Here is a 111,082-nt window from a genome sequence, read left to right on the forward strand (position 1 = left end):
CCACATCCTGTTCCCGGCGACTGCCAGCGGCAAGAACGTGGCCCCCCGCGTGGCGGCCAAGCTCGACGTGGCCCAAATCAGCGACATCACCAAAGTGATCGCAGCCGATACGTTTGAGCGCCCCATCTACGCCGGCAACGCCATTGCCACCGTGCAAAGCCAAGATGCCGTCAAGATCATCACCGTGCGCACCACCGGCTTTGACGCCGCAGCCGCCACCGGTGGTTCCGCCGCCGTCGAAGCAGCAGCAGCCACGGCCGACGCAGGCAAGAGCAGCTTCGTGGGCAGCGAAATCGCCAAGAGCGACCGCCCCGAGCTGACCGCTGCCAAGATCATCGTCTCCGGTGGTCGTGCGCTGGGCAGCAAGGAAAAGTTCGACGAAGTCATGACGCCCCTGGCCGACAAGCTGGGCGCCGCCCTGGGTGCCAGCNGCCAAGATCATCGTCTCCGGTGGTCGTGCGCTGGGCAGCAAGGAAAAGTTCGACGAAGTCATGACGCCCCTGGCCGACAAGCTGGGCGCCGCCCTGGGTGCCAGCCGCGCGGCGGTGGACGCAGGCTACGCACCGAACGACTGGCAAGTGGGCCAGACGGGCAAGATCGTGGCACCGCAGCTGTATGTGGCCGCCGGTATCTCGGGTGCTATCCAGCACTTGGCGGGCATGAAGGACTCCAAGGTGATCGTGGCGATCAACAAGGACCCTGAGGCACCGATCTTCAGCGTGGCTGACTANGTATCTCGGGTGCTATCCAGCACTTGGCGGGCATGAAGGACTCCAAGGTGATCGTGGCGATCAACAAGGACCCTGAGGCACCGATCTTCAGCGTGGCTGACTATGGGCTGGAAGCGGATCTGTTCACGGCCGTGCCAGAACTGGTCAAGGCCCTGTAAGAACGCCACTGTGCGCACAAAGGCATCGCTCGCGATGCCTTTTTTTTGACGAAATTTCGCTTTCCCGGAGACACCCATGAGCTACACCGCCCCCGTCAAGGACATGCTGTTCGCCATCGAGCACCTGGCCAACATTGAACAGATTGCGCAGATTCCCGGCTTTGAAGACGCCGGCCTGGACACGGCGGCTGCCGTGCTGGAAGAGTGCGCCAAGTTCAATGAAGGGGTGCTGTCGCCGCTCAACTGGGAAGGCGACAAGAATCCATCGAGCTTTCAATCCGGCGTGGTCACCACCACCCCCGGTTTCAAGGAAGCCTTCCGCCAATACGCCGAAGGCGGCTGGCAAGGCCTGCAGCACCCGGCCGACTTTGGCGGCCAGGGCCTGCCCAAGACCATTGGCGCGGCCTGCATCGAGATGACCAACAGCGCCAACATGAGCTTCGCGCTGTGCCCGCTGCTGACCGATGGTGCCATTGAGGCGCTGCTCACCGCAGGCAGTGACGAGCTCAAGGCCACGTACCTTGAAAAGCTGGTGACCGGCGAATGGACCGGCACCATGAACCTGACCGAACCCCAGGCTGGTTCGGACCTGGCCCTGGTGCGCACGCGCGCCGAACCCCAGCCTGACGGGACGTACAAGATTTTCGGCACCAAGATCTTCATCACCTACGGTGAGCACGACATGGCCGAGAACATCGTCCACCTGGTGCTGGCCCGTGTGCAGGGCGCACCCGAGGGCGTCAAGGGCATCAGCCTGTTCGTGGTGCCCAAGTTCATGGTCAACAAGGATGGAAGCCTGGGCGCGCGGAATGACGCGCATTGCGTGAGCATCGAGCACAAGCTGGGCATCAAGGCATCGCCCACGGCCGTGCTGCAGTTTGGCGACCACGGCGGCGCGGTGGGCTACCTGGTGGGCCAGGAGAACCGGGGCCTGGAGTACATGTTCATCATGATGAATGCGGCCCGCTACGCAGTGGGCATGCAGGGCATCGCGATCTCCGAGCGCGCCTACCAAAAGGCTGTGCAGTACGCGAAAGACCGCGTGCAGAGCCGCCCCGTGGACGGCAGCATCAACGCCAGCGCCGCCATCATTCACCACCCTGACGTCAAGCGCATGCTCATGACCATGCGCGCCACCGTCGAGGGTTGCCGCGCCATGGCCACGGTGGCGGCTGCGGCGTTTGATGCCGCACACCACCATCCCGATGCCGACACGCGCAAGCAGAACCAGGCGTTCTATGAATTCATGGTGCCGCTGGTCAAGGGCTATAGCACCGAGACCAGCCTGGAAGTGACCAGCCTGGGCGTGCAGGTGCACGGTGGCATGGGCTTCATTGAAGAAACCGGCGCCGCGCAGTACTACCGCGACGCCAAGATCCTGACCATCTACGAAGGCACCACCGCCATCCAGGCCAACGACCTCGTGGGCCGCAAGACGGCACGCGATGGCGGGCAGGTGGCCAAGGGCATCGCCGCGCAGATCGAGAAGACCGAGGCCGACCTGCTGGCCAGCGGCACGCCCGCTGCACTGGCGGTGGCCAAGCGCCTGACGGCCGCGCGCAAGGCGCTGCTCGACGTGATCGACTTTGTAGCCGGTGGCACCAAGGCCCAGCCCAACGCCGTGTTTGCGGGCAGCGTGCCCTACCTGATGCTGGCGGGCAATGTGGTGGCGGGCTGGCAACTGGCGCGCAGCCTGCTGGTGGCGCAAGACCTGTTGCACAAGGGACAGGACGAAGCCTTCATGCGCGCAAAAATAACCACGGCCCAGTTCTACGCCGACCACATTCTGGTGAAGGCCCCCGGCCTGCGCGACAGCATTGTGGAAGGCGCGGCCAGCGTGACCGAGCTGGCGCTGGAAGCCTTCTGAAGGACTGGCGTGCCGTGAGGAGACAGGCCACCTGCGGGGCAGGGGCCTTGATATAAAAATGATAGCTACGGACGCATGATTCACTAGCGCATCCGGCCTATTCCATCCCTATTCTTGTTCTGGAAGTTGTTGCCATGTCCAAACTGCCTCCCGTGTTGCAAAACCTGTCGCTGCCCGTCATCGGTTCGCCGCTGTTCATCATCAGCAACCCCAAGCTCGTGATCGAGCAGTGCAAGGCCGGTGTGGTGGGCTCCATGCCCGCGCTCAATGCCCGCCCTGCCGAACTGCTGGACGAGTGGCTGGCCGAGATCACCGAGACCTTGGCGGCCTACAACAAGGCGAACCCCGACAAGCCTGCTGCGCCGTTTGCCATCAACCAGATCGTGCACAAGAGCAACGACCGGCTGGAGCACGACATGCAGGTGTGCGCCAAGTACAAGGTGCCGATCATCATCACCAGCCTGGGTGCGCGCGAGGACGTGAACCAGGCCGTGCATGCCTGGGGCGGCGTGGTGCTGCACGACATCATCAACAACAAGTTCGCGCACAAGGCGATTGAGAAGGGCGCTGACGGCCTGATCGCCGTGGCGGCCGGTGCCGGTGGCCACGCTGGCACCAAGAGCCCGTTTGCGCTGATCCAGGAAATCCGCCAGTGGTTCGACGGCCCGCTGGCGCTCAGCGGCTCTATCGCCAGTGGCGGCGCGGTGCTGGCTGCACAGGCCATGGGGGCGGACTTTGGCTACATCGGTTCGGCCTTCATTGCCACGCATGAGGCGCGCGCCAGCGAGGCCTACAAGCAGGCCATCGTGGACGGCAACTCGGACGACATCGTCTACAGCAACTTGTTCACGGGTGTGCACGGCAACTACCTGGCACCCTCGATCCGTGCCGCAGGCATGGACCCGGACAACCTCCCCGAGTCCGACCCCAGCAAGATGAACTTTGGCGGCGACGCCAAGAAGGCCTGGAAGGACATCTGGGGCTGCGGCCAGGGCATCGGTGCCATCAATGCCGTGACCAGTACTGCTGAGCTGGTCGCCAAGCTGCGCAGCGAATACGAGGCAGCCCGCGCCCGCCTCAAGCTCTGACGCTACGCTGTGCGTGAGGGGCGTGGTGGCTTCTTGCCTCCGGCGCCCTGCGGTCATCTCCGTACCTCACTCTGACGCCCGTTTCGCCCGCCATGTGTGCCGACACGTGGCGGGCGATTGTCTTTGTGGGGGGGGACTTCTGCCCCTGTTTCCGCATCGATGTACCCAAGGGGAAACCCGAGTGGGAAGGATCAGGTCTCTACTGATAATGGTGATGAAAAATAATCAATCAAGGCTGGGGCAGTGTTCACCGGCCTTGTCACCATGTTGCGAGGGAGATGCCTGATGTTCCGTGCTTTAGTGTGCCTGCTGGCTGTATGCGCCACCACCTTGGTTCATGCCCGCAATGAAGGCGTGACGGCCGATGAGATCCGGCTGGGTGCATCGGTGGTCCTGTCGGGGCCGCTGGGGCCGCAGACGGCACAGTACGGTGAGGGCTCGCGACTGCTGTTCGACGCGGTGAACGCGCAGGGCGGGGTACATGGCCGCATGATCCGGTACATCACACTCGATGATGCTTTCGACCCGCAAAAGGCCGTGGAAAACACGCGCCAGCTGCTGGAGAACGACAAGGTGTTCATGATTTTCCATAGCACCGGTACGGCGCAGACAGCGGCCATCCTGCCGCTGATCAAGGAGCAGCGCACTGTGCTGTTTGGCCCCGTCACAGGTGCCTCGGTGTTCCGGGAGGCGTTCAATCCGTATGTGTTCCATGTGCGTGCGGGTTATGCGAATGAGGCCAGCAAGATCGTGTCGCAGCTGCGCCAGCAAGGCATCACCCGTGTGGCGGTGTTCTTTCAGGACGACGGCCTGGGCAAGACACTGGCAGGTGAGCTCAAGAAGGCTTCGGACGAGGAGAAGCTGCCCTTTGTGGCCGAGATCAAGGTGGACCCCAAGCAGCCCGACTTTGCCGCCGCCGCACAGGCGACTGAAAAAGCCCAGCCCCAGGCTGTGATCGTGGCGACCGGCGGCACCACTTTCACGAGCTACATCAAGGCGGTACAGGCCACGGCGGCGCGTCCTGCCTACTACGGGTTCTCGGTGGCCAGCATGGACGTGATCCAGCGCGAACTCAGGGACAAGGCGCGGGGCATCATCCTGGCGCAGATCATGCCTTCGCTGCGCAACACCACTATCCCAGTGGTGGCCGAATATCTGAGCCTGCTGCGCGCCAAGTCGCCCGGCGCTCAACCCTCGGCTTCGCAGTTCGAAGGTTTTGTCCACGCACGCTTGCTGGTGGAAGGGCTACGCCGCACGGGGCGCAACCTGACTACCGAGTCGTTCTCCAAAACGATGGAAGACGCGGGTGAAATTGCTTTCGGTCGTTTCAGCGTGAAGTATTCGCCGCGCAACCACAATGGATCGACCTATGTGGAGCTGGCTATCGTGGACGCGGAAGGCAGTCTGCGTTACTGAGGGTCTCCACGCTTCGCGCGGTGGACGGACTCTTGTTCATCGAGCCCGCTGCAGGTGATGGCAGACCAGCGGGGGACAGTGCAGCTGTGCAAAAAATCCTCTAACGGAGGACAATAGCGGGTTTTGTTGTTCCTTCTTCGGTTCAGTTCGTCTTGCTGCTTTGCGCAGCAGGCGAATCAGCGCGGAGGGAATCCTGATATCCAGCGGTGCACTGTCCGCAGGGATTCAACATCTCACCCTATGTCTTCGTCCACATCCCGCACACCCTTGATCGACATGATCAAGGGCATGGCTTGCGCCACCATCGTGTGGCACCACTTGGCCTTCTATGGCCCGATGTCCGACATCGCCCATCCCTTGGCTCCAGCACTCATAGCGTGGCTATATGACTATGGGCGCATGGCGGTGCAGGTGTTTCTGGTGTTGGGTGGGTACCTGGCTGCTGCGAGCCTTGCGCCCCAGGGCTTCGCTCGTTTCGATCATGCGGGCACCGCCATTGCCAAACGCTTCGTGCGGCTGGTGGTGCCTTACGCCGTGGCATTGATGCTGGCGGTGGTGGTCGCCGCCCTCGTGCGGCCTTGGATGGAGCACCACTCTGTGCCCGACCAACCCACCTTGTCACAACTGTTGGCGAACGCTTTGCTGCTGCAGGACATCGTGGGTGAAGGTGCTTTGTCGGCTGGCGTGTGGTACGTGGCCATCGACTTTCAACTCTTTGCGCTGACTGTGCTGATGCTGGCCGGTGTACGCGCGCTGCCTGTGCGCTGGGTACAGCACCATGCAGCGGCCTTGTCGCAGGGGCTGGTGCTGTTGGTGGCTGCTGCCTCGCTATGGGTTTTCAACCGCATCGCGGGGTTGGACATGTGGGCGCTGTACTTTTTTGGTGCCTACGGCCTGGGCATGCTGGCTTACTGGGCGGTGCGGGCGCCGCAGGCGCAGGCATGGGTCTGCCTTATGGCGCTGCTGGTGGGGGCAGCGCTGGCGGTGGATTTCCGGGCACGCATTGCCGTAGCTGCGGTCACGGCCTTGTGCCTGGTGGTGGCGATGCGCTCTGCGCGCATGCGCAGCTTTTCCGGTGTGTCGCCGCTCGTAAAGCTCGGCCAGATGTCGTACTCGGTGTTTCTGGTGCACTTTGCCGTGTGCTTGCTCGTGAACGCGGTGGTCAGCCACCTCTGGCCTACATCACCAGCGCTGAACGCCGTGGGCATGCTCCTGGCGTTTGTGCTGTCGCTGGCAGCTGGGCGTCTGTTGTATCTGCGAGTGGAGCGTCATGTGCCATCGTGGTCTACGGCCCTGCGCTGGCAACTGGGATTGGTGGGGGCTGGCATGCTGGTGGTCATTACCAGCAACTGGGCGTAGCCCCTAGGCTGAGACCGCAGGGGCAGGCCGACTGGGCTGTCTTTTTGAGCGCGCTATATCCTTCAGCCTAGTGCAGTGCTACCGCAAAAGCTTGCGTTCCCGCCGTTTGCGTTGCTTGTCCAGAAACCACGCCATGAAGGGCAGCAGCAGCATCGAGCCGGGGATCACCCAGATAAAAAGATAAGGGCTGACCGAAGACGCAGACCGCATCACATCCCGCAGGTGGGCACGTTCCTCGGCACTCCAGGTGCCCTGGCGGCGCTGCTGCACCAGCCAGACCACCGAGCCTTTCATGGTGGCCATCTCGCGGCGCAAGCGGCTCTTTTCTCTGCTGTTGCCCGCGAGAAAAGAACAAAACCACTCCGGCGCTCGCTCCATGCGGCGCTGGAATGCCAGGGTTGAATCCGGGTCAAATGCGTCGGCAGGGGGCGGATTTTCTGGGCTTTGCGGAAAGGTCATGGTGAACAACATTGTCCTTGCAGATGCGGACAACACCAAACAGGCTTTGAGCAGAAACAAGGCTGATTTATCCCGGTCTACACGCGGCAATAGGAGTTGTCTAAGTTTTCCTGCGGATATATACAAGTATGACTGGCGCGCGCCGTGATTTCCCGATAAGCCCCGGGCCAGCGCTGTGACGCACAGACCAATAAAGCGCTTGCGAGATAAGGGTTGGAGAGGCTGTCGGCGGGGCTATCCGGCGCGCAGAGGCAGAGGAAGATTCGTCAAGGATTCTTGCCAATCTACCCCGCGAGGAAAGCCCTGCGGTGGCCGTCATGGTCAATGCCCTTGGTGGCTGATCCCTTGCTTGACATCACCCTACCTGCGCGATCATGTTCTGGGGTCAGATCCGTCTTGTCTGGAAGCCCCCCGACGGGACCGCAACCAGAACGCACGCTCCGTGGTCCAGATCCGAGGACTGCAGAATGATCCAGATACGTTCACCATCGCGTTACGTCGGTAGTTGATTAAAAAGCGCGGGAGTGTAGACGTTTGCGGAGACTCACTCATTGAGCAGCGCCGTTCTTCTTTTTGGCGCCCGGCGGTCAATCCAAACGCACAAACGGCTCGCTGCCACCTACCCTTAAGAGGGCATGCTCCGTAAGATAAGCCTATGAAATATCGATCTTCATTCGGCTACATACGCGAACCAGTATCCGCTCAATGTGTGGATTTGTCGCGCGAAGAGCGGGGCTTCACTTTGGTGGAGGTCTTGGTCGCCATCGTAATTCTGGCTTTCGGCATGTTGGGAACCGTAGGCATGCAGGCATTTGCACTCCAGGCAAACCGCGACGCACGCCTCCAGGCTCAGGCGGTGGTCTTTGCGCGTGAGTTGGCGGAAATGATGCGCGGGAATAAGGAAATTGCGGTCAAGACTACTGCTGCCGCCAACCCGTATTTGGTGACATCAATGACGATGGCGTCGCCAAGCTACTGCATGAGAGTCGCCAATGCCTCTACTGGGTGTACATCCACGTTGGATGTAGCCAGCGCAGAAATGACGGATTGGTTGGCCCGCGTGGCGGCTGAGCTACCGGATGCGCGTGTCACGGTTTGTTTCGATGGAGCGCCCTATGACGCCAATGGACTGCCTCAGTGGAACTGCAATGCGACGGGTGCTGACGAAATTGTGTTCATCAAAATTGGCTGGACACGGACTGTGACTGACAAGAGTCAAACCGGTAGCGCTGCTCTCGAAAGAGCTAACGACAGTGGCAGCCGCCCTTATGTCGTAGTTCCTGTGACTAGTGGGAACGCAACATGATGAAATGGTCAACTTTTCTCGCCTCTGGTGGCGCGCAACGTCAAGATAGTCGCCAAAAGGGCGTAACGCTTGTTGAGTTGATGGTGGCAATGGCGTTGGGGCTCTTGATTGCGCTTGCTGCTGCTGCTGCCCTGCTGGTTTCTCGCCAAGGGTTCGCCGCAGTGGATGCAGCTTCGCAGTTGCGTGACAACGGGCGATATCTGCAAAGCCTTACCCAGCGCCTTGGCGTGCAGGCGGGTTACAGAGATGTCAAATTTGCAACGGATACGACTGCCAAGGCCAACCAAGCTTACGGGGCGACTGCTCCTCCCCCAAATATTTTTGGATTGAATAATGCGTCCCGAACGTCCACTGCGACCTGGGATGCAGGCACCGTGCGTACTTCGGGGCAAGTTGGTTATGGCAGCGATATCCTAGTGCTGCGGCATCAGACTAGCTCATCGACTCCAGATGCGACAAGCTCTGATGGAACCATGATTGACTGTGCCGGCGTGGCGTCAACCGCTGTCCCCACGGGGCTGGATGACAAACTGGTCAGTATTCTCCACGTGGGTGTGGGATCAGACGGCGAGCCGGCACTTCTGTGTTCGCGGTCGGATACTGGGGCGGCGCCCTATGACGTACAGCCGATTATTTCTGGTGTTGAGAATTTCCAAGTGCTTTACGGAGTGGATGGTATTGGACCCGGAAATACTACGGTTCCTATTCCATCTGCTTCGGCGGACTCGATTCCCGAGCGATATTTGCGGGCAGACCAACTGACGGTTGCAGGCAACGACGCTGCCACCTATGCCAACTGGCAGCGCGTTCGCAGCATTCGAATTGGTGTTGTGCTACGCGGGCCACCTGGGTCAGCTATCGATAATGCAAGTCAGACGTTTTACCCCCTGGGGGTTTCCAAAGCCTCGGGAAGCGGTACACCAGGGTCGGGTTTTGCCAACAATTCAACAGATCCCGGCACTGCTTACACGCCCACAGTCGATAGTCGCTTAAGGCAAGTGGTCACATTTACTGTGCATTTGCGAAATTTTCAGGGTGAGTACTGAAATGACGAAAATACCCTTACATCAGAAACGTTCGGCATCAATGAGTGAGCAGGGGCTTTCGTTGATTATCGTGATGTTGATACTCATTGTGGTTTCAATTTTGGGAGTCGGCGGTATACAGATCTCCATGATGGGTGAACGGGGAACCCGTAATGACAGAGATATGCAGATCGCCTGGCAAGGGGCCGAGGCTGGATTGATAGATGCCGAGTTTGATATTGAAGGGCTTCCTGCTGCGTCAACAAACAAGAGAAATGTGGTGTTCAAGCGCGGCGATGTGGACCTGGCCAAGTTCATTGATAACTGCGGTGATTCGGGACAGAGCATTGGCCTATGTGCGCTGAAGGAAACTGGAAAACCGGCTTGGCTGACAGTTGATTTCACGGCAACCGGTACGGGTGCGAAGGCGGTGGAATTGGGTACATACACCGGGCGAGACTTTCCGTCCGGTGTGAAGGGGACGCAGCCGGCCAAACCACCTCGGTACATCGTCGAGCCTATCCTGGATCGATATGGGGTTAAGTCTTATAGGACTACGGATCCCGCAGCTGGTTCTGGTCCGTCTTATGTGTATAGGGTCACATCCATGGGTTTTGGCCCCAATGGCGAAACGCAGGGGGTGTTGCAGATGATTTATAGAAATTAAGCGGTGAAATTATTATGATGAAATTTCCTAAAAATCTGAGCACTGCCGGCGAAAAAATGTTGAGTAAGATTCGAGGCATGGTGTCTGGCTCTCGCTCTGCATATCTTGCATGGGGTTTGGCTCCACTCGCCATTGCAGTTTCTTTCGTTGCAATTGGGAGCGGAACCCCGCCCTCCATACCCGCAATTGCGCTGGCCACTGAGCCTCTTTACGCGGCTGTAGTGGTTGATAAACCGGCATTGGCCCTTGCTCTTTCGGTAGAGTTTCCTACTGTGGGTGCGCAATATACGCCCGGAGGAAGTTCGGATAACACCTATGACGTTGCGAAGGAGTATCTCGGGTACTATGATGCCGAGAGTTGTTATGCGTACAATGATGCCCCGACAGAAATACCCTCTGGTACGCAAACAGTTGCAGATTTTAAAAGATTCGACCGGGTGGGGGCCGCCACCGCTCGTAAATGCGCAAATGCATTCAGTGGGAATTTTCTGAACTGGACATCTAGCTCAGCTATTGACATGCTCCGTTTGGCATTGTCTGGTGGCGATCGCTATATTGACACTGCATCTTTGACGATCTTGCAGCGAGCCGTGATTCCGAATGGCGATCCGACTTGCATGTGGAATAGTACGAATTTCCCTGCAAAGCGCTTGCTGAAGGATGGGGGGGGAGCGGGGACATATTGGGGGGCAGTGCCCGCCGCCATGATCACTGCCGCCAATGGGAACGATATTTTTGTTGCCAATACCCTGAACCGTATCTACTTTGGTACTTCACAAACCGGGGGGTGTGGCAATACTGCAGCTTACACTCTGGGAGCTAGCTCTGCTTCTACAGCAATTGGGCCAATTGCGGATCAAACCGTCAACCGGCCCGGTAGTTCAACATTGTGTGCCGCCGAAAATGGAACCTGTAGTTTCACGGGGGTTAAAGAGGTGTGGTACGGAGCCAAATCTGGAGGAACCAATAAATGGAAAGTTGCACCTGCATATAACGGGGTTTCTTGCACAAATGCTGTTTTTGGAGATCCGTGGTCTGGTCAGACCAAGAGTTGCTATATTGCTGATTACACTGGATCGTGGACCCCTCCAACGTCTAGTGCAGCCTTGAATTCCGACGGGTTTTTCTACGCCCGAGTGCAAGTGTGTAACGCTTCGGCAGGTGTGTTGCAGGATTCTCGCAATTACAACTTTTGCAAGCAATATCCAAGCGGAAATTATAAACCTACGGGCGTTATTCAGAAGTATAGCGATCAAATGCGACTTGCTGCGTTTGGCTATCTTCTCGATCAAACGGCAAGCTACAGTGCTGGGCGCTACGGTGGTGTTTTGCGTGCTCCCATGAAGTATGTGGGGTCCAAAACTTATAGCATTACCGGTCAGGATAATACGCCTTCAGGGGGGAATGCAAAGGCTGAATGGAATGCGAATACCGGGGTTTTTTATGACAATCCGGATGCCAATGCTTCTCCTGCGATAAGTGGGGTTATAAATTACCTGAATAAATTTGGCCGTACCGGGCCTACGCCTGGCGTATACAAGAAATATGATCCGGTGGGTGAATTGCACTACGAGGCGCTTCGTTATCTGCAAGGGCTTCAACCAAGTGCGGATGCGATTAGTGGAACTATTACGGCTACGATGGCGGATGGATTTCCATATTTTACAAGTTGGACTGATCCGTATGGAGGTGGTCGTAGTAATGCTAGTGATTACTCGTGTGTTAAGAGTAATATAGTCGTGGTTGGTGATATTAACACCCATGATGGCAACCGACTGCCGACTGCTAGTGCTTCTGGGAATGTTCCTGATATCAATTACTGGCGAGGAATTGTTCAAAAATTTGAGAAAAATACCGCTGGAACCTATGTGGATGGGCAAGGAAATACACAGAGTATTGCAAATCCGAATACCGCAAACAATAGCGTGCCGTCGGCCACGGATAGAAGTCAAATCATGGGTTCTGCTTATTGGGCTCGAACGCACGATATCCGGGGCACGGGGTGGACTGCTGATACAGCCAAGCAGCGGCCTGGGCTCAGGGTTAAGACGTTTGTTTTTGACGTGAATGAGTATGGCGATCAGAATAACGACACTACACGTAGAACGGCCAATCAGTTCTTCATGGCCGCCAAGTACGGTGGCTTTGAGACGGATCCAACTAATCCGGGGCAAAAGCCTTATAATGTCAAGGGTAATCCTTTTGAAGACCAAAATAATGTAAATAATAATAATGTTTGGCAAAAAGCTGCTGAGCCCGGGGAGGCAAGTACTTATTACGTTTACAACACATCGAAGACTTCTCCGGCGCGCGAGGTGCTTACTGCTTTTGATGAGATTTTCAGTAGAGCTTCTACCAGTGCCCGCAGTGTCGCGGGTGGCGGTCTAAGTACTGGTAGCAAAGTAACTAGTAATTCAGTTTCTTACTCCGCAAAATTCGACACCAGTAATTGGAGTGGTGATGTGGTTGCTGAGCCTATCTCCCAAGATGCCAGTAATAATCTGGTTATCGGTACGCAGCTGTGGAGTGCTGCTCAGCGGCTAGACAACATGATTTCGCCTGCCGCCAATCGCAAAATTTTTGTGGGTCGTGTGGGGGCAACATCAAGTACAACTGCTACAGCATTCACGTTTGGGGCAATTGATGCAACGTTGAAGGCGCAGCTTGACAAAGCGAGCCCGTCTGCCGCCGCAGATGGTTTAGCGGCTGACCGCGTTGCTTATCTTCGCGGGGACCGGACCAAAGAGGGGGCGCCATTCCGGGTGAGAAGTTCTTTGTTGGGCGATATTGTTAACTCTAATATTACGTACTCAGGTGCTCCTTCCAAGTCATTCACTGGCACGGGATATACCGCGTTCCGTGCTGACTATGATTCACGCACCGCCGCCGTCTTTGCTGGAGCTAATGATGGAATGTTGCATGCATTCAACGCTACTACGGGCGATGAACTGTTTGCATATATTCCAAGTTGGCTGGGTCGTAATTTGTCGGCACTGACAGACCCTACTTTTGCCAACAATCATCAAAATTATGTAGATGCTCCTTCTGTAGTCTCTGAGGCACAAGTAGCCAACACTGGCGCAAGCACGGATTGGAAAACAGTTTTGGTGTCAGGCACTGGTGGCGGTGGGTCTGGTGTGTTTGCGCTTGATGTGTCTAACCCTGCTAATTTCAGTGCATCCAATGTTATGTGGGAGTTCACTCGCGCTGATGATGAGGATATGGGCCAGGTTGTTGGTGAGCCAAAAATATTAAAGGTCAAAACGAGTGGAACAAGCTCAACGGTTACCTATCGATGGTTTGCTGTTGTCGGAAGCGGGGTGAATAACTATGTTCCTGATCCTGACAACAGGTTCAGCTCCACCGGCAAGCCTGCGCTATTTCTGCTAGCCCTCGACAAACCTTCTGGAGCTGCTTGGTCGCTGGGTAACAATTATTACAAGATTTCGGTGCCCACCGATTCATCTCTTGCTTCAACTAATGCCACTGGTGTCACCAACTTTAGCGCCCTGTATGGCACGCAAGGCGAGATGACAGATATCTATATGGGTGATCTCCATGGTGCACTGTGGCGTCTTAAGTTTGCCGGAAAATTACCTACTGATTGGAATATGGACAAATTGTCGTATTTTGATAAAGGCAGTGCCGGTAGTCCAGTTCCTTATCCTTTATATATTGCTCGAACGGGTGATGCAACCCCTAAGGTCCAGCCTATTTTTGCGGCGCCCACCCCTTTTGCGGGTCCCATTGTGAGTGGTTTGGAATCTTTCTATATTGTCTTTGGAACGGGGAAATATCTTGAATCCAGTGATAATATTTCTACGACCACCCAGTCGGTTTATGCTGTGTATGATAATGGGGGTACAACGGCAGATAATTCACCTGCCAGCGCTAGTGTAATTACGGGGCGGGGGCGCTTGCAGGCCGGAACGGTGAATACAACAGCAAAGACCATTACTGTAAGTGCCTTTAAGTGGGGGCGGCCGACAACCAACGCGGACATGACGAGCCGTGCGGGCTGGTATTTTGATTTGCCCGTTTCTGGGGAAAGAATAGATCAAGCAGCGCTGGATTTGGGTACGTTATATGCTGCAATCAATTCCAAAATTCCAGGCTCTACCTCAGCTGGCGCTGGCTCATGCTCTAACACGCTTGGTAGCGGTAATCAGTATTTTCTGAGCATTAATACCGGCTCCGGATCGTACGTACCGTCCAGCCTTGGGTTGCTTGGCCCTCCGGTATTGCTGTCAAATGATTCGGAAACAGTTGTCACCCCTTCGGACAGCACTGGGAGGCGCGTTCGCACTACGACACTTCGTCGCTTCACTCAGGCCCAGAGTGGTATCGATACCAGTGCCCCTCCTGTCACAACGAAAGAAACCATTGGGCGTTTGAACTGGCGACAAATTTTTAACTACCAAGATATGAAGAATGCGCCATGAATAAAATTAAAAAATATGCTGCGGGGTTCACGCTGATTGAACTCATGATTGTTGTGGCAATTGTTGGTATTTTGGCTGCTGTTGCGTACCCTGCCTACACTGACTCGGTTCTGAAGGGGCGCAGAGCACAGGGCAGGGCTGCGGTAGCACAATTGCTGCAGCAACAGGAGCGCTATATTACGCAGCAGAATTGCTACCTCGGGTTCACCACAAACTCGGCAGGCGTTGCGACTGCTACGTCTCCTGGCGCAGCGTGCGGTGGAGTTACGGCGGCGTCCGTGCCTTTCAAGACCTTTTCGGGTGATACTTTGAGTAATTCGCATTACCTATTGAGCGCGGATGCTTGCCCAGCCGGGGCTGGCACTCTCTCAATTGGAGATTGCGTCAGAGTTATTGCAACGCCCGTCAAAGCTGATCCTAAAGTTGGCTCGTTGCAGATGACTACCACTGGGACAAAGTCATGCACAGGCACATCCGCATCAACTGACCCTAAACTCTGTTGGCCATGATGATGAAATTTCGTAGTTCTGGTTTCACGCTTATTGAACTGATTGTCACCATAGCTATTGCGGCTGTGTTGGCCAGTCTTGCCGTGCCTAGTTTTATTCAATATCAGCGGAATTCAGAGCTTTCATCGTTGACCAACTCACTTTTGGCCGCCGTCAATGCAGCGAAAGGTGAAGCCATGAAAACCGGCAGAAATGCTTTTGTTGTACCGAGGGGCTCTGGTTGGAATAGTGGGTGGCTGGTGTATGTGGATGTGAATCGCGATAATTCATTTACAGACGGCACTGACATTGCCGTCCAAACGCAGGATGCTCTGAAGAGTTATTTCAACATAACAGGCAATAGCATTGCAGCGGGCTCCACGCCTTATATTAAGTTTGATAATTCTGGATATTCAATCGATAATAGCGCCTCGCCGGTTGCGTTGAGTTTGACCATTGCCCGGACAGATGCGTCGTCCTCAAGTGCTTTGGAGGAAACCAGGCGCGTGGTGGTGGCCCGGACCGGGCGCGTGAGAACATGTAAGCCGAGCACCGATTCAAGCTGCACTAGTTCCGCAACCCAGTAGAGAGTATTGCTTTCCCGCGAAGGGTTGTATGGCCGGTTAGCTAAAATGCGCCGCCGATCGATTTGTTGGTGTGGGACCGGCGCTATGCCCACTGAGGGCCGCGTTGAATTACTGTAGCCCTTGGAATCGTCTTCACGTTCCTTGAGTAGTCCGATTGCACAGGTCTAGGCCCAAGCGGCACCCGAGTGGCGTAAATAGTTTCCTGAGCGATAAAGTCAAGCCCCCACTTAACACGGATCTCGTCACCCAGTAGAGCCGGAAGTTCTGGAGGATATCTCGCTAGACAGCCACAAGCCCTCGAATCTAGGCCTCGAAATGGGAGGTCTTTAGAAGTGGCCACTCTGCTGGCATCTGTTTTGGCTTGAACGGGCCAAACTGAGCGCCAAAGTCCTAGAAGGCGCATTGCGCGAGATGCCGGCCTTTCGCTACTTTGTCGGGCTGATGTACCGGGATGAGGGGATCCCCTGCGAGTGATGCATCCTGTGCGTTGTCGCTGTCTGACGTGTCCAAGTGGGCCCATCAGAGCCGCATTACGCCCCACTGCTTTGCTGCTGGCCAAAAGGATGCTGCCCAGGGCAGGCGGAGTTGCGGATGCCACGCATAGACCAAAAAGCAGTGAGCGTGATTCCGCGATGGCCAAAACAAGCAGGGTAACCGATGGCGCTTCAATACAAAGGCGCATGCCATAGTGGACTTGGATGCGGGCTTGGTACGTACAGTGCGTTGTACTAGCCGAGTGTGGGCTGCAAATTGCCCCAGAGCCTGGGCTGGGGACACAAGCCTTCGGGGATGCAAGCTGCCAAGAGGGTGGCTCTATGCAAACTACAGCACGCATGTCGGAGTCTTGTCTCAGGGTGCTGCAAGCATAGTGCGCTTGGCAAGGCCCCTGCGTTGGGCGCCTTGCTTGGTCTAGCCGCACGAGACTATCAAAGTAAAAGTAGGCATTCGCGCCAAGGCGAATGTAGAGCCCCCCGAGGAAGCAATTGCATCGCGCATTCCCGCGCGACTGGACTTTGAATGCCTCCTGTTTACGAGGTGGTGCATTGTGGGGCCGAGTGGCGCCAAGCTAGATCCGCCATCGATTTGAGGAAGGCGTTTCAGGCCGTAGTCGTTAACCGCAATTCGCAGCTAACTCCTGATGAAAGTCAACGAACCGTCGCAAGCACTGTCTTGAAAACGGTCACTCGCCGCCTCAAGTTCAGTGTAATTCGGAGGACATAGACCATGCGTCTCGACAAATTCACCACCAAATTCCAGGAAGCCCTGAGCGATGCACAGAGCATTGCACTAGGCAATGACCACGCCTACATCGAGCCGGTACATGTGCTGCAGGCCATGCTGCAACAGGACGATGGCCCGAAGGCGCTGCTGCAGCGTGCGGGCGCCAATGTGCCCGGCCTGCTGGCGGGGGCCGAGGCGGCGGTTAAGCGCCTGCCCCAGGTGCAAGGCAACGACCAGGTACAAGGCGGCCCTGAGCTGGGGCGTGTGCTCCAGGCCACCGAGAAAGAGGCCATCAAGCGCGGTGACCAGTTCATCGCCAGCGAGCTGTTTCTGCTCGCCGTGATCGACAGCAAGGGCGAAGCCGCCAAGATCGCCAAGGACAACGGCCTCACGCGCAAGAGCCTGGAGGCCGCCATCGACGCCGTGCGCGGCGGTCAGAAGATGGACAGCGCAGAGGCCGAAGGCCAGCGCGGTGCTTTGGCCAAGTACTGCCTGGATCTCACCGAGCGCGCTCGCCTTGGCAAGCTGGACCCCGTGATTGGCCGCGACGACGAAATCCGCCGTGCCATCCAGGTGCTGCAGCGCCGCACCAAGAACAACCCCGTGCTGATCGGCGAACCCGGCGTGGGCAAGACCGCCATCGTAGAAGGCCTGGCCCAGCGCATTGTGGCGGGCGAAGTACCCGAGAGCCTCAAGGGCAAGCGCGTGCTCAGCCTCGACATGGCCGCGCTGCTTGCGGGTGCCAAGTTCCGGGGCGAGTTTGAAGAGCGCCTGAAAAGCGTGCTCAACGAACTGGCCAAGGACGAAGGTCAGACCATCGTCTTTATCGACGAGCTGCATACCATGGTGGGCGCGGGCAAGGGCGAGGGCGCGATGGACGCGGGAAACATGCTCAAGCCCGCGCTGGCGCGTGGCGAGCTGCACTGCGTGGGGGCCACCACACTCGACGAATACCGCAAGTACATCGAAAAGGATGCGGCACTGGAGCGGCGCTTCCAGAAGATCCTGGTCGGCGAGCCCACCGTGGAGGCGACCATTGCTATCCTCCGCGGCCTGCAGGAAAAATACGAGGTCCACCACGGCGTGGACATTACCGACCCGGCGATCGTCGCTGCGGCCGAGCTGAGCAATCGCTACATCACGGATCGCTTCCTGCCGGACAAGGCGATCGACTTGATCGATGAGGCCGCGTCCAAGATCAAGATCGAGATGGACTCCAAGCCGGAGGTGATGGATAAGCTCGACCGCCGCCTGATTCAGCTGCAGATTGAGCGCGAAGCGGTGCGCCGCGAGAAGGACGAGTCCTCACAAAAGCGCTTTGCGCTCATCGAGGAAGAGATCACCAAGCTGCAAAAGGAAATCGCCGACTACGACGAGATCTGGCAGTCTGAAAAGGCCCAGGCGCAAGGTAGCGCTCATGTGCGCGAGGCCATCGACAAGCTCAAGTTTCAGATCGAGGAATTCACTCGCAAAGGCGACTTCAACAAGGTGGCCGAGCTGCAATACGGCAAGCTGCCTGAGCTGGAAAAGCAGTTGAAGGAAGCCCAAGCGCAAGAGGCCGGCAAGGACGGCGCGCCCGCCACGCTCCGCCTGCTGCGCACGCAGGTGGGCGCCGAGGAAATCGCTGAAGTGGTGAGTCGCGCTACGGGCATTCCCGTGGCCAAGATGATGCAGGGCGAAAAAGACAAGCTCCTGCAGATGGAGTCCAAGCTGCACGAGCGTGTGGTGGGCCAGCAAGAGGCGATTGCCGCAGTGGCCAATGCGATTCGCCGTTCGCGCTCGGGGCTGAGTGACCCCAATCGGCCCACTGGATCGTTCCTGTTCCTCGGCCCCACGGGCGTGGGCAAGACCGAGCTGTGCAAGGCGCTCGCGGGCTTCCTGTTTGACAGCGAAGACCACCTGATCCGCGTCGATATGAGCGAGTTCATGGAGAAACACTCGGTGGCCCGTCTGATCGGTGCGCCGCCCGGCTACGTGGGCTACGAGGAGGGCGGCTACCTGACCGAGGCCGTGCGCCGCAAGCCCTACAGCGTGCTGCTGCTAGACGAGGTGGAGAAGGCCCACCCGGACGTCTTCAACGTGTTGCTGCAGGTGCTGGACGACGGCCGCCTGACCGACGGCCAGGGCCGCACCGTGGACTTCAAGAACACGGTGATCGTGATGACGAGCAACATCGGCTCGCATCTGATCCAGGCCATGGTGGGGCAGGATTCGGAAGACATCAAGGAAGCCGTCTGGGGTGAACTCAAGAACCACTTCCGGCCTGAGTTCCTGAATCGCATCGATGAGACCGTGGTGTTCCATGCGCTGGATGCCCAGCACATTGCCTCGATTGCCAAGATCCAGTTGCAGCTGTTGCAATCCCGGTTGGCGAAGATGGATTTGGAGTTGCAGGTGTCCGACGCTGCCTTGGCAGAATTGGCCAAGGTGGGGTTCGACCCCGTGTTTGGTGCGCGGCCGCTCAAGCGGGCGATCCAGCAGCGCATAGAGAACCCGTTGTCCAAGCTGTTGCTGGAAGGGCGATTCCCGCCCAAGAGTGTGATTCCGGTCACCGTCAACCCTGTCCTGGAGCCTGGTGTGTTCCAGTTCGGAGTTGCCCCGCAAGAGTAATGTGGGCTCGGGAGGCGGTTGCGGTGTGATTCAGCACCGCAATCTGCATCCCAAGTTGTGAAGGAGAGGTGTCGTTTGAATGATTTTGTTGCGGGTGTCGTGAGCTTTCTGTTGCGTCTGGTCGTCATTGCCATGGGGTTGGTCCTGTTTGCCAGCCTTTTGGTCGCGGCCATGTTGCTTGCGCTGGTGTGGGTGCTGCGTGCAGGCTGGGCGCGCCTGACAGGACAACCGGTGACACCGTGGGTGATGCGTGTGGACCCACGCACAGGCTTCACTACGGTCTTTCGGTCTACGCAGCGGTGGTCTGCTGGCCGCCGAGGCAATAGTGCGCCTGAAGCCGCCAGTGAAGACGCCGCCGCATCGCGCCGTGGCGGCATCCTGCCGGGGGCGGCACAGGTCACTGACGTAGACGCACGCGAAGTCCGTTGATGTGGCAGTGGCGGCCGCTGCACTTTGGCTGCAACCAACCCCATCTCATGAGAGCCCCGTGGCACGAGCGTAAGCCAACGGGCATCAACCCTAGGGCGTCTGCCTTTTTGTGACGCGCCCATCGGGGTGTCTCCTATCATCCATCCATGACACCAGCCGATATCCGCGCACATTTCGATCTTCAGTTCCAGGCCAGCCGTGCGCACGTGGACGTGCCGCTGCTCGTGCGGCGAGAGCGTTTGCTGCGCTTGCGCAAGTTGCTCGATGAGAATGGGCCTGTGCTCGCGGCGGCCGTGCAGGCCGACTTTGGCATGCGGTCACCCCGCCTCACGGAGGTGGCAGACTTCTTGGTGCTGCGTACCCTGTTGTCGCACACGCTGCGCCACTTGGCAAAGTGGGTCAAGCCCCGAAAGGTGCATACGCCGATTCACCTCCAGCCGGCCCACGCCTTCATCCTGCGCCAGCCCATGGGGGTGGTGGGGGTGATTGCACCGTGGAATTACCCGGTGCAACTGGCCCTGGCACCTGCCATCACCGCGCTGGCTGCGGGCAACCGCGTCATGCTCAAGCCCAGCGAGTTGACGCCCCATACCTCGGCCCAATTGGCGCTACTGGTGGCGCAGTTCTTTGCCCCCGACGAATTCTGTGTGGTGCAGGGAGACGCCAACCTGTCCGCCTTGTTTGCCTCGTTGCCTTTCGATCATCTGGTGTTCACAGGCTCCACGGCGGTGGGCCGCAAGGTGGCGCAGGCGGCAGCGCAGAACCTGACACCGACCACGCTGGAGCTGGGCGGCAAGTCGCCCTGCATCATCGACGGCCATTGCGATATGGCGGACGCGGCCGTCAAGATTGCGCACGGCAAACTGCTCAATGCGGGGCAAACCTGTATTGCCCCCGACTACGTGCTGCTGCCGCGCGGCCGTGAGGGCGAATTTGCGCAGGCTTACCGGGCCGCAGTGGCGCGCCTGTTCCCCACCATCGAGGGCAACGCCGACTACGCTTCCATCATCACGCCCCGCCACCATGCCCGCTTGCGCACGATGCTGCAGCAGGCGCAAACACAAGGGGCAGAGGTACACACGATCGACCCTACCGACGGCAAACCTATGGTGCCCACCGTGGGAACGCTGGGCGACGGTGCAAGCCGCCAGATGCTGCCCACGCTGGTGTTTGGTGCCACGTCGCAAATGCAGCTCATGCAGGAGGAAATTTTTGGTCCCATCCTGCCCGTGATCTCGTACGAGCGGCTGGACGATGCCATTGCCCACATCAACAGCGGGCCCCGCCCGTTGGCGCTTTATTGGTTTGGCCAGAGCGAGGCCGTGCGCGACGACGTGTTGCGCCGCACCGTCAGCGGCGGGGTGACGGTGAACGACACGCTGATGCACATTGCGCACGACAACCTGCCGTTTGGCGGCGTGGGCGACAGTGGCTGGGGCGCTTACCACGGCGAGCAGGGGTTTCTGCGCTTCTGCCACCAGAAGTCGGTGCTGGTGCAGTCGCGCTGGGCCATGGGCTCGCTGTTCTATCCGCCCTATGGGGCCAAGTTCGACCAGGTCATGGGGCTGCTGCGCCGTTGGTTGTAGTGCTTTGTGTGAATTGCCCGGGTGCTGTCTGACCGCCTTCCGGTTCGTCGTCCACCATGGCAGCAGGCAGCGGCGGCTGGGTGATGAGCTGCACCATCGCATCGCGTAGCTGGCCGGTGGACACCGGCTTGTGCAGCAGCAACGCGGAGGTGGACTGCGCGTCGCGCAGGCGCTGGGGCGAGGTGTCACCCGTCATGATGATCGCGGGCACGTTGGTTCCCAGGTAGGCTCGCAGCGCATGCAGTACCTGTTTGCCGGTTTCTTCATGGCGCAGACGGAAGTCGGTGATGATGATGTCGGGCGTCACGTCCTCCAGGACTTCCAGGGCGGCTGCGCTGGATTCTGCCGTCATGCACTGGCAGCCCCAGCTTTGCAGCAATGACTGCATGCCCAGGCGCACGGCCTCGTCATCGTCGATGGCCAGCACCTTCAGGCCTACCAAGCTGCGGCCGTCCTGGGGTGCGGTGGCATCGTCCTCCAGCGCTCCCTGCCAGCGGTCAAGCCACAGCCTGAAGACAGACCCCTTGCCAGGCTGAGAGCGCAACTCCACGGAGGTCCGCATTTCACGCGCCAGGCGCTGCACGATGGCCAGGCCCAGGCCCAGGCCTTTGCGGCGGTCGCGCTCCGGGTTGCCCAGCTGGTGGAACTCCTTGAAGATGTGTTCCCACTGGTGCTCGGGGATACCCGCCCCGGTGTCCCACACCTCCAGCGCCAGCCGTTTTCCACGCGTGCGGCAGGCAATCAGTACACCGCCCTGGGCGGTGTAGCGCAGGGCGTTGGAGATGAAGTTGTGCATCACCAGGCCGACCAGGGAGCGGTCAGCAAACGCGGCGGCAGAGGTCTCGCGGGTGCGGTACACCAGGCCGGCCGTGTCGGCCTGCACGCCAAACTCCTGCTCCAGCGCGGTGAGCAAGGGTTGCACCGCAAACGCGGCTGGCCGCACCTTGACCACGCCGGCCTCCAGCCGGGAGTAGTCGAGCAGGGTGGAGAGCATCTCGGCCGCAGCGCCTGATGCGGCATGCGCATGTTTCAGCACGGTGCGCTGGTGGTCATTGAGCGGGCTGCGGTGCAGCGATTCCAGGAACAGACCCATGGCATGCAAGGGCTGGCGCAGGTCATGGCTGGCAGCCGCGAGAAAGCGGGATTTGTCCCGGTCGGCCTGCTCGGCGGCCTCTTGCGCCGCCAGGGCCCGCTGCGACTCGGCCCGCAGCTGGCTGACCAGGCGTTCGTTTTCCAGCTTGAGCGCAATGCTGCGCCTTGTGGCACGGTCGGCCGTGAGTGCCTGCAGGCAGGTCAGCGCGTAATACACCCCGGTCAGGAACAGCGCAGGCCACATCACGGGCCCACCCGCCAACGCCACTGACAGCATCACGCCGCCGATGGCGCTGGTGAGGTAGGTGACGTAGGCCCGGTACAGCGGCGCGCCGAGCCCGAGCGCTCCCGACGAGACGGTGCTGATGATGCCGATGGCGTAGATGACGCTGTCGGAGTTGCCCCAGTACAGCACCACATAGCCCAGGCTGCCCCAGCTCAGGCCCATGGCCGCCATGCAGGCGATGAGCTTGCGTGCGGCCTGCGGCGCAGGATCCACAAACGGTGCAATGCTGCGCAGCGCGAGGTACACCCCGGCCACCACCAGCGTGTGCGAGACCAGCCATACCGTAATGGCCTGCGTGTCTGCCACGCGGGCCATGACCCAGAGCGTGCCCAGGGCCGTGGCCAGCGATGCCAGCAGCGTCATCGGAAAGTTCTGTCGCAGCAGGGCCACCTGTTCGCGCAGGACCTCGTCGCGCTCCCACACCGGCCAGCCCCAGCGCGTGGGTGGAATCACCGGCTCGAGGGGCAGCGGGCTGGTTTCAGAGGGGGTCATGAAGCTGCGGGGTGGACAGGCCCAGGCGCTGGGCCGCCAGCAGCGCAGCGCTGCGGCTGTTGACGCCCAGCTGCGCAAAGATGGCCGCCACATGCACACGCACCGTGTTCTCGCTCAGCCCCAGGTCGCGGGCGATCACCTTGTTGGGCCTGCCTGTGCACAGCAGCGACAGCACATCCAGCTGCCGTGCCGTGAGGGATGGCGTGTCGGGCCCCCGCACCGTGGCGCTGTTGCCGCTGTTGATCGGAAAACACGGCTGGCCTGACAGCGCGCAACTGATGGCCTCCAGGATGTCCTCGGCGCTGGCGGACTTGGGCAAAAAGCCATCGGCCCCGCGCGCGCGCGCTTCGTGGATGGCATCGGGTGCCACGCTGGCCGACACCAGAACGATGCGCGCCCGGGGGCATGCCTGTCGCAGCAGCCGCAGGCCGTCCAGCCCGCTCATGCCGGGCAACTGGATGTCCAGCAGGACCAGGTCGATCTCCGCCTGCTGCAGTGCGCAGGCATCGGCGATCGATCCGGCCTCGGCAATGCTGCCCACGCTGGGGTGGTCCTGCACGATCAGGCGTAGCCCCGTGCGGAACAGGGTGTGGTCATCCACAAGCAAAAGACAGGCAGTCATACAGGCAAGTATTGCGCACAACCGGGTGTTGCGGGCTAGTCCATTTGTGCGATGGACGCACGGATGTGCACTTTCTAGACTTTCCGTCAAGCATTGAAAAGCACTTTGGGTGCGCACCAATGCGCAAACCTTCGTAACCACACTCCGTTTTCAAAGGGTTCCCATGACGATCAATGCACACACCCATGGCGCCAGCACCTCCGAAGCAGGCCTGCACCACAGCGAACGACGACCCGCGGCCAGCCCCGGCGCAGCCCATGCGGGCACCGGCCTGGGGGGCAACAGCGTGGCGCTCATCGTGCAGGAGCACTGCCCCGACATGCTGGCGGCAGCCGGCGTGGTGATCGAGCACCTGGACGCCCAGGCTGGCACCTGGCAGTTCTCTGCCGACGCTGGGCAGACCTGGCGTGGCATCCGCACCGACCTGATCAACCGGCCGGGCAACCTTGGCCTGGCGCTGGACCGCGACGCGCGCCTGCGGGTGCTGCCCTTTGGCGGCCACCGGGTGACGGGGGCGCGGGTGGCGTTCCATACGGTGCAGCGCAGCCATGGCCAGGGCAACGGCAGCTACCGTGCGTATGCCAGCGAAGACCGCGATGGCGGTTCGCGCACCGTCACCCTGGTGCTCAGCCTCGCGGCCATCAACGGCGCCCCACCGGCAGTGCATGTGCCCCGCCCCCGCAACAAGCGCGCGATGGTGCAGCGCGCAGCAGCAGCGGCCACTGCGGCTGCGGGCAGCGCCTTGTCGGGCGCCATGGTCATGGCCTGAGGGTCGGCTGCGGGCCCCTGCGAATGCGGGGCGTGGGGGGCAAAAAGCGAGGCAGGGAGGCGTGACCGACAGGGCTGCGCTACCCGCCTGTCAGGGTGGAAAAACCGTTTGCGGCGACAATGCCGGTCCTTTTGTTTTTTCATTCCCCGTTTTCGTTCGGTTTTTTCATGTCAAGTATCCAGGTTCGTCCCGCTACGCTTCGCGATGCCAAAGCCATCGCCCAGATCCACACTGTCTCTGCCCAAGAGGCTTACAAAGGACTGGTGCCAGACGAGCAGTTGAAATCCATGTCGGTCGAAAAGCGCCAGGCCTACTGGCGCGAGGCCATTGAATATTGCGAGCCCCAGGTCCAGGTGGCGGTCGATGGCGAGAAGATCGTCGGTTTTGTCGGCTACGACCGCTCGCGCGATGAAAAGTCCCGCCCCACCACTGGTGAAATCTGGGCCATCTACGCGGCCCCCACCCATTGGAACCAGGGCGTAGGCCTGGCCCTGTGGGACGCCGCCCGTGACGGCCTGCAAGAAGAAGGCTGCACCAACGTCACCGCCTGGGTGCCGCTGCGCAATGAGCGCGCGCTGCGCTTTCATGAGCTGGCCGGCTTCAAGCGCGAGCTGTCCACTGCCAAGACCGCCGTGATCGGCGGCGTGAAGATCGAAGAAGTGCGCCTGAAGCGCCCGATCAACGCTTAAAGTGCGACGACACCCCCCTGCGTCGCTGCGCTCGTTCCCTCCGCTCTGGCTTCGCTGCGCTGCGCGGACAGGGGGACGATGCCTTCGCTGCAGGGCGGCCCTTGCTCGGCATCCCCGGCCTGCCGCGCGCCTGTTTCCCATACTACGGACTGTGCGCGGCACTGTCAGACTCTGATGCCAACAAATCCTTCCACCATCCACTGGACCCACCAGGGTCAGCCTCAGCAAGCCCTGTGGCGCTCCGAGAGTGGCGCCTCAACGCCGCGCCGGGTAGAGGGGGCTGACGACACGCTGGCCGCCGACACGGCTTACCGCATGGCCTGTGAGGGGACGGGGTTGCTGTGGCAGGGTGATTTCCAGAACGCGCGGCACCTGCTGCAAGCGCTGATGCGCCGGGCCGACAAGAAGCCCCGCAAGGCGGCTGCAAAGGCGTCCCAGAAACTGGCGGCGGCCACGGCGGCCGAAGCGTTTCACCTGCACCGCCAGGCACAAGCGCAGCGCGCGCGGGTGCTGGCGTCGGTGCTGATTCCGCTGGAGGGGGACTACAGCATTGCGCTGCGTCGCGCGCCCGACTGGCGCCAGGCCTGCACAGAGGCCTGGGGGCCTGCGACCGGCGAGCGCTCGGTGGCCACGCTGCGCGAGCTGCTGGGACTGGTGGGCGCGCATGAATGGCGCAAGAAAGGGGTCGAAATCCCTGCGCTGGGTGCCCCGCCGCTCAACCGCATTCACCCGCACTATGGTGTGTTCTCGCCGGTGCGTGGCGAATACGTGGGGTTGGTGGCAGCAGCACCTTTGCCCAGCAAGGCCCTGGCGTTTGATATTGGCGTGGGCACGGGGGTGTTGTCGGCTGTGCTGGCGCGCCGTGGCGTGCAGCGCGTGGTGGCCACCGACCAGGATCCCCGGGCACTGGCCTGTGCGCGCGAGAACCTGCAGCGCCTGCAGCTGCTCGACCGTGTCGAGTTGCAGCAAGCGGACCTGTTTCCACCGGGCCGGGCGCCGCTGGTGGTGTGCAATCCCCCTTGGGTGCCGGCGCGCGCCAACTCGCCCATCGAACACGCCGTGTACGACGAAGGCAGCCGCATGCTCAAGGGCTTTCTGGCGGGTTTGTCGGCACACCTGGAGCCCGGCGGCGAGGGCTGGCTGATCCTGTCGGACCTGGCCGAGCACCTGGGCCTGCGCCCGCGCGAACATCTGCTGGCCTGGATTGCCGAGGCGGGCCTGGTGGTGCGTGGCCGCCACGACGTCAAGCCGGTGCATGCCAAGGCTGCCGACGCGCAGGATGCGCTGCACGCTGCGCGTGCGGCCGAGGTCACGTCTCTGTGGCGGCTTGCTGCGGCCTGAACCCGCACAGACCGGCTTAATCCAGCAGCGCGGGCTGCGTAGTGGCAAAGTTTTCAGCCACCGGGCTGGCTGGCAGCAACTGTTCCAGCCGCTCGCGCAGGCTGGCGGCACGCTCGGCGCCTGCAGCGAGTGCCACTTCTTCAAACATGGCTTCGCCCACGTCCAGCATGCTGGTGCGGTCCTTGGCGGCGCGCAGCGCCTCGCGGAAATGCTGTGCCAGCACAGGGTCGCGGCGCGCAAACAGGCGCTCGCAGGTGTCAAACAGGTACATGCGCGCACCGGCCAGCGACCGCAGGGACTCACCCGGTGTCGGGCGCTCGATGGAGGGGGCGGTGGGCTCCGGCGTGGGTGGCAGGTCTGCCGGACCGGTCAGGTAGCCCTGGCGCATCAGGTTCTCGACAATCTGCGCGCCAATGCCGTTGTACATGGCTTGCAGGTCTGACAGCGGTTTGCCGTCGGCCAGCAGAAGCAGGGAGCGTTCGCGCAGGCTCAGGGTGCGCACACCAGGCGAGAGTTCCAGGCGGGCTTTGTCGGTTTTTTGCAGCAGCATGGGGTGTCTCCGTGGCGGTCGGTCTCTGGAGCGAGGATTCCACCAGCCGGGCGTGACGCCGTGATGACCCCTTGGGATGTCCTGCATCACAATCGTGGGCTGGCTGGCGCTGCCTCAAGCTCCGCATGCCTGCGCAATTGCTCCTTATTTGATAGCTGCTTGGGCATATTGCACTAGCGCTTGGTGCTGTTTTTGTTTGATTTTTGCTGCTGAGTGCCTGTGGAGGCCCTTTTTTCGGAGAGGGCTCATCGAGCCAGCAGTCCCCCTGAGATGACCTTGCTGCTCGCCCCGATGGAGGGGCTTCTGGATTTTGTGCTGCGCGACGTGCTGACCCGCGTGGGCGGCGTGGACCGCTGCGTGTCGGAGTTCATCCGCATCACCGGCACCCTGCTGCCCGACAAGGTGTTCCTGCGCTACGTGCCCGAGCTGCGCAACGGCAGCCGTACCTTGGCCGGGGTGCCCGTGCGGGCCCAGTTGCTGGGCTCCGACCCGGTCAGCATGGCCGAGAACGCGGCGCGCCTGGCGGCGCTGGGCCCCGAGGGGATCGACCTGAACTTCGGCTGCCCCGCCAAGGTGGTCAACCGCCACGGCGGTGGCGCGGCACTGCTGCAGGAGCCTGAGCGCATTGCGGCCGTAGTGGCTGCGGTACGCCGCGCCGTGCCGGCGCACCTGCCGGTGTCGGCCAAGATGCGCCTGGGGTTCAACGACACCCACCTGATGCGCGAATGCGCCCAGGCCATGCAGGCAGGGGGCGCTGCCGAGCTGGTGGTGCACGCGCGCACCAAGGCCGACGGCTACCGCCCACCGGCCTACTGGGAGCACATCCCCACCATCCGCGCGGCGGTCTCCATCCCGGTGGTGGCCAATGGCGAGATCTGGACGGTGGCCGACGCGCAGCGCTGCCGTGAAGTGTCGGGCTGCGACGCGCTAATGCTGGGGCGCGGCATCGTGGCGGACCCCGGCCTGGCACGCGCCATTCGCGCTGCCGATGCAGGACGTCCGGACACGGACACCGTGGTGTGGGCCGATCTGGTGCCACACCTGGCCGCCTTCTGGCAGCTGGTGTGCGACGACCTGGAGCCGCGCCAGCGCGCGGGGCGCCTCAAGCAATGGCTTAACCTGTTGCGCCGCCGGTTTGCCGAGGCCGAGGTGGCGTACCAGCATGTGCGCACCATGACGGACCAGCGGGCGATCACCGTGTGGGTGGCGGACTTGCAGGCGCAAGCCCAGAGCGCCCGCGGCGCTTAGGACAGGGTCTCAGGCCGCTGCTACAGCAGGTGGTCGGGCGCCAGGGGGCCCAGCAGCTGCAGCATCAGCCGCAGCGGGGCACTGGCGTCGGGCTCGGTCGTGGCGTCTGGCAGCCCGCTGCCCTCGGGGGCGCGCCAGCGCAGGCCCTGGTCGGTGGCCTGCACCTGCCACGCGGATTCTTTCAGCGCCGTGTCGATCTGAGTGAGGGCGCGGCGAGACAGCTCCGTGCTGCGGATCAGCAGCGCCACCTCGGTGTTCTGCCGCTGCGAGCGCATGTCCAGGTTCATCGACCCCACTGCCAGCAGTCGGCCGTCCACGATCATCAGCTTGGAGTGCAGCATGGCGCGCGAGCTGCCTTGCGAACCCACGGCACCCGCGCCGCCGCCCATGCTGCCCGATACGCCCAGCGCTCCCCGCAGCACCCCTGGCAGTTCGCTGTGCATCTCGTACAGCTCCACCCCCATGGCAAGCAGCTGCGGCCGGTGGCGGGCATAGCCGGCATGCGCAATGGGCGCGTCGTTGGAGGCCAGCGAATTGGTCAGCACCCGCACCCGCACGCCGCGCGCCCTCGCCGCCGCAAAGGCGGCCTCCATGTCCGGCCCCGGCACAAAGTAGGGCGAGATGATGAGCAGGTCGCGCCGCGCTTGGCCCATGAGCTGCAACAGCCCGTCCACCACGGTGTCGGTTTGGGCCTCGGTGGCTTCGGGGCTTGCGCGGGGGCTGTCGGGTGGCGCGCCGTTGGAAGATGCGGTGGCGCTATCGGCCGTCGGCAGCACGCGGGGTGGGGGGGCTGCCGCGCTGTCGGCCGCCGGTATCGTGCGGGAGCCCGAGACCAAGGCGGCAGCAGCGGCCTTGGGGCTGTGGGTCGCCCCTGCGGCGGCGCTGGCGCCTGGGCCCGGCGGCGGTGCTGCCAAGGCCAGAGCAGCCCCATTGCCCATCCCTGCGCTGTCGGCCGGGATCTTGGCAGGCTGGTCCACCAGCACGGCCGCCGCAGCCCAGACGAAGGGCGTGCGCTCCAGGTCCATGGGCTCGTAGTTCCAGATGCGTGCCCGCTGCGCAGCGGTGGTGCCTGGCCCCATGTCGGGCGGCAGGCGGTCTGGGGCGGTGGTGCCACCCTGGCCTGCGACACGGCGTCTGCGCCCTTCGTCGGCCACACGGATGCTGTCGCGCAGGTGGTCAAGCTCGCCCTGTGTGATGAGCGACTGCACCGGGTAGGCGCGCTCGTTGTTCCAGTAGCTGTCAAAGCTGCGCGACAGGTCCCGCACGATGGGGCCTGCAGCCAGCACGTCCAGGTCCACAAAGTTACCCGAGTCGGCATTGCCGAAATAGGCGTCACCCAGGTTGCGGCCCCCGGTCACAGCCATGGCGTTGTCGGCAATGAACAGCTTGTTGTGCATGCGCTGCTGCACGCGCGAGAAGTCGCCCAGCAGGCCCAGCATGCGACCAATGGGAGACCCCCTTGCGCCCGTGAGGGGGTTGAACATGCGCATCTCGATGTTGGGCACAAACGCCAGCCGCATCACCTGCGCATCACGCCCGGTGCTGTGGAAGTCGTCCAGCAGCACGCGCACTCGCACGCCGCGCTGGGCTGCTGCCATCACGCTGAGCAGCAGGCGTTCGCTGCTGGCGTCTGCGTGGATCGCGTAGTACTGCAGGTCCAGGGTTTTCTGTGCGGCGTCCACCAGAGCCAGGCGGCTGCTATAGGCGGCTTGCGGGCCGCTGAGCAGCGCAAACCCCGAAGCGTGCCGCGCCCCTTCGGCGACCCTGCGTGCTGCTACCAGCTGGCCCAGGGGGGTATCGCCAGGGGCCGCCCAGGCTGCCGACACCGGGCGGTCCACATCCTTGGGCAGACCCGCGCAACCGGCGAGGGCCACGGCAACCACCACCAGCGCCATGCCCAGCCAGCCGGGGCGGGCCCGCAGGGGCAGGGTCAAGGACAAGGAGGGCAAAGACAACATGGCGCGATTGTGACCGTGGAGCCGCTGGGGCGCAGGGCTCAGGTATAGCCGTGCGCCGGCCCAGGCGATGTCAGACGGGGCGCCAAGGCGACGGCTGGGCCCTGCACCAGGCGTGGTGCCGGGCCCGGGCCGCCGCCGGTTGGGCTGGCTACCAGCTCACTTCGCGGTCGGGCGTGGCGCTGATCTTGTGGATGCTCAGGTCGGCGCCATCAAACTCTTCTTCCTGTGTCAGGCGGATGCCCACCGTCTGCTTGAGGATGCCGTACACCACCACGCCGCCAACCAGGGCCCAGAGCACGCCCAGGCCGGTACCGATGAGCTGGGCCGACAGGCTGACCCCGCCCAGCCCGCCCAACGCCTTGCTGCCAAAGATACCCGCAGCCAGTCCGCCCCAGGTGCCGCACAGCCCGTGCAGCGGCCATACGCCCAGCACGTCGTCGATCTTCCATTTGTTTTGCGTCAGGGTGAACATCAGCACAAAAATGGCCCCGGCCACCGCGCCCACCACCAGCGCACCCAGCGGGTGCATGAGGTCCGAGCCCGCACACACGGCCACCAGACCCGCCAGCGGGCCGTTGTGCACAAAGCCGGGGTCGTTCTTACCCAGCACCAGGGCGGCCAGCGTGCCGCCCACCATGGCCATCAGCGAGTTCACGGCGACGAGGCCCGAAAGCTTGTCCACGGTCTGCGCGCTCATCACATTGAAGCCGAACCAGCCCACCACCAGCACCCAGGCGCCCAGCGCCAGGAACGGGATGTTGGACGGCGGGTGGGCCGATATCGCACCGTCCTTGCGGTAGCGGTTGGCGCGAGAGCCCAGCAGGATCACCGCCGGCAACGCAATCCAGCCGCCCATGGCGTGCACCACCACCGAGCCCGCAAAGTCGTGGAACTCTTCGCCCGTCAGCGCCTTGATCCAGCCCTGCACACCAAAATGCTGGTTCCAGGCAATACCCTCAAAAAACGGGTACACAAAGCCGACGATGACTGCTGTTGCCAGCAGTTGCGGCCAAAACTTGGCGCGCTCCGCGATGCCGCCCGACACAATGGCTGGAATGGCTGCCGCAAACGTGAGCAAGAAGAAGAACTTGACCAGCGCATAGCCGCTTTGCTGCACCAGCGATTCGGCGCCGATGAAGAAATGCGTGCCGTAGGCCACTGTGTAGCCGACCACAAAATAGACCACCGTCGACACCGAAAAGTCCACCAGGATCTTGACCAGCGCATTCACCTGGTTCTTTTTGCGGACTGTGCCCAGCTCCAGAAAAGCAAACCCGGCGTGCATGGCCAATACCATGATCGCCCCGAGCAAGATGAACAAGGCATCTGTGCCCTGTTTGAGTGCTTCCATAACGTCCTCGCGATAGTGATTGATCGACTCTGGTGCGTTTTCATCCGACGCCACAGATTTGCACCAAGTTGAAGCAAGAAGTGCGCCAGGAGTTGGTGCAAGGCTTTGCACCGAATTGGGGCTTTGCCGGAGGGGTAGGTTTGTAGGTGGTGGATAAATACTGTATAAATAAACAGTTTTATCGTGCATGCTGCTCCACCACTCGATCGCCATGAGCTCACTTGACCCTCCCGACGACGACCTGCCTGCACAGCCGCAGGACATCCGGATTCCGCTGCAGGCCATCCGCGGGCGCGGTGCCGCCACGGCCATGGCCCACCGCTTTGCCAAAGACCAGCGCGAACGTGCGGATGATGGGTGGAACCATCCGCGCGCCCTTGACAGGGTCGAGGGCGTGGAGCAGGGTGGCACGGGTACGGCTCAGGATGGCAGCCCGAACGGCGGGGGGGCCGAAGAGGGTGATGCATGGGGCGGGGGCGACGAGGGCGCCTGCGCCAGCCCCTCACCCGCCACCCGCGTGCATTTCGAGACGGCACGCAGCGCCCTGTGTGCCAACGACTCGCCCGACATCTTTTTTGAACTCTCGGTCAACCCCTACCGGGGCTGCGAGCACGGCTGCATCTACTGCTACGCACGGCCCACGCACAGCTACCTCAATTTTTCGCCCGGGCTCGACTTTGAGACGCAGATCGTGGCCAAGCACAACGTGGCGCAGGTGTTGCGTCAAGAGCTTGCACAGCCGCGATACGTGCCGCGTTTGCTCAACATCGGCTCCGCCACCGACTGCTACCAGCCCGTGGAGCGCGACCTGAAGCTCACGCGCAGCGTGATCGAAGTGATGCGCGAGGCGCGCCACCCGTTTTCGCTGATCACCAAATCCAGCGGCGTGGAGCGCGACCTGGACCTGCTCGCCCCGCTGGCAGCGCAGCGCTTGGCGGCGGTGTACATCACCATCACCACACTCGACGCTGCGCTGGCTCGCCGCATGGAACCCCGCGCCGCCGCGCCCCACCGGCGGCTGCGCACCATCCGTGCATTGGCCGAGGCGGGTGTGCCCGTGGGCGTGAGCGTGGCGCCCCAGATCCCGTTCATCACCGAAGACATGGAGCAGGTACTGGAGGCCGCACGCGACGCCGGTGCGCGCACCGCGTTCTACACGGTGCTGCGGCTACCGTGGGAGCTGGATGCGTTGTTTCGAGAGTGGCTCGCCGTGCACTACCCGCAGCGCGCAGCGCGCGTCATGGCCCGGGTGCAAGACCTGCACCCCCTGACCGGGGCCCAGCGCGCGGCTGGCAAGACCTATGACAGCGACTTTGCTACCCGCATGAAGGGCAGCGGGCTCTGGGCCGACCTGCTGCGCCAGCGATTTGCCAACACCTGCCGCCGCCTGGGGCTCAACCGCGAGCGCGAGGGTCTGGACCTGGGCCAGTTCAGGCCGGGACTGCTGAAAGGGCAGGGGAGCCTCTTCTAGATCCCGTGCCCGCCTCCGTGCACTTTGCACTGCGCGCCGCAGGCCGCAATGCGTTGCCTCGTCAGCCCCCCCACACCCGCTGCACTATCTGGGTGTACAGCGGAATACCCACCAGGATGTTCAGCGGAAACGTCACCCCCAGCGAGAGGCTCACGTACAGCGACGGGTCGGCTTCGGGGATGGCATAGCGCACCACGGCAGGCACCGCGATGTAGGACGCGCTGGCGGCCAGCACCATGAGCAGCACGGCGTCCCCCGTGGGCACCTGCAGCAGCCAGGCCAGCGCCAGGGCCAGGCTGGCGTGCGTCAGCGGCCCCAGCACCGCGTAAGCCAGCAGCCATGGCGACTGCTTGCGCACCGCAGGCAGGTTGCGAGCCGTGGACAGGCCCATGTCCAGCAAGAACAGGCACAGCATGCCCTTGAACAGATCGCCCGAGAACGGCTGCATGGCCGCCTTGCCGGCATCGCCAGTCACCATGCCGATCACCATGGCGCCCAGCAGCAGCAACTGGGTGCCGTCGGTGAACGACTCGTGCAGGATCTTGCCCACCGACAGGTGAGGCCCCGGCTTGCCTGGTGCGCCGCCTGCGCTTGCGCCACCCAGTGCGGGGCCCCCTGCCGACGCCATGGCGACCACCGGTGGCACGCGCAGGAGGGGGCTTGGGGCGGTGACTGCCACCGACTGCCGCTGCCGCATCGCATTGGCCAGCATCACCGCCAGGATGATGGCGGGCGACTCCATCAGCGCCATGGCTGCCGCCATGTAGCCGCCGTAGGCAATGTGCTGTGACTCCAGGTACTGCGTGGCCGTCACAAAGGTCACGGCGCTGACCGATCCGTAGGTGGCTGCGACCGCCGCCGCGTTGAAGCCCGACAGCACCCGCCGCAGCAGCGCATAGCCCACCAGCGGCACCACCACGGCCAGCAGCACCGCCAGCCCCAGACTGCTGGCCACACTGGGTGTCAGGCCTGAAGCCGCCAAGGCAAACCCGCCCTTGAGGCCCAGCGCCATCAGCAGGTAGATGGACAAGAACTTCGAGATCGCCGCCGGCATCTCCAGGTTGGATCGGACCAGGCCCGCAAACACTCCCAGGGCAAAAAACAAAATCGCGGGGTCCAGCAAGCTTTGCATCATTCAACTCCTTGTTGGGGGCCGATGCTAGGGATGTGTGGCTGCAAAGTAAAATCGATTCGAACGCGGTTATCTATAGATAAAAATCTATGAACATTACCTTTCGCCAGCTGCGGCTGTTCCTGGCACTGGCCGAGACGGGCAGCGTCAGCGCCGCCGCCAAGGTCATGCATGTCACGCAGCCCACGGCCTCCATGCAGTTGCGTGAGGTGACCCAGGCCGTGGGCCTGCCGCTGTACGAGGTGGTCTCACGCCGTGTACACCTGACCGAGGCGGGACAGGCCCTGGCCCGCACTGCGCGTGCCATTGCGGGCGAGTGGGATGCGTTCGAGCAGCGTGTGTCGGGCGCCAAGGGCCTCACCAGCGGGCGCCTCAAGGTCGCCGTGGTCAGCACCGCCAAATACTTTGTGCCCCGCCTGCTGGGCAGCTTCTGCAAGCTGCACCCGCAGATCGATATCTCGCTGGAGGTACTCAACCGCGACCACGTCATCACCCGCCTGCGCAGCAATCTGGACGACCTCTACGTCATGTCCATGCCGCCTGCGGATTTGCCGCTGGAGGACCAGATCCTCATGCCGAATCCGCTGGTTGTCATCGCCCCCGCAGGCCACCCCTTGGCCGCCAGAAAGCGCATCAAGCTCGCGCAATTGCAGACGGAGCGTTTCATCCTGCGCGAAAAAGGCTCCGGCACCCGCATGGCCACTGACGCCCACCTGCGCCAACTGGGTTTTGCGCCCAGCGCATTGCTGGAGCTGGGCAGCAACGAGGCCATCAAGGAGTCGGTGGAGGGCCAGCTGGGCGTTTCCATCGTCTCTCACCACGCCCTGGGCCCGCACCACGAGGGGCTTGCCGTGCTCAACGTGCAGGGCTTTCCCATCCAGTCGCAGTGGCACCTGGTCTGGCCCAAGGGCAAGCAGCTGTCACCGATTGCCGAGGTGTTCCGGGCGCATTTGGTGGGGGAGGTGGAGGGCTGGATGGCGCTGCGGTGATTGCGCACCCTGCGGGCTCGCCGACTGCGGCGGCCTTGGTGATGACTGTAGGGGAGGGCGCTTAACGCCGAATGCCGTGCTGCCTGCAAAGGGACGGCGCCGCCACAAGCGGGTGTTCGGTCTCAATGGACATGCCGATGGTGGATGTCCGGGTAGTGCGGATGCGTGTGCTTCAGTGGCAGGTGCGTGTGTCGGTGGCTGTGTTTGCCGCTGCCGCGATGCTCTACGCCATGCGCGTGCTGGTGGTGCTCGTCATGTTCGTGTTCGTGCTCGTGTTCCAGCGCTTCGTGTTGGTGCTCATGGCTGTGGTGTTCCGTGAGGTGCAACCACACCCCCAGGCCCATCAGCGCAGCGGCCATCCAGAACACCCATGACGTTGGTTCCGAGAACACCGACAAGGACACAACCACCCCCATGAAGGGCGCGGTGGAGAAGTAGGCTCCCGTGCGGGCTGTGCCGAGTCCGCGCAATGCCAGTACAAACAGCACAAGGCTCAGTCCGTATCCCAAAAGGCCGACAGCCATCGTTGCAGACAGTGTGGCCCATGAAGGCCAGGCGGCGCCCATGCTGATGGCCAGCATGGTGTTGACCGACCCCGCGATCAGGCCCTTGATGCTGGCAACAAAGAGCGCGTCGGAGGCAGAAACCTTGCGTGTGAGGTTGTTGTCGATGGCCCAGCACAAGCAGGCCAGGCCCACCAGCCAGGAGCCCGTGCCGCCAGGTTGCCACGGAGAGCCGGTCTGCCAGCCCAGGGCAATGCCTCCCGCCACGATGGCAAGCATGCCCCCCACGATGCGCCGGTCGGCGTTTTCTTTGAACACCCACCAGGCAATGACTGCGGTCAGCACCGCTTCCAGATTCAACAAGAGCGAAGCCGTGGCGCCGCTGGTGGAGTGCAGTCCCAGCATCAGCGCCACCGGCCCCATCACGCCTCCAAACAGCACGGCGCCCAGGAGCCAGGGCCATTCATTCAAGGGAATGCCAGAGGGCTTGAGCCCGCCATCGCGGACCACACGCACCAGGGCCAGTCCCAGGCCGCTGCCCAGATACAGAAGGCCTGCCAGCAGCACCGGTGGCAGGTCGCCCGTCAGCAGCTTGGCAAAAGGGGTGCTGGCGCCAAAGAGCACCGCGGCGCCCAGGGCGTAAATGACGCTTTGATTCATGGCGGAATCTTCTACCTGAAGGCGCCTGGCGTCTTCAGCGGCTGCGGGCCGACAGGGCTGGAGTCACTCCACCACCGATGCGCGCGGGTTGCGCCGCCCATCCACGGGCAAGGGCTTTCTTTGCCATGACCCGCAGTGACCAGCAATGGACCGCCTCGGGCGGGTACCGCTGTCAGCGGGCCTGTTTACACCAGCACGTCCCGCAAAGACACGTCCTTGTCGAACTGCGCCTTGGCAAACGGGCACAGCGGGACCACCTTGGTGCCTGTGGCCCTGGCCCATTGAACCAGTGCGTCGAGCAGCGCGCGCCCCACACCCTGGCCGCCGAGCGATGGGTCCACCTCGGTGTGGTCCACGATGATCATCGTGGCGTTGGTGCGGCTGTAGGTCATCTCGGCCAGGCGCTGGCCATTGCGCTCGATGTAGAACGCACCTTTGGCGTCCTGTTCCTGGTGGTGAATGGTGTGTGGCATGTTGGGGCGCAAGGGGTATGGGTCTGCGTCAGAGTATGGTGCATCCTGTGCTGCAGTGGGGGCCCGGCCCGGCGGGGCGGGCTCCATCGGCTTGCGGCGCCTACTGGACTTGGAATGCCTCGGACAGAAACTCTGCGGTGGCGCGCACCCGGGCCGTGCGTTGCAGGTCGGGGTGCATGACTTGCCAGACCTCGTAGTCGGTCGCCCGGCGGCGCTCGGGCCAGATGCGCACCAGGCCTTCGCGCGCCCCCATCCACACCGGCATTTCACCCAGGCCAATGCCCGCCGCCACGCCCTTGCGCACCAACAGGCTGGAGCGCACGGCCAGCGCAATCCGGGCCTGGCGCGCAGGCACGCCCGCCATGGTCAGAAACGGGCTTTGCTCCAGGTAAGGCGCGTAGGCCACCAGGTGGTGGCCGCGCAGTTCGTCCTCTGGCACCGGCATGCCAAAACGCTCAACGTAGCCCGCACTGGCGAACAGGCCCACAGGCCACGACACCACGCGGCGCACCACGAGGTCGGGCGCCTCGGGCCGGACGTTGCGGAAAGCGATGTCCACCTGGCGGCGGCTGAGGCTGAGCAACTGGGTGGACACCTCCAGGTCCACGCGGATGTGGGGCCAGTGCTGCTGCAGGCGCTCAATGGCGGGCATCAGCAGGTCGATGGCGATCGAGTCAGTGCTGGTCACACGCACCAGGCCGCCAGGGCTGGTGTCCTGGCCCTCGATGCGGGTGCGCAGGTCCAGGGCCGCGCTTTCCATGCGGCGGGCCGCGGCAAGCGCTGTCTCGCCTGCAGCGGTGAGCAGGTAGCCGTCCTTGGCACGCAGGAAGAGCTTGGCGCCCAGTTCGGCCTCCAGCGCGTTCAGCCGCCGCCCGACGGTGGCCTGGTCCACGCCCAGGCTGCGCGCGGCGGCGCGCAAGGAGGGCGCGCGGGTGAGGGCAAGAAAGATGCGGGTGTCGTCCCAGTTCATGGCCGTATGGAGGTTGCGGATGATGGGTGAGTGTGATGCAAATTTGCATCGCTGTAGAGCGAAATTGCTGCGTTTAAATCACTGCGTGGCGCCCTATCCTTCAAGGCACTGAAACCATTGCTTGAGGAGCAACACCCATGTCCACACCAGCGGCCGAACAACCTGCAAACCCCCAACGCACCATGCGAGCCGTCGTGTTCGATGACTTCGGCGGCCCGGAAGTGCTGGTGGCGCGCGAGATCCCTGTCCCCGAGGTGCGCCCGCACGACCTGCTGGTGCGCAACGCCGCCATAGGCGTCAACCGGGCCGACCTGCTGCACCGCAAAGGGGCCTATGGCCGCGCCTACTTTGGCGATGCCGACACCATGGGGCTGGAGATTGCGGGCACGGTGGTCGCCATGGGGCCCGAGGTGCAAGGCTTTGCCGTGGGCGACCGCGTGATGGGCATCGTGGGCGGCGGGGCCTACGCCGAGCTGTCGCGCATCGACCACCGCATGGCCATGCCGGTGCCTGCGGGCATGGACTTGGTAGCCGCTGGCGCCGTGGCCGAGGTGTTCGTGACCGCGCACGAGGCGCTGTTCCACCTGGCGCGCTTGCACGCGGGCGAGTCGGTGCTGATCCATGCGGCGGCGGGCGGCGTGGGGTCAGCCGCCGTGCAGCTGGCCCATGCGGCGGGTGCGCGCGTGTTTGCCACGGCGGGGGGCGACAAGCGCGGCGCCGTGCTGGGCTGCGGGGCCGATGTGTTCATCGACTACCGCAGCGAAGACTTTCAGACAGTGGTGGAACAGGCCACCCAGGGCCGGGGCGTGGATGTGGTGATCGACTTCGTCGGGGCTCCATACCTGCAGCGCAACGTGCGGTCGCTGGCCGACGGCGGACGCCTGGTGTCGGTGGGGCTGCTGGGCGGTGCGCAGGGTGCGGAGCTGCCCATGGATGTGCTGCTGTACCGCCACCTGCAGATTTTTGGCACCGTGATGAAGTCCCGCCCGCCCGAGGTCAAGCAGGCCATGGTGCAGCGGTTTGCCCAGCAGTGGCTGCCAGCCTTGGCCGCTGGAGTGATCCGGCCGGTGATCGACAGCACATTTGCACTGGCCGATGCTGCACAGGCCCATCGGCGCATGGAGTCTGGCGCCAGCATCGGCAAGATTCTGTTGTTGCCCCAAGGGAGCTGAGCTGGCTGCGCCCTGCGCCACACCTTTGTGGCACAGGGCTGCCGGGGCCGTCCGCCTGGCCCCGCTTCGGTCCGCCTCAGCCCGCCGCGGCGGGCTTGCGGCACGCGGCGAACATGTCCAGCTCGGTGTTGTACGCCTCGGTCTTCACATCCATCAGGCCCAGTACCGAGTGGAAGTAGTGGTCGTGCGTGATGCGTCGCTCGCCCAGGTCTTGCTGCAGGCAGCCCGTGGCGAGGTGGGTGCGCGCCTGCATGGTGGGTGACAGCCAGGTGATCCAGGGCACGTGTTTTTGCACGTCGGGGGCAATGGAGTAGGGCAGGCCGTGCAGGTAGATGTTGTTCTCGCCCAGCGACTCGCCATGGTCTGCTACGTAAATCATAGCTGTCTGGGCATGTTTTTCCTGCGCTCCCAGCCACTGGAGCACTGAATCGAGGAAATGGTCGGTCTCGACGATGCTGTTGTCGTAGGCGTTGACCACCTGCTCGCGCTGGCATTCCTGCAAGGCAGTGGAGGTGCATTCGGGGCCAAACTTCTTGTTCTCGGGCGCGGAACGCTTGTAGTACGCGGGGCCGTGGCTGCCCATCTGGTGCATCACCACCACGGTGCCACGCTGGCGCTGCTCGGCGGGCAGGGCGGCGATCTGGGCGTCCAGGTCCTTGAGCATCACGCGGTCCAGGCACTCGCCGCCAGCGCACAGCGCGGGGTCTTTCTGGGTGCTGGTGATGGTCTCGCCCACGCGGTCGCACACGCCCTTGCAGCCCGACTGGTTGTCCACCCACAGCACCGCCAGGCCGGCGTGGTGCAGCACGTCGATCAGGCTTTCGTAGTTGGCCGAGCGGCCTTCGTAGCCTGTGCGGCCCAGGTGCGAATACATGCAGGGCACCGACGCGGCGGTGCTGGTGCCGCAGGACCAGGCGTTGCGAGCACTCACCAGGTCCTTGCGGGCCGACAGGCGGGGGGTGGTGTCGCGCTCATAGCCGTTCAGGCCAAAGTTGCCGCTGCGGCCCGTCTCGCCCAGCACCAGCACCAGCAGCGGGGGCTTGGCCTGGCTGGCGTAGCTGGCGCCCAGCTGGGCGTCACGGCCCAGGGGCAGGATCTTGCTGGTGTCCATGCGCAGGGGCTTGGTGGCAATGTTGCCCAGCGCGTACACGCTGTTGAGCGGGTTGATCAGGTAGCGCAGCTTGGTGTGGTTGCGCATGGTCGATGCAAAGTCCTGGAACACCAGCAGCAGGCACACCACGATGACGGCGATGGAGCCTGCCAGCAGCAGGCCGTTGTGCGCCACATGGCGCAACGCGGTCAGGCGCTGCACGGGGCGGCGGTACAGCCACAACAGGGGCGGCACGGCCAGGATGAGCACGGTGCCCAGCATGCGCAGGTTGAGCAGGTCGCCTGCTTCCTTCACGTCTGTCTGCATCACGTTGACCAGCATGCTGGCGTCGATGGCGATGCCGTAGGCCAGCATGAAGTACGCGCCAAACGCGGCCATCAGCACCAGCACCAGCACGGCGGGCTTGAGCGTCCAGCGCCAGGCCAGCAGGCTCAGCAGCGCGGCGTTGCCCGCTGCGACGATGAGCGCAAATGCCAGCGCAAAGCCCCAGCCACGCAGGCTGCCCTGGCCGGGCAGCTGGGCCACCTCTTGCCACAGCGGAACGTTGCAGGCCGTGGCCAGCCAGGTGCTGACCAGCACCACCACCCATGCGGGGTGCAGGGGGCGGGGTGCAGGGGAGGCGGAGGGAGGCTCCGAGCGTGAAGCCGAGGCAAAGGGCAGCAGGCGCCGCAGGGACAAAAGCATAGCCCGCTAGTGTGCTGCCAGTTGCTTAAGCGCGCATTAATGTCCGGCGCCAAGACCCCGCGCATGGTGGGCCAAATGGTCGCCCACAAAGCTCTGCACAAAGTAGTAGCCGTGGTCGTAACCCGTGTGCCGGCGCAGCGTGAGCGGCTGGCCGATGGCCTGGCACGCGGCCTCGAACAGGTGGGGGTGCAACTGGTCGGCCAGGAATTTGTCGTCCAACCCCTGGTCGATGAGGATACCTGCCGGGTAGGGCGCGATGGGCTGGTGCTGCATCAGCACCGTGGCATCGTGCTCCAGCCAGGTGGTGCGGTCGGGGCCCAGGTAACCGGTGAAGGCCTTTTCGCCCCAGGGGCACTGGGTGGGCGCGCAGATGGGCGCAAAGGCCGACACCGTCTTGAAGCGGCCGGGGTGGCGCAGGGCCAGCGTGAGAGCGCCATGGCCGCCCATGCTGTGGCCGAAGATGCCCAGGCGCTGCCCGTCGATGGGCAGGTGCTGGCCCACCAGGGGCAGCAGCTCTTGCAGCAGGTAGCTCTCCATGCGCCAGTGCGTGTTCCAGGGGCTCTGCGTAGCGTCGAGGTAGAAGCCCGCGCCCACGCCAAAGTCCCAGCTGGCCGTGGCGCCGGGCAGGGCCAACACGGCCTCGCCGCGCGGGCTGGTGTCGGGCGCGATCAGGGCCAGGCCCAGTTCGGCGGCCAGGCGCTGGGCTCCGGCCTTGATGGCAAAGGTCTCCTCGGTGCAGGTCAGCCCGGCCAGGTACAACACGGCGGGCACAGGGCCCTGTTGTGCCTGGGGGGGCAGGTACACCGAGAACTTCATCGGCAGGCCGATGGTGGTGGAGGTGTGCTGGTAAAAACGCTGCTCGCCGCCAAAGCAGGCGTGCTGGCTGAGCAGGTCCAGGGGAGTGGTCATGGTGTTTGCTCTTGAATTGATAGCTGCTCAGGCAATATTTCGTAGCGCTTGAGGCAGTTTTCGCGGGTAGGGAGCCTAAAAACCGGCTCCAGGCCGTTTGTCATGGCCCGCCAGGGCCAGCACCCAGAGTGCCCTGTGGTCTCAGGGGCTGTGGGCGCTGGCGCTGTGCAGGGTTAAGCAGCGTACTTGACGACCGAGCGGATGGACTTGCCTTCGTGCATCAGGTCAAACGCCTCGTTGATGTCCTTGAGGCCCATGGTGTGGGTCACAAAGGGCGCGAGCTGGATCTTGCCGGCCATTGCGTCTTCGACCATGCCGGGCAGCTCGCTGCGGCCCTTGACGCCGCCAAACGCCGTGCCCAGCCACTTGCGGCCGGTGACGAGCTGGAAGGGGCGGGCGCTGATCTCTTGCCCCGCGCCTGCCACGCCGATGATGACCGACTGGCCCCAGCCCCGGTGCGCGCATTCCAGTGCCGCGCGCATCACGTTCACGTTGCCAATGCACTCAAAGCTGTGGTCCACGCCCCAGGTCGTCATCTCCACGATGACCTGCTGGATCGGCTTGTCGAAGTCCTTGGGATTCACGCAGTCGGTGGCGCCAAAGGTGCGGGCCAGGTCGAACTTGGAGGGATTGGTGTCGATGGCGATGATGCGCCCGGCCTTGGCCAGCTTGGCGCCCTGGATCACGGCCAGGCCAATGCCGCCCAGGCCAAACACGGCCACCGTGTCGCCCTCTTGCACCTTGGCGGTGTTCTTGACGGCGCCCAGGCCCGTGGTCACGCCGCAGCCCAGCAGGCAGACCTGCTCGGGGTTGGCGTTGGGATTGACCTTGGCGAGCGAGACCTCGGCCACCACGGTGTATTCGCTGAACGTGCTGCAGCCCATGTAGTGGTAGATGGGCTGGCCGTTGTAGCTGAAGCGCGTGGTGCCATCGGGCATCACACCCTTGCCCTGCGTGGCGCGCACGCTCACGCACAGGTTGGTCTTGCCGCTCTTGCAGAACAGGCACTCGCCACATTCAGCGGTGTACAGCGGGATCACATGGTCGCCCGGCTTCACGCTGGTCACGCCTTCGCCCACTTCCACCACGATGCCCGCGCCTTCATGGCCCAGCACCACGGGGAACAAGCCTTCGGGGTCGTCACCGCTCAGGGTGAAGGCGTCGGTGTGGCACACGCCGGTGTCGGTGATCTTGATGAGCACTTCGCCCTTTTTGGGCGGGGCGACGTCGATCTCGACGATCTGCAGGGGTTCTCCAGCTTTGAAGGCTACGGCGGCACGGGATTTCATGGGGTGGTCCTTTCGGTCAATCGGGTAGGGAATGCGGGTGGGCGGTCTATTTGAGGTAGGAGCGAAGCAGCGCCAGCGTTTCGTCAATGGCTTGCTGGGACGGGGCCGGTTTTTCCGCCAGCGTCTCGCGCACGTGGCTGTCGAGCAGGTCGGCCATCAGTCCGTGCACGGCGCCACGCATGGCCGCCAGCTGCTGCAGGATGGGGGCGCAGTCACTGCCTGCCTCCACCGCGCGCTCCAGCGCCTCGGCCTGGCCCTTGATGCGGCGCAGCCGGGTGATGGCGCGTTGTTTGTCTTCGGCAGTGTGGGGCATGGGCAGGCGGCTGGCTGGTCGTTCACTATGGTGTACTGGGTGGCAGTATAAAAGACAAGCACATATGCTGATTGCGCTACAGGCATTAAAAGGGCTATTACTCAGGGGGAGTATTCGAAAATTGGCAGTGAACCCCTCTCGATGAGCCATGAAAAAAGCCCGCAGGCACTGCCTGCGGGCTTTGTGGGGTGCGGGAGCGGCGCAGTGCGCCGCACCGATCAGCGGCTGGCCAGGGGAGGCACGTCGCGGCGCACGGAGCCTGTGAACAGCTGGCGGGGGCGGCCGATCTTGTACTCGGGGTCGCCGATCATTTCGTTCAGCTGGGCAATCCAGCCCACGGTGCGGGCCAGGCTGAAGATGCCGGTGAACAGGTTCACTGGGATGCCGATGGCGCGCTGCACGATGCCGGAGTAGAAGTCCACGTTCGGGTAGAGCTTGCGCTGCACGAAGTAGTCGTCTTCCAGGGCGATCTTTTCCAGTTCCTTGGCCAGCTTGAACAGCGGGTCGTTTTCCAGGCCCAGCTCGGCCAGCACTTCATTGCAAGTCTCTTGCATGAGCTTGGCGCGGGGGTCGTAGTTCTTGTACACGCGGTGGCCAAAGCCCATCAGCTTGACGCCGGAGTTCTTGTCCTTGACCTGCTTGATGAAGTCGCCGATCTTTTCCACGCCGCCTTGGGCCTGGATGTCGTACAGCATGTTCAGTGCAGCTTCGTTGGCGCCGCCGTGGGCAGGGCCCCAGAGGCAGGCCACGCCCGCGGCGATGGCGGCGAACGGGTTGGTGCCCGACGAGCCGCACAGGCGCACGGTGGAGGTCGAGGCGTTCTGCTCGTGGTCAGCGTGCAGGATGAAGATGCGGTCCAGCGCGCGTTCCAGCACGGGGTTGACCTTGTACTCTTCGCAGGGGGTGCCGAACATCATGCGCAGGAAGTTGCCTGCGTAGCTCAGGTGGTTCTGCGGGTACATGTAGGGCTGGCCCATGCCGTACTTGTAGGCCATTGCGACCAGCGTGGGCATCTTGGCGATCAGGCGGATCGCGGCGATCTCGCGGTGCTGCGGATTGTTGATGTCCGTGCTGTCGTGGTAGAAGGCCGACAGGGCACCCACCAGACCGGTCAGCACAGCCATGGGGTGCGCGTCGCGGCGGAAGCCACGCAGGAAGAACTGCATCTGCTCGTTGACCATGGTGTGGTTGGTCACGCGGCTGGTGAAGTCGGTCTTTTGTGCTGCGTTGGGCAGATCGCCGTACAGCAGCAGGTGGCAGGTTTCCAGGAAGTCGCAGTTCTCAGCCAACTGCTCAATGGGGTAGCCGCGGTACAGCAACTCGCCCTTGTCGCCATCGATGTAGGTGATGGCCGACTGGGTGGCTGCTGTGGACAGGAAGCCCGGGTCATAGGTGAACATGCCCGTCTGCGCATACAGCTTGCGGATGTCGATGACGTCCGGGCCGATACTGCCCTGATAGACCGGCAGGTCCACGCTGGGGCTGCCGTTACTGAACGACAGGGTGGCTTTGTTGTCAGCTAGCTTCATTGTTACTTTCCTTGGGTAGGTTGCCGATACGAATCCGGTCTTGGTGCGAGGGCTGGGTGTCAGGCATGCACTGCCGTGGCGCCACCGCTTTGTCTCAGCATGCCGAGCACTTCACGCGCTTCTTGTGTGTCTTGGTCGCCCGAGGGCTCTCGCCGCCGCAGCAGCAGGTCCAGCAGGTCGTTGTCCGCCAGATCCATCAACGCGTTGAGGCCTTGCGCATGGCGCTGCGTCAGCGTCGATTCGAAGCGGTGGAAGAACTTCTCGATGAACAAGTCGTTCTCCAGCAGGCCGCGCCGGCAGCGCCAGTGCAGCTTGCTCAGCTCGCGTTCGTCCAGCAGCGGCGAGGCCGCCTCTGGCGCGATGGATGGGGTGGACAGCGTTTGCATGGACCAGTATGTGACAGGACCACGCTCAGATGGCGCGGCGCACCATCAATTCCTTGATCTTGCCGATGGCCCGGGTGGGGTTCAGACCCTTGGGGCACACGTCCACGCAGTTCATGATGGTGTGGCAGCGGAACAGGCGGTACGGGTCTTCCAGGTTGTCCAGGCGCTCCGTGGTGGCTTCGTCGCGGCTGTCGGCGATGAAGCGGTAGGCCTGCAGCAGACCGGCGGGGCCCACGAACTTGTCGGGGTTCCACCAGAAACTGGGGCAGCTGGTGGAGCAGCTGGCGCACAGAATGCACTCGTACAGGCCGTTCAGCTCTTCGCGCTCTTCAGGCGACTGCAGGCGCTCGGTTTCGGGCGGCACGTTGTCGTTGACGAGGTACGGCTTGATGGAGTTGTACTGCTTGAAGAACTGCGTCATGTCCACGATCAGGTCGCGGATGACTGGCAGGCCGGGCAGGGGCTTCAGTACCACGGTGCCGGGCAGCGTGTTCATGTTGGTCAGGCAGGCCAGGCCGTTCTTGCCGTTGATGTTCATGGCGTCCGAGCCACAAACACCTTCGCGGCAGGAGCGACGGAACGACAGGGTGGGGTCTTGCGCCTTGAGCTTCATCAGGGCGTCCAGCAGCATGCGTTCGCTGCCGTCGAGTTCGACTTCGACGGTCTGCATGTAGGGCTTGGCGTCCTTGTCAGGATCGTAGCGGTAGATTTGGAAGGTGCGTTTTGCCATGGTGGGTGCTCCTGTATCCGTTTAGAACGTGCGAACCTTGGGCGGAACTGAGTCCACGGTCAGGGGTTTGAGTTTGACGGGCTTGTAGGTCAGGCTGTTGCTCTCGCTGTGCCACAGGGTGTGCTTCATCCAGTTGGCATCGTCGCGGCCCAGTGGTGCCACTGGGTCGTCTGCGGGGCGCTCGTAGTCGCTCACGGTGTGGGCACCACGGCATTCCTTGCGGGCAGCAGCAGACACCATCGTGGCTTGCGCAGCTTCGATCAGGTTCTCGACTTCCAGCGCTTCGATGCGCGCGGTGTTGAACACCTTGGAGTGGTCCTTCAGGCCCACGCTATTCACACGGTTGCGCAGCTCGGCGATCTTCTTGACGCCTTCGTCCATGCTCGCTTGCGTGCGGAACACACCGGCGTGCAGTTGCATGCTGGCGCGGATGTCGTTGGCCACGTCCTGGGCATATTCGCCGCTGCTGGCGCCTTGCAGGCGGTTGAGGCGCTCCAGGGTGCGGTCGGCCGCATCCTTGGGCAGGGGCTTGTGGTTCTTGTTCTTGTCGTTGAACTCAGCGATGTGGTTGCCGGCTGCGCGGCCGAACACCAGCAAGTCCAGCAGCGAGTTGGTGCCCAAGCGGTTGGCGCCGTGCACCGATACGCAAGAGCATTCGCCCACCGCGTACAGGCCGTTGACCACGAGGTTGTCATTGCCGCCTTGCTGCACCACCACCTGACCATTGATGTTGGTGGGGATGCCGCCCATCTGGTAGTGGATGGTGGGCACCACAGGGATCGGTTCCTTGGTGATGTCCACGTTGGCGAAGTTGACGCCGATTTCGTACACCGAGGGCAGGCGCTTGTGGATGGTTTCTGCGCCCAGGTGGTCCAGCTTGAGCAGCACGTAGTCCTTGTTGGGACCACAGCCACGGCCTTCCTTGATTTCCTGGTCCATCGAGCGGGACACGAAGTCGCGCGGTGCCAGGTCCTTCAAGGTAGGCGCATAGCGCTCCATGAAGCGCTCACCGTTGCTGTTGAGCAGGATGGCGCCTTCACCGCGGCAGCCTTCGGTCAGCAGCACGCCCGCGCCGGCCACGCCGGTGGGGTGGAACTGCCAGAACTCCATGTCTTCCAGCGGAATGCCGGCGCGTGCAGCCATGCCCAGGCCGTCACCGGTGTTGATGAAGGCGTTGGTCGAGGCAGCAAAAATGCGGCCTGCGCCACCGGTGGCCAGCAGCGTGGTCTTGGCTTCAAGAATGTGCAGATCGCCGGTTTCCATCTCCAGCGCGGTCACGCCCACCACGTCGCCGTCGGCGTCGCGGATCAGGTCCAGGGCCATCCACTCCACGAAGAAGTTGGTGCGGGCCTTAACGTTTTGCTGATACAGCGTGTGCAGCATGGCGTGACCGGTGCGGTCGGCTGCAGCGCAAGCGCGTTGCACGGGCTTTTCGCCATAGTTGGCGGTGTGGCCGCCGAAGGGGCGCTGGTAGATCGTGCCGTCGGTGTTGCGGTCAAAGGGCATGCCCATGTGTTCCAGGTCGTACACGACCTTGGGGGCTTCGCGGCACATGAACTCGATCGCATCCTGGTCGCCGAGCCAGTCCGAGCCCTTGATGGTGTCGTAGAAGTGGTAGTGCCAGTTGTCCTCGGACATGTTGCCCAGCGACGCGCCGATGCCGCCCTGGGCAGCGACGGTGTGCGAGCGGGTGGGGAATACCTTGGAGAGAACCGCAACGTTCAGGCCCGCGCGGGCCAGTTGCAGGGATGCCCGCATGCCGGAGCCGCCGGCTCCGATGATGATGACGTCGAACTTGCGCTTGGTGATGTTGGCTTGTGTGTAGCTCATTGTGTACCTTCAATCGCGGGAATCAGAGACGCCACAGAACCTGGATGCCCCAGCCGGCGCAGCTGACCAGCCAGACAATGCTGAACACTTGCAGTGCCAGACGCAGGCCCACGGGCTTGATGTAGTCCATCAGGACTTCGCGCAGGCCGACCCATGCATGCCAGGCAATCGCGACGATCACGGAGAAGGTCAGCACCTTCATCCATTGGGCCGAGAAAATGCCCGCCCATTTGTCGTAGCCGATGGGGCCTTTGGAGAAGATGACCTGGGCCAGCAGGGCCAGGGTGAACAGTGCCATCAGGACTGCCGTGACACGCTGGCTGAGCCAGTCGCGCAGGCCATAGTGGGCGCCGACGACGACGCGCTTGGAACCGTAATTGACGGACATGGAAATTTCCTCTCGTTCTTCAACAGGCGCTGGCTGGCAGCGACCGCCGTTTTTGTGGGTTAATCAGTACAGACCGAAAAGCTTGGCGCCCAGCACCAGGGCCAGCCCAATGCTGATGACCAGAACGGTCAGGGCAGAGCTCTTGCCAAATTGCTTGTTCACGGCGCTGTGGCTCACGTCCATCCACAGGTGGCGCAGGCCGGCAGTGAAGTGGTGCAGGTAGGCCCAGATCAGGGCCAAAGCGACCAGCTTGATGAACCAGCCGGGCACAAAACCGATGCCGATATTGAAGGCCGCCGAGAATTTGGCGAACGAGATTTCGGAAGACACCGAGGTGTCGAACATCCAGATGATGAAAGGCAGCAGCAGGAACATGATCAGTCCGCTGGCGCGGTGCAAGATCGAAACCCACGCGGCAGGTGTCATGCGGTAGGTCGTCAAGTCCTTGAAGGCATTGATGTTGCGGAATTCAGGCCGTTTTTTGGCTAGTTCTGTCATTTCTGGTGCTTTCGTGGATGTAACTGCTTTGTAATTTGAAGATGCAAAGAACGCAAAATTCTATTGCAACGCAACACAAGGGTTTAGCCGGGCTTGAAATTTTCGACGTTAATGCTCGGGTGCCAGCCTGCTGTCAGCTCAATTCATTACGGTAGTGGTGGGTATCGGTGCGATACAGCCCGCGGCGTAACTCCATGGGAACATCGTTGTAGGTGTAAGCGATGCGCTCGACGCTCAGCAGCGGTGTGACAGGTGTGATTTGCAGCAGCTGGGCTTGTTCCTCGTCGGGCAGCACGGCGCGGATTTTTTCTTCGGCCCGCACCATGCGCACGCCAAAGTCGAGTTCGAACATGGCGTAGGTCGGTCCCTGGTAGTTGGCGAGCTGCTCGGCCGTCAGGCCTTTGAAGGCTTGTCCGGGCAGCCAGATGTCTTCCAAAATGGTGGGCACTCCTGCAAACGACAGGATGCGCCGTGCCTGCATGACGGCATCGCCGCTGCGCAGCGCTAGTGCGCGGGCCACATCGGCGTTGGCCCGCACGCGGCGGCAATCGATCACGCGGCGCTGCGCAGGGCCTTCCACGCGGGCGTCTCCGGTGTCGGGCAACAGCTTCAGAAATCGGTACTGCACATGCTGCTCGGCGTGGGTGGCGACAAAAGTGCCTTTGCCCTGCCGGCGCATCACCAGGTTCTCTGCGGCCAGTTCGTCAATCGCCTTGCGTACGGTGCCCTGGCTGACGCGAAAACGTGCAGCCAGCTCCATTTCGCTTGGGATGGCCTCGCCAGGCTTCCATTCGCCCTGCTGCAGGCTTTGCAGGATCAGCCCCTTGATCTGTTGGTACAGCGGGCTGAACGCTGGCGTGGCGGCTCCCGCTGCGCTCTGGGGGGGCGCGGGGTTGTCTGCTGCGAACGGAAGCGATGACATGGTGTGGGATCTGGAAGTTGTGCGTGTGTTGTGGTGCGGCAGTGCGGTTGCCACATGACAATCGAACGACAAACGGGGTGCAATCATATCTTATATAAGACATAAGACAAATTGACCGGGGTGTCCAATCAGGGGTAAACTCCAATGCTGTTTTGCGGGGCACGGGCTACTGGTGACAGGCGCTGGTGCTTGCGTTGCACTCACACCTGTTTTCCTCACTTCCTGGAGTTTTCACCATGAGCAAGAAGCCCGTTCGCGTTGCTGTCACCGGCGCCGCCGGTCAAATCGGTTACGCACTGCTGTTCCGTATCGCCTCCGGCGAAATGCTGGGCAAGGACCAGCCGGTCATTCTGCAATTGCTCGAAGTCCCTGTCGAAGGCCCTCAAAAGGCGCTCAAGGGCGTGATGATGGAGCTGGACGACTGTGCCTTCCCCCTGCTCGTCGAAATGACCGCCCACAGCGATCCCATGACGGCCTTCAAGGATGCCGACTATGCACTGCTGGTCGGCTCGCGCCCACGTGGCCCTGGCATGGAGCGTGCCGAACTGCTGGCCGTCAACGGCGCCATCTTCACGGCGCAAGGCAAGGCCCTGAATGCCGTGGCTTCGCGTGACGTGAAGGTGCTGGTGGTGGGCAACCCTGCCAACACCAATGCCTACATCGCCATGAAGTCGGCCCCTGACCTGCCACGCAAGAACTTCACGGCCATGCTGCGCCTGGACCACAACCGCGCTGCCAGCCAGATCGCCGCCAAAACCGGCAAGGCTGTGGCCGACATCGAAAAGCTGACCGTGTGGGGCAACCACTCGCCCACGATGTACGCTGACTACCGTTTTGCCACCATCAAGGGCGAAAGCGTGGCCAAGATGATCAACGACCAGGAGTGGAACGCCAACACATTCCTGCCCACCGTTGGCAAGCGCGGCGCCGCCATCATTGAAGCCCGTGGCCTGTCGTCGGCAGCCTCTGCAGCCAATGCAGCCATCGACCACATGCGCGACTGGGCCCTGGGCACCAACGGCAAGTGGGTCACCATGGGTGTTCCATCCAACGGCGAATACGGCATTCCCAAGGACACGATGTTTGGTTTCCCCGTGACCTGCGAAAACGGCGAGTACAAGATTGTTGAAGGTCTGGACATCGACGCGTTCTCGCAAGAGCGTATCAACATCACGCTGGCCGAACTGCAAGGCGAGCAAGACGGCGTCAAGCACCTGCTGTAATCAAGCTGGTAAACGACGCGATGCAGCCGACGCCTTTGGCATCGGGCCTTCGGGCCGTCCAAGCCTCTGTACCGGGGCCGGGCGTTGCGTCCGTCCATCCGCGCGATGTGTTGCTCGGCGCCCAGGCGCAGACTGGTTTTCTGCCAGTCTGCGACCACTACAGCGGCGTGGAAGTGCGCATGCGTAAAAGCCTGCAATTGCAGGCAGAGATGACGCAGGAATTTGGCACCTGCGTCTTTGATGTCACTCTCGATTGTGAAGATGGCGCGCCCGTCGGGCTGGAGTCCCAGCATGCGTCGCTGGTGGCACGCTTGGCAGCCGCTGCGGCTCCAGAGGCTCGGGTAGCGGCTCGTGTTCATGCGGTGGATCACCCCGCTTTTGCCAATGATGTCGCCACCATTGCGGGCGAGGCAGGACACAGGCTGTGCCATCTCATGGTGCCCAAGGTCGAGTCGGTGGATGATGTGCTGATGGCTGAACGTGCGTTGGAGCGCGCGTCGGCGGCTCATGTGCCTCTGCATGTGTTGATCGAGTCCCCCGCTGCCGTGCAGCGCGCGTTTGAAATCGCTTCCCATCCCCGCGTCCAGAGCCTGAGTTTTGGCCTCATGGATTTTGTGTCCGCCCATGGAGGCGCCATTCCCGCGCAGGCCATGACCTCTGCCGGGCAGTTCACGCACCCGTTGGTGGTGCGAGCCAAGCTCGAAATCGCCTCGGCCTGCCACGCGCATGGCAAGGTGCCGTCCCATTGCGTGGTGACTGAGTTTTCGGACATGGCAGCCCTGCAAGGTGCTGCCGGCCGCGCATCGCGCGAGCTGGGCTACACACGGATGTGGAGCATCCATCCGGCGCAGATCCGCACCATCCTGCAGGCCTTTGCGCCCCTGCAGGACGATATCGACACCGCAGCCCGGATCATTTCGGCGGCAGCCTTGGAGGACTGGGCACCCATCAGTGTGGATGGGGTATTGCATGACCGTGCCAGCTACCGCTTTTATTGGCAGATTCTGGAGCGCGCCCACAGCACTGGGCGCGCACTACCCTTGGCGGTGCGTCACTGGTTTGACGCATCGACTCTCGTTCCATCGTGAACACCCCTGGATATTTCCACGCAGGACTTCCCATGAAATTCGTCATTGCCTCCGCTCTCATGTTGCTGGCTCCGGCCTTTGCTTTGGCACAAACAACAGCCCAGCCAGCGGCCAAGTCCGACACCAAGGCTGCAGCCAAACCCGCTGCCAAGCCAACCGCCAAGCCAACCGCCAAGACGGCCGCCAAGCCAGCAGAGGGCAAGACCGCAGCCAAGGCTCCCGCCAAGAGCCATGCCACTGCCAAGGCCGAACCCACCAGCAGCCGTACCCAGCTCAAGAGCGCCACCAACCAGGTGGCGGCTGGCATCATCGCCGCTGAAGCGGCTCTGTCGCCTGCCGAACTGGCGATTGCGGAGCGCGTGCACGTGGGGCGCATGCCCTGCGAGCTCGGGGCTTTTGTCACTGTGACAGCCGATCCCGCCACCCCAGGCCACTTCCATGTGGAAGGCAAGGGTTTCAAGTACTACATGTCGCCGGTGGCGACGACCACGGGCACGGTGCGCCTGGAGGACGCCAAGGGTGGTGCCGTGTGGCTGCAGATCGCCAACAAATCCATGCTGATGAACCAGCGCGCTGGTCAGCGTCTGGCTGACGAGTGCATGAGCCCTGAACAGGTGGTGGTAGCAGAAGCCATCAAGAAGAACCCGCCTGTGAGCGTGCTGGACCCGCTGCCCGCCACCAAATAAAAACTGCGCGCACCCATCAACGACTGGTGTGTGCCGAGCCCACCGCTACACGCTACGCCCCACTTTAGAACGCAACTGGAGAAAACAATGTTGAAAGCCTACCGAGACCATGCTGCCGAACGCGCCGCACTGGGTATCCCCCCTCTGCCCCTGGACGCCAAGCTGGTGGCTGAGCTGATCGAATTGATCAAGAACCCACCCGCTGGTGAAGAGGCCTTTTTGCTGGACCTGCTCACCCATCGCGTGCCGCCTGGCGTGGACGACGCTGCCAAGGTCAAGGCCAGCTTCCTGGCTGCCGTGGCGCACGGCGACATCACCGTGGGTCTGATCTCCAAGGCCAAGGCCACGGAACTGCTGGGCACCATGGTGGGTGGCTACAACGTGCACCCGCTGATCGAGTTGCTGGACGATGCCGAAGTGGCTGGTGTGGCCGCAGAGGGTCTGAAGAAGACGCTGCTTATGTTCGACTTCTTCAATGACGTCGCTGTGAAAGCCAAGGCAGGCAACGCCAAGGCGCAGGAAGTCATCAAGAGCTGGGCCGATGCCGAGTGGTTCACCACCCGTCCTGAGGTCGAGAAGAAGATTACCGTCACGGTGTTCAAGGTGCCCGGTGAGACCAACACCGACGACCTGTCGCCCGCACCGGATGCCTGGAGCCGCCCAGACATCCCGCTGCACTACCTGGCCATGCTGAAGAACACCCGCCCTGATGCGGCGTTCAAGCCCGAAGAAGACGGCAAGCGTGGTCCGATGCAGTTCATCGAAGACCTCAAGAAGAAGGGCAACCTCGTGGCCTACGTGGGCGACGTGGTGGGCACCGGTTCCAGCCGCAAGTCGGCCACCAACAGTGTGATCTGGGCCACGGGCCAGGACATCCCGTTTGTGCCGAACAAGCGTTTTGGTGGTGTCACGCTGGGCGGCAAGATCGCTCCCATCTTCTTCAACACGCAAGAAGATTCGGGCTCGCTGCCGATCGAAGTCGATGTATCCAAGCTCGAAATGGGCGACGTGGTCGACATCCTGCCCTACGACGGCAAGATTGTGAAGAACGGCGCCACCGTGGCCGAGTTCAAGCTCAAGAGCGATGTGCTGTTTGACGAAGTGCGTGCCGGTGGCCGTATCAACCTCATCATCGGTCGTTCGCTGACGGCCAAGGCCCGCGAGTTCCTGGGCCTGTCAGCATCCACGCTGTTCCGTCTGCCCCAGGCGCCTGCTGCGTCGAACGCAGGCTTCACTCTGGCCCAGAAGATGGTCGGACGTGCTGTCGGTCTGCCAGAAGGCCAGGGCGTGCGCCCCGGTACCTACTGCGAGCCCAAGATGACCACCGTGGGCTCGCAAGACACCACGGGTCCCATGACCCGCGACGAGCTGAAGGATCTGGCCTGCCTGGGCTTCTCGGCCGATCTGGTCATGCAGTCGTTCTGCCACACGGCTGCCTACCCCAAGCCTGTGGACGTGAAGACCCACCGCGAACTGCCCGCGTTCATCAGCAACCGCGGCGGCGTGGCCCTGCGCCCCGGCGACGGCGTGATCCACAGCTGGCTCAACCGCCTGCTGCTGCCTGACACCGTGGGTACGGGTGGCGATTCACACACGCGTTTCCCCATCGGTATTTCGTTCCCGGCAGGCTCTGGCCTGGTGGCTTTCGGCGCTGCGACGGGTGTGATGCCTCTGGACATGCCCGAGTCGGTGCTGGTGCGCTTCAAGGGCGAAATGCAGCCGGGCGTGACGCTGCGCGACCTGGTGCACGCGATTCCGCTGTACGCGATCAAGGCTGGTCTGCTCACGGTGGCCAAGGCGGGCAAGAAGAACATCTTCTCGGGCCGCATCCTCGAAATCGAAGGCCTGCCCAACCTGAAGGTCGAGCAAGCGTTTGAGCTGTCGGACGCTTCGGCAGAGCGTTCCGCCGCTGGTTGCACCATCAAGCTCAACCCCGAGCCGGTCAAGGAATACCTGACCAGCAACGTGGTGCTGATGAAGAACATGATCGCTGACGGCTATGCCGACGCCCGCACGCTGCAACGCCGCATCGAGAAGGTCGAAGCCTGGCTGGCCAACCCCAACCTGCTCGAAGCCGACAAGGATGCGGAATACGCCGCAGTCATCGAGATCGATCTGGCCGACATCAAGGAACCCATCCTGTGCTGCCCCAACGACCCCGACGACGCCAAGACCCTGTCGGAAGTGGCTGGCACCAAGATCGATGAAGCCTTCATTGGTTCTTGCATGACCAACATCGGCCACTTTCGCGCAGCTGCCAAGCTGCTGGGCGGCAGCCGTGACATCCCCGTCAAGTTGTGGGTGGCACCGCCCACCAAGATGGACGAGAGCGAGCTGATCAAGGAAGGCCACTACGCCAACTTTGGTGCTGCTGGTGCACGCACCGAAATGCCCGGCTGCTCGCTGTGCATGGGTAACCAGGCCCAGGTGCGCGAAGGCGCTACCGTGGTGTCCACCTCCACCCGCAACTTCCCCAACCGCCTGGGCAAGAACACCAACGTGTTCCTGGCCTCTGCCGAGCTGGCCGCCATTGCGTCCAAGCTGGGCAAGATCCCGACGGTGACCGAGTACCACGAAGCCATGGGCATCGTGAACAAGGATGGCGCTTCGATCTACAAGTACCTGAACTTCGACCAGATCGAAGAGTACGCGGACGTGGCCAAGGGCGTGGCCGCCTGATCGCATCCTCGCGACGATGCTCCCGCGCAAAGCGGCCCCTCGGGGCCGCTTTTTTTTGGTGCGCCCCACGGTCCGTGGTGTTGCACTTCGATCGGTTCGTGCGTGCCTTGAGGAGAACGGGGAGGAGGCCACGGCACTTCTCGCGGAACGTTCATTCTGTGTTGCACTCAGAGTCCGCAGAACCATTCCAACACGGCACTACGATGTTCAAGTCCTTCTTTTTCGCCCGCCGCTGGTGGGCCTGGTCCATCTTGGGTTCTCTCGTCATTCTTCTGGCCACGGCTTACCGTGTGCAGCTGGACGTGCAGATCAACGACTGGTTCGGCAGCTTTTACGATCTCATACAGGAGGCTCTGGGTAAGCCTGGCAGCATCACCGCAGAGCAGTTCTGGGGACAGCTTTCAACCTTCGCGCGCATTGCCATGATCTATGTGACGACGGCGGTGCTGGCGGATTTTTTCAGCAAACACTACATCTTTCGTTGGCGGCAGGCGATGAATGAGCATTACATGGCGGCCTGGCCACGCCTGCGGCACATCGAGGGTGCGGCACAGCGTGTGCAGGAGGACACCATGCGTTTCGCCCGCACGATGGAAGATCTGGGCCTGAGTTTCATGCGCAGCCTCATGACGCTCGGGGCCTTTCTGCCGGTGCTCTGGACGCTGTCCGACAAAGTCACTGCGCTGCCCTTGATCGGCGCCGTTCCGCATTCCCTGGTCTGGGTCGCACTGGCCTGGTCACTGGGGGGCACGCTGCTGCTGGCCTGCGTGGGTGTGAAGCTACCGGGGCTGGAGTTTCACAACCAGCGGGTGGAGGCGGCGTACCGCAAGGAGCTGGTGCTGGGCGAGGACGACCCGAACCGGGCTTCTCCGCCCACGGCGGCTGAGCTGTTCGCGGGTGTGCGCCGCAATTACTTCCGGCTGTTTTTCCACTACCTGTACTTCGATGTGGTGAAGTGGTCTTACCTGCAGGTGAGTGTGCTGGTGCCCCTGGTGGCTTTGGGCCCCACGCTGATCGCGGGGGTGATCACCCTGGGGGTGATGCAGCAGATTGCCCGGGCCTTTGACAAGGTGCTGGAGTCGTTCCAGTTTCTGGTGCTGAACTGGAGCACGGTGGTGGAACAGATATCGATCTACAAGCGTTTACGCGCTTTCGAGCAGCAGATGCTGAAGGCGGTGCCTGAGGCTGCCTGAGTGCTGTTTGGGAGCCGCAGGAGCGCGTGACCGGCCGTGCAGATTGCGCACCGCGAGATGGATCGGCACCGAAACAGGGGAGGGCGGGTCCAAAGCCGTTGCGGCTAACGCACCTGTTTCTTTTCGAGCTTGCGTGTGAGGGTGCGGCGGTGCATACCCAGGCGCCGCGCGGCCTCTGACAGGTTGAAGCCTGTTTCAGCCAGCACCTCGTTGATGCGTTCCCATTCCAGCGTCTTGATGGAACTGGAACGGTTGGTCAGTTCCACCTCGGCATTGCCTTCTTTGAGCCCAAACGCAGCTTCAATGTCGTCGGTGTTGGAGGGCTTGGCGAGATAGTGGCACGCGCCCAGTTTCACGGCTTCCACGGCGGTGGCAATGCTTGCAAAACCCGTGAGCACCACGATCAGCATCTCGTCGTCAGCGGCGTGCAGTGTCTGCACGCAGGCCAGGCCTGAGGCCTCTCCCTTGAGCTTGAGGTCCACCACCGCATACCCGGGCTGGTGCTGCTCCAGCAACACCTCTACGTCGGCCAGGCTCGCTGCCTGCAACACGCTATAGCCGCGCCGTTCAAACGAGCGGGCCAGCGTGCGCGCAAAGGCTTCGTCGTCCTCGACGATCAGCAGCTGTCGTTGCGCTTCTTCAGTGTCCACGGTGGGTTCTTTCGTTCATTCATACCTTCGGGGGGAGCGCAATCGAGGCCAGGGGCAATTCGATGGTCACCTGTGCGCCCCCTTCGGGACGGTTGCGCGCCTCCACGCTGCCACCCAGGGTTCGGGCCACGTTCAGCACCAGATACAGCCCCAACCCTCCGCCAGGGCGGTTTTTGGAGGACTGGTAGGGCGTACCCAGTTTGGACAGCATGTCGGGCGCAAAGCCGGGGCCAGCATCGGTCACGGTCATGCACAAGGCGTCTGCATTGCGCGTAACCGCCAATCTCACCCAGCCTGGCGAGGCGTCGCGAGCATTGTCCAGCACATTGAAAACCATTTGCTTGAGGGTGGTGTCCGACACCATGGGGGTGTCGGTGCCGAAGTCGTTGTCGTAGTCAAACTGGGGGATCGTGCGGGTGCTGCGCCACTCCTGTGCCAGCGCATCGACAAACTTGCGCACAGTGGTCTGCACCGACGCCTCGCCGCGCGTTTCACCCGCCGAGAGCAGGATGCCGCTCACGATGCTCTTGCACCGTTGCACCTGGGTCTGCATCTCGGCAATGTCTTCCTTGAGAGCGGCGTTGCTGGCCAGTCGCTTGTCGTGTTGCCAGTCGCCCAGGATCACCGCAAGGGTGGACAGCGGGGTGCCCAGTTCGTGCGCAGCGCCGGACGCCAACAGGCCCATGCGCACGATGTGTTCTTCTTCCACGCGGCGCCGGCGTGCGGCCGCCAGGCGGGCATCGCGCTCGCGCAGGTTGCGGTTGATGCGGGTGATGAACACCATCACCAGCGTGGCGTTGAGCACAAAACACACCAGCAGCCCAAGCACATACAGGCTCGACAGGCCCTGGTGCAGATCCTGGGGCAGGGCCAGTGGCAGGTGGTGATCTGCCAGCGCCGCAAAGCACAGGACGGTGATGATCACGATGGACCAGATGTAGGCACCGCGCAGCAGCACGGCGCCGAGCGTGATCTGCAACAGGTACAAGAACACGAAGGGGTTGCTGGTGCCCCCGCTCAGGTACAGCTGCACCGTGAGCACCGCCACGTCAATCAGCAGCGCCAGAAAGAGCTCCACATTGCGCACCGCGCGGCCCGTGCGCAGGCGCAGCAGGCTCACCACGTTGAAGACCGCCAGGCAGCCGACCACGAGCAGCATCTCCTGCAGCGGCAGCTTCAAGCCCAGGCTGTAGTGCGCCATCTCGATGGTGAACACCTGGCCCACCACTGCAATCCAGCGCAGCTCTATCAGTTGCTGGAGGTTCTTGATCCCGGCGGCGGCGTCGGCGGAACGTGCATTGCGCGGCGCAGTGGCCAGCGCAGGGTCAGGGCGTTGTGGGAGGGTGTTCATCGTTGGTCGGGAGGCGGCTGGCGGCCCGTGCGCCCAGGCGGCGCTCATAGCGTGCCACATACCAGCCGGCAACGACAACCATGAGCGCAAGACCATACCAGGTCAGGGCGTACACCAGGTGGCTGTTGTGGAACCGGATGACGGTCAGGCCAGCGCGGGGCCAGCCGGAGGCGGCTGAAGACGCCGCTGCGGTACCCGGAAGTCCGGCGTCCACAAAAAATGGAGCCGCCCGGGTCAGACCCAGCGCGCTGCTGATGGCCGCCACGTCGCGCGAGTACCAGCGCTGTTGCGCCGGGTCGTTGGTGCGCAGAAAGCCGCCGCCCGGCTCTGGCATGCGCAACAGCCCCTGGACGGTGGCCGTACCATCGGCGGGTGGCTGGGCCTCCAGCCATTGGGCGCGTTGCTCCTGGGGCACAAAGCCCCGGTTCACCAGCACCTGGGTACCGTCATCCCGTTGCAGGGCCGTCATCACCCAGAACCCCGCGCCCAGCTCGGTGACCGCCTGCGTCAGCACCGTTTTGCCGGGCAGCCAGTGGCCCTGAAAGACCACCGGCAGGTACTCATGCTGTGCGGCACGGATGTCAGACCATTGCTCCACAGGGGGCAGTGCGGCTGGTGCGGCGTGCACCCGTTGGTCTACTCTTTCGATGAGGTCCAGCTTCCAGGCACGGCGCTGGACCTGCCAGGTGCCCAGCGACACAAAGCCCAGGAACAGGGCCATGCCCAGCACCAGCAGGACTGCGCGGCGCAACCCCCGGCGCGGCAGTGCCATGATGGTGGGGGCTGCAGGCATCAGGGCGTGGAGTGTCCAGGCGCCTCGTGCGTGGGCGGCGTGGGCGTGGGGTGCTCGGGCATCATGTTGGCGTTCATGTGGAACATCACCCACAAGGTCCCCGCGATGGCGATGGCCACGAACACCACGGTGAAGATGGTGGACAGCAGCGTCCAGCCGCCTTCGATCTTGCCGTTCATGTGCAGGAAGAACACCATGTGCACCAGGATCTGGATCACGGCGAAGCCGCCCAGCACCAGCACAGCCGTGTTGCGGTCCGCAATCACCTTGGCCATCACCAGCCAGAAGGGAATGGCCGTGAGGATGACGGACAGCACAAACCCCATCACATAGCCCGAAAAGGTGCTGTGGGGGCCTGCGTCGTGGTGGTGATCGTCATGCCCATGCCCATGCGCATCGTGCGCGTGTGTTGCGTGTTGTGCGCTCATTTACAGCACCCCCATCAGGTACACAAAGGTGAAAACGCCGATCCAGACCACGTCCAAGAAGTGCCAGAACATGGACAGACACATCAGGCGGCGGTTGTTCTCGGGGATCAGGCCATGCTTGCCAATCTGGACCATCAGCACCACCAGCCAGATCAGGCCGAAGGTGACGTGCAGGCCGTGGGTGCCCACCAGCGTGAAGAACGCCGACAGGAAGGCACTGCGCTGCGGGCCTGCGCCCTCGTGCAGCAGGTGGGAGAACTCATACAGCTCCAGGCCCAGGAAGCACAGGCCAAACACGCCCGTGACCGCCAGCCACAGCAGCGTGCCCTTCACGTCGCCCAGCTGCTTGCGCAGCATGGCAAAACCGAAGGTGATGGACGACAGCAGCAGGAAGGCGGTGTTGATGGCCACTAGGGTCAGGTCGAACAGCTGCGCGCCGGTGGGGCCTGCGGCATAGCTGCGGCCCAGCACGCCGTAAGTGGCGAACAGTGCTGCAAAGATGAGACAGTCGCTCATCAGGTACAGCCAGAAACCCAGGGCCGTGCCGTTTTCAGGATGGGGCTCGTGCGCGAGGTGGTACTCGCGCGGGGCCAGGGCGCCTGCTGCGGCGCCAGCGTGGATGCGGATATCAGACATGGCGGGCCAGTTGGAGTGTGCGGGCTTCTTCGGTGGAGATCACTTCGGATGCCGGGATGTAGAAGTCACGCTTGTAGTTGAACGTGTGGATGATGGCGGCCAGAACGACGGCCGCAAACGAGACGCCCGCCAGCAGCCACATGTGCCAGATCAGTGCAAAGCCGAACACCAGCGACAGCCCCGAGATCACCACGCCAGCGCCGGTGTTGGCAGGCATGTGGATGGGCTGGAAGCCCGCCAGAGGACGCTTGTATCCGTGCTTCTTCATGTCCCACCACGCGTCGATCTCGTGCACCACAGGGGTGAAGGCGAAGTTGTAGTTGGGTGGAGGCGAAGAGGTGGCCCATTCCAGCGTGCGGCCGTCCCAGGGGTCGCCCGTCCAGTCGCGCAGTTGTTCGCGCTTGAGGAAGCTGACCACCAGCTGGATCAGGAAACAGCCAATGCCGGCGGCAATCATGGCAGCGCCGATGGCAGCGATGACGAACCAGATCTGCAGCGACTGGTCTTCGAAGTGGTTGGCACGACGGGTGACACCCATCAGGCCCAGCACATACAGCGGCGTGAACGCCACCCAGAAGCCCACCAGCCACAGCCAGAAGGAGCGCACGCCCCAGGTGCGGTCCAGCTTGTAGCCAAACGCCTTGGGGTACCAGTAGTTGATGCCGGCAAACATGGCAAACACCACGCCGCCGATGATCACGTTGTGGAAGTGGGCGATCAGGAACAGGCTGTTGTGCAGCACGAAGTCGGCCGGGGGCACGGCCAGCAGCACGCCGGTCATGCCGCCGATGGCAAACGTCACCATGAATGCCACGGTCCACATCATGGGCAGCTCAAAGCGGATGCGGCCCTTGTACATGGTGAACAGCCAGTTGAAGATCTTCGCGCCCGTGGGGATCGAGATGATCATCGTCGTGATACCGAAGAAGGTGTTCACGCTGGCACCCGAACCCATGGTGAAGAAGTGGTGCAGCCACACCAGGTACGACAGGATGGTGATACACACCGTGGCATACACCATGGACGTGTAGCCGAACAGGCGCTTTTTGCTGAACGTGGCGACCACTTCGGAGAACACACCGAACGCGGGCAGCACCAGGATGTACACCTCAGGGTGGCCCCAGATCCAGATCAGGTTCACGTAGAGCATGGGGTTGCCGCCCAGCTCGTTGGTGAAGAAGTTGGTGCCGACATAGCGGTCCAGCGACATTAGCACCAGCGCGGCCGTGAGCACGGGGAACGACGCCACGATCAGTGCGTTGGTGCACAGGGCGGTCCAGGTGAACACGGGCATCTTCATCAGGCTCATGCCCGGCGCGCGCATCTTGATGATGGTCACGATCAGGTTGATGCCCGAGAGCGTCGTGCCCACCCCCGCTATCTGCAGCGCCCAGATGTAGTAATCCAGGCCGGTGCTGGGGCTCTGCGCCCCCAGGTTGGATAGTGCCAGCCAGCCGGAGGTGGAGAACTCGCCCAGGAACAGCGACACCATCACCAGCACGGCGCCGGCAGTGGTCATCCAGAAGCTGAAGTTGTTCAGGAACGGGAACGACACGTCGCGCGCGCCGATCTGCAGCGGCACCAGGTAGTTCATCAGGCCGGTGACCAGCGGCATCGCCACGAAGAAGATCATGATCACGCCGTGGGCGGTGAAGATCTGGTCGTAGTGGTGCGGAGGCAGGTAACCCATGTTGTCGCCAAAGGCCATGGCCTGCTGCAGGCGCATCATCACGGCGTCGGCAAAGCCGCGCAGCAGCATCACCAGGCCCAGGATCATGTACATGATGCCGATGCGTTTGTGGTCAATGCTGCAGATCCAGTCGCGCCACAGGGGGCCCCATAGGCGGAGCTTGGTGATACCGGCCAGAACGACCAGGCCGCCCAACACCACGGCAATGAAGGTGGCCAGCACGATGGGCTCATGCGCCATCGGTACGGCGTCCCAGCTCAGGCGGCCCAGCGCCCAGTGGGATGGAGAAAGGGTTTCGGAGGACATAGGAGTGCTCATTGACGGATGCTGGCGCCAGTCGTTGGTGCCGGTACGTTGCGGGTTTCGAGTGCGGCCACCACCTGGGCGGCGTTTTGCACGGTGCAGACGTCCTGGGGCAGGTTCAGCCCTGCAGCGCGCATGTAAGCGTCGCCACCCAGAGCATCGATGGCCATCATGTGGTGCATGCACATCTTTCCGTCTTCGACGCAGCGGTTGAGCACCTTGTCGTACAGGCCTTCTTCCACCGAGGCAAAGCGCTGCACCGGATCACGTTCGCTGGGCTTGACCAGGTTCAGGTAGGTGCCCTTGTCCAGGGGCTTGCCTTCGGTCTTGGCCTTTTGCACCCACTGGGCAAAGTCCTCGTTGCTCAGGCCATGGAACTTGAACGTCATGCCCGAGAAACCCGCGCCGCTGTAGTGCGACGACATGCCCTTGAACACGCCAGGCTTGTTGATCACCGCGTTCAGCTCGGTCTGCATGCCGGGCATGGCGTAAATCATGCCGGCAAGGTCTGGCACGTAGAACGCGTTCATGGTGGATGTGGCCGTCAGCTTGAACAGGATCGGGCGGTCCACCGGGGCCGCCACTTCATTCACGGTGGCGATGCCTTGCTCGGGGTAGAAGAACAGCCACTTCCAGTCCATGGCCACTACCTGCACTTCAAGCGGCTTCACATCGGCGGGGACGGCGCGCTGCGCGTCGATGCGGTCGAGAGGTCGGTAGGGGTCCAGCTTGTGGGTGCCGATCCAGGTGATGGCGCCCAGCGCAATGATGATCAGCAGCGGCACGGTCCAGATCACCAGCTCCAGCGTGGTGGAGTGGTGCCATTCCGGGTCGTACTCGGCCTCGGTGTTGCCCTGGCGGTATTTCCAGGCAAACAGCAGGGTGAGCGCGATCACGGGCACGATGATGATCAGCATCAGCAGCGTGGCGGTGATGACCATCTGGCCTTGCTGGGCAGCGACGTCACCGGCAGGGTTGAGCACGACAGCCTTGCTGCAGCCTGCCAGGCTACCCAGCGCTGTCAAGGCGAGCAGCCAGGTGGGCCCACGAAGTTGGGGAAGTTTGAGCATGTGTAGAGCGCGATCAATGCGTTTCAGGGTAAACGCGGATAACGGGATGTGTGCGAATGTACTAGCGCTAGCTTTTTTGTCGATTGGACATTTTGTCCAAGGTCAAAAGCGCAGGCTGTTTTTGCACCAATTTGGTGCAATCGAGGGCTTTGAAGGACATTTCCTGCAACCGGCATAGTGAAACCGCACTTGTGGCCCACAGAAGTTGCGTGTAGAACGGAACGGTCTGAGTTAGCTACACAACGTCAAGGAGCCATGTTCATGAGCAGCCCCGCCACTGCCACTTACCCCGCGGCCGGTTTTCACGAAAGCGCCGCCTCTCTCTCGCGGGCTGATACGCATGAAGACGTCACCCCCAGCGAAATCGCTGTGGGCGTGATCATCGGACGCTCGTCCGAGTATTTCGACTTCTTCGTTTTCGGGATCGCCTGCGTTCTTGTCTTCCCGTCCTTCCTGTTTCCCTTCCTGTCGCGCCTGGACGGCACGCTGATGGCCTTTGCGCTGCTGGCCGTTGCCTTCGTGGTCCGCCCGGTGGGTACCGCCATCTCCATGGCCATCCAGCGGCGCTGGGGGCGGGGCACCAAGCTGACCATTGCGCTGTTCGTGCTGGGCGTCTGCACGGTGGGCATGGCCTTTTTGCCGGGCTACAAGGATGTGGGCACTACAGCCATCGTGGCGTTGCTGATCCTGCGTGTGGGCCAGGGCCTGGCGCTGGGTGGTTCGTGGGACGGCTTGCCGTCGCTGCTGGCCATGTCGGCACCCAAAGAGCGCCGGGGCTGGTACGCCATGATCGGCCAGCTGGGCGCGCCTCTGGGCTTTGTGCTGGCTGCGGGCCTGTTTGCCTACCTGTACAGCAGCCTCACGGTGCAAGAGTTTCTGGCCTGGGGCTGGCGTTATCCGTTTTTTGTGGCCTTTGCCGTGAACGTGGTGGCCCTGTTTGCCCGCCTGCGTCTGGTGGTGGGGCAGTCGTACTCCGAACTGCTCAAGGACCGCGAGTTGCAGCCCGTGCCTGTGAGCCGCGTCATGCGTGATGAAGGCAGCAACGTGTTGCTGGGCGCCTTTGCGGCGCTGGCCAGCTTTGCACTGTTCCACCTGGTCACGGTTTTCCCGCTGTCATGGATCACGCTGTACTCCGACCAGCCTGTCGCCCAGATCCTGGGCGTGCAGATCGTCGGCGCGTTCCTCGCGGCGGGCGCCATCATGGTGTCGGGCTGGCTGTCGGACCACCTGGGCCGCCGCAAGCTGCTGGGCGGCATGGCCGTGCTGATTGGCGTGTTCAGCTTCATGGCGCCGGTGTTGCTCAACACCGGCGAGGTGGGTAGCACCATGTTCCTGTTGCTGGGCTTTGTGTTGCTGGGCCTGTCGTACGGCCAGGCATCGGGCACGGTCACGGCCAACTTCTCGCCGCAGTATCGCTACACCGGCGCCGCCCTGTCGGCCGACCTGGCCTGGATCATTGGTGCAGCCTTCGCACCGCTGGTGGCCCTGTATCTGTCATCGCAGTTCGGTCTGCTGGCAGTGACGGTGTATCTGCTGTCGGGTGTGGCCTGCACGCTGGGCGCGCTGAACCTGAACCGCCGCATGGAGCGGCGTGACCGCTGATGCATGCTGGCGAATTGCTATCGAATGTATAGCTTGTAGCGCATATTCCACTAGCGCTACCAGCATAAAAGGCTCAAAAAGCGCCCGGTTCTACCGGGCGCTTTGCTTTGGGGGGCTTGCAATCCACGGCTCAGTCCATCGTACCGGGGCACACTGCCACAAGGGCTCAGACGCAGGCGGTCAGCGTTGCTGCGGCGTGGGCTCCAGCAGCGCCTCAGCAACGAGGCGAGGGACCACGGCAGAAGTGCAAGCCCCGTGAGGGCGGGGCTCGGGGCCCGCTCAGTCCTGGGGCCTGAAGCCGATGGTGAGGGAGGGCGGCACGCGCCCGTCCACATCGCGCGGCAGTGTCTCGGTCTTGTCCAGGGCCCGCAGCACCGCGTCGTCCCAGGCCTTGTTGCCGCTGGACTGCACCAGCCGCTTGCCCACAATGGTGCCGTCGGGTGACAGCCGCACTTCCACCTCGGCGCGCGGGTTGCCCGAGATGGCGTCTGGATACACGATGTTGGGCTTGACCTTGGCCGCGACCTTGCCTCCGTAGCTGCCCGAGGGGCTGCGACTCTCCTTGTCTTTGCCCGTGGCGTTCTCGCCCCCTGTGGCTCCTGCCATGCCCTGAATGCGGCGCAGGTTGGCTTCGCGCTGTTCGGCCAGTTGCTTGGCCTCGGTTTCTGCCTTGCGCTTGGCGGCCTCGTCGGCCTTGCGTTTGTCTTCCGCCAGCTTCTTCTGCTTGTCCTGCTCGGCCTTTTTCTGTTCGGCCAGCTGCTTTTCGCGCTGTTCCTTTTCTTTGTCGCGTTCTTTTTGCAGGCGCTCTTTTTTCTCCTGCTCCAGGCGGTCGCGGCGTTCTTCTTCCTTGCGCTCACGCTCGCGCTTTTCACGCAGCTGCTGTTGCTCGCGGGCTTTCTTTTCCTGCTCCAGGCGCTTTTTCTCGCGCTCGATGGCGATGTCCGCCTCGCGCGTATCGGGCGGCTCGGCCGCACGCACGGGGGGGGCAGGGGGCGGGGGAGGGGTGACCTGCTGCACAGGCGGTGGTGGCGGGGGCGGTGGGGGCTCCACGGCGCGAGGCGCAGCCTGGGTGGGCACGGCGGCCCACAACTCAGCTTCTACGGCGGGCTGGTCGGCCGTGTTCTTCCAGTTCACACCCCAGGTCAATGCGCCGATCAGCACTGCATGCACCAGCACCGCCAGCGTGATGGCGCGCAGGCGCGCCGGTGGACGGGGCGGGGCAAACTGGTCGCGGTCGGTGTGGGCGTGCATGGGCGTCTGAGCGGTGCCGGGCGGGTTCGGTTCAACCGCCTTGCTTGACCGACAGGCCTACGCGTTGGACGCCTGCCTTTTGCAGGGCGTCCATCGCCTTCACCACGGTTTCGTACTGCACGCCCTTGTCGGCGCTGATGACCACGGCGCTCTCGGGCCCCTGGCCCTTTTGCCAGCGGCTGGCGGCATCGCCAATCTCCCGCTGGTTCAGGCTGCGCGTGGCTTCGGGGGTCTTGAACTGCAGCGTGCCGTCCTTGTTGACGATGACCTGGGCCACTACCTTGGGCATGTTCTTGCTCTTGCCCACGCTGGGCACGTCGACCACGCCGGGTGTGAGCATGGGCGCCGTCACCATGAAGATGATGAGCAGCACCAGCATGACGTCAATGAACGGGACCATGTTGATCTCGTTGATGGTGCGGCGGCCTCGGCCGCGGGATGCCATGGCGGGCATGGGGCGCCTCCCGGATCAGTGGCCCGAGGCCGTGTGGCCTGTGGACGCGGGCTGGGCGCCCAGGTTGCGCTGCAGGATGTTGGAGAACTCTTCGATGAAGGTCTCCTGGTGCGTGGCCACGCGGTCAATGTCGCGTGCAAAGCGGTTGTAGGCGATCACGGCCGGGATGGCCGAGAACAGGCCGATGGCGGTGGCGACCAGCGCCTCGGCGATGCCCGGGGCCACGGTAGCGAGCGTGACCTGTTCCATGCCTGCAAAGCCGGTGAAGGCGTGCATGATGCCCCACACGGTGCCGAACAGGCCCACATACGGCGATACGGAGCCGACCGATGCCAGGAAGGAAAGGCTCGACTCGACCACATCCATCTCACGCTGGAAGCTCGCACGCATCGCGCGGCGGGCGCCGTCCAGCAAGGTGCCTGGGTCGGTGATGCGGCGTTCACGGAGCTTTTGGTATTCGCGCATCCCGCTGGCAAAAATGCGTTCCATGGGGCCGGCCTGCTTGGCGTTCTGGGCGGCCGCTGCGTACAGGTCGTTCAGGCTGGTGCCCGACCAGAACTCGCGCTCGAAATCCTCGTTCAGTGTCTTCACGCGCTTTAAGGCAAACAGCTTGCGGAAGATGGCGGCCCAGCTGGCCACCGACACGCCCAGCAGCAGCAGCATCACGAGTTGCACCACCCAGCTGGCGTGCAGCACCAGGGAGATGATGGACATGTTTTGGGAATTCATGGTGTGAGTTGTTCCAGGAGGGTGCTTGGAATTCTGGCGGGGCGCAGGGTGGCGGCATCCACCCATCCGATGCGGATGGTGCCTTCGGTCAGCAAGGTCGGGGGCTGGTCGGTCATCTGCTCTGGTTTCAGGAGCGCCTGCTGCACTATTGTCAACGATGCGCGGCCACTGCTTTGCAGGGCGGCGGTAACAATCAGTTCATCGTCCAGCCGCGCAGGGCGGTGGTAGCGCAGCTGCGCGTCGGTTACGACAAACATGCCGCCGGTTTGTTCCCGCAACTGCTGTTGGCCCACACCCAACGAGCGCAGCCACTCGGTGCGCGCGCGCTCGAAGAACTTGAGGTAGTTGGCGTAGAACACGATGCCACCGGCATCGGTGTCTTCCCAGTAGATCCGGATCGGAAATTCAAACGCCATCGTGGGGTCGCTCGCCTTGGTCATCCGAGCAGCTTGCGCAGCCGCTCCACGGACTCCTGCAATTGCGCCATGGAGTTGGCGGTCGAGAAGCGGATAAACCGCTCGGGCTCGGCCGTTCCAAAGTCGCGCCCCGGTGTCACGGCGATGTGCGCGCGGCGCATCAGCTCAAACGCAAAGTCCCAGCTACCGGTCACGCCCAGGTGCCGCGCGGCCTGCGTGCAGTCGGCCCAGGCATAGAAGGCGCCATCAGGCATCACGGGCACATTCAGACCCAGCGACTGCAGCGCGGGGATGAAGAAGTCGCGCCGCGCCTTGAACTCGGCACGGCGGCGTTCGTATTCGGCAATGCTCTCGGCCTCGAAGCAGGCCAGCGCTGCATGCTGCGACACGGTGCTGGCGCAGATGAACAGGTTTTGCGCCAGGCGTTCCACCACGGGCACCATGGCCTCGGGCACCACCATCCAGCCCAGGCGCCAGCCGGTCATGTTGAAGTATTTGCTGAAGCTGTTGATGCTGATGATGTTGTCGTCGATGGCGAGCGCGGTGTGGCCAAACTCTTCCTCGTACGACAGGCCCAGGTAGATCTCGTCGATCATCGTGATGCCGTCGTGCGACCGCACCACGTCGTGGATGCGGCGCAGCTCGTCGGGCGCTATCGAGGTGCCCGTGGGGTTGGACGGCGAGGCCAGCAGCACGCCCCGCGTTTTTTCATTCCATGCCGCACGCACCTTGTCGGCGCTCAGCTGGTAGCGCTCCGCCGCCGTGGTGGGCAGCAGCACGGCCTTGCCTTCTGCTGCGCTCACAAAGTGGCGGTTGCAGGGGTAGCTCGGGTCGGGCATCAAAATTTCGTCGCCCGACTCGATGAGCGCCAGGCACGCCAGCTGCAAGGCGGCCGATGCACCGGCTGTGACCACGATGCGGCGTGCAGGCACGTTGACGCCAAAGCGGCTCTGGTACCAGCCGCTGATGCGCTCGCGCAACGCATCCAGCCCCAGCGCGTTGGTGTACTGCGTGGCGCCGTTGTGCACGGCGCGGGCTGCGGCTTCCTGCACCAGGGGCGGGGCTGTGAAGTCGGGCTCGCCGATGTTCAAGAAGATCATCGGTTCGCGCGTGCCCGCCACCTCGCGGGCCAGGGCCTGCGCGGCCTTGGCGACCTCCATCACATAGAACGGTTCAATGCGCTCGGCGCGCGTGGAAAACTTCATGGAATGGCATCCTGCCCCGACCGGGCCCCTTGTGGACGTGGTGGCGTGAGGGCGTAGAAAGAAAAGAAACCAAGCCGCCCCGGTTCAACGGACAGGGCGGCAGCGGGGCGGTGGCAGGTCAGGCAGCGCCCGCGCCTGCGGCCTTGTCGGCCGCCACTTCCACGGCGCGCAGTTGGGGGGCCAGGCCGTTGAGCACGGCGTTCACGTACTTGTGGCCGTCCGTGCCGCCAAATTCCTTGGCGAGTTCGATGCATTCGTTGAGCACCACGCGCCAGGGCACATCCAGGCAGTTCTGGAACTCGTACACGCCGATCCACATGGTGGCGTGTTCGATGGGCGAGATCTCGGCCATCTTGCGGTCCAGCAACGGGGTGATCAATGCGTCCATGCTGGCGGCATGCTCGATGCAGCCATGCAGCAGCGCGTCGTAGTGCGCCGAGTCAGCCTTGTGGAAGCCCGCCAGGTCGCGCGTGAACGCATCGATGGCAGTAGCGTCGTTGCCGCCCACCAGGTGCTGGTACAGCGCCTGCAGTGCGAATTCGCGTGCACGGCTACGGTTGGACTTGGAGGCGGCCTTGCGGGTGCCCGTGCTTTTGAGGCCGGTGCGGGTTTGCTTGGGCGGACGTGCCGACGATGGCGTAGGGGTGTTTTCGCTCATGACAGTTCGTCCAGCAGGTTGGCCATTTCCACCGCCACGCGGGCTGCGTCCACGCCCTTTTCGGTCTGGCGGGCGATGGCCTGTTCCATGTTCTCGGTGGTGATGATGGCGTTGGCAATCGGGATCTGGTAGTCCAGCGACAGGCGCGTGACGCCCGCGCCGGATTCGTTGGCTACCAGCTCGAAGTGGTAGGTCTCGCCGCGGATGATGCAGCCCAGCGCGATCAGCGCGTCGTACTCGTCGCTCTCGGCCATGGCCTGCAGGGCCACGGGCACTTCGAGCGCGCCGGGCACCAACACATGCTTGATGTGCTTTTCCTGCACGCCGAGGGCCAGCAGCTCTGCGCGGCAGGCAGCAGCCAGGGTGTTGGTGATGCTCTCGTTGAAACGGGCCTGCACGATGCCGATGTGCAGCTTCTTGCCGTCCAGTTTGTCTGCGGTGCCTTTGTCTGCGCCAAACATAGTGATCCTGTTCCTGTCTTTATTCTTTGGGGATGAAGCCGGTGATTTCGAGGCCGTAGCCTGTCATGCTGGGCATGCGGCGCGGCTGGCCCATCAGGGCCATCTTGTGCACGCCGCATTCGCGCAGGATCTGCGCGCCCACGCCGTAGGTACGCAGGTCCATGCGGCCGCGCTCGGGCGCCTGGGCGGAGCGGGCGGTGCCTTCAAACTGGGCCAGCAGCTGGGAGGCGCTTTCGCCACAATTGAGCAGCACGGCCACGCCCTTGCCTTGTTTGGCCAGGTATTGCAGGCTGGTGTCCAGGCCCCAGGAATGCATGGAGCGGTTGACTTCGAGCGCATCGAACACCGACAGCGGCTCGTGCACACGCACGGGCACCACGTCGTCGGCGCTCCATTGGCTCTTGACCAGTGCCAGATGCACGGCCTGGCTGGGCTTGTCGCGGAAGGCGTGGGCGGTGAACTCGCCATACGCCGTCTGTAGTGTGCGCGTGCCGACCTTTTCGACCAGCGACTCGTTGCGGCTGCGGTATTCGATGAGGTCGGCGATGGTGCCGATCTTGAGGCCATGCTCGGCCGCGAACAGCTGCAGATCGGGCAGGCGGGCCATGGTGCCGTCGTCCTTCATGATCTCGCAGATCACCGATGCGGGGCTGCAGCCCGCCATGGCGGCGAGGTCGCAACCGGCTTCGGTATGGCCGGCGCGCATCAGCACGCCGCCGTCCACCGCCTGCAGCGGGAAGATGTGGCCGGGCTGCACCAGGTCGCTGGGCTGGCTGTTGCGGTCCACCGCCACCTGCACGGTGCGGGCGCGGTCGGCGGCCGAGATGCCGGTGGTCACGCCCTCGGCTGCCTCGATGGAGACCGTGAAGGCCGTGCTGTACACCGTGCCGTTGCGCGCTGCCATGGGCGGCAGCTTGAGGTACTCGCAGCGCTCGCGGCTCAATGTCAGGCAGATCAGGCCCCGGCCGAAGCGGGCCATGAAGTTGATGGCCTCGGGCGTCACATGGTCGGCGGCCAGGACGAGGTCGCCTTCGTTTTCGCGGTCTTCTTCATCCACCAGGATGACGATGCGCCCGGCGCGCATCTCGGCCACGATGTCCTCGACGGGCGAGATCGGCACGGGGGTGAGGGGGGTGTTCATGGAAGGTCGGGGCTTTCTGTGGAGCCTCTGGCGGTTGCCAGCTGGCGGTGTGCTGCAGCACAGGTCCCCGTGGCCGAAGGCAACTGTGGTGCCTCCAAGAAACCGCCCCAAAGAACATGCGATGCGGCGCTGCCGCACGTCAAAGGGGCATCGTGCCCCCAAAGCCCTGGATTTTAGTGCACCAGGGCCTGCTTGGTGTTTGAAAGGCGCGGTGCCTGACGCAGATCAGATGGCGCTGCCCTGCAGCACCACGTCCGACGTGGGGTAGGCCACGCAGGGCAACACGCAACCTTCTTCCTTTTCTTCGGCCGTGAGGCCTGGCCATTCGATGGCGTAGCGCACCGTGCCTTCGACCAGCTGGCCCAGGCAGGTGCGGCAGGTGCCGTTGCGGCAGGAGCTGGGCCAATCGATGCCGCCTTGCTCCATGGACAGCAGCAGCGGCTGCTCGGGCCAGGCGTCGCACTGGGTGCCATCGGGCTCGACCTTGGCGATGAAGAAGGGGGCGGTGGTGGGTGTCGTCATGGACGTGTCTCTTCAGGGTTGGTGGGCGGCGTGGGTCCACACCAGCAGCAGGTTGTTGGCGGGCATCGCGTGCCGCGCGGCCAGTTGCAGGCCGGCCTGGGCGGCTACCGCCATCACGTCTTCGATGCGGCGGATGCCCCAGGCGGCGTCTTGCGCGCGCAGGCTGGCGTCAAAGGCCAGGTTGCCGGGGGCGGTGGGCACGCCGTCTTCCAGGTAGGGGCCGTAGATGACCAGGTGGCCGTCTGGCGCCAGGTGGCGGGCGGCGCCCTGCATCAGCCCGGTGCAGCAGGCCCAGGGGGCGATGTGCAGCATGTTGGCGCAGTAGATCAGGTCGAACGACGCGGCGCCGAATGCCGGGCCGTCGCTGGGCCACTGGTCGTGCAGCACGTCCAGCCGCCGGGGCGCCTGCACGTTGCGGGCACCGGCCTGCGCGGCCCAGCCGGTGATGGAGGCGAAATGGGTGTCCTGCAGGTCGGTGGGCTGCCAGGTCCAGCCGGGCAGGGCGGCTGCAAAGTGCGCGGCGTGCTGCCCGGTGCCACTGGCAATCTCCAGCGCGGCGCCGGTGTTGGGCAGCAACGCCAGCAGCTGCGCCAGGATGGGCCCCTGGTTGCGCTCTGCGGCGGGACTGTGCTGAAGGTACGTGGTGGACACTGGTGGATGGAGTGTTTTTGGCCGCTAGCGCTAGTGGATCATGCGCTGGCAGCTATGAAATAAAGAGCGGCCAACCAAGGGCCGACGTGCACTGTACCGCAGACGATTTACCCATCTGTGCTGCCTGTTTTTTCAGCGGCACAAGAAGTTGCCTTGTAAATCAATGACTTAAGACTGTCATACAAGGCTTGTTCACAGTTATCCACAAGATTGTCCAGTGCGGGCAGGGATAACCGGGGGTTTGGATGCCTGTGAAGGGGTATCGGCCGCACGTGGCAAAGGACGTTCTGCAATTGCCTGTTTTTTGAGCGATGCAAGGTTATTCCTTGCAAATCAACCACTTAAGCGTGCCATACAAGGCTTATCCAAGGTTATCCACACCATTGTCCAGTGTGCGCCGGGATAACCCATGCCATGTTGTACCGGGTTGCCTAAAAATAAGGCAATGCAGTGCATTTCCTTGCAAATCAAGCACTTGGCGTTGTCATACAGGACTTGCCAAAACTTATCCACACGATTGTCCAGTGCGCGCAGGGATAACCTGCGCAGGGTGCTGTCAGGCCGTTTCAGGCCGTGACCTTCACACCCTTCCAGAACGCGACGCGGCCCTTGATCTCAGCGGCCTCGGGCTTGGGGTCGGCATAGAACCACGCAGCGTCGGCGTTCATCTCGCCGTTGACCAGCAGCGACAGGTAGCTGGCCTGGCCCTTCCAGGCACAGGTGGTCTTGTGGTTGCTGAACGTGAAGTAGTCGCGGTGCAGCGCGCTTTCGGGAAAGTAGTGATTGCCTTCCACCACCACGGTGTCGTCGCTCTCGGCAACCACCACGCCGTTCCAGATTGCTTTCATGGGAGATCCTTGGGTAAAAATGGCCGATAGCGCAGGTGTTACATGCGCCAATAGCTATCAAAAAATGAGTGCGAGAGGGCTGCGCCGGCCGCTACCCCGGGGCTGGCGCAGGCACCCATTATTCCCAATGTGCCGCGTGGGCGTGTGCGGTGCTCGGCCAGCGTGGGGGAGGTGGCGGAGGAGCCAGTCGCCTGTGCAACCTGCACGGGCCGCGCTGTGGCTTACAGTGCAGCGCGCGGCGCCAGCCCATTCGGGCAGGTGCCAGAGGTTTTTATTCCACTGACCGATTGACCAAGACAACAGGAGAACCTTCACCATGGGTATTGATTTCCAAGGCCGCGTGGCCATCGTGACGGGCGCGGGCGGCGGCCTGGGCCGCCAGCATGCTCTGGCGCTGGCCAAGCGCGGCGCCAAGGTGCTGGTCAACGACCTGGGCGGCGCGGTGGACGGCAGCGGCGGCACCGTGGGTGCGGCGCAGGCCGTGGTCGATGAGATCCGCGCTGCGGGCGGCGAGGCGCTGGCCAATGGCGCGTCGGTCACCGACTTTGCGGCGGTCGAGGCCATGGTGCAGCAGGCCATCGACGCCTGGGGCCGGGTGGACATCCTGGTCAACAACGCCGGTATCCTGCGCGACAAGTCGTTCGCCAAGATGAGCATGGATGACTTCCGCCTGGTGGTGGATGTGCACCTGATGGGCGCCGCCAACTGCTGCAAGGCCGCGTGGCCGCACATGGTGGCCCAGCAATATGGCCGCATCGTGATGACCACTTCGTCCACCGGCCTGTACGGCAACTTTGGCCAGGCCAACTATGGCGCAGCCAAGCTGGCCCAGGTGGGGCTGATGCAGACCCTGGCCATCGAGGGCGCCAAGTACAACATCCATGTGAACGCCCTGGCCCCCACGGCCGCCACGCGCATGACCGAGGGCCTGATGCCCCAGGAAGTGCTGGACGCCTTGAAGCCCGAGGCCGTGGTGCCCGCCATGCTGGTGCTGGCGCACGAAAGCGCGCCCACGCGCACCATCCTGTGTGCCGGTGCGGGCACGTTTGAAGCTGCTCACATCACCCTCACGCCGGGTATCCATCTGGGCATTGGCGCCGATGTGCCCGAGCAACTGGCCGCCCGCCTGGCCGAGGTGACGGAGCGGGCGGGCGAGCAAGTACCACAAAGTGGCGCAGCGCAGGGAACCAACGAGGTTGGACGCGCTTTGGCCGCAAGGGCTTGACACCCCTCTGGGCGGGCCAGCGCTCAACGTGCTAAGTTCCGGGCCGACAGAAGTTGGATCGGTATAAACATATGAGCAAACTGCACGAGAGACTGGCCGCCTACCCGGCGGACGCCCTGGGGGGGATTCGCCGTGGCATCGAAAAGGAAGGGCTGCGCGTGCTGCCCACCGGCGGCCTGGCCCTCACCCCCCACCCGCTGGCGCTGGGCTCGGCCCTCACACATCCCCTGATCACCACGGACTACAGCGAGTCGCAGCTGGAGCTGATCACTGGCGCCCACAAGGGCGTGCAGCAGTGCCTGGATGAGCTGACCGAGGTGCACCAGTTCGTGCACCACACCCTGAAAGACAGCGGCGGCGAGCTGCTGTGGGCCTCCAGCATGCCCTGCGGCCTGCCCACGGACGAGACCATTCCCATCGGCCGCTACGGCAGCTCCAACGTGGGCCGCGCCAAGAGCGTATACCGCATGGGCCTGGGCCACCGCTATGGCCGGCGCATGCAGACCATTTCGGGCATTCACTACAACTGGTCGCTGCCGGGCGTGGACAGCGAGCAGTATTTCGCGCTGATTCGCAACTTCCGGCGCCACGCGTTTGTGCTGCTGTACCTGTTTGGCGCCTCACCCGCCTTGTGCCCCTGTTTTGTGGAGGGGCGCGAGCACCGCCTGGAGCGCATGGAGGGCGGCAGCGCGCTGTACCTGCCCCACGCCACATCGCTGCGCATGGGCCGCCTGGGCTACCAGAGCGACGCGCAAGCCACGCTGGCCGTCAGCTACAACGGCCTCACGGGCTACGCCAACTCGCTGCACGAGGCACTGACCAAGCCATACCCCGCCTACGAAACCGTGGGCGTGCGCAACCCCGGCGGTGACTACAACCAGCTCGGCACCAGCCTGCTGCAGATCGAAAACGAGTTCTACGGCACCATCCGCCCCAAGCGCACGGTGCGCACGGGCGAGCGCCCGCTGCATGCCCTGCGCGAGCGCGGGGTCGAATACGTCGAAGTGCGCCTGATGGACCTGGACCCGTTCGTGCCTGTGGGCATCACCGCACCCACCATGCGCTTGCTCGACGTGTTTTTGCTGCACTGCCTGCTGTCCGACAGCCCGCCCGACACGCCCGCAGAAATTGCCGAACTCAAGCAGAACCAGCACCTCACCGCAGAGCGGGGCCGCGAGCCCGGCCTGCGCCTGTCGCGCAACGGCCAGAGCGTGCCGCTGACCGAGTGGGGCACTGAAGTGCTGGCCGCTTGCGAGCCCTTGGCCGCCGCGCTGGATGCCACCCATGGCACCAACGACTACAGCGCTGCACTGCGCGATGCCCGCGCACTGATGGCTGCGCCCGAGCGCACACCATCGGCCCGCGTGCTGGACAGCATGGCGCGCGAGCACCAGCACCACTTTGAAGCCTTTGCACGGCAGCAGTCCATCGCCGCCCGCGACGCACTGCTGGCCCTGCCCTGGACGGCCGAGCAGCAGGCGCGTTACCTGGCGATGGCCGATGAGTCGATTGCCGCGCAAAAGGCCATCGAAGCTGCAGACACGCTCCCGTTTGAAGAATGGCGCGAGCAGTACATGGCGGTGGAGCAGCTGGGCTGAGGGTGCGACCGTGCCGAGTGGCATGGGCTTGCTATTAATTTGGTAGCTGCCTGGGCATATCGCACTAGCGCTACCAGCCCAAACGGCTTCAAAATCAGTCTTGCAGCTGCAGCAGAGCCTCTTGCCGCCAGTATTCGGCGGCGTCCAGGAATCCTTCCCACACGCAGCCATTGCAGCCGCGCCCACAGCAGGTGGTGGGCTCGGGCGGCGGGTTGCGCAGCGTGATGCCCGCAGTGGCCGCGCGTTGCTGCAGCGCCGCGAACATGGCTTGCGCCGTGGCGCCGTCCGCAGCCGGTGCCGGGACCGTCCACTCCGGCAAGGTCACGGCTGGCGGCGCCCCGCCTTGGCGCGGCGCAGGCCGTACTGCACGCCGAATGCTATGCCCAGCACCAGCGCAAACCAGCCCACCAGCGCCACCTGGGTCATGAGGTCGCGCACGCTGCTGGAGCGGGCGACATAGGGCGCCAGCAAGATGACCAGGCCGATAAGGGCCAGGGTCACGCCCTTGAACAGCAGCTCCTTGTCGGCCTTGGTGGCATTGGCTTTGCGCGAGGTGTCGAGAGGGGCTGGCATGGAGGTCAAATAGCGCGGTGGCGTGGTGCAAGTGGGACCGCGATTATCCTTGCCACCCTCAGAACCTGTTGAATCAAGAAGAAAGTACCCCCGCATGGCCATCCAGTGGTTCCCCGGTCACATGCACCTGACCCGCAAAGCCATCACCGAACGCATCAAGGACATTGACGTGGTGATCGAGGTGCTGGACGCGCGCCTGCCCGGCTCCAGCGCCAACCCGCTGCTGGCCGAGATCACGGGCCACAAGCCCACGCTCAAGGTGCTCAACAAGCAGGACGTGGCCGACCCCGAGCGCACTGCGCTGTGGGTGGACTGGTACAACGCCCAGAGCGACACGCGCGCCATGCCGCTGGATGCGTCCGACCCCGCCCCTGCGCGCAAGCTCATCGACGCCTGCCATCTGCTGTCGCCCAACCGCGGGGGCATGGCCAAGCCCATGCGGGTGCTCATCTGCGGCGTGCCCAACGTGGGCAAGTCCACGCTGATCAACACCTTGACCAACAAGCGCCATGCCAAGACGGGCGACGAGGCGGGCATCACCAAGCTGGAGCAGCGCATCACCCTGGCCGACGACTTCTACCTGTGGGACACGCCGGGCATGCTGTGGCCGCGCATTGTGGTGCCCGAAAGTGGCTACAACCTGGCCGCCAGCGGCGCCGTGGGCCGCAATGCCTACGACGAGGAACTGGTGGCGCTGGAGCTGCTGCGCCGCCTGCAAAAACACTACGCCCCCTTGCTGGAGTCCCGCTACAAGCTGGGCCTGCCTGCGGGGGCCGTGGCCACGATGCACGACGAGGAACTGCTCGCAGCCATCGGCAAGAAGCGCGGCGCCATGCTGGGTGGCGGCAAGGTCAACCTGCAAAAGACGGCCGAGATTGTGATGACGGACTTTCGCACCGCCATCCTGGGCCGCATCACGCTGGAAACGCCTGCCGAGTTTGAAGCCTGGCGTGCTGCAGGCCTCGCCGAAGACGCCAAGCGCCAAGCCAAGAAAGACGCGCGTGCCAAGGCCAAGGGCAAGGGCTCTGGCGTGCGCGAGCCTGCGCCGGACAGCGACGCGGACTGATTGATCAGGCCTGCGCCTGCGGGCCTGTAGGCTGCGGCGGCCATTTTGGGCCGAAGCTGGCGACGGTTCTTGGTGACACCGATGCAGATGCCGATGGATGGGCGCCGCAGCCACGCCAGCGGCGTTTTGTTCATAGGCGTTTTCTATGCCTGCGGTTACGATGGTTTCCTCCCCCGTAATTCCCGTCGCCATGGCCGAAGCCCCCGTTGTTCCGCTGCCAGACCACGAAGACGCTACAACGCGCCACCTGGTGCGCGTAGCGGGTTGGTCCGTGATGTTGCTGGGTTTTGTCATCGGCTTGCTGCTGCTGTGGGACCAGCCCGTGCAGCCGGTGCGCGTGGCGCTCAACTTTGTCGCTGGCTGCATTGGCGGCACGGCGCTTCTGCTGGCCCGCTGGCGGCGGTGGACGCTGGCCACCTATCTGCTGGTGTGGGGCGTGTGGGTATCGGTGTCGCTGGTGGCGGCTCGCAATGGCGGCGTGAACGGCCCCAACCTGCTGAACTACCCCGTGATCATTGTGCTGGCCGGATGGCTGCTGGGAGCGCGTGCCACGCTAACGCTTGTAGGGCTCACGGCCCTGCTGTTCCTGGGTTTCATCTGGGCGGACGTTCAGGGGTTGCTCAAGCCCGTTCAGGTGGCCAACCGCGTGGCGGGTGCTGTGTACCTTGCAGGCATTCTGGTGCTGACCGCTGCAGCCACGCTGCTGTCGCGCCGCAACTACATGAGCCGGGTGCGTGAGGCCCAGCAGACTGCGGCCAACCTCGCGGCCAGCGAGGCGTCGCTGCGCAAGCTGTTGCGGGCAGTGGAGCAAAGTCCAGAGGCCATCGTCATCACCGATCTGCGCGAGGACATCGAGTACGTCAACGAGGCCTTTGTGCGCCGCACGGGCTACGCGCGCGACGAGGTGGTGGGCCGCGCCTCGGCAGACTACTCCAGTAATGGCCTAGCGCCCGCGCAGCGCGAGGGCCTGCGCACCACACTGGCGCGCGGTGACAGCTGGGCAGGCGAACAGGTCAACTACCGCAAGGACGGGCAGGAATTGATCGAGTCTGTAGTGGTGGCCCCCATCCGCCAGACCGACGGCCGCGTGAGCCACTATGTGGAGCTCAAGCAGGACATCACCGAACGCAAGCGCGCTGCCGATGAAATTCACCGCCTCGCGCATTTCGACGGCCTCACCAGCCTTCCCAACCGGTCCACCCTGATGGAGCGGCTGCACGTGTTGCGCGGGCGTGCAGGTCGCCCGCCTTCCACCCAGCATGCCTTGCTGCTGCTGGACCTGGACCGGTTCACCACTTTCAACGATGCGCGCGGCAGCGAGATGGGGGACCGACTGCTCTGTGCCGTGGCGCTGCGCCTGTCCGAGATCCTACCGTCCCAAGACCTGCTGGTGCGGGTGGCGGGCGATGAGTTTGCCGTGGTGCTGCATGGCCTGGGGGTGGATGCCTCGCTGGCGGGCCGGCATGCGCTGGCCTTTGCCGAAAAACTGCAGGCCGCCTTGCTGCGCCCCTTGCGTCTGGAGGGCGATGCGCAGGATGCCCAACTGGGCGCCAGCGTGGGTATCACCCTGTACCCCCAAACGTCGGACGACGGTGCTCACGATGCGCTGCGGCGCGCGGGCACCGCCCTGCACCGCGCCAAGCAGGCCGGGGGCGGACGGGCTGCGTTTTTTGAGCAGGGCATGGGCGAGGCCGCCGAGCAGCGCTTTCGGGTGGAGCGCGAACTGCGCCATGCCATTGGCGCAGGCGAGCTGCGGCTGCACCTGCAGTCGCAGGTGGATGTGTCGGGCCAGGTCACGGGTGCCGAGGTGCTGGTGCGCTGGCAGCATCCGCGTGACGGCCTGGTGGCGCCGGGCGTGTTCATTCCGGTGGCCGAGGAGTCCGACCTCATCGTCAGCCTGGGCGAGTGGGTGCTGGCCCATGCCTGCGCGCTGCTGGCGCAGCCGGTGTTCCGCGAGCGGCGGTTGCGGCTCTCGGTCAACCTCAGCGCGCGGCAGTTCCGGCAGGCGGGTTTTGTGGGGCAACTGCGGGCAGTGCTGGCTGCCACGGGGGCCGACCCGCGGCTGCTGACGCTGGAGGTGACCGAAGGCCTGGTGATCGACGACTTTGAGGATGCGGTGGCCAAGATGCGCGCCCTGGCCGCGCTGGGCGTGGACATGTCGCTGGACGACTTTGGCACCGGCTACTCATCGCTGGCCTACCTCAAGCGCCTGCCCATCCAGGAGATCAAGATCGACCGGTCGTTTGTGCACGAGGCCCCCACCAATGCCGACGATGGCGTGCTGGTCGAAGGCATCTTGTCGGTGGCACGGCACTTCGGACTGCGCGTGGTGGCCGAGGGGGTGGAGACCCAGGCCCAGGCCGACTTCCTGCGCCAGCGCGCCCCGGACATCGTGTACCAGGGCTACCTGTTTGGCCGGCCAGAGCCCGATACACAGTGGCTGGCGCAGTGGGCCCTGCCTGCCTGAGCCCTTCGGCGGCGAGCGCCGAATGAAGGGCTGCCTGATGCGGAATTTCAAACAAAAATAGCTGCAGGCGCTTATGCGGTATGCGCCTGCAGCTATTGTTTTTGTAGCGCATTCGCCGGGGCAGGCGGAGTGCTGGTGTGACCTATTTGTTTTTGTCTTTGCCCTTGGGCATGACGGTGGTCATCGGCGGCATGGGCCGGTCCGATGCGCTGTGTTCCTTGGGCGGCGAGGTGTCCTTTTTGGGTTTCTTCGCCATCTTGTTGCTGCGCTGTTCGCCTTTGGCCATGGGGCCTCCTTGAAAGGTCTCGGGATGGGACCGTGCGAGGATGGTACGTCACAAATTACGCTGTGCCGGCGGCTGCGGGGGGGGGGCTACGCGCCTGCGCCTTCTGTAGACTGTCGCACACCATCACCCAGCGCCCGCACGGCCAGCCGCTGGTCGTAAGCCAGTGCCAGCGCGTTCAGCACGGCAAGGCCCATGCCCAGCGCGCAGGTGGCGCCCCATCCGCCCCACAGCCAGGCCACCGACCCCATCGCCGAGCCCGTGGCTGCACCCACAAAATAGCTGGTCATGTACACCGCGTTCAGCCGCGCGCGGGCGGTGGGGTCCAGCCGGTAGATCACGTTCTGGTTGCTGATGTGTACGCCCTGCAGCGCCAGGTCGGCCACCAGCATGCCCACCACAAACCACACCAGGCTGCTGGCGCCCAGCCACAGCGCGCCCCAGCCCAGCAGTAGCAAACCTACCGATGCGGCGGTGGCCACCTGCGCCCGCCCACGGTCAGCCATGCGGCCTGCCACATTGGCCATGAGTGCACCGGCCACGCCCGCCAGCCCCACCAGCCCAATGCCGGCGTCGCCCAGTCGGTGTGCAGGCCCCGCCAGCAGCAGCGCCATGGTGGAGAACAACACACTGACGGAGGCAAACGACAACCCTCCCAGCAAGGCCCGGCTGCGCAACCGGGGGTGGTGCAAGGCCAGCGTGCCCAGCGACCGCAAGACCTGTCCATACCCCTGTGTCGGTGCTGAGGTCGTATTGCGTGACATCGGCATCACCCACCACAGCGCCAACGCCACGGCCACCATGGCGACGCCCGCCACCCGGTACACCAGCGTCCAGCCGCCCACCTCCGACAGCAGCCCTGCCACACTGCGCGCCGCCAGAATCCCGGTCAGCAGCCCGCTCATCACCAGCCCCACGGCCCGGCCGCTGCGGCCCGGCGCAGCCAGGGTGGCTGCCAGCGGCACCAGCACCTGCGCCGCCACCGAAAACAGGCCGGTGAGCAGCGTGCCCAGCGCCAGCATGGCGTAGTTGTGCGCAAACCCGCTGGTAAACAGTCCCAGAGCGGCCAGCAGCATCAGTGTGGTGATAAGCCGCCGCCGCTCCAGCAGGTCGCCCAGCGGCACCAACAGCAGCAGCCCTGCCGCGTACGCCACCTGCGCCAGCGTCACGATGAGCGCCGCCGACGAGTCCCGCACTTGCAGCTGCGTGGCAATGGAGTGCAGCAGCGGCTGGTTGAAGTAGTTGCTGCCCGCACACAGGCCGCAGGCCACGGCCATGAGCAAGAGCACAGGCGTGCTCAGGCCGGAGGCGCTGGGTGGCGGCGCATCTGGATGAGCGGGTGCGCGGGAGCGGGCTGGGCGGTGGGATGAAGTCATGGAGGGTGCAAGTGCGTGCAGGGAACGCATGCAACGCGCATGCCATGCACGGCTGCCGTCGCCTCGATTTCCAAGAGCTTGTCGTGAAGCTCCGCGGAATTTATGCTTGACCTGTCAGACAGTGGTCCCCTTCAAACCAAGACCGCACTCCATCTTCGGGAGAAATCAGTGTCAAAAAGAACCAGTATGGGCCAGTCGATCCTGCATGTTTTGCTGTCCAAATGACGTTTGGCTTCACAGAGCGGATGGCGTCGCGTCTCGACCACATCACCATCGTCGCACCCAGCCTCGACGCTGGATCAGCCTATGTTGAGACTGCTCTTGGCGTAGCTCCGGGGCCGGGAAGAGAGCATCCCAGCATGGCGACGCATAACCTGCTGCTGGCCCTTGGGCCTTCGGTTTATTTGGAGGTGATCGCAGCCAACCGTGACGCAGCGCCTGTTTCGCGGGCTCGCTGGTTTGGCATCGACGACATACCGGACGGCGCTACACCTCGTTTGGCTGCCTGGGTAGCGAGTACAAATGACATCGCTGCCGCGGCAGTACCTGCCATTGGTCAGGTTGAGACGATGCACCGTGACTCCCATACTTGGCGGATGGCGTTCCGTCCAGACGGTGCACTCGCGCTGGATGGGGCTGTGCCGCTATTGATTCAAAGGGCCGCTGACGCCAATCCTGTTGCAGCGCTGCCCACGAATCCCCTTCATTTCAGATCACTTCACATAGTGCATCCTGCGCCCGAAGAAGTGCTCGCACTCTTTGCCGCCATTGGCCTCGCTTCAACACCACGCGTCACAGTCGCTCAAGGAGCGGCATGTGCCTTGGTGGCAGAGATACAAACGCCGTCAGGGCTGCGCAGGCTGGGTGGCGCTTGAGTCCTCGCTCAAGCGGAGCACCGACGGCTGCAATGGGCCACCCGCCGACAAATTCGACGCCATGGTTTGCTGGCTCTCGTTGGCTCGGTATTTGGTATCCATGGAACCTGTCGCCTCGTAAGGAGCCGTGGCATATCGCCTACCACCGCACCGGCCCCACCTCATCCCGCCAAAATATCCACCGCCGCGTCTCCATATACAGTGACGTGCTGATGGAGTAAGGGTCCATGCCCGCCTCGCTGCGCTGCAGCCGCACCAGGTAGCCGCCATAGCTGGCTGCCCACAGGGTTTCTCCATCGGGGGATGCATCGACAGCGCTGGTCGTGCTGCCGATGTGGTGGTGCCACAGGGCTTGTCCCTCGTCGCTGATGGCATGCAGGTAGCCGTCAGCATCGCCCAGGATCACCAGGCCCGGCAAGGTGACAGATGCGTACACGCGGCAGCGTTCGTCCAGTGGTAGGGTGTCCTCATCGGTCGCTTTTTGCGGTGCCGCCCCGATGGGGATCGAGCAGGTATTGCCCCAATACAGATGGCATGAGTTGGCAAACAGGCGTGTGCCGTCGTGCGAGAACATCGCGTGGTGGGGGTAAGACGATAGGGGCTCGTGTTCGGTCACCACAGCGCCGTGCGCGTCCAGCACGATGTGGCAGCTGTCCTGGTCGCCTACTGCGATGTGACGCTCATCAGGCGACAGGGCCATGTGCAGCATGTCCAGCGCCAGCACGGTGACGGTCTCACCATCGACCTTTTCATCCATCTGGTTCTTGGGCCAGGTGTAGGGGCCATCTTCTTCAAACGTCTGTGGGTGCAGGCGTTGCACTGGGCTGTCGGCACCTTGGGCTGCGGGGTGCAGAAGATACACCCCTGTGGGGTTGCGCAGCAGCACGCGCAGGCCATCGTTGAAGGGAATGATGTCATCGCAGCGCTGCCCCAGCGGGCCTGTGGACACCAGCACCTGCGGGGGCAGGCCTTCGTTGCCGCGCGGCAGGGCAAATTGCGCAATCACGGGGCCATTCCATCCGTGGTGGGTGGTGATGTGCAGGCCGTCGCATTGGGCAAAGCACTGGCGATCGGGCGAGCGGCCCAGGCCCTGGATGGCGGGCAGGGGCGCGTGCTCTGTGCCATGCAGCAACACCCAGCGGGCGTCGTCGTCATGGGCCGCGCCGATGCGGGCGACCAGACGGTCATCGTCCAGCACAAACACGGGGCCAATGAATTGGCCGGCCTGGGCGGCACGCGCCACATAGGCATCCGGGGCAAAGGCAAAGCGCTGGCGAAACCGCGTGGCAAGCTCTTCGTCGGCCCAGTGGCTCACCACCCGCGCCAGTTGCAGCACGGTGGGCGCATCGGCCTTGCGCGGGTCTTCGGGCAGGGCGTTGTCGCGTTCTTCGGCGCCGTTCTCCTCATCGCCGCCACCGGCTGTTGCCGAGGCCTCGGCGCGGTGGGCATCGTTGGCCAGTTGGTGCGCGCGGATGGCCGCCACGTAGGCTTGCCCATCGGCCTGCCATTGCTCCGACAGCGTCATGAGTTCGACGGGAAACACGGCCGCATCGGGCAGGTCGGGCGGCAAGGGTGGGGTGGCCAGCAGTTGCACGGCGGCTTCGATGCGGCGGGCCTCGGCCTGCTGGGCCTGCGCCTCTTCGTGCCGTGCGCGGATGCGGGCCTGCACCAGACCATGAAAGCGCAGCAGGCGGGCAATGTGGTCGGCGGCGCAGCGGGGCAGGGGGGCGCGGCTGTCGCTCTGGCGCTGGGCGTAGCTGAACTCGACAGCGGCCGGCCCCTCGCGCGCCTCGTCCACATCGATCTGGTAGGCGCTGTGGGCGTTGTCTTCGTCATCGCCCGGCGCGTCATCACCGTTGCGCCAGCTGTATTTGAGCGCGCGGCCCCAGGGTTCGCCGTCGTGCATGCAGGGCTGGCGCGCCCCCACCCAGACCTCGCCCTCCCAGTAGCCGTTGCGGTCGCTGTCCCACCAGTCGTTGTACTGTTCGGTGAACACGGGCAGGCTGGTGAAGGCCTCGATGTGCTCTGCCGTCAATGTGGCCTGCAGGCGCTGGTAGAGCGGGTAGCGTGCACGGTGCTGGCCCACGGCTTTGCGCACGTAGTCCAGCACTCCGCGCCAGGCGTGTTCGCAGGCCTTCCAGGCGTCGGGGTCGTGGCTGGGCTCGGCGGGGGGCGCCAGCACCTGCCAGTCGCCGGGCTCCCCCTGCGTGTAGCGGCGATAGAGCAGCGTGCGCTGGGCGACCGTGGGGGCCGCGTGGCGCCACAGCTTGGTGGCCAGGCGCTCCAGCCAGTTGCGCGGCGCGGGCACCTGCTCCACCGACAGGTAGAAGTCCCAGGTTTTCCACACCGTGATGAACACGTTGTCGTCGCGCGCGTCGCCTTCTTCGTCCACATGCCGTTGGCACAGTGAGAAATCAGTCTGCTGGAACCAGCCGTAGGCTTTGTGTTCCTTGTGCGCGATCACTGGCGTGTGCACCACGGCCAGGATGTTCTCGATGCTGATGGAGTTGTCTGCGCACAGGTCGTCGGCCACAGGCTGGTCGGCGTGGATGTCTGCGCTGCTGCGCACCGCGCTCTGGCCTGCCCGCACGGCGGCCAGCACCTGGCGGCGGCTGATCATGGCAGCCAGGCCGTCTTCGCCGGCGTCCACGCCCTCGTGGAACTCGGGGGCGAACACGGCACCCACGATCTCGGCCGAGAACTCCGCACGGTGGGGCACACCGCGCACCTCGTCCAGCAAAAACTCCACCTGTTCTTGGCCTTCGATGTGCAGGTGGTACTCGTCGGTGAACAGCGCCACCCGGGCTTGCAGCCCACCACGCACGCGCAGCTCGCCATGGTTGTAGTGGCCCCAAAGCAGGTCATGCACCTGCAGCGCACCTTGCAAACACACCAGCTGTCCGCCGATCACGGCGTTCTGCACATGCAGGTTGCCGTTGACGACCAGGTGCGTCGTGCCATCGGTGTCGGCGCTGGTCAAGGCGCCGTCGATGCGCAGGTCTCCATCCACCACGATCACAAAGGGCGCACGGGGTACGGAGGCCTCATTGGGGCCGTCGGGTTGCTCTTGCAGCCATTGGCGCAGCGGGCTGCCCTGGGCCAGGGGGGCGTCGAGGTGCAGCGCAGGCCAGTGCGCGTCGCCTGTGATCCATAGCGCGGTTTCATCGGCCAGGGCCTCAGGGTCCTCCGCCAGACGCTCTGCCATCCAGCAGTCGGGGGGAATGCGGTGGGCCAGATCGGCCAGTGGGCAAAGTCGGGCAGTGGGCATGGGCATGGGCAGGGACACAGGAGGGACTCAACCGGCGGGCATCGTACACCGCGCCCAGCAATGATCCGGCTTTGCGCAGACAATGATGTGTCATCTTATTAATTCATTGCCATGACGCAGAACCCCCCCGCTTTTGAAGTCCTCCCCCGCGACCTCTCTGCCTACCGCCAAGGCAATGTCGGCATCGACTATGTGCACCGCTTCGAGTCGGGCAAGCCTGGCCCGCATGTGCTCATCAATGCACTCACGCACGGCAACGAGATCTGCGGCATGGTGGCGGCCACCCACCTGCTGGACACGGGTGTGCGACCCCTCATCGGCACGCTGACCGTCAGCTTTGCGAATGTGGCCGCCTACGAATCGTTTGACCAGAGCCGCCCGTTCGAGAGCCGCCAGCTGGTGCACAACCTCAACCGCATCTGGTCGGCGGCCGAGTTGGACGGCACGGCCGACAGCCCCGAGCTGCAGCGTGCCCGCATCCTGCGCCCCGTGGTGGCTGCGGCCGATCACATCCTCGACATCCACTCCACCAGCCAAGACGTGCAGCCGTTCTGGGTGTACCCAGCCTACCCGCGCAATGCGGAGGTGGCGCTGGCCATCGGCCGCCCGCCGGTGCACCTGGTGATGCCCAGTGGCCTGGGTTCGGGCACGCCGCTCATCCAGCACGGTCGCCACGGGCAGGCCGAGGGAGATGGGGTGGCGCTGGTGGTGGAATGTGGCCAGCACTTCCGCCAATCGGCGGCCGACATGGCCACGGCGGTGGCGCTGGACTTTCTGGCGCACTTTGGCCTCATCGCACCGGTGGCCGACCGGCCCGCGCCCGCCGAGCAGCGCCGCTACGAGCTGCTGGAGACCTGTATGGTGCGCACGTCGGACTTCCGCTTCACAAAGCCCGTGCAAGGGTTTGAGGTGTTTGCCAAGGGTGACCTCATCGCCACCGATGGCCCGTATGAGATCCGCGCGCTGTGCGACGACTGCACCATCCTCATGCCCACCCGCGAGCCCATCGTGGGCCGCGAGGCGGTGTACCTCACGCGGCCGATCTGATCCGGCTGGGGCGGCAGGGAGGTCCGGGGCGTGGGCGCCCGGGCTATTTCTTGAAACGGATCTTGCCGTCCTTGACGTACTGGTTGAACTGGTCGGGAGGTAGCGCCGCAGACCCGACGATGTCTTCTTCGACCGACCAGCTCAGCGTGGTGCTGTCCGCGCTGGTGGTCACCTCGATCGGGCCCTCGGGGATGGCGATCGGGGCGCCGTCGCCCGGTGTGTAGGTCACGTGGCCGTGGACGGTGGCGTGTTGTGTCATGGCGATTTCCTTGCGGCAGTGCCGCTGTGTTCATCGCTTCATTACAGGGTGAACTGCCTGACTGCCGTGTCAGCGCATGCCGCGCCGGAGCGACGGCAAGTGGCCGGTTTCGCACCGGTTCGCGCCGGTCAGGGTGGCACCACTGCCTGCGTGCGCTCCTGGCGCACCAGGTACAGGCCGCTGCCAATGATGATGGCGCCGCCCAGCAGCGTGCTGTAGCCCGGGACTGTCTGCCACAGCACCCAATCCAGCCCCATGCCCCAGGCCAGCGCCGTGTATTCAAATGGCGCCACCACGGAAGCCTGCCCGTGGCGAAAGGCTTCGGTGATCGCCAACTGGCCTGCAAACCCTGTGATGGCGAGCCCTGCCACCAGTGGCCAATGCACCTGCGCCACGCTCACCCAGTGCGGCCAGGCCAGCGCGCCGGCACCCAGTGCCAGCAGCGTGGTGGTCCAGAACACCAGGCTGGCACTGGAGTCGGTGCGGGTGAGCATGCGCCCCGTGATGGCCGACACCGCATAGCAGGTGGCTGCCGCCAGCACGGCCAGTGCGCCCAGGGTAAAGAACGCCTCCTGATTGGGTCGCAGAGCCACCAGCACGCCCACCATGCCCAGCGCAATGGCGACCCAGTGGGCAGCGCGCACCTTCTCGCGCAGCACCACGGTAGACAGCGCAGTGATGAGCAGCGGCGCAATGAAGAACAGTGTGTAGGCCTCGGCCAGTGCCAGTTCACGGATGGCAAATGCAAACAGTGCCAGCATGGCCACATTGAGTCCGCCACGCAGCAAGTGCAGGGGCCAGCGCACCTTCAGCAGCCGTGGCACCTCGCCACGCCACAGCGCATAGAGCGCCACCAACGGCAGCGCAGCCCAGCCCCGCAGCGCCGCGACCTGCATGGCGGGATAGTGGGCGCTCAGCGTCTTGAGCAGCGCATCCATCAGCGAAAAGAAACCCACCGCAGCCACCATGGCGATGATGCCGCGCAGGTTGCTGGACGGTGCAGCCTGTATGGGCGGGGCGGGCGATGCGGAGGACTGGGAGGGGGCGTTTTCAGCCATGGGGATGCTTTAGATTTTGCAGAGCGTGCGCCACGGCCGACACGGCGTTGGGTGCGGAAGGGGGCTCACAGCTGCCGAATAGGGAAGGCATTGCGGGAGCGCGTCGGTGCCATGGCGGCCGCCGCGCAGAGCAGGGGCAAAAAGTGTAGCGCAGGGGATGGCAGTGAGTTGCCGCGGAACGCAGTCCCGCTTGTATTGCGTGGCGGTCTGCTTCAGGGTGTGCGCCCATCAACTGAAACACCCGGCAGTGCCCCCAGCCGACCACGGTGGATGATGGGGCAGTTGAGCACCACCCGCGTTATCTGCAGCGTGATCTGGCCTTTGTCCTGCGCGTCCAGCACTTCTTCCTCGGACCGCAGGGTGCGAGCCTGCGTGGCATCGACCCAGGTGATCTGAACCAGTTGCCACAACGGGCTGTAAGCCGTGTAAGCATTTGCAGGCCCCACAGGGCGGGGAGCGGATGCAAACACGCTGGCCTGCTCGAAGTTGGTGGTGCCGTAGACGCGATCGGTCGCCCCCAGGCGCTGCATGCGCTGCATGCCAGAGGATGTTGATGCCTGTGGGTCGGGCAGGGCGTTGGCCAGCAGCGGCGCGTAGTTCGCATGCTTGGCGCGGGCCATGTCGGCATCGGATGCATCGGTGGTCACATAGAGGACCTCTTGCCCCTCGAACCAGCCACGAAGCAACGGCAGGTGTGCCTTCTCAGGGGGATCGATGGGGGCTGGAGCCGTGCCGCACGCCACCAGGGCGATCAGGACCACTGCCGAAGTAGCCATTCGCAGCCGGGACTGCAGGAACTGCGGGGACAACGTGGTGCAACGGAGAATGGTGCGCATGGTCGGGTCCAGGATCGTGGAATGTTGCGGGAAGGCGTAGAGTCAGACGATAGTGCTTGCTGGCTTTCCGCATCGATGTGGATGAGGAGAACGAACATGGACCCCATGCGCATTCTGTTGATCCAGGGACACCCAGACGCCCTGGCGCCCCACTTGTGCCACGCCTTGTCCCAGGCCTACGCCGAAGGGGCCATGGCGGCGGGCCACGTGGTGAGGCTGGTGGATGTGGCCGCCATTGATTTTGCCCTGCTGCGCAGCCAGCACGAGTGGGAGCTGGGCCTGCTGCCCGCGTCTCTCAAGCCTGCGCAGGCTGACATCGGCTGGGCGCAGCACATCGTGCTGTTCTTTCCGCTGTGGCTGGGCGACATGCCAGCCTTGCTCAAGGGTTTTCTGGAGCAGGTGGCAAGGCCCGGTTTTGCCTTCAACCCCGAAGGCAGCAACCCCTTCGGGCGCAAGGGGCTCACCGGGCGCAGTGCGCGGGTGGTGGTCACGATGGGCATGCCAGCGCTTGTCTATCGCTGGTACTTCCGTGCACACAGCGTGAAGTCGCTGGAGCGCAATATCCTGGGCTTTGTGGGCGTTGCGCCGGTGCATGAGACGCTGGTGGGCAGCGTGGATCAACTGGGCGAGGGTGGGGTTGCCAAGTGGAAGGCGCGCATGCGCGCGCTGGGGGCCAAGGCGGCGTAGGCCACAGGCGCGGCTGGCCGAACCGCCGCCTTCTTCAGCCAAACGTGCGCGCCATGCCCATGGCACCCATGCGCTGGCTGATGGCAAAAAATTCCGCCACGGTGTCTTCAATGATCTGCTGCGCGGTCTTGACGGAGTCAATCAATCCCGCGGTCTGCCCCGCCAGCGCAGGGGCCGCCTCCATGTCACCGTCAAAGTACACGCGCTGGATGCCCGCAAAGCTGTCGGCGGGCATCAGTCCCGCCTCGTGGATGGCCTGGGTGCGCTGCGACTTGAGCGCGCGGATGCAGGGGCTGGCCTTGGTGTTGAGCATCCAGGTGCCGGTGACGCCCGCATCGACGATGGCGTTCTTGTAGTTGGCGTGCACGGGGCTCTCTGCGCAGCTGACAAACCGTGTGCCCATCTGCACCGCCTCGGCCCCCAGCGCAAAGGCTGCGGCCATGCCGCGCCCGTCACAGATGCCACCTGCCGCCACCAGCGGCACGTCCACCCGTGCGCGGATGGCCTGCAGCAGCACCAGGGTGGAGACCTCTTCGGGGTTCTTGAAGCCGCCGCCTTCACCGCCTTCGACCACCAGGCCGTCAATGCCTGCGTCCACGCATTTCAGCGCTGCGTCCACCGTGGGCACCGCGTGATACACGGTGATGCCCGCGTCCTTGAGCGGCGCGATGAACTTGGCCGGGCTACCCGCTGAGGTGGTCACAAACTTCACGCCCGACGCGCACACAAAGCGCAGCATGGCGTCGTCCTTCAAAAAGCGGATGGGCAGGTTCACGCCAAACGGCAGGCCCAGCGCGCTCATCTTGGTGATCTCGGCCTGGCAGTTGGCCGTCTCGCCGGAGGACGTCTCAATGATGCCCAGCCCCCCCGCGCGTGACACCGCCGAGGCCAGCTGCGTGCGCGCAATCCAGCCCATGGGCGCCTGGATGATGGGGTAGCGCGCGCCCGTGTGGGCCAGGACGCGGTTGGTGGTGGGTGCGGTCATGGGCAAGGTCTCCTGATTTTTTGAGAGCGCCCATTATTTCGACGGGCATGCCGTCGCCGTGTCGCCCGCGTTACGGGGCCGGGGCGGGGGCGGGGGTCTCGTGCCAGGGCAGCTTGGCAAACAGGCGCTGCCAGTCGGCGCATGGCACGGTGGAGTCGTCGGCGGGGGAGTGCCCGCAGTCCCAGTCCGCGGGCCCCGGCCAGCGCAGCCCGCTGTCGAAGGTCATCGCCGCCCCCGTCACCGGGTGGGGCACCGTGAGCTGCCAGGCATGCAGCCACAGCCGCTGCTGGCCCAGCCGCTCGGCCCACCAGCGGTTGAGCGGGCCCTTGCCGTGCGTGGCATCGCCAATGATGGGGTGCGCCAGGTGCTTGAGGTGGCGGCGGATCTGGTGGCGCCGCCCCGTGGTCGGGAGGGCCTCGACCAGCGAGGCGCGCGTGGTGGCAAAACGCGCATCGCTGGCCTCCGGCAGCGTGAGCTGCGCCAGGCGCCGAAAGCGTGTGTGGGCGTCCTGCACGGCGGCGTCCGCAGGCGCATCGTCGGGCTTCAAGGCGTGGTCCACCTCGATGGCCTCAGGCGCCCAGCCGCGCACCATCGCCAGGTAGCGCTTGTGCGTGGCGCCATGCTCAAACGCTTGTGACAGCGCGCGCGCCGCATCGCTGTGCAGCGCCATCACCAGCACGCCGCAGGTGCCCTTGTCGAGCCGGTGCACGGGGAACACATGTTGGCCCAGCTGGTCGCGCAGGGTCTGCATCACAAACCGCGTCTCGCCCGCGTCCAGCCCCGTGCGGTGCACCAGCCAGCCTGCGGGCTTGTAAACGGCCACCAGGTGCTCGTCGCGCCAGAGGATGTGCAGGGGAGGGGGCATGGAGGAATGTGTGTGCGCCATCGCGGGCTAGGGGAAGGCGCGGATTGTGCCGCACGCGCCGCTGCCTACACTGGCCCCGTTCAACCTTTGCAAAGGATGCCCAGGTATGTCCGCTGGAGACTGGAAAGACATGTACGCCGCCGCCGTGGCGGGCGACCTGGCGCTGGTGCGCCACCACATCAGTGCGGGCGTGAACCCCAACTACCAGCATCCCGAGATCCTTTGCACGCCGTTGGTGGCGAGCCTGATCCACGGCCACCACGAGATCGCCCACTACCTGCTGGCGCATGGGGCTGACCCGGGGCTGCGGTCGGACTTCGACGACATGACCCCACTGGAGGCCGCGCGCCGCTACCGGCGCACCGAGTTCATCGCCTTGCTGCAGGCGCAGGGCGCCCAGGAAGAGCGCAAGCCGTTCTGGTGGCGCTGGTTGCCCCTTTAACCCCCTGGGTTGCTTGGCGTCCTTTTTCCCAAAGGGACGCCACCCGTGCGCTGTGGCGCTCACCGGGGCCGAGTCCGTCTCAATGGGGTGACTGGCCTGCGTGTGCTGCTTCTTTCGCCCTGAGCTTGGCGCCGATGTACTCGCCGTGCGTCACATGCAGCAGGCCGGCCACCTTGCTGATGGTGTGCATCTCGTTCTCGTCCGGGCGTGCGTCCGCGTAGGCGACCTGCCACATGGCTTCAACGAGCTGGATTTTCTCGTCCTGCGTGAAATGCTCGTTCAGCTGGCTGGTGAAGCGCTGGTAGTCGTAGGCGGTTCTGGAGGTGGCTGCGGCCTGTTCCAGCAGGCGCTGCAGTTTATCGTCACTTAGTGCAAATTGCCGGTGCAGTGCAGTCTGCATCACGCTGCGCTCCGCATCGCCCACCGCCGACTGGGTCCGTACCACCTCCACCAGCAACACGGCGGCTGCCAGTTGCACAGACCGCGCACGCTCTGCAGGAGATGGCACGGGGTTGAACGGGGTGAGGCTTTCAAGCAGGTCTTTGAGGGCTTGGAACATCGTGTGGTTTGCTGGCTGCGTCAGTAGGGTGGAGGCGTGGGGGGTGGGGTTGGTTCCGCTGACATGTGCTGGCTGCGCACGTTGCGCTCGCTGCGGCACAAAGCCCCGGCGACAATCGGGGGCCATGACGAAGAAAACCATACTCCCCTTGCAACTGCTGGTTGCCCCCGACAAGAACGACCCCGCACCGCTGATCCTGTACCACGGGCGCAACTGCCCCGATGGCTTTGGTGCGGCGCTGGCGGCATGGCTGTACTACGGCGACCAGGCTGAATACGTGGGGCTGGACCACGGCGATGTCAAGACCGTGGACGACCTGCCGCCCCTGCAAGGCCGCGCGGTCTACATCCTGGACTTCTCGTTTGCCAACGAGGTGATGGCCGCCATCGACGAGCGCGCCGCCAAGCTGGTCATGCTGGACCACCACAAGAGCGCGGCCGAAAAGCTCACCGGCTTTGCCTGCCGCTGCGGTGTGGTGCACTTCGACATGAACAAGTCGGGCGCGCGCCTGGCGTGGGAGTTTTTTCACCCGCGCGAGCCCATGCCCGCGCTGTTCAAGTACGTGGAAGACCGCGACATCTGGAAGTGGGAGTTTGCCGAGAGTGCTGCCTTCCTGTCAGCCCTGGACATGGAAGAGCAAGGCTTTGCGCGCTGGCGCGAGATTGCCGACTTCACGCCCGAACAGCTCCAGCAGTTCATGGTGCGCGGCGAGGCCATGGACCAGAAGTACCGCAAGCTCTGTGCCGACATCGCCGAAGGCGCGCAGCCGCTGGTGTTCAACGGCATCACGGGCCTGATGGTCAATGCCCCCGGCATGTTCCACAGCCTGGTGGGCGACATCCTCTCGGCCAAAACGGGCACCTTTGCGCTGATGTGGAGTGCAGGCGAAAAGGGCGTGAAGGTGGGGCTGCGTGCGCAGCGCAACTTTGACTGCATCGCGCTGGCCGAAAGCATGGGCGGCGGTGGCCATGCGCAGGCCTGCGGCTTCAAGATGAAGGTGGAGCGCCTGCCAGAGCTGCTGACAGGTACCTTCAACGCGTGATGCCCGGGCGATTTTGAGGATCAATCGCCTGTAGCGATAGAGCTATATCCCTGAGTAGCTATCAAAAATATAGTGAATGATGTGGCGCGCCAGCGCGGCTAAACCAGCCGCAGGTCGGCCCCCTGGGTCCCTGGAAACACCCGCGCCACGGCCGCCGGGTTCAGCCCGTACATGCGGGCGAACAGTCCCCCCAACACACTGCGGTAGTCGTTGAGCACGGGGTAGTCGCGGTTCTGGAACAGCGTGGTGGCGGTCAGCGCCTGCTGCTCGCCCGCAATGCGGCCGCCATTCACCCCACCGCCCAGCACCCAGAATACCGTGCCGTGGCCATGGTCCGTGCCCCGGTTGCCGTTCTCGCGGAAGGTGCGGCCAAACTCGCTGATGACCACCACCACGGTGGACTTCCACGCGGGGCCCATCTCGTCGGCAAAGCCTGCCAGGCCACGGCCCAGTTCCTCGAGGCGATTGGCCAGCGTGCCGGTGGCGGCGCCCTGGCCCACATGGGTGTCCCAGCCGCCCACGTCCACAAAGCCGAGCTGGTAGCGCGACTGCATGAGCCGCGCCATGCGCCGGGCTGTGCCCTCAAAGCCCTTGGTACTCAGCGCATTGCGGCTGGCGGCTTCCATCTCGCCCTGCATGGTGCGGGCGACCTCATCGCGGGTGGCAAAGCCTTCGTTCACGGGCGTGGCCAGCGGTGTGCCCCGGTACATGGAGGCGATGAGTTCGGCCTGCCGCGCATCCACACCACCGCGCCCCGCGCCTGCGCTCAGGGCGGTGTTGGGCACATCCACCGCTCCGCGCATCACCAGGGGCAGGGTGCTGGTGAACGCCATCGGCTGCAGCGCCACCGGGGCACTGTCGGCGCGCGGGTTCAGCTCCGCCACCAGCCGGTTCAGAAAGCCCGATCGGTAGTCGCGCCGCCCGCCCAGGGGCTGGCCCAGCTCAATGCTGTCCTGGGTGTCGAAGTGGCTGCGCGAGAGATCGTCCGTGCCTGCAAACGGAACAAAGGCGAGCTGGCGCTGCTGGTACAGCGGCAGCATCGATTCAGCCAGTGCCGGGTGCAGGCCCCAGTCGGGGGTGAGCGGCAGGGCCCCGCCCTCCTGCCCCGGCCGGGCGATGGCGATGTTGGGCCGTGTCTCGTAGTAGTAGCTGCTGGCCGTGGGCACGAGCAGGCTGGCGCAGTCGTAGCCACCGCGCAAGAACACAAGCAGAAAGCGCGCGTCCTGCGCGCGGGGTGCGGCGAGCACGCTGGCGCTGTGCACGCCCAGGCCGGTGCCGAGTGCGCTGGCGCCCAGGGCCTGGAGAAGGTGTCGTCTACAAAGCATGGGGCTGTCCTTTCAACCTATTCAATGGCGCCCGAACGCATCATCGGCTGCTGCGCAGGCGCGTGCGCGGTCAAAGCCGTGGCAGCCGTGCAAGGGCCGCCCCGCCGCACGGGCTGCGTCCCCCTTCCCGAGGGGCGAAGCCATTCGAGAGAAGGGGGAGGGCGCGAAGCGACTCAGGGGGATGTACTCCATCTCCTCTCCTCATCCGTGCATGAACTCAGGGGATGCGAGGAACAGCAGATTCCATTCGCGCGGTGAGGTGGCCTGCGCCAGGGCGCTGCGCGTGGCCGGGGACCACGTGGGCTCCAGCGTACGCACGTAGGCGGTCTGCGCCAGGGCCGGGGGCATGCGCGGCGCGGCGCGGGGTGCCGCATCATCGCTCGCTGGTGGGGCGGCCATGGCGCCTGCACCCAAGGCCCGCGCCATCTCAAAGCGCGTGCTCATCTGCCCCGAGCCTGACCATGTCGCGGAGTCCAGCGGGTAGCCATCGGGCGTGACACGGCCATACAAAGGCTCGGCCAGCCGTTGTAGCCACGCCAGCGCAGGGTCGGTGCTGGGCAGCACGGCATCGCCGTGGGCCAGGCGCAGGCCCGCCAGTGCGTAGTGCACCGGGTCCCGAAAACGCAGGCCCAGGGATGCACGGAACTCTGGTGTGTGGAACAGCGTTTCCAGCACTGCCGCAATGTCGCCGTCCGTGCGCTCAAAGCTGCGGGCCAGTGTCTGCAGCAGTGCAGGGGGCGGGTTGTCGCCCACCAGAAAGAGCGCGATCTTGCGGGTGATGAAGCGCGCGGTGGCAGGCGCACGGGCCAGGCGGTCCAGCGCTTCGTCCACCTCGGCCAGGCCTTGGGCGCGGAGCGGCTGGCCGAGCAGTGTTTTGGGGTCCCAGTCATGCTGCTGCGGGTTGAATTCAAACAATCCCTCGCGCACGTAGTGGCGAAGCAGTGCGGGCCGCATGCGCGGGGGCTCGTCGCCCGGCGGCCGCTGCGATATGCCCACGCCGGTCAGCACGCGGGCCAGCTCCTGCACGTCCTGCTGGCTGTAGCCACCGTCCACGCCCAGCGTGTGCAGCTCCATCAGCTCGCGCGCGTAGTTTTCGTTGATGCGGCCTGCAGCGTTCTGCGCGTTGTCCAGGTAGCGCAGCATGGCCGGGTGGCGCACGGTGGCGCCCAGCAGGTCGCGAAAGCGGCCCAGCGCGTGGGGGCGCACCGCACGCTCTTCGTAGTCGCCCACCAGTGCCCGCAGGCTGCCTTTGCCTGCAAACACGTTGAAGTGGTTCATCCAGAACCAGGTCATCTTCTCGCGCAACTGGCTGGGCGAATACAGCGCGCGCAGCACAAACCGGGCGGCAGCCTCTTGCTGCAGGGCGCGCATGTCCTGCTGCCAGGCCTTGAGCGCGGCCTTGCGCTCGTCCTCGGTGGGCAGGGCCTTGGCGGCGCGGTTGCGGGCTTCCATGTTGGCCGCCAGCGCCTCGATGGGGGTGCGCGAGATGGCCATGGCGTCGATCTGCGCCTGGGCTTCGCGGGGCAGTGCGGTGTGGCCACCTGGGCGCAGTTGCGCAGCCAGATACGCACTGATGCCCAAGCCGCCCAGCGCTTGCGTGCCCTGGGCGGTGCAGCCCCAGGTCACGCGGTCCTGCAGGCGGGCCAGGGTGGGTTCGTCGGCCGCGCTCCAGGTGCCCGGGCCTGTTGTGTGGGGCACTGCGGCTGCGGGGGGCGCGGCTTGTGTGGCAAGGGGGGCGCCAAAGACGGCGCAGCCCGCCAGGCCGAGCAGCAGGGTGCGGCGGTGGAGGTGCAGTGGGTTAGTGGGGGTCATGGGGCCTCGCGGGCAGCCAGTCAATGGCTGTCCGCATGGTGCCGCCGCCACCACCCGCATGCAAGCCCGCACGGCGGGTTTTACCTGCGCGACACAAACTGCAGGGAGGATGTATCGAGGGGTATCTCCAAACCCCCAGACACGGTCGTCTTCTAACAGGTTCTCGGTGCTATGGCGCTGCGCCCGTGGCCTGCGCCGCCTCCTCAAAACGGTCTACCTTGCGCAGGGTCTGGAACGCCATCATCCAGCCACCCACCACACCCAGCGTGCACAGGCCGCCCACGATGGCGGCGGGCACCACGCCCAGCCATGCGGCGCTGGTGCCCGCGCGGAATTCGCCCAGTTCGTTGGACGAGCCGATGAACAGCATGTTCACCGCGTTCACCCGCCCGCGCATGGTGTCGGGCGTGGAGAACTGCACCAGAGCGCCCCGGATGTACACGCTCACCATATCGGCCGCGCCCGCCACCAGCAGCGCCGCAAACGAAAGCCAGAACAGTGTAGACAGCGCAAACACCAGGTTGGCCACGCCAAACACCGCCACCGCGATGAACATGGTGCGGCCCACTTGGCGGTTGAAGGGCCGCATGCTCAGGTAAAGCCCGGCGCTGACTTCGCCCACAGCCATGGCACTGCGCAGCGCACCCAGGCCCGCCGGGCCCACATGCAGCACCTCTTGCGCATAGATGGGCAGCAGCGCCACCACGCCGCCCAGCAGCACGGCAAACAGGTCCAGCGAGATGGTGCCCAGGATGATGGGCCGCGTGCGGATGAAGGTGATGCCCGCGCCAAAGCGCTCGAACATCGTGCCTTGCGCGGGGCCGGGTGCCGTGGCATGGGCCACCACCACGCGCATCAGCAGGGCCACCCCGAGCACAAAACACGCGCAGCAGATGGCATAGGTCAGCTCGCCGCCGCCCAGCGCATACAGCAGCCCGCCCAGCAGCGGCCCGCCAATGCTGGCCACACGCATCAGCATGCTATTGGCGGCGATGGCCTGGGCCAGTTGTGCACGGGGCACGATCTGTGGCAACAGGCTCTGCATGGCCGGGCCCGAGAACGCGCGGGCACAGCCATACAGCACCAGCACGGCATAAATGCCCGCCACCCCGCTGCTTCCGTGGCCAGACAGCCACCAGAGCAGGGCGCTGCACAGGCCGCCCACCGACCAGGCAATCGCCAGGATGCGCTTGCGGTCAAAGCGGTCGATCAGGTCGCCCGCGGGCAGCAACAAAGCCAGCATGGGCAGAAACTGCGCCAGCCCCACATAGGCCAGCGCGAGCGGCTGCCGGGTCAGGTCGTACACCTGCCAGGCCACCACCACCGCCTGTACCTGGGTGGCGATGACGGCCACCACGCGGGCGACCAGAAAGGAGACAAAACCGTTGTGGCGATAGACGCTCTGGGCGTCGCTGGCGGCGGGAACAGGCGAAGTGGGCTCGGGAACGGGCATGGACAAGGCGTGGGAGCAGAGAGGCGGCCCAGGGCTGCGCGGACCTGGGGAGAACCCTGATGCTAGCGCCCTCGGCGCGGGCGCGCTGTGAAGGCGGGGTAAAGCCCGGTGCCCAGGCGGTGCGCCCGGGCCTCAGGTTCTCAGCCGACCTGCCGAAAAGACGACAGAGGCCCTGAAAAGCAGGCCCGCTCCGCCCGTGGCGCCTGTGCGCTGCGCCGATTCACCCCCTGGAGACCAATGGTCGAGCCATGGCGTTGACGATCAACACCAATGTGATGTCGCTGAATGCGCAGCGCCGGCTCGGCAATGCACTGGGCGACCTGGCGACCACCGTGCAGCGCCTGTCTTCGGGCCTGCGCATCAACACTGCCAAGGACGACGCGGCGGGCCTGGCCATCTCGGAGCGTTTTACCTCCCAGGTCCGGGGCATGAACCAGGCGGTGCGCAACGCCAACGACGGCTTGTCGCTGATGCAGACGGCCGAGGGCGCCCTGCAGGGCGTGGCTGCCAGCCTGCAGCGCATCCGCGAACTGGCCGTGCAGGCGGCCAATGACACCAACAGTGCCTCCGACCGGGAGGCCATTCAGGCAGAGGTCTCGCGCCTTGCGCAGGAGATTGACCGCACCGGCCGCACCACTCAGTTCAATGGCATGAACGTGTTCGACACCTCCAGCGCGAGCGTGGTGGGCGATGAAAACCTGCTGGGCGTGTACGACGGCTTGACCAGCGCGGGCAGCTGGCTGGAAAGCAGCGAACAGCTCATCCGCACTTACTACGGCCTCAAGGCCGATGGTGCCAAGCTCGACATCCGCTATACCGGCTACACCGACGGCGCCGGCGGGGTGGCTGCCTATGTGCAAAACACGGGCTATGACGCCAACGGCCGGGGACTGAGTCTGGTGTTGCAGGTGGACATGGCTGACTTTGTGCCCCCCAACCTGCCCAACGGCGGCACCGCGCCGTACTACAACGACCGCGTCATCGGCCACGAGATGGTGCACGCCGTGATGGCCCGCAGCACCAACTGGCAGAACCTGCAGGCCGGCAACCTGTGGTTCATCGAAGGCACGGCCGAGTTCATCCAGGGGGCGGATGAGCGGGTCAAGAACGATATCGCTGCAGTGACCACGGCAGGCGTGGTGGCCGCCATCAATGGCCCCGCCAACACCAGTGAGTTCTACTCGTCCAGCTATTCGGCGGTGCGCTACATGCATGACCGCATCAAGGCGGCGGGGGGCACAGGGGTCAAGGACGTGCTGACCTATATGAACGCCAACCCGGGCGCCACCCTCGACACCGCCATCGCCAATGCCTCGCACGGCGTGTTTACCAACGCGGCCGATGTCAAAAGCCAGTTCGCCACCAACGGCGCCGCGTTCATCGGCACCTTTGACCTGAACAACGCCGACACGGGGGCGATCGGCGGGCTGGATGTGGACGGCGGCGCCGCGCGCAATGCCAAGGCCGCCATTCCCAACATGGGCAGCCGCTCCGGCCAGGATGTGCTGGAGGGGTTCACCGAGTCGTACGAAACGATTGCCAAGAACGCCGGGGCCGTGAGCACCAAGGTGTTCCAGGTCGGCGCCAATGCCAACCAGACGCTGGAGACACGGGTGGGCGTGATCAGCCTGGGTGCGCTGGGCCTGCGCAACACGCTGGACGTCACGGTGTCGCCCGCACAGGCCATCGTGGCGGTGGACCGCGCGCTGGACTATGTGAGCAGTCAGCGCGCCGTGCTGGGCGCCCAGGCCTCGCGCCTGGAGGCCACCATCGGCAATCTGCAGGTCAGCAGCGAAAACCTGTCGGCCAGCCGCGCGCGCGTGGTGGACACAGACTTCGCAGTGGAAACCGCTTCGCTGGCGCGCCAGCAGATCCTGCAGCAGGCTGGAAACGCCATGGTTGTGCAGGCCAACCAGATGCCCCAGGGCGTGCTGGCCTTGCTGCGCAGCTGATCGCCTTCCGCTCAGGATCGTCAGCGAGGCGGTGGTGCGCGCCGTTTCCCTGGCGAATCAACGGCGCTGCCGGTGCCGGTAGTCCCAGGGCGCCAAAGGCCGCTTCTGGGACCACAGGCCCGCATGCTGCGCCTGTGCAGAGCGCTGCAAGGGCACCAGGTGCGGGTAGTGGCTGGCGTAGGGCGTGTACACCCAGGCCATGCCTGCGCGCACCTGTGCCGTGGCGACATCGGTGCCACCACAACGCACCTGCGCCACCATGCGGCCGTAGCTGTCCTCATCCACGGGTTGCAGGGTGGCCCGTTGTCGAAAGCACAGCTGTGCCAGGTGCTGCCGCGACTTCTGCCCAAACGCCTGCCGCGACTCGGGCGCATCGATGGCGGCGATGCGCACCTTCACCTGCTGGTAGGCACCGGGTGGCCCGCAGCGGGCAGTGAGGGTGTCGCCGTCGCTGATGGCGACGACCAGGCAAAACAGGGAAGCGAGGGGCACAGGGAGCTTGGGTGTGTGTTTGCAGGCACTGGCGCCAGTGTTTCTTGCAAAAATGGAGCGATTTGGCTGGGTGCGCTACAACAGTATGCTTTTGTAGCTATTAATAGTATAGCGGTGTGCTGCGTGATCACGATGACACAACAAGGGCTGCTATAGGGGCATGCGCCTGCCGCCGCCCTGCGTAGCACCTGGCGGGCCACAGGTCTGCTTTGCTTCAAGGTGAGACCACGCCGTGGTGTGCATGGCTTGAAGAATCTGGGGAACCGGGAGCGGTTACTGCCGTCAGACACCCCAGGCGCTGTGACAATGGGGTGCATTGTCCAATGCGCTCGCGTCGCGTTTGCTTCGCGCTTGTTATCGTCGGCGATAGCCGCCCACCCCCAAGGAGTCCCGGTTTTGCGTTTCCCCTGGTCCACAGAATCCCATGCCCCCCAACCAGCGCTCCTGCGCGCCGCTGCAGTGGCCCTGGCCTGTGGCGCGACTTTGGTCATGGCAGGCTGTGCCGGCACAGGGGCCAAGACGTTTGGCGTGCAGGAGAACTTTGGCTCGGTCGCCACGTACTCGCGCCTGTTCGATGCCACGCCGGCCCAGACGTGTGAAGCCTCGCGCCGCGCGCTGCTCAGCCAGGGCTACGTCATCTCGTCCAGCGCGGCCGACCTGGTGGAAGGCAAGAAGAGCTTCCAGCCCGAGCCCGAGTCGCACCTGCAGATGGTGGTGCGCGTGGTGTGTGTGCCTGAGGCCAACGACGGCAAGGTCAGTCTGGGCTTTGTGACGGCCACCCAGGACACCTACGCATTGCGCAAGACCAACAACTCGGCCAGCGTGGGTGTGGGCGCCATCGGCTCGGTGTCGCTGCCGTTCTCATCCAGCAGCGAGTCCCTGGTCAAGGTGGGCAGCGAGACCATTGCCAAGGACACCTTCTACGACAGCTTTTTTGATCTGGTCAAACGCTACCTGGTCATCGACCAGGCGCTGGCGGACTGAGCGGCCGGGGGCGTGCCCGGCTTTTTTTTCGGTCGTCTCTCGGCCCACTTCCCGCCGGTGCTTTATCAGGCGGCGCGCCAGCGTTGTACCCAGGCCCATCCTTCGGGCCAGTCGCCCAGGCCGCTGTCGGCATTGATATGCCCTTTGGCCCCCAGGTCTACCTGCTGGGCACCCCATGCGGCTGCGCAATGGGCCGAGAAGGATGCAGTGGAATACGGATCGTCGCTGCTGCTCACCAGCATGGTCTGCCGCGCGGGCTGACCCGGGGCGGTCAGCGCCGCAGGCACGGGCGTGAAGCCTTTGGCATCCGGTGGAAAGTCGGGCCCGTCGGGGTCTGGCACGGCCACCAGCAGCAGGGCATGCACAGCGGTCAACGCGCTGGCAGCCCACCGCGCCAGTGCCAGGCAACCCAGGCTGTGGGCCACCACGATGGGGGGCTGGCCTGCTGCGGTGATGGCCGCGTCAATGGCCTGCACCCAGGCGTCGCATTGCGGGTGCGCCCAATCGGCCTGCTCCACCCGCACCACGCCCGTGTGCTGGGTTTGCCACAATGATTGCCAGTGGCGGGGGCCGGAGTTGTAGATGCCGGGAACAAGCAAAACAGGTCTCATCGTCAAAATTCCTTCAGGTCAAAAAGGCAGTGGTGTCACTGCCTGCCAACGATAGGTGCAGCGCCTGTGGATGGGCAGGGGGCATCATCGGAAAGTGGCCCTCCAAACCTTGAAGTCATCGCAAAGGGAGCATTGCACCGTGGAGCTGGACAAAAAAGACCGACAGATCCTCATGGCCCTGCAGGCCGACGCTCGCCAGAGCCTGTCTGCCTTGGGCAAGCAGATCGGCCTGTCGCAGCCTGCCATGAGCGAGCGCGTCAAGAAACTCGAAGACGCAGGTGTGATCGTGGGCTACCAGGCCCGCATCGACCTGGCTGCCGCTGGCCTGGGCTTGCAGGCCGTGGTGCGGGTGCGCACCACGCACGAACACATTCAGCGCTACGTGCAGCTGTTTCAGACCATGCCCGAGGTGCTGGACGCCGTGCGCGTGACGGGAGAGGACTGCTTTGTGGTGCGCTGCGCATTTGGACAGCCGGCAGACCTGGAGCGCGTGGTGGATGCCCTGGCGGCGTTTGGCAGCGTGTCTACCGCCTTGGTGCTGTCGCACCCCGTGAGCAAGATGGTGCCGCTGGCATGACGCGGCGGGTCAGCAGAACCTGCGGGTGACCCGCGCGGGCGAGTCTGCTTAACGGGTGACCAGGTACCGCAGCTCCGCAAAAATGCCGCCCAGCGTGGTCACTGACTTGAGCTGCAGCGGGGGCCGCATGATCTGGCGCGGCAACAGCGGCGTGCCTGCGCCCAGCGTGACGGGGGCCATCTGCACGATCAGCTCGTCCAGCAGGCCCGCGTCGTAAAACTGCCCCACCAGGTCACCCCCACCCACGACCCACACATTGCGCCCCGCTGCAGCCTGCACCATGGCCTGGTGCACGGGCCGCACATCGCCACGCACAAAGCGCACATCCGCGCCTGCAATGCCGCGCAGCGTGCGTGCACTGAACACCCAGGTCGGCGGCGTGTAAGGCCAGGGCTGGCCCGCATCGACGGCATGTTTCAGCATCCATTCGTAGGTGTGCGCTCCCATCGCCAGCGCACCCACGTCGCGGATGAACGCGGGGTAGCTGGAGCCCTCGATCTCGCCAAATTGCAGCAGCCAGCCGAGGTCATGGTCGGGCGTGGCGAGGAAGCCATCGAGGCTGGATGCGCCATAGAACTGGGTTTTGCCGGGGCGGGGGTGGTTGCCTTGTGGGGGCATGGTGGGGCTCCTCTCTGAGGGTGGGTAGGTGCGCGGGCCCGGTGCAGGTGCAGGTGCAGGTGCAGGTGCAGGTGCAGCGGGCACGGTGGGGCACGGTCACTGTAGAGAAGGGCTGCTGACAACGGCCTGGCAGCAGATGTCAGCCCCGGGGTTAGCCCGGGCTGCGGGCACCGGCCTGCAGGGCCTGCACAGCAGCTACCAGCACGCCGGTGGCTTCTTCGGCGCTGAGCAGTCCGGCGCTCACGAATGCGCCGTTCACCACCACCGCAAGCTGGGCGGCCAGTTGCTCCGGGTGGGGGGCCTTCAACCGCACCGCGACCTCGTGCAGGCGCCCCCGCAGCGCCTGCATGTGCCGCCGCGCCACGTGCCGTGCGGGATGGTCCTGCTCGGCAAATTCAGCGGCCACGTTGATCTGGGGGCAGCCCCGGTAATTGGAGCGGGCCAGGCGCTCGCCAATCCAGCGCATGTGGGCCTCCAGTTCACCGGCGGGGTCGTCGGCGAACTGTGCCGCCACGCTGTCCCATTGGTCCCAGAACTCGACGTCCTCCCGCTCCAGGAAGGCCACGATGAGGTCGTCCTTGGTGGGGAAGTAGCGGTACAGGCTGGTCTTGGCCACGGCGGCTTCCAGCACGACCAAGTCCACGCCCACGGCGCGCACGCCGCGTTCATAGAACAGCCGGGAAGCGGTGTCGAGGATGCGGCTGCGGACATCGGCGGCGGGCTCGGCCACCGCCGCCGGGCCGCTGGTGGGGGAGAGGTCTCTGGTGGAACGGGAATTTGTGGTGCGCATGCTTGACATGATACAGACCTGTCTGTAATCTTAAAAAAACAGACAGGTCTGTATCGTTAATTTCAACCACCCACCCAACGCAAAGGATGATCATGAACCCGCAACAACACCGCCCCATCGCCGTTTACGGCGCCACCGGCCACACCGGCCAATTTGTTGTGCAGGAAGCACAGCGCCGCGGGCTGCCCGTGGTGGCCGTGGGGCGCAGCGCCGCCCGGCTGGACGAGGTGTTTGCCCCTGGCGTGACCCGGCGCATCGCCGATCTGGCCGACCCCACCAGCCTGGAACAGGCGTTTGCCGGCTGCGCCGTGGTCATCAACTGCGCGGGCCCCTTTCTCGACACGGCTGCCCCGGTGGCGCAGGCCGCGCTGCGGGCAGGCTGCCACTACATCGATGTGACGGCCGAGCAGGCGAGTGCGCAGGCCAGCCTGGCCGATTTCGATGCGCCGGCCCGCGCTGCGGGCAAGGTGGTGATTCCGGCCGCCGCCTTCTATGGCGGTCTGGCCGACCTGCTGGCCAGCGCGCTGGCAAGGGCCGGCACCATCGACGAGATCACTGTGGCGATCGGGCTGGACCGCTGGTGGCCCACCGCCGGCACGCGCAAGACAGGCGAGCGCAACACCGTGCCGCGCCAGGTGGTGGCCCACGGGCGCCTGGTGCCGCTGGTGCCTTCCGAGCACGTGCCGGACTGGGCGTTTGCCGCGCCCCTGGGCAGCCAGGCCATGGTGGAGATCCCGTTCAGCGAGGTCATCACCATCGCCCACCACCTGCCTGTGGGCCACATCCGCTCGCTGCTCAACCGCTCGGCGCTGCAGGACATCCGCGACAGCGGCACCCCGCCGCCCACGGCCACGGACGACAGCGGACGCTCTGCGCAGCGCTTCGAGCTCATGGTGCAGCTGGTGCAAGGTGGCCAGACCCGCACCGCCGGCGTGCGCGGGCAGGACATCTATGCCGTGACGGCGCCCATCGTGGTCGAGGTGGCCCAGCGCCTGCTGGCGCCTGCGTACGCACACAGCGGCGCGCTGGCCGTGGCGCAGGCGGTAGACCCGGTGGACATGCTGCGCGCGTTGCACGGCACGGCGCTGGAGGTGTTCGGGGACGCCTTGCCCGGCTGATGCCCAGGGGCGCTCAGGGCAGCTGCACCGTCTCCGCCAGATGCCCGTACACCGCAGCAATGCGCCGCAGGTGCCGCGACTCCGGGTGGGTCAGCAGCCACAGCTCGGTCTCGCCGTCGGCCAGCGCGCCCGTGAGCGGGCGCAGGTCGCTGCGGCCCTGGGCCAAAAAGAGGGGCAACACCCCCACGCCCATGCCCAGGGCCACCAGTTCCATCACCGTGAGCAGGCTGTTGACGCGGTAGGTGGGCTGTGCCCTGGGGTACTGCTTCTTGCGCCAGCGCACCGAAGGGTGGTCGGGCAGCGCGTCGTCGGGCGCAATCCAGGCGGCGCGGCCCGCCTCCACATCCGACAGGGCCAGGGTGCTGGCGGTGCCTGCGTACAGGGCCGAGCGGATCATGCCCAGCTGCCGCCCCACCAGGTGCTGTGGCGGGCGCTTGGTCGCGCGCACCGCGATGTCGGTGTCGCGCCGCGTCAGGCTCACCAGCTCGTTGCCGGCGTGCAGCTCGTACACCAGGGCCGGGTGCCGGGGCTGCAGCATCTGCAGGGCTGGGGCGATGAGGCCGTGCAGGATGGTGTCGGTGGTGGAGATGCGCACCGTGCCCGACACCTGCTCGGGCTGCGCCTGTGCGGCAGAGCGCGCGGCCTCCAGGGCGGCTTCCACCCGCTCGGCCTGTTCGGCCAATGCCTGGGCCAGTTCCGAGGGGCGGTAGCCGGCGCGCGACCGGTCGAACAGCGACTGGCCCAGCCCCCGTTCGATGCGCTGAATGGCGCGGAACACCGTGGACGCATCCACTCCCAGCCGCTCACCGGCGGCCGCCAGGGTGCCGGTGCGCACCATGGCCAGCAGCACTTCCAGCTCGGCCGCGCCCAGTTGGTATTGCGCTGATGCAACGGTTGATTTCATGGGTGCTTATTTTGTTTGCGTTGTTGCAAGCATAGATTCTGCCTGTCGCCGGGCCTTGCCGTGTACCGATGGGTGTCTGCGGCTGCTAGTGGGTAGCAACGGCGACACATTCCAACCGTTTTTACAGAAAGCCCCGTTCCCATGAAGCTCTACTACGCCCCCGGTGCCTGCTCGCTCGCCGTCCACATTGCCTTGCGCGAGGTCGGCGTTGCGTTCGATCTGGTCAAGGTGGACCTGGTGCGCCACACCACCGAGACCGGCGCCAACTATCTCGACATCTCCCCGCGCGGCTATGTGCCCCTGCTGGAGCTGGCCGACCAGTCGCGCCACACCGAAGCAGCGGCGCTGCTGCAGTACGTGGCCGACCTGGACCCGGCGCGCGCACTCATCGGCCAGCCCGGCTCCAGCGAGCGGCTGGCCGTGCTGGAGTGGCTCACCTTCGTCAGCACCGAACTGCACAAGGGCTTCAGCCCCTGGCTGTGGCACAAGGAGACGGCCGACTCCACGCGCCAGGCCGTCAAGGCCAAGCTGGCCGTGCGTTTTGCCGAGATGGAGGCCGTGCTGTCGCGCAGCGACTTTCTGGCAGGCGGCTACAGCGTGGCCGATGCGTATGGCTTCACCATCGTCAACTGGTCGCACCTGCTGGGCATCCCGCTCACTGCCTACCCGCACCTGCAGGCCTGGATGGCACGCGTGGCGGCCCGCCCGCAGGTGCAGGCTGCGCTGCGGGCTGAGGGGTTGCTGTCGTGATGGCCCAGACCACGGCGCCCGCTGCGCTCACTCTGGTCTCGCACGCGCTGTGCCCCTATGTGCAGCGCGTGGCCATCGTGCTGCACGAAAAGGGCCTGGCGTTTGAGCGCCGCACCATCGACCTGGCCCGCAAGCCCGACTGGTTCCTGGCCCTCTCGCCACTGGGCAAGACCCCGGTCCTGCAGGTGCGCGGCCAGAGCCTGTTCGAGTCGGCCGTGATCTGCGAATACCTGGACGAGGTGGCCATGCCCGTGCTGCACCCGCCAGATCCGCTGCAGCGCGCACGCCACCGCGCGTGGATGGAGTTTGGCTCTGCGGTGCTGAACACCATCGGCGGCTTCTACGCCGCGCCGGACGAGGCCACGCTGCAGGCCCGCGCGCAGGACCTGCGCAGCCGTTTTGAGCAGATCGAAGAGGCCCTGGGCCAGCGCAGCGTGCCGGGGCCGTACTTTGCAGGGCCGGACTTTGGCATGGTGGATGTGGTGTTCGGCCCGGTGTTCCGGTACTTCGACATCATCGACACCTTGCCGGGCGTGGATGACCTGGGGCTCTGGCAAGGTTTGCCGCTGGTGCAGCGGTGGCGCGCCGCGCTGGCGGCACGCCCTTCGGTGCTGCAGGCCGTGGGTGTGGACTATGCCGAGGGCTTGCGGGCTTTTTTGCGCGCGCGTGGGTCAGCCCTGTCGCGGCGCATGCAGGCGATGGCCGGCTAGACCCCGCACGCCTGCCGGCTCAATCCGCCCAGGTGCCCGGCGCCAGCCCGTCCAGCGTGTACGGTCCGATGGCCGCGCGGATCAGCCGCAGCGTGGGGTGGCCCACGGCGGCCGTCATGCGGCGCACCTGGCGGTTGCGGCCTTCGCGGATGATGAGTTCGATCCAGGTGGTGGGGATGGCCTTGCGCTCGCGGATGGGCGGGGTGCGGTCCCACACCGCAGGGGCGGGCTCCAGCAACCGTGCGCGGGCGGGCAGGGTGGGACCGTCGTTCAGCACCACGCCGCTGCGCAGCGCGGCCAGCGCGGCCTCATTGGGAATGCCCTCCACCTGCACCCAGTAGGTCTTCTCCATCTTGAAGCGCGGGTCGGCAATGCGGGCCTGTTGCTTGCCATCGTTGGTCAGCAGCAGCAGCCCTTCGCTGTCGGCGTCCAGCCGCCCAGCCACGTACACGCCGGGCAGGTCAATGTAGTCCTTCAGGCCCTGCCACTTGCCCTCGGGCGTGAACTGGCTCAGCACGCCGTAGGGTTTGTTGAAACGGATCAGGCGCGAGGTCATGGGGCTGGTTTCAAGAAAAAAGGGCCGGATGCGCTAGTGCAATATGTGCTGGGTGCTATCAAATGCATAGTAATGAAGCTCTGCGCCATCAGGCCGGCACGAACAGCGCCGGGTCCACCATGGTGCGGTTCAGCATCACGCCCCAGTGCAGGTGCGGGCCGGTCACGCGGCCGGTGGCGCCCACCTTGCAGAACGCGTCGCCTGCCTGCAGCACATCGCCCACGCGCACCTCCATGCTGCTCAGGTGGCAGTACATGGTGAGCAGGCCCTGGCCGTGGTCCAGCCACACCGTGCCGCCGTTGAAGAAGTAGTCGCCCACGTCAATCACCCGGCCCGGCAGCGGCGCCACGATGGGCGTGCCGGTGGCGGCGGCAATGTCCATGCCGCTGTGCGGATTGCGCGGCTGGCCGTTGAACACGCGGCGCAGCCCGAACGAGCTGGACCGCCGCCCCGGCACGGGCACGCGCATGCGCAGCGATGCCAGCGCCACGCCTGCGGGCTGCTCGGTGAAGGTGGCCATCACCTGGGCCTGGTGGTCGCGCTCGCGCTCGTAGCGGGCCTGGTCCTCGGGCGAGAGGTCCACCGTGCGCGGCGACACCTTCAGGTGCTGCTCCTTGTATTGCTTGGGCGCCACGTTGTAGTGCACCAGGCGCGGGCTGCCGCCGCCCTCGGGCAGCACGCTGATGAAGGCATCGCCCGGCGCCGCCGCCAGCGGTATGCCCACGATGGCCGTCCACTCGATGGCATCGCCCACCACCCGCAGCGGCACATCCACCTCGCCCTGGCGCACCTGCGCCACCGGCCGCGTGGCCGCCGGGCCCAGCGACAGCCGTGCCACGCCGCCCGGCACCTGCAGCGCCTGGGGCCACACCGTGGGCGCGGGTGGCACAGGCTTGGCATGCAAAGGGGCCACCAGGGCAGGCTGCACGAGCAGGCCCGCCGTGCCGATCAAGGCGCTGCGGCGGGTGATGGAGAGGGCGGGGCGGAAGGGAGCGGGGCGGGCAGATTCAGACACGGCAGAGGAAGGCATGAACAAAAACAAAGTGGCTGCGCGGGGGGGCTGGTACGGGTGCAAAGCGCCCCGCTGTCGCGGCCGACAAGGGCGATTGTGCCCCCGGTGTTGGCGGCGTCCGCCTACATCGCGCCTGCATGTCGGCACCTACCATCGCGCCATGCCACCCGCAGCCCACCGCCGCCGCTCCACCATGCTCACTGTCTTGCTCACGGCCCTGGCCACGGGGGCCCTTGTCTTGTTGGCGCTCAACTTCACTGCGGGCGAGAAAAAGGTGCAGCAACAGCTGCCGCGCCTGTACAGCGCCGCCCACCCGCAGTTCGAGCGCGCCCTGGGCAGCCTGCTGGGCCCGGGCATTGTGGGCGGCAATGCGGTGACGGAGCTGCTCAACGGCGACCAGATCTTTCCGCCCATGCTGGCCGCGATCACATCCGCTCAGAAAAGCGTCACCTTCGAAACCTACATCTATTGGTCGGGCGACATCGGCAAGCAGTTTGCCGACGCCCTGAGCGAGCGCGCCCGCGCCGGTGTGCCCGTGCATGTGCTGCTCGACTGGGTGGGCAGCGCCAAGATGGAAGAAAGCTACCTGGCCGAGATGAAAGAGGCCGGGGTTCAGATTGAAAAGTTCCACAAACCCCACTGGTACAACCTGGCCCGGCTGAACAACCGCACCCACCGCAAGCTGCTGGTGGTGGACGGGCAGGTGGGCTTTACCGGCGGCGTGGGCATTGCGCCCGGGTGGACGGGCCACGCGCAAGACCCGGAGCATTGGCGCGACTCGCATTACCTGGTGCGTGGCCCCGTGGTGGCGCAGATGCAGGCCACGTTTCTGGACAACTGGCTCAAGGTCACCGGCAAGGTGCTGCATGGCGAGGCGTACTTTCCGGCCATTGCACCGGCGGGTGCGCAGAAGGCGCAGATGTTCTCCAGCTCGCCATCGAGCGGCAGCGAGAGCATGCAGCTGATGTACCACCTGGCCATCACGGCGGCCGAGCGCAGCATCGACCTGTCGGTGGCCTACTTTGTGCCCGACGACCTGACCCGCAAGCTGCTGATGGATGCGCTGGCACGCGGCGTGCGCGTGCGCCTGGTCACCCCCGGCGAGCACACCGACACCGAGACCGTGAAGGCCGCATCCCGTGCTACCTGGGGCGAGCTGCTGCAGGCCGGGGCCGAGATTTATGAATACGGGCCCACCATGTACCACTGCAAGGTCATGATCGTGGACCAGTTGCTGGTGTCGGTGGGCTCCACCAATTTTGACAACCGCTCGTTCCGCCTGAACGACGAGGCCAACCTGAACGTGTACGACGCTGCCTTTGCACAGCGCCAGACTCAGGTGTTTGAAGACGACATCCGGCGGTCACGCCGCGTGACCTACGA

The 111,082-nt window shown here is 64.2% G+C and carries 103 protein-coding genes and 2 pseudogenes (1 of these 105 cut by a window edge); 45 read left to right on the forward strand and 60 right to left on the reverse strand.

The genetic code is table 11. The features are described 5' to 3' along the window. From ASD75_RS16200 to ASD75_RS16220, 7 genes and pseudogenes are all read left to right on the forward strand, one after another. Positions 1-430: electron transfer flavoprotein subunit alpha/FixB family protein (locus tag ASD75_RS16200; RefSeq protein ID WP_162251096.1), on the forward strand; the 430-nt coding region annotated here is incomplete at both ends. A 1-nt stretch (position 431) separates the two neighbouring features. After that, positions 432-730, forward strand: a pseudogene (locus ASD75_RS24305) (electron transfer flavoprotein subunit alpha/FixB family protein); the annotation flags it as partial. A 1-nt stretch (position 731) separates the two neighbouring features. Next, positions 732-889 (forward strand): annotated as a pseudogene (locus ASD75_RS23765) (electron transfer flavoprotein subunit alpha/FixB family protein); the annotation flags it as partial. 76 nt (positions 890-965) lie between these two features. Further along, positions 966-2,756, forward strand: a complete 1,791-nt coding sequence (locus ASD75_RS16205; protein ID WP_056746993.1) for an acyl-CoA dehydrogenase — start codon at positions 966-968, stop codon at positions 2,754-2,756. 134 nt (positions 2,757-2,890) lie between these two features. Then, positions 2,891-3,844 carry a nitronate monooxygenase family protein gene (locus tag ASD75_RS16210; RefSeq protein WP_015015116.1) on the forward strand — a complete coding sequence of 318 codons (954 nt, stop codon included), beginning with the start codon at positions 2,891-2,893 and terminating at the stop codon, positions 3,842-3,844. Positions 3,845-4,129: 285 nt separating this feature from the next. Beyond that, a complete protein-coding gene (locus tag ASD75_RS16215) occupies positions 4,130-5,260 on the forward strand; it encodes an ABC transporter substrate-binding protein (RefSeq protein ID WP_056746994.1) in 1,131 nt (376 codons plus the stop codon). A gap of 240 nt (positions 5,261-5,500) precedes the next feature. Beyond that, positions 5,501-6,619 (forward strand): acyltransferase, encoded by a 1,119-nt coding sequence (locus tag ASD75_RS16220; RefSeq protein WP_056746995.1) that lies wholly within the window; start codon positions 5,501-5,503, stop codon positions 6,617-6,619. Positions 6,620-6,697: 78 nt separating this feature from the next. Here the strand turns inward: ASD75_RS16220 and ASD75_RS16225 are convergent, their stop codons facing one another. Continuing rightward, positions 6,698-7,078 carry a hypothetical protein gene (locus ASD75_RS16225; RefSeq protein WP_056747195.1) on the reverse strand — a complete coding sequence of 127 codons (381 nt, stop codon included), beginning with the start codon at positions 7,076-7,078 and terminating at the stop codon, positions 6,698-6,700. A gap of 655 nt (positions 7,079-7,733) precedes the next feature. Here ASD75_RS16225 and pilV point away from each other — a divergent pair. The 9 genes from pilV (at position 7,734) to ASD75_RS16265 (ending at position 21,439) form a co-directional block, all read left to right on the forward strand. Further along, on the forward strand, positions 7,734-8,384 hold the full coding sequence (gene pilV, locus ASD75_RS16230; protein ID WP_082565055.1) for a type IV pilus modification protein PilV: 651 nt from the start codon (positions 7,734-7,736) through the stop codon (positions 8,382-8,384). Continuing rightward, positions 8,381-9,430, forward strand: a complete 1,050-nt coding sequence (locus tag ASD75_RS23440) for a PilW family protein (RefSeq protein WP_082565056.1) — start codon at positions 8,381-8,383, stop codon at positions 9,428-9,430. The genes pilV and ASD75_RS23440 overlap by 4 nt, the downstream gene beginning before the upstream one ends. A gap of 1 nt (position 9,431) precedes the next feature. Beyond that, a complete protein-coding gene (locus ASD75_RS16235) occupies positions 9,432-10,076 on the forward strand; it encodes a PilX N-terminal domain-containing pilus assembly protein (protein WP_056746996.1) in 645 nt (214 codons plus the stop codon). Between the two features lie 17 nt (positions 10,077-10,093). Then, complete coding sequence (locus tag ASD75_RS16240) at positions 10,094-14,518, forward strand: pilus assembly protein (protein WP_235511646.1); 4,425 nt, start codon at positions 10,094-10,096, stop codon at positions 14,516-14,518. Continuing rightward, positions 14,515-15,027 carry a type IV pilin protein gene (locus ASD75_RS16245; RefSeq protein WP_056746997.1) on the forward strand — a complete coding sequence of 171 codons (513 nt, stop codon included), beginning with the start codon at positions 14,515-14,517 and terminating at the stop codon, positions 15,025-15,027. Before ASD75_RS16240 ends, ASD75_RS16245 begins: the two co-directional genes overlap by 4 nt. After that, a complete protein-coding gene (locus ASD75_RS16250; RefSeq protein WP_056746998.1) occupies positions 15,024-15,593 on the forward strand; it encodes a GspH/FimT family pseudopilin in 570 nt (189 codons plus the stop codon). The genes ASD75_RS16245 and ASD75_RS16250 overlap by 4 nt, the downstream gene beginning before the upstream one ends. A gap of 1,224 nt (positions 15,594-16,817) precedes the next feature. Further along, complete coding sequence (clpB, locus tag ASD75_RS16255) at positions 16,818-19,424, forward strand: ATP-dependent chaperone ClpB (protein WP_056746999.1); 2,607 nt, start codon at positions 16,818-16,820, stop codon at positions 19,422-19,424. Between the two features lie 75 nt (positions 19,425-19,499). Further along, entirely contained in the window at positions 19,500-19,853 is a 354-nt protein-coding gene (locus ASD75_RS16260; protein ID WP_056747000.1) for a hypothetical protein, read from the forward strand. Positions 19,854-19,999: 146 nt separating this feature from the next. Continuing rightward, on the forward strand, positions 20,000-21,439 hold the full coding sequence (locus ASD75_RS16265; protein WP_056747001.1) for a coniferyl aldehyde dehydrogenase: 1,440 nt from the start codon (positions 20,000-20,002) through the stop codon (positions 21,437-21,439). On the opposite strand, the gene ASD75_RS16270 is transcribed toward ASD75_RS16265, so the two are convergent. Beyond that, positions 21,411-23,309: a hybrid sensor histidine kinase/response regulator gene (locus tag ASD75_RS16270; RefSeq protein WP_056747002.1), complete on the reverse strand. Its 1,899-nt coding sequence runs from the start codon at positions 23,307-23,309 to the stop codon at positions 21,411-21,413. The two genes, ASD75_RS16265 and ASD75_RS16270, sit on opposite strands and share 29 nt — an antisense overlap. Then, positions 23,296-23,931, reverse strand: a complete 636-nt coding sequence (locus ASD75_RS16275) for a response regulator transcription factor (protein WP_056064934.1) — start codon at positions 23,929-23,931, stop codon at positions 23,296-23,298. The genes ASD75_RS16270 and ASD75_RS16275 overlap by 14 nt, the downstream gene beginning before the upstream one ends. A gap of 163 nt (positions 23,932-24,094) precedes the next feature. Between ASD75_RS16275 and ASD75_RS16280 the strand changes: the two genes are divergently transcribed. From ASD75_RS16280 to ASD75_RS16290, 3 genes are all read left to right on the forward strand, one after another. Continuing rightward, positions 24,095-24,700, forward strand: a complete 606-nt coding sequence (locus ASD75_RS16280) for a hypothetical protein (RefSeq protein WP_056064932.1) — start codon at positions 24,095-24,097, stop codon at positions 24,698-24,700. Between the two features lie 167 nt (positions 24,701-24,867). Beyond that, positions 24,868-25,389: a GNAT family N-acetyltransferase gene (locus ASD75_RS16285; RefSeq protein WP_056065189.1), complete on the forward strand. Its 522-nt coding sequence runs from the start codon at positions 24,868-24,870 to the stop codon at positions 25,387-25,389. Between the two features lie 174 nt (positions 25,390-25,563). Continuing rightward, positions 25,564-26,730: a class I SAM-dependent methyltransferase gene (locus ASD75_RS16290; RefSeq protein WP_056747003.1), complete on the forward strand. Its 1,167-nt coding sequence runs from the start codon at positions 25,564-25,566 to the stop codon at positions 26,728-26,730. Between the two features lie 16 nt (positions 26,731-26,746). Here the strand turns inward: ASD75_RS16290 and ASD75_RS16295 are convergent, their stop codons facing one another. Further along, a complete protein-coding gene (locus ASD75_RS16295) occupies positions 26,747-27,280 on the reverse strand; it encodes a hypothetical protein (RefSeq protein WP_056747004.1) in 534 nt (177 codons plus the stop codon). Between the two features lie 270 nt (positions 27,281-27,550). Here ASD75_RS16295 and ASD75_RS16300 point away from each other — a divergent pair, with 270 nt between their 5' ends. Then, positions 27,551-28,528, forward strand: a complete 978-nt coding sequence (locus ASD75_RS16300) for a tRNA-dihydrouridine synthase (RefSeq protein ID WP_056747005.1) — start codon at positions 27,551-27,553, stop codon at positions 28,526-28,528. 20 nt (positions 28,529-28,548) lie between these two features. Here the strand turns inward: ASD75_RS16300 and ASD75_RS16305 are convergent, their stop codons facing one another. Both ASD75_RS16305 and ASD75_RS16310 read right to left on the reverse strand, forming a co-directional pair. Next, the gene (locus ASD75_RS16305) at positions 28,549-30,486 is read right to left on the reverse strand and encodes a phospholipase D family protein (protein WP_056747006.1); all 1,938 of its coding nucleotides are present in this window, start codon (positions 30,484-30,486) and stop codon (positions 28,549-28,551) included. A 148-nt stretch (positions 30,487-30,634) separates the two neighbouring features. Beyond that, positions 30,635-31,837 (reverse strand): ammonium transporter, encoded by a 1,203-nt coding sequence (locus tag ASD75_RS16310; protein WP_056064922.1) that lies wholly within the window; start codon positions 31,835-31,837, stop codon positions 30,635-30,637. Between the two features lie 211 nt (positions 31,838-32,048). Here ASD75_RS16310 and ASD75_RS16315 point away from each other — a divergent pair, with 211 nt between their 5' ends. Continuing rightward, the gene (locus ASD75_RS16315; RefSeq protein WP_056747198.1) at positions 32,049-33,308 is read left to right on the forward strand and encodes a PA0069 family radical SAM protein; all 1,260 of its coding nucleotides are present in this window, start codon (positions 32,049-32,051) and stop codon (positions 33,306-33,308) included. Positions 33,309-33,369: 61 nt separating this feature from the next. Here the strand turns inward: ASD75_RS16315 and ASD75_RS16320 are convergent, their stop codons facing one another. Then, on the reverse strand, positions 33,370-34,440 hold the full coding sequence (locus ASD75_RS16320; protein WP_056747199.1) for a sodium-dependent bicarbonate transport family permease: 1,071 nt from the start codon (positions 34,438-34,440) through the stop codon (positions 33,370-33,372). 89 nt (positions 34,441-34,529) lie between these two features. Between ASD75_RS16320 and ASD75_RS16325 the strand changes: the two genes are divergently transcribed. Then, positions 34,530-35,429 (forward strand): LysR family transcriptional regulator, encoded by a 900-nt coding sequence (locus ASD75_RS16325; protein ID WP_056747007.1) that lies wholly within the window; start codon positions 34,530-34,532, stop codon positions 35,427-35,429. Between the two features lie 122 nt (positions 35,430-35,551). Here ASD75_RS16325 and ASD75_RS16330 read toward each other — a convergent pair whose 3' ends face one another. The 3 genes from ASD75_RS16330 to ASD75_RS16340 form a co-directional block, all read right to left on the reverse strand. Continuing rightward, the gene (locus tag ASD75_RS16330) at positions 35,552-36,592 is read right to left on the reverse strand and encodes a DMT family transporter (protein WP_056747008.1); all 1,041 of its coding nucleotides are present in this window, start codon (positions 36,590-36,592) and stop codon (positions 35,552-35,554) included. A gap of 185 nt (positions 36,593-36,777) precedes the next feature. Further along, the gene (locus ASD75_RS16335) at positions 36,778-37,065 is read right to left on the reverse strand and encodes a GNAT family N-acetyltransferase (protein ID WP_056747009.1); all 288 of its coding nucleotides are present in this window, start codon (positions 37,063-37,065) and stop codon (positions 36,778-36,780) included. Positions 37,066-37,165: 100 nt separating this feature from the next. After that, positions 37,166-38,035 carry a LysR family transcriptional regulator gene (locus tag ASD75_RS16340; RefSeq protein WP_056747010.1) on the reverse strand — a complete coding sequence of 290 codons (870 nt, stop codon included), beginning with the start codon at positions 38,033-38,035 and terminating at the stop codon, positions 37,166-37,168. Positions 38,036-38,172: 137 nt separating this feature from the next. On the opposite strand from ASD75_RS16340, the gene ASD75_RS16345 reads away from it, so the two are divergent. Next, on the forward strand, positions 38,173-39,207 hold the full coding sequence (locus tag ASD75_RS16345) for an NAD(P)H-quinone oxidoreductase (protein WP_056747011.1): 1,035 nt from the start codon (positions 38,173-38,175) through the stop codon (positions 39,205-39,207). A gap of 76 nt (positions 39,208-39,283) precedes the next feature. On the opposite strand, the gene ASD75_RS16350 is transcribed toward ASD75_RS16345, so the two are convergent. From ASD75_RS16350 to ASD75_RS16400, 11 genes are all read right to left on the reverse strand, one after another. Next, positions 39,284-41,002 (reverse strand): phosphoethanolamine transferase, encoded by a 1,719-nt coding sequence (locus tag ASD75_RS16350; protein WP_056747012.1) that lies wholly within the window; start codon positions 41,000-41,002, stop codon positions 39,284-39,286. Between the two features lie 36 nt (positions 41,003-41,038). After that, positions 41,039-41,911: an S-formylglutathione hydrolase gene (fghA, locus tag ASD75_RS16355; protein WP_056747013.1), complete on the reverse strand. Its 873-nt coding sequence runs from the start codon at positions 41,909-41,911 to the stop codon at positions 41,039-41,041. A gap of 173 nt (positions 41,912-42,084) precedes the next feature. Continuing rightward, a complete protein-coding gene (locus tag ASD75_RS16360) occupies positions 42,085-43,200 on the reverse strand; it encodes an S-(hydroxymethyl)glutathione dehydrogenase/class III alcohol dehydrogenase (RefSeq protein ID WP_056747014.1) in 1,116 nt (371 codons plus the stop codon). Between the two features lie 46 nt (positions 43,201-43,246). Then, entirely contained in the window at positions 43,247-43,513 is a 267-nt protein-coding gene (locus ASD75_RS16365; protein WP_056064906.1) for a metal/formaldehyde-sensitive transcriptional repressor, read from the reverse strand. Between the two features lie 218 nt (positions 43,514-43,731). Beyond that, a complete protein-coding gene (locus tag ASD75_RS16370; RefSeq protein WP_056064903.1) occupies positions 43,732-45,042 on the reverse strand; it encodes a citrate synthase in 1,311 nt (436 codons plus the stop codon). Between the two features lie 59 nt (positions 45,043-45,101). Next, on the reverse strand, positions 45,102-45,428 hold the full coding sequence (locus ASD75_RS16375; protein WP_056747015.1) for a succinate dehydrogenase assembly factor 2: 327 nt from the start codon (positions 45,426-45,428) through the stop codon (positions 45,102-45,104). A 25-nt stretch (positions 45,429-45,453) separates the two neighbouring features. Then, positions 45,454-46,158, reverse strand: a complete 705-nt coding sequence (locus ASD75_RS16380; protein ID WP_015015057.1) for a succinate dehydrogenase iron-sulfur subunit — start codon at positions 46,156-46,158, stop codon at positions 45,454-45,456. A gap of 21 nt (positions 46,159-46,179) precedes the next feature. Then, the gene (sdhA, locus tag ASD75_RS16385; RefSeq protein ID WP_056747016.1) at positions 46,180-47,988 is read right to left on the reverse strand and encodes a succinate dehydrogenase flavoprotein subunit; all 1,809 of its coding nucleotides are present in this window, start codon (positions 47,986-47,988) and stop codon (positions 46,180-46,182) included. A gap of 22 nt (positions 47,989-48,010) precedes the next feature. Next, entirely contained in the window at positions 48,011-48,376 is a 366-nt protein-coding gene (gene sdhD / locus ASD75_RS16390; protein ID WP_015015055.1) for a succinate dehydrogenase, hydrophobic membrane anchor protein, read from the reverse strand. 63 nt (positions 48,377-48,439) lie between these two features. Next, complete coding sequence (sdhC, locus tag ASD75_RS16395) at positions 48,440-48,874, reverse strand: succinate dehydrogenase, cytochrome b556 subunit (RefSeq protein WP_056064896.1); 435 nt, start codon at positions 48,872-48,874, stop codon at positions 48,440-48,442. Positions 48,875-49,007: 133 nt separating this feature from the next. Continuing rightward, positions 49,008-49,796 (reverse strand): GntR family transcriptional regulator, encoded by a 789-nt coding sequence (locus ASD75_RS16400; protein ID WP_056747017.1) that lies wholly within the window; start codon positions 49,794-49,796, stop codon positions 49,008-49,010. Positions 49,797-50,032: 236 nt separating this feature from the next. On the opposite strand from ASD75_RS16400, the gene ASD75_RS16405 reads away from it, so the two are divergent. From ASD75_RS16405 to sbmA, 5 genes are all read left to right on the forward strand, one after another. Continuing rightward, a complete protein-coding gene (locus ASD75_RS16405; RefSeq protein WP_056064888.1) occupies positions 50,033-51,019 on the forward strand; it encodes a malate dehydrogenase in 987 nt (328 codons plus the stop codon). A gap of 20 nt (positions 51,020-51,039) precedes the next feature. Beyond that, positions 51,040-52,107, forward strand: a complete 1,068-nt coding sequence (locus tag ASD75_RS16410; protein ID WP_156401039.1) for a CoA ester lyase — start codon at positions 51,040-51,042, stop codon at positions 52,105-52,107. 32 nt (positions 52,108-52,139) lie between these two features. Further along, a complete protein-coding gene (locus ASD75_RS16415; RefSeq protein ID WP_056747018.1) occupies positions 52,140-52,793 on the forward strand; it encodes a hypothetical protein in 654 nt (217 codons plus the stop codon). A gap of 87 nt (positions 52,794-52,880) precedes the next feature. Further along, positions 52,881-55,472, forward strand: coding sequence for a bifunctional aconitate hydratase 2/2-methylisocitrate dehydratase (gene acnB, locus ASD75_RS16420; protein WP_056747019.1), 2,592 nt, complete (start codon positions 52,881-52,883; stop codon positions 55,470-55,472). Positions 55,473-55,675: 203 nt separating this feature from the next. Then, the gene (gene sbmA / locus ASD75_RS16425) at positions 55,676-56,665 is read left to right on the forward strand and encodes a peptide antibiotic transporter SbmA (RefSeq protein WP_056064875.1); all 990 of its coding nucleotides are present in this window, start codon (positions 55,676-55,678) and stop codon (positions 56,663-56,665) included. Positions 56,666-56,769: 104 nt separating this feature from the next. Here the strand turns inward: sbmA and ASD75_RS16430 are convergent, their stop codons facing one another. The 7 genes from ASD75_RS16430 to cyoA are packed head-to-tail and all read right to left on the reverse strand — an operon-like array spanning position 56,770 to position 63,586. Then, positions 56,770-57,315 carry a response regulator transcription factor gene (locus tag ASD75_RS16430; protein WP_056064872.1) on the reverse strand — a complete coding sequence of 182 codons (546 nt, stop codon included), beginning with the start codon at positions 57,313-57,315 and terminating at the stop codon, positions 56,770-56,772. Positions 57,316-57,334: 19 nt separating this feature from the next. Next, positions 57,335-58,666: an ATP-binding protein gene (locus ASD75_RS16435; protein ID WP_056747020.1), complete on the reverse strand. Its 1,332-nt coding sequence runs from the start codon at positions 58,664-58,666 to the stop codon at positions 57,335-57,337. Next, positions 58,641-59,459 (reverse strand): SURF1 family protein, encoded by an 819-nt coding sequence (locus ASD75_RS16440; protein ID WP_056747021.1) that lies wholly within the window; start codon positions 59,457-59,459, stop codon positions 58,641-58,643. The genes ASD75_RS16435 and ASD75_RS16440 overlap by 26 nt, the downstream gene beginning before the upstream one ends. After that, a complete protein-coding gene (gene cyoD, locus ASD75_RS16445) occupies positions 59,459-59,887 on the reverse strand; it encodes a cytochrome o ubiquinol oxidase subunit IV (protein WP_056747022.1) in 429 nt (142 codons plus the stop codon). Before cyoD ends, ASD75_RS16440 begins: the two co-directional genes overlap by 1 nt. Further along, positions 59,888-60,523: a cytochrome o ubiquinol oxidase subunit III gene (gene cyoC / locus ASD75_RS16450; RefSeq protein ID WP_015015041.1), complete on the reverse strand. Its 636-nt coding sequence runs from the start codon at positions 60,521-60,523 to the stop codon at positions 59,888-59,890. It lies immediately after the preceding gene. Next, on the reverse strand, positions 60,516-62,519 hold the full coding sequence (gene cyoB / locus ASD75_RS16455) for a cytochrome o ubiquinol oxidase subunit I (protein WP_056747023.1): 2,004 nt from the start codon (positions 62,517-62,519) through the stop codon (positions 60,516-60,518). Before cyoB ends, cyoC begins: the two co-directional genes overlap by 8 nt. An 8-nt stretch (positions 62,520-62,527) precedes the next feature. Continuing rightward, complete coding sequence (gene cyoA, locus ASD75_RS16460) at positions 62,528-63,586, reverse strand: ubiquinol oxidase subunit II (protein ID WP_056747024.1); 1,059 nt, start codon at positions 63,584-63,586, stop codon at positions 62,528-62,530. Positions 63,587-63,847: 261 nt separating this feature from the next. Between cyoA and ASD75_RS16465 the strand changes: the two genes are divergently transcribed. After that, positions 63,848-65,188, forward strand: a complete 1,341-nt coding sequence (locus ASD75_RS16465; RefSeq protein ID WP_056747201.1) for an MFS transporter — start codon at positions 63,848-63,850, stop codon at positions 65,186-65,188. 279 nt (positions 65,189-65,467) lie between these two features. Here the strand turns inward: ASD75_RS16465 and tolA are convergent, their stop codons facing one another. The 11 genes from tolA to ASD75_RS16520 form a co-directional block, all read right to left on the reverse strand. Continuing rightward, entirely contained in the window at positions 65,468-66,439 is a 972-nt protein-coding gene (gene tolA / locus ASD75_RS16470; protein WP_056747025.1) for a cell envelope integrity protein TolA, read from the reverse strand. Positions 66,440-66,470: 31 nt separating this feature from the next. Then, complete coding sequence (locus tag ASD75_RS16475) at positions 66,471-66,893, reverse strand: ExbD/TolR family protein (RefSeq protein ID WP_056064849.1); 423 nt, start codon at positions 66,891-66,893, stop codon at positions 66,471-66,473. Between the two features lie 15 nt (positions 66,894-66,908). Beyond that, positions 66,909-67,622 (reverse strand): protein TolQ, encoded by a 714-nt coding sequence (tolQ, locus tag ASD75_RS16480; RefSeq protein ID WP_015015035.1) that lies wholly within the window; start codon positions 67,620-67,622, stop codon positions 66,909-66,911. After that, positions 67,619-68,038, reverse strand: a complete 420-nt coding sequence (gene ybgC / locus ASD75_RS16485) for a tol-pal system-associated acyl-CoA thioesterase (protein WP_056065182.1) — start codon at positions 68,036-68,038, stop codon at positions 67,619-67,621. The genes tolQ and ybgC overlap by 4 nt, the downstream gene beginning before the upstream one ends. Positions 68,039-68,058: 20 nt before the next feature. Continuing rightward, a complete protein-coding gene (locus ASD75_RS16490) occupies positions 68,059-69,243 on the reverse strand; it encodes a pyridoxal phosphate-dependent aminotransferase (protein WP_056747026.1) in 1,185 nt (394 codons plus the stop codon). A gap of 118 nt (positions 69,244-69,361) precedes the next feature. After that, positions 69,362-69,901, reverse strand: coding sequence for a transcription antitermination factor NusB (nusB, locus tag ASD75_RS16495; protein ID WP_056064843.1), 540 nt, complete (start codon positions 69,899-69,901; stop codon positions 69,362-69,364). Continuing rightward, on the reverse strand, positions 69,898-70,362 hold the full coding sequence (gene ribH, locus ASD75_RS16500) for a 6,7-dimethyl-8-ribityllumazine synthase (protein WP_015015031.1): 465 nt from the start codon (positions 70,360-70,362) through the stop codon (positions 69,898-69,900). The genes nusB and ribH overlap by 4 nt, the downstream gene beginning before the upstream one ends. Positions 70,363-70,381: 19 nt before the next feature. Beyond that, complete coding sequence (ribBA, locus tag ASD75_RS16505) at positions 70,382-71,503, reverse strand: bifunctional 3,4-dihydroxy-2-butanone-4-phosphate synthase/GTP cyclohydrolase II (RefSeq protein WP_056747027.1); 1,122 nt, start codon at positions 71,501-71,503, stop codon at positions 70,382-70,384. A gap of 225 nt (positions 71,504-71,728) precedes the next feature. Beyond that, a complete protein-coding gene (locus tag ASD75_RS16510) occupies positions 71,729-72,025 on the reverse strand; it encodes a 2Fe-2S iron-sulfur cluster-binding protein (RefSeq protein WP_056747028.1) in 297 nt (98 codons plus the stop codon). Positions 72,026-72,037: 12 nt separating this feature from the next. Continuing rightward, positions 72,038-72,676 (reverse strand): DUF938 domain-containing protein, encoded by a 639-nt coding sequence (locus ASD75_RS16515; protein ID WP_056747029.1) that lies wholly within the window; start codon positions 72,674-72,676, stop codon positions 72,038-72,040. A gap of 566 nt (positions 72,677-73,242) precedes the next feature. After that, positions 73,243-73,524 (reverse strand): DUF427 domain-containing protein, encoded by a 282-nt coding sequence (locus tag ASD75_RS16520; RefSeq protein WP_056747030.1) that lies wholly within the window; start codon positions 73,522-73,524, stop codon positions 73,243-73,245. Positions 73,525-73,840: 316 nt separating this feature from the next. On the opposite strand from ASD75_RS16520, the gene ASD75_RS16525 reads away from it, so the two are divergent. After that, on the forward strand, positions 73,841-74,749 hold the full coding sequence (locus ASD75_RS16525; RefSeq protein WP_056747031.1) for an SDR family oxidoreductase: 909 nt from the start codon (positions 73,841-73,843) through the stop codon (positions 74,747-74,749). 71 nt (positions 74,750-74,820) lie between these two features. Further along, positions 74,821-76,347, forward strand: coding sequence for a glutamate--cysteine ligase (gene gshA, locus ASD75_RS16530; protein WP_056747032.1), 1,527 nt, complete (start codon positions 74,821-74,823; stop codon positions 76,345-76,347). A gap of 94 nt (positions 76,348-76,441) precedes the next feature. On the opposite strand, the gene ASD75_RS16535 is transcribed toward gshA, so the two are convergent. Both ASD75_RS16535 and ASD75_RS16540 read right to left on the reverse strand, forming a co-directional pair. Beyond that, positions 76,442-76,612 carry an oxidoreductase-like domain-containing protein gene (locus ASD75_RS16535; RefSeq protein WP_056747202.1) on the reverse strand — a complete coding sequence of 57 codons (171 nt, stop codon included), beginning with the start codon at positions 76,610-76,612 and terminating at the stop codon, positions 76,442-76,444. Between the two features lie 56 nt (positions 76,613-76,668). Further along, the gene (locus tag ASD75_RS16540; protein WP_056747033.1) at positions 76,669-76,920 is read right to left on the reverse strand and encodes a hypothetical protein; all 252 of its coding nucleotides are present in this window, start codon (positions 76,918-76,920) and stop codon (positions 76,669-76,671) included. Between the two features lie 94 nt (positions 76,921-77,014). Between ASD75_RS16540 and ylqF the strand changes: the two genes are divergently transcribed. Continuing rightward, positions 77,015-77,986 (forward strand): ribosome biogenesis GTPase YlqF, encoded by a 972-nt coding sequence (ylqF, locus tag ASD75_RS16545; RefSeq protein ID WP_056747034.1) that lies wholly within the window; start codon positions 77,015-77,017, stop codon positions 77,984-77,986. Positions 77,987-78,176: 190 nt separating this feature from the next. Further along, positions 78,177-80,453: a bifunctional diguanylate cyclase/phosphodiesterase gene (locus ASD75_RS16550; RefSeq protein WP_056747035.1), complete on the forward strand. Its 2,277-nt coding sequence runs from the start codon at positions 78,177-78,179 to the stop codon at positions 80,451-80,453. A gap of 142 nt (positions 80,454-80,595) precedes the next feature. Here ASD75_RS16550 and ASD75_RS23940 read toward each other — a convergent pair whose 3' ends face one another. Further along, positions 80,596-80,739, reverse strand: coding sequence for a hypothetical protein (locus ASD75_RS23940; RefSeq protein ID WP_167514358.1), 144 nt, complete (start codon positions 80,737-80,739; stop codon positions 80,596-80,598). Between the two features lie 86 nt (positions 80,740-80,825). Beyond that, positions 80,826-82,112 (reverse strand): MFS transporter, encoded by a 1,287-nt coding sequence (locus ASD75_RS16555; protein WP_056747036.1) that lies wholly within the window; start codon positions 82,110-82,112, stop codon positions 80,826-80,828. A gap of 245 nt (positions 82,113-82,357) precedes the next feature. Between ASD75_RS16555 and ASD75_RS23445 the strand changes: the two genes are divergently transcribed. Continuing rightward, positions 82,358-82,987: a VOC family protein gene (locus ASD75_RS23445; protein ID WP_235511652.1), complete on the forward strand. Its 630-nt coding sequence runs from the start codon at positions 82,358-82,360 to the stop codon at positions 82,985-82,987. A 139-nt stretch (positions 82,988-83,126) separates the two neighbouring features. Here ASD75_RS23445 and ASD75_RS16560 read toward each other — a convergent pair whose 3' ends face one another. Next, complete coding sequence (locus tag ASD75_RS16560) at positions 83,127-86,255, reverse strand: polymer-forming cytoskeletal protein (RefSeq protein WP_056747203.1); 3,129 nt, start codon at positions 86,253-86,255, stop codon at positions 83,127-83,129. A 111-nt stretch (positions 86,256-86,366) separates the two neighbouring features. On the opposite strand from ASD75_RS16560, the gene ASD75_RS16565 reads away from it, so the two are divergent. Further along, positions 86,367-87,302, forward strand: a complete 936-nt coding sequence (locus ASD75_RS16565; RefSeq protein WP_056747037.1) for a succinylglutamate desuccinylase/aspartoacylase family protein — start codon at positions 86,367-86,369, stop codon at positions 87,300-87,302. 43 nt (positions 87,303-87,345) lie between these two features. Here the strand turns inward: ASD75_RS16565 and ASD75_RS16570 are convergent, their stop codons facing one another. The 3 genes from ASD75_RS16570 to ASD75_RS16580 all read right to left on the reverse strand — a co-directional run bounded on the left by ASD75_RS16570 (position 87,346) and on the right by ASD75_RS16580 (position 89,455). Then, the gene (locus ASD75_RS16570) at positions 87,346-87,561 is read right to left on the reverse strand and encodes a hypothetical protein (protein WP_056064801.1); all 216 of its coding nucleotides are present in this window, start codon (positions 87,559-87,561) and stop codon (positions 87,346-87,348) included. Positions 87,562-87,689: 128 nt separating this feature from the next. Continuing rightward, complete coding sequence (locus tag ASD75_RS16575; protein ID WP_082565058.1) at positions 87,690-88,619, reverse strand: DMT family transporter; 930 nt, start codon at positions 88,617-88,619, stop codon at positions 87,690-87,692. Positions 88,620-88,831: 212 nt separating this feature from the next. Continuing rightward, positions 88,832-89,455: a hypothetical protein gene (locus tag ASD75_RS16580; protein WP_056747038.1), complete on the reverse strand. Its 624-nt coding sequence runs from the start codon at positions 89,453-89,455 to the stop codon at positions 88,832-88,834. A 96-nt stretch (positions 89,456-89,551) separates the two neighbouring features. On the opposite strand from ASD75_RS16580, the gene ASD75_RS16585 reads away from it, so the two are divergent. Then, on the forward strand, positions 89,552-90,142 hold the full coding sequence (locus ASD75_RS16585; RefSeq protein ID WP_056747039.1) for an NAD(P)H-dependent oxidoreductase: 591 nt from the start codon (positions 89,552-89,554) through the stop codon (positions 90,140-90,142). A 34-nt stretch (positions 90,143-90,176) separates the two neighbouring features. On the opposite strand, the gene ASD75_RS16590 is transcribed toward ASD75_RS16585, so the two are convergent. Then, positions 90,177-91,127 carry a nitronate monooxygenase family protein gene (locus ASD75_RS16590; RefSeq protein WP_056747040.1) on the reverse strand — a complete coding sequence of 317 codons (951 nt, stop codon included), beginning with the start codon at positions 91,125-91,127 and terminating at the stop codon, positions 90,177-90,179. A gap of 70 nt (positions 91,128-91,197) precedes the next feature. After that, positions 91,198-91,992: a pseudouridine synthase gene (locus tag ASD75_RS16595; RefSeq protein WP_146871467.1), complete on the reverse strand. Its 795-nt coding sequence runs from the start codon at positions 91,990-91,992 to the stop codon at positions 91,198-91,200. Positions 91,993-92,098: 106 nt separating this feature from the next. On the opposite strand from ASD75_RS16595, the gene ASD75_RS16600 reads away from it, so the two are divergent. Further along, positions 92,099-92,434: an ankyrin repeat domain-containing protein gene (locus tag ASD75_RS16600; RefSeq protein ID WP_056747042.1), complete on the forward strand. Its 336-nt coding sequence runs from the start codon at positions 92,099-92,101 to the stop codon at positions 92,432-92,434. Positions 92,435-92,513: 79 nt separating this feature from the next. Here the strand turns inward: ASD75_RS16600 and ASD75_RS16605 are convergent, their stop codons facing one another. Then, complete coding sequence (locus ASD75_RS16605) at positions 92,514-92,993, reverse strand: TerB family tellurite resistance protein (RefSeq protein WP_056747043.1); 480 nt, start codon at positions 92,991-92,993, stop codon at positions 92,514-92,516. Positions 92,994-93,117: 124 nt separating this feature from the next. Between ASD75_RS16605 and ASD75_RS16610 the strand changes: the two genes are divergently transcribed. Beyond that, the gene (locus ASD75_RS16610; protein ID WP_056747044.1) at positions 93,118-94,035 is read left to right on the forward strand and encodes a DHH family phosphoesterase; all 918 of its coding nucleotides are present in this window, start codon (positions 93,118-93,120) and stop codon (positions 94,033-94,035) included. A 98-nt stretch (positions 94,036-94,133) separates the two neighbouring features. On the opposite strand, the gene ASD75_RS16615 is transcribed toward ASD75_RS16610, so the two are convergent. The 3 genes from ASD75_RS16615 to ASD75_RS16625 form a co-directional block, all read right to left on the reverse strand. Beyond that, positions 94,134-95,360, reverse strand: coding sequence for a DUF1501 domain-containing protein (locus ASD75_RS16615; protein WP_056747045.1), 1,227 nt, complete (start codon positions 95,358-95,360; stop codon positions 94,134-94,136). Positions 95,361-95,561: 201 nt separating this feature from the next. Beyond that, positions 95,562-97,172 (reverse strand): DUF1800 domain-containing protein, encoded by a 1,611-nt coding sequence (locus ASD75_RS16620; protein ID WP_056747046.1) that lies wholly within the window; start codon positions 97,170-97,172, stop codon positions 95,562-95,564. A 169-nt stretch (positions 97,173-97,341) separates the two neighbouring features. Continuing rightward, positions 97,342-98,625: an MFS transporter gene (locus tag ASD75_RS16625; protein ID WP_056747047.1), complete on the reverse strand. Its 1,284-nt coding sequence runs from the start codon at positions 98,623-98,625 to the stop codon at positions 97,342-97,344. A 248-nt stretch (positions 98,626-98,873) separates the two neighbouring features. Between ASD75_RS16625 and ASD75_RS16630 the strand changes: the two genes are divergently transcribed. Then, positions 98,874-100,577 (forward strand): flagellinolysin, encoded by a 1,704-nt coding sequence (locus ASD75_RS16630; RefSeq protein WP_056747048.1) that lies wholly within the window; start codon positions 98,874-98,876, stop codon positions 100,575-100,577. Between the two features lie 57 nt (positions 100,578-100,634). Here ASD75_RS16630 and ASD75_RS16635 read toward each other — a convergent pair whose 3' ends face one another. Then, the gene (locus ASD75_RS16635) at positions 100,635-101,069 is read right to left on the reverse strand and encodes a thermonuclease family protein (RefSeq protein WP_056747049.1); all 435 of its coding nucleotides are present in this window, start codon (positions 101,067-101,069) and stop codon (positions 100,635-100,637) included. A 489-nt stretch (positions 101,070-101,558) separates the two neighbouring features. Between ASD75_RS16635 and ASD75_RS16640 the strand changes: the two genes are divergently transcribed. Then, on the forward strand, positions 101,559-102,053 hold the full coding sequence (locus ASD75_RS16640; RefSeq protein ID WP_056747050.1) for a DUF2242 domain-containing protein: 495 nt from the start codon (positions 101,559-101,561) through the stop codon (positions 102,051-102,053). A gap of 65 nt (positions 102,054-102,118) precedes the next feature. Here ASD75_RS16640 and ASD75_RS16645 read toward each other — a convergent pair whose 3' ends face one another. Continuing rightward, positions 102,119-102,664 (reverse strand): alpha/beta hydrolase, encoded by a 546-nt coding sequence (locus ASD75_RS16645; protein ID WP_056747051.1) that lies wholly within the window; start codon positions 102,662-102,664, stop codon positions 102,119-102,121. A gap of 139 nt (positions 102,665-102,803) precedes the next feature. Here ASD75_RS16645 and ASD75_RS16650 point away from each other — a divergent pair, with 139 nt between their 5' ends. Further along, on the forward strand, positions 102,804-103,241 hold the full coding sequence (locus tag ASD75_RS16650; RefSeq protein WP_056064760.1) for an Lrp/AsnC family transcriptional regulator: 438 nt from the start codon (positions 102,804-102,806) through the stop codon (positions 103,239-103,241). 48 nt (positions 103,242-103,289) lie between these two features. Here ASD75_RS16650 and ASD75_RS16655 read toward each other — a convergent pair whose 3' ends face one another. Both ASD75_RS16655 and ASD75_RS16660 read right to left on the reverse strand, forming a co-directional pair. Further along, a complete protein-coding gene (locus ASD75_RS16655) occupies positions 103,290-103,859 on the reverse strand; it encodes a dihydrofolate reductase family protein (protein WP_056747052.1) in 570 nt (189 codons plus the stop codon). 151 nt (positions 103,860-104,010) lie between these two features. Beyond that, a complete protein-coding gene (locus ASD75_RS16660; protein WP_082565059.1) occupies positions 104,011-104,649 on the reverse strand; it encodes a TetR/AcrR family transcriptional regulator in 639 nt (212 codons plus the stop codon). A 92-nt stretch (positions 104,650-104,741) separates the two neighbouring features. Between ASD75_RS16660 and ASD75_RS16665 the strand changes: the two genes are divergently transcribed. Further along, positions 104,742-105,767, forward strand: coding sequence for a trans-acting enoyl reductase family protein (locus tag ASD75_RS16665; protein ID WP_056747205.1), 1,026 nt, complete (start codon positions 104,742-104,744; stop codon positions 105,765-105,767). Positions 105,768-105,780: 13 nt separating this feature from the next. Here ASD75_RS16665 and ASD75_RS16670 read toward each other — a convergent pair whose 3' ends face one another. Then, positions 105,781-106,671, reverse strand: a complete 891-nt coding sequence (locus tag ASD75_RS16670; RefSeq protein ID WP_056064749.1) for a LysR family transcriptional regulator — start codon at positions 106,669-106,671, stop codon at positions 105,781-105,783. Between the two features lie 141 nt (positions 106,672-106,812). On the opposite strand from ASD75_RS16670, the gene gstA reads away from it, so the two are divergent. Continuing rightward, positions 106,813-107,421 carry a glutathione transferase GstA gene (gene gstA, locus ASD75_RS16675; protein ID WP_015014999.1) on the forward strand — a complete coding sequence of 203 codons (609 nt, stop codon included), beginning with the start codon at positions 106,813-106,815 and terminating at the stop codon, positions 107,419-107,421. Next, positions 107,421-108,131, forward strand: coding sequence for a glutathione S-transferase family protein (locus ASD75_RS16680; RefSeq protein WP_056747054.1), 711 nt, complete (start codon positions 107,421-107,423; stop codon positions 108,129-108,131). The genes gstA and ASD75_RS16680 overlap by 1 nt, the downstream gene beginning before the upstream one ends. Before the next feature lie 19 nt (positions 108,132-108,150). On the opposite strand, the gene ASD75_RS16685 is transcribed toward ASD75_RS16680, so the two are convergent. Beyond that, positions 108,151-108,687 carry a pseudouridine synthase gene (locus tag ASD75_RS16685; protein WP_099730742.1) on the reverse strand — a complete coding sequence of 179 codons (537 nt, stop codon included), beginning with the start codon at positions 108,685-108,687 and terminating at the stop codon, positions 108,151-108,153. 88 nt (positions 108,688-108,775) lie between these two features. Beyond that, positions 108,776-109,717, reverse strand: a complete 942-nt coding sequence (locus ASD75_RS16690) for a peptidoglycan DD-metalloendopeptidase family protein (protein WP_056747206.1) — start codon at positions 109,715-109,717, stop codon at positions 108,776-108,778. A 175-nt stretch (positions 109,718-109,892) separates the two neighbouring features. Between ASD75_RS16690 and ASD75_RS16695 the strand changes: the two genes are divergently transcribed. Then, positions 109,893-111,082: the 5' portion of a phosphatidylserine/phosphatidylglycerophosphate/cardiolipin synthase family protein gene (locus ASD75_RS16695; protein ID WP_056747207.1), read on the forward strand. Its footprint extends 73 nt past the window's final position; the window shows 1,190 of its 1,263 coding nt (coding positions 1-1,190); its start codon is at positions 109,893-109,895; its stop codon lies off the right edge, out of view.

Source organism: Acidovorax sp. Root568 (genome assembly GCF_001427445.1).
Lineage (GTDB): Bacteria > Pseudomonadota > Gammaproteobacteria > Burkholderiales > Burkholderiaceae_C > Acidovorax > Acidovorax delafieldii.

What these genes read in the sequence shown, in the direction of transcription:
- ASD75_RS16225 (WP_056747195.1), bottom strand. Translation starts at nt 7,078, where the DNA reads ATGACCTTTCCGCAAAGCCCAGAAAATCCGCCCCCTGCCGACGCATTT.
- pilV (WP_082565055.1), top strand. Translation starts at nt 7,734, where the DNA reads ATGAAATATCGATCTTCATTCGGCTACATACGCGAACCAGTATCCGCT.
- ASD75_RS16660 (WP_082565059.1), bottom strand. Translation starts at nt 104,649, where the DNA reads ATGCGCACCACAAATTCCCGTTCCACCAGAGACCTCTCCCCCACCAGC.
- ASD75_RS16235 (WP_056746996.1), top strand. Translation starts at nt 9,432, where the DNA reads ATGACGAAAATACCCTTACATCAGAAACGTTCGGCATCAATGAGTGAG.
- ASD75_RS16685 (WP_099730742.1), bottom strand. Translation starts at nt 108,687, where the DNA reads ATGACCTCGCGCCTGATCCGTTTCAACAAACCCTACGGCGTGCTGAGC.
- ASD75_RS16655 (WP_056747052.1), bottom strand. Translation starts at nt 103,859, where the DNA reads ATGCCCCCACAAGGCAACCACCCCCGCCCCGGCAAAACCCAGTTCTAT.
- ASD75_RS16265 (WP_056747001.1), top strand. Translation starts at nt 20,000, where the DNA reads ATGACACCAGCCGATATCCGCGCACATTTCGATCTTCAGTTCCAGGCC.
- ASD75_RS16560 (WP_056747203.1), bottom strand. Translation starts at nt 86,255, where the DNA reads ATGCCCACTGCCCGACTTTGCCCACTGGCCGATCTGGCCCACCGCATT.
- ASD75_RS16680 (WP_056747054.1), top strand. Translation starts at nt 107,421, where the DNA reads ATGGCCCAGACCACGGCGCCCGCTGCGCTCACTCTGGTCTCGCACGCG.
- ASD75_RS16360 (WP_056747014.1), bottom strand. Translation starts at nt 43,200, where the DNA reads ATGAAATCCCGTGCCGCCGTAGCCTTCAAAGCTGGAGAACCCCTGCAG.
- ASD75_RS16640 (WP_056747050.1), top strand. Translation starts at nt 101,559, where the DNA reads ATGGCAGGCTGTGCCGGCACAGGGGCCAAGACGTTTGGCGTGCAGGAG.
- ASD75_RS16350 (WP_056747012.1), bottom strand. Translation starts at nt 41,002, where the DNA reads ATGCTTTTGTCCCTGCGGCGCCTGCTGCCCTTTGCCTCGGCTTCACGC.
- ASD75_RS16380 (WP_015015057.1), bottom strand. Translation starts at nt 46,158, where the DNA reads ATGGCAAAACGCACCTTCCAAATCTACCGCTACGATCCTGACAAGGAC.
- ASD75_RS23940 (WP_167514358.1), bottom strand. Translation starts at nt 80,739, where the DNA reads ATGGCCAAAGGCGAACAGCGCAGCAACAAGATGGCGAAGAAACCCAAA.
- fghA (WP_056747013.1), bottom strand. Translation starts at nt 41,911, where the DNA reads ATGACCACTCCCCTGGACCTGCTCAGCCAGCACGCCTGCTTTGGCGGC.
- ASD75_RS16365 (WP_056064906.1), bottom strand. Translation starts at nt 43,513, where the DNA reads ATGCCCCACACTGCCGAAGACAAACAACGCGCCATCACCCGGCTGCGC.
- ASD75_RS16405 (WP_056064888.1), top strand. Translation starts at nt 50,033, where the DNA reads ATGAGCAAGAAGCCCGTTCGCGTTGCTGTCACCGGCGCCGCCGGTCAA.
- ASD75_RS16690 (WP_056747206.1), bottom strand. Translation starts at nt 109,717, where the DNA reads ATGCCTTCCTCTGCCGTGTCTGAATCTGCCCGCCCCGCTCCCTTCCGC.
- ASD75_RS16275 (WP_056064934.1), bottom strand. Translation starts at nt 23,931, where the DNA reads ATGACTGCCTGTCTTTTGCTTGTGGATGACCACACCCTGTTCCGCACG.
- ASD75_RS16525 (WP_056747031.1), top strand. Translation starts at nt 73,841, where the DNA reads ATGGGTATTGATTTCCAAGGCCGCGTGGCCATCGTGACGGGCGCGGGC.
- ASD75_RS16610 (WP_056747044.1), top strand. Translation starts at nt 93,118, where the DNA reads ATGACGAAGAAAACCATACTCCCCTTGCAACTGCTGGTTGCCCCCGAC.
- ribH (WP_015015031.1), bottom strand. Translation starts at nt 70,362, where the DNA reads ATGTTTGGCGCAGACAAAGGCACCGCAGACAAACTGGACGGCAAGAAG.
- ASD75_RS16535 (WP_056747202.1), bottom strand. Translation starts at nt 76,612, where the DNA reads ATGTTCGCGGCGCTGCAGCAACGCGCGGCCACTGCGGGCATCACGCTG.
- ASD75_RS16320 (WP_056747199.1), bottom strand. Translation starts at nt 34,440, where the DNA reads ATGCAAAGCTTGCTGGACCCCGCGATTTTGTTTTTTGCCCTGGGAGTG.
- ASD75_RS16205 (WP_056746993.1), top strand. Translation starts at nt 966, where the DNA reads ATGAGCTACACCGCCCCCGTCAAGGACATGCTGTTCGCCATCGAGCAC.
- sdhC (WP_056064896.1), bottom strand. Translation starts at nt 48,874, where the DNA reads ATGACAGAACTAGCCAAAAAACGGCCTGAATTCCGCAACATCAATGCC.
- ASD75_RS16220 (WP_056746995.1), top strand. Translation starts at nt 5,501, where the DNA reads ATGTCTTCGTCCACATCCCGCACACCCTTGATCGACATGATCAAGGGC.
- ASD75_RS16665 (WP_056747205.1), top strand. Translation starts at nt 104,742, where the DNA reads ATGAACCCGCAACAACACCGCCCCATCGCCGTTTACGGCGCCACCGGC.
- ASD75_RS16510 (WP_056747028.1), bottom strand. Translation starts at nt 72,025, where the DNA reads ATGACGACACCCACCACCGCCCCCTTCTTCATCGCCAAGGTCGAGCCC.
- ASD75_RS16490 (WP_056747026.1), bottom strand. Translation starts at nt 69,243, where the DNA reads ATGAAGTTTTCCACGCGCGCCGAGCGCATTGAACCGTTCTATGTGATG.
- ASD75_RS16620 (WP_056747046.1), bottom strand. Translation starts at nt 97,172, where the DNA reads ATGACCCCCACTAACCCACTGCACCTCCACCGCCGCACCCTGCTGCTC.
- ASD75_RS23440 (WP_082565056.1), top strand. Translation starts at nt 8,381, where the DNA reads ATGATGAAATGGTCAACTTTTCTCGCCTCTGGTGGCGCGCAACGTCAA.
- ASD75_RS16415 (WP_056747018.1), top strand. Translation starts at nt 52,140, where the DNA reads ATGAAATTCGTCATTGCCTCCGCTCTCATGTTGCTGGCTCCGGCCTTT.
- ASD75_RS16400 (WP_056747017.1), bottom strand. Translation starts at nt 49,796, where the DNA reads ATGTCATCGCTTCCGTTCGCAGCAGACAACCCCGCGCCCCCCCAGAGC.
- ASD75_RS16590 (WP_056747040.1), bottom strand. Translation starts at nt 91,127, where the DNA reads ATGACCGCACCCACCACCAACCGCGTCCTGGCCCACACGGGCGCGCGC.
- ASD75_RS16580 (WP_056747038.1), bottom strand. Translation starts at nt 89,455, where the DNA reads ATGCGCACCATTCTCCGTTGCACCACGTTGTCCCCGCAGTTCCTGCAG.
- nusB (WP_056064843.1), bottom strand. Translation starts at nt 69,901, where the DNA reads ATGAGCGAAAACACCCCTACGCCATCGTCGGCACGTCCGCCCAAGCAA.
- cyoB (WP_056747023.1), bottom strand. Translation starts at nt 62,519, where the DNA reads ATGTCCTCCGAAACCCTTTCTCCATCCCACTGGGCGCTGGGCCGCCTG.
- ASD75_RS16630 (WP_056747048.1), top strand. Translation starts at nt 98,874, where the DNA reads ATGGCGTTGACGATCAACACCAATGTGATGTCGCTGAATGCGCAGCGC.
- ASD75_RS16605 (WP_056747043.1), bottom strand. Translation starts at nt 92,993, where the DNA reads ATGTTCCAAGCCCTCAAAGACCTGCTTGAAAGCCTCACCCCGTTCAAC.
- ASD75_RS16300 (WP_056747005.1), top strand. Translation starts at nt 27,551, where the DNA reads ATGACCTTGCTGCTCGCCCCGATGGAGGGGCTTCTGGATTTTGTGCTG.
- ASD75_RS23445 (WP_235511652.1), top strand. Translation starts at nt 82,358, where the DNA reads ATGGCGTCGCGTCTCGACCACATCACCATCGTCGCACCCAGCCTCGAC.
- ASD75_RS16210 (WP_015015116.1), top strand. Translation starts at nt 2,891, where the DNA reads ATGTCCAAACTGCCTCCCGTGTTGCAAAACCTGTCGCTGCCCGTCATC.
- ASD75_RS16595 (WP_146871467.1), bottom strand. Translation starts at nt 91,992, where the DNA reads ATGCCCCCTCCCCTGCACATCCTCTGGCGCGACGAGCACCTGGTGGCC.
- tolQ (WP_015015035.1), bottom strand. Translation starts at nt 67,622, where the DNA reads ATGAATTCCCAAAACATGTCCATCATCTCCCTGGTGCTGCACGCCAGC.
- ASD75_RS16645 (WP_056747051.1), bottom strand. Translation starts at nt 102,664, where the DNA reads ATGAGACCTGTTTTGCTTGTTCCCGGCATCTACAACTCCGGCCCCCGC.
- gshA (WP_056747032.1), top strand. Translation starts at nt 74,821, where the DNA reads ATGAGCAAACTGCACGAGAGACTGGCCGCCTACCCGGCGGACGCCCTG.
- ASD75_RS16550 (WP_056747035.1), top strand. Translation starts at nt 78,177, where the DNA reads ATGGCCGAAGCCCCCGTTGTTCCGCTGCCAGACCACGAAGACGCTACA.
- ribBA (WP_056747027.1), bottom strand. Translation starts at nt 71,503, where the DNA reads ATGAACACCCCCCTCACCCCCGTGCCGATCTCGCCCGTCGAGGACATC.
- ASD75_RS16335 (WP_056747009.1), bottom strand. Translation starts at nt 37,065, where the DNA reads ATGCCACACACCATTCACCACCAGGAACAGGACGCCAAAGGTGCGTTC.
- ASD75_RS16465 (WP_056747201.1), top strand. Translation starts at nt 63,848, where the DNA reads ATGAGCAGCCCCGCCACTGCCACTTACCCCGCGGCCGGTTTTCACGAA.
- ASD75_RS16245 (WP_056746997.1), top strand. Translation starts at nt 14,515, where the DNA reads ATGAATAAAATTAAAAAATATGCTGCGGGGTTCACGCTGATTGAACTC.
- ASD75_RS16575 (WP_082565058.1), bottom strand. Translation starts at nt 88,619, where the DNA reads ATGGCTGAAAACGCCCCCTCCCAGTCCTCCGCATCGCCCGCCCCGCCC.
- ASD75_RS16250 (WP_056746998.1), top strand. Translation starts at nt 15,024, where the DNA reads ATGATGATGAAATTTCGTAGTTCTGGTTTCACGCTTATTGAACTGATT.
- ASD75_RS16340 (WP_056747010.1), bottom strand. Translation starts at nt 38,035, where the DNA reads ATGAACTGGGACGACACCCGCATCTTTCTTGCCCTCACCCGCGCGCCC.
- ASD75_RS16410 (WP_156401039.1), top strand. Translation starts at nt 51,040, where the DNA reads ATGCAGCCGACGCCTTTGGCATCGGGCCTTCGGGCCGTCCAAGCCTCT.
- ASD75_RS16540 (WP_056747033.1), bottom strand. Translation starts at nt 76,920, where the DNA reads ATGCCAGCCCCTCTCGACACCTCGCGCAAAGCCAATGCCACCAAGGCC.
- ASD75_RS16270 (WP_056747002.1), bottom strand. Translation starts at nt 23,309, where the DNA reads ATGACCCCCTCTGAAACCAGCCCGCTGCCCCTCGAGCCGGTGATTCCA.
- ASD75_RS16670 (WP_056064749.1), bottom strand. Translation starts at nt 106,671, where the DNA reads ATGAAATCAACCGTTGCATCAGCGCAATACCAACTGGGCGCGGCCGAG.
- ASD75_RS16280 (WP_056064932.1), top strand. Translation starts at nt 24,095, where the DNA reads ATGACGATCAATGCACACACCCATGGCGCCAGCACCTCCGAAGCAGGC.
- ASD75_RS16315 (WP_056747198.1), top strand. Translation starts at nt 32,049, where the DNA reads ATGAGCTCACTTGACCCTCCCGACGACGACCTGCCTGCACAGCCGCAG.
- ASD75_RS16375 (WP_056747015.1), bottom strand. Translation starts at nt 45,428, where the DNA reads ATGCAAACGCTGTCCACCCCATCCATCGCGCCAGAGGCGGCCTCGCCG.
- cyoC (WP_015015041.1), bottom strand. Translation starts at nt 60,523, where the DNA reads ATGTCTGATATCCGCATCCACGCTGGCGCCGCAGCAGGCGCCCTGGCC.
- ASD75_RS16240 (WP_235511646.1), top strand. Translation starts at nt 10,094, where the DNA reads ATGAAATTTCCTAAAAATCTGAGCACTGCCGGCGAAAAAATGTTGAGT.
- ylqF (WP_056747034.1), top strand. Translation starts at nt 77,015, where the DNA reads ATGGCCATCCAGTGGTTCCCCGGTCACATGCACCTGACCCGCAAAGCC.
- ASD75_RS16555 (WP_056747036.1), bottom strand. Translation starts at nt 82,112, where the DNA reads ATGACTTCATCCCACCGCCCAGCCCGCTCCCGCGCACCCGCTCATCCA.
- ASD75_RS16325 (WP_056747007.1), top strand. Translation starts at nt 34,530, where the DNA reads ATGAACATTACCTTTCGCCAGCTGCGGCTGTTCCTGGCACTGGCCGAG.
- ASD75_RS16345 (WP_056747011.1), top strand. Translation starts at nt 38,173, where the DNA reads ATGTCCACACCAGCGGCCGAACAACCTGCAAACCCCCAACGCACCATG.
- ASD75_RS16615 (WP_056747045.1), bottom strand. Translation starts at nt 95,360, where the DNA reads ATGCTTTGTAGACGACACCTTCTCCAGGCCCTGGGCGCCAGCGCACTC.
- ASD75_RS16520 (WP_056747030.1), bottom strand. Translation starts at nt 73,524, where the DNA reads ATGAAAGCAATCTGGAACGGCGTGGTGGTTGCCGAGAGCGACGACACC.
- tolA (WP_056747025.1), bottom strand. Translation starts at nt 66,439, where the DNA reads ATGCACGCCCACACCGACCGCGACCAGTTTGCCCCGCCCCGTCCACCG.
- ASD75_RS16330 (WP_056747008.1), bottom strand. Translation starts at nt 36,592, where the DNA reads ATGAATCAAAGCGTCATTTACGCCCTGGGCGCCGCGGTGCTCTTTGGC.
- ASD75_RS16310 (WP_056064922.1), bottom strand. Translation starts at nt 31,837, where the DNA reads ATGGAAGCACTCAAACAGGGCACAGATGCCTTGTTCATCTTGCTCGGG.
- ASD75_RS16215 (WP_056746994.1), top strand. Translation starts at nt 4,130, where the DNA reads ATGTTCCGTGCTTTAGTGTGCCTGCTGGCTGTATGCGCCACCACCTTG.
- gstA (WP_015014999.1), top strand. Translation starts at nt 106,813, where the DNA reads ATGAAGCTCTACTACGCCCCCGGTGCCTGCTCGCTCGCCGTCCACATT.
- ASD75_RS16295 (WP_056747004.1), bottom strand. Translation starts at nt 27,280, where the DNA reads ATGCTGCTGCAAAAAACCGACAAAGCCCGCCTGGAACTCTCGCCTGGT.
- ASD75_RS16290 (WP_056747003.1), top strand. Translation starts at nt 25,564, where the DNA reads ATGCCAACAAATCCTTCCACCATCCACTGGACCCACCAGGGTCAGCCT.
- ASD75_RS16585 (WP_056747039.1), top strand. Translation starts at nt 89,552, where the DNA reads ATGGACCCCATGCGCATTCTGTTGATCCAGGGACACCCAGACGCCCTG.
- ASD75_RS16305 (WP_056747006.1), bottom strand. Translation starts at nt 30,486, where the DNA reads ATGTTGTCTTTGCCCTCCTTGTCCTTGACCCTGCCCCTGCGGGCCCGC.
- sdhA (WP_056747016.1), bottom strand. Translation starts at nt 47,988, where the DNA reads ATGAGCTACACACAAGCCAACATCACCAAGCGCAAGTTCGACGTCATC.
- ASD75_RS16435 (WP_056747020.1), bottom strand. Translation starts at nt 58,666, where the DNA reads ATGAACACCCTCCCACAACGCCCTGACCCTGCGCTGGCCACTGCGCCG.
- ASD75_RS16440 (WP_056747021.1), bottom strand. Translation starts at nt 59,459, where the DNA reads ATGCCTGCAGCCCCCACCATCATGGCACTGCCGCGCCGGGGGTTGCGC.
- acnB (WP_056747019.1), top strand. Translation starts at nt 52,881, where the DNA reads ATGTTGAAAGCCTACCGAGACCATGCTGCCGAACGCGCCGCACTGGGT.
- sbmA (WP_056064875.1), top strand. Translation starts at nt 55,676, where the DNA reads ATGTTCAAGTCCTTCTTTTTCGCCCGCCGCTGGTGGGCCTGGTCCATC.
- ASD75_RS16475 (WP_056064849.1), bottom strand. Translation starts at nt 66,893, where the DNA reads ATGCCCGCCATGGCATCCCGCGGCCGAGGCCGCCGCACCATCAACGAG.
- cyoD (WP_056747022.1), bottom strand. Translation starts at nt 59,887, where the DNA reads ATGAGCGCACAACACGCAACACACGCGCACGATGCGCATGGGCATGGG.
- ASD75_RS16370 (WP_056064903.1), bottom strand. Translation starts at nt 45,042, where the DNA reads ATGAAGCTAGCTGACAACAAAGCCACCCTGTCGTTCAGTAACGGCAGC.
- ASD75_RS16600 (WP_056747042.1), top strand. Translation starts at nt 92,099, where the DNA reads ATGTCCGCTGGAGACTGGAAAGACATGTACGCCGCCGCCGTGGCGGGC.
- clpB (WP_056746999.1), top strand. Translation starts at nt 16,818, where the DNA reads ATGCGTCTCGACAAATTCACCACCAAATTCCAGGAAGCCCTGAGCGAT.
- sdhD (WP_015015055.1), bottom strand. Translation starts at nt 48,376, where the DNA reads ATGTCCGTCAATTACGGTTCCAAGCGCGTCGTCGTCGGCGCCCACTAT.
- ASD75_RS16285 (WP_056065189.1), top strand. Translation starts at nt 24,868, where the DNA reads ATGTCAAGTATCCAGGTTCGTCCCGCTACGCTTCGCGATGCCAAAGCC.
- ASD75_RS16570 (WP_056064801.1), bottom strand. Translation starts at nt 87,561, where the DNA reads ATGACACAACACGCCACCGTCCACGGCCACGTGACCTACACACCGGGC.
- cyoA (WP_056747024.1), bottom strand. Translation starts at nt 63,586, where the DNA reads ATGCTCAAACTTCCCCAACTTCGTGGGCCCACCTGGCTGCTCGCCTTG.
- ASD75_RS16625 (WP_056747047.1), bottom strand. Translation starts at nt 98,625, where the DNA reads ATGCCCGTTCCCGAGCCCACTTCGCCTGTTCCCGCCGCCAGCGACGCC.
- ybgC (WP_056065182.1), bottom strand. Translation starts at nt 68,038, where the DNA reads ATGGCGTTTGAATTTCCGATCCGGATCTACTGGGAAGACACCGATGCC.
- ASD75_RS16565 (WP_056747037.1), top strand. Translation starts at nt 86,367, where the DNA reads ATGACGCAGAACCCCCCCGCTTTTGAAGTCCTCCCCCGCGACCTCTCT.